Origin of the sequence: Nonomuraea rosea (genome assembly GCF_039539705.1) — a bacterium.
GTDB classification, from domain to species: domain Bacteria; phylum Actinomycetota; class Actinomycetes; order Streptosporangiales; family Streptosporangiaceae; genus Nonomuraea; species Nonomuraea rosea.
The window spans coordinates 1-112,232 of record NZ_BAABDQ010000035.1 but is presented as its reverse complement, the minus strand read 5'-3'; the positions used below and the strand labels follow the sequence as shown (position 1 = coordinate 112,232).

Below are 112,232 nucleotides of genomic sequence, written 5' to 3'. Positions count from 1 at the left end.
CGCCAGGCGTCCACCTCGGCCCACGGCAGCTCGCCGCGCCTGACCGCCAGCAGCCGCTCCCTGAACGGCCCGACCTGGACCAGCGGCTCCCCGTGCCGCACCAGGTGCAGGCCGCTGAGCAACAGCCGGATCATGTGCATCGCCTGCTTCCACTTCGGCGCCGCCGGGTCGAGCCGGCGGAACTGCGACACGGCGTATCCGGCGAACGTCTCGTGCGCCCGCTCCGACACGAACGCCCCGCGCAGGCCGAGCAGCCGGCTCCCGGCCGGCGTGATCACCTCCACGATGGGCGACCACAGGCACTCCAGCACCGTCGGATTCGCGTCGAGCGCGAGGGCGCAGAAGCGCTCGACCTCCCAGGAGAACTGCTCGGGCAGCGGCCCGTCCCGATGCGTGGCCGGCTTGTCCAGCCGCCAGAACGCCGCCGTCGGCGCCACGAACACCCCTCGACGGTCGGTGTCCGAAGTGTCCGTGTCGAGGCCGTACGCCCGCGAACCCGTGACGACGGAAAGGATCATGTCATCGCTCACCCGGACACCTTCCCACGGGTCTTGCGTCATGGGGGCGTGGGCTGGTCTGATCGATAAGTGAGCGGTTATGACGAGGTGTACCGGCGGAGCATCGAGCAACCGGAGGCGTTCTGGGCCGAGGCGGCGCTCGGCGTCGACTGGGACGTGGCGCCCGCCACCGTCACCAGCGACGGGCGCTGGTTCCCCGACGGGCGGCTCAACACCTGTCACAACGCGGTGGACCGGCACGTGGCGGCCGGTCACGGCGGGCAGGCGGCGCTGATCTACGACAGCCCGGTGACCGGCACGGTGCGCACGGTCACCTATGCCGAGCTGCGCGACGAGGTGGCCAAGACCGCGGGGCTGCTGCGGGACCTCGGCGTCGGGGCCGGGGACACCGTGGTGATCTACCTGCCCATGGTGCCCGAGGCCGTGGTCGCGATGCTGGCCTGCGCCCGGCTGGGCGCGGTGCACTCGGTGGTGTTCGGCGGGTTCGCGGCCAGGGAGCTGGCCGTCCGGATCGACCACGCCAAGCCCAAGGTGGTGCTGTCGGCGTCCTGCGGGATCGAGCCCGCAAGGGTGGTGGCGTACAAGCCGCTGCTGGACGCGGCGCTGGCGCAGGCGTCGCACCGGCCGGCCCGATGCGTGATCCTCCAGCGGCCGCAGCTCGCGGCCGAGCTGGTGGAAGGGCGTGACGTGGACTGGGCGCCGGCCGTGCGCGCGGCCGAGCCCGCCGGGTGCGTGAGCGTGGCCGCGACCGACCCGCTCTACATCCTCTACACCTCCGGCACCACGGGCTCGCCCAAGGGCGTCGTCCGCGACAACGGCGGGCACGCGGTGGCGCTGCACTGGAGCATGCGCAACGTCTACGGCGCCGAGCCCGGCGAGGTCTACTGGGCGGCCTCCGACGTGGGCTGGGTGGTCGGCCACTCCTACATCGTCTACGCGCCGCTGCTGGCCGGGTGCACGACCATCCTGTACGAGGGCAAGCCGGTCGGCACGCCGGACCCCGGGGCGTTCTGGCGGGTGGTGGCCACGCACGGCGTGCGGACGCTGTTCACCGCGCCGACGGCGATCAGGGCCATCAAGAAAGAGGACCCGTCCGGACTTTTCACGAAAAAATATGACCTGTCTGGGTTGCGGTACCTGTTCCTGGCCGGCGAACGACTCGACCCCGACACCTACCACTGGGCCTCCGACCTGCTCGGCATCCCCGTCATCGACCACTGGTGGCAGACGGAGACCGGCTGGCCGATCGCCGCCGACTGCGTCGGCATCGAGCTCCTGCCGCTCAAGCCCGGCTCGCCCACCAAGCCGGTGCCCGGCTGGGACGTACGCGTGCTCGACCCCGCCGGCCAGGAGTGCCCGCCGGGCGTGGAAGGCGCGGTCACCGTCAAGCTGCCGCTCCCGCCCGGCGCGCTGCCCACCCTCTACCACGACGACGCCCGCTTCGCCCGCTCCTACCTGGAGCGCTACCCCGGCCACTACCTCACGGGCGACGGCGGCCACGTGGACGCCGACGGCTACCTCTACGTCATGGGCCGCATCGACGACGTGATCAACGTCGCCGGGCACCGGCTCTCGACCGGCTCGCTGGAGGAGGCCATCGCCGGGCACCCGGACGTCGCGGAGTGCGCCGTGATCGGCGTCGCCGACGAGCTCAAGGGCCAGCTCCCGGTCGGGTTCGTGGTGCTGAAGGCAGGCGCGGCACGCGACCCGGCAGACGTCGAGCGCGAGCTGATCGCCCTGGTACGCGAGCGCGTCGGGCCCGTCGCCGCCTTCCGCCGCGCCGTGGTGGTCGACCGGCTGCCCAAGACCCGCTCGGGCAAGATCCTGCGCGCCACGATGCGGGACATCGCCGACGGAAACCCCTACACCGCGCCGTCCACGATCGAGGATCCGGCGGCGCTGCCGGAGATAGCCGAAGCGCTGAAGGGAACATGACGGGCAGGTAACGAAGCCGCCGGCGTCAGATCATCCAGGGCAAGGAGCCTGCGCGATCGCCGCGTACAGCGCATGATGGGACATCCCCCAGTCCCCGGGAGAAGGCCATGATCGAAACACCGAGCTACGCCGACGCCCTGAGGATTCTCGGATGCAAGGACGGCAGGCTCGTCAAGGTGGTCGGGTTCGCCTCGGCCGCGGCACGCACCGGCTGGGCGCTGGCGGGCGGCGGGCAGCTCGTGTCCGGCCTGGCCGACATGCGCGGCGACATCGTCCGCTACGGCGAGGACGTCGTGCACCGCCTGCCGGACCTGAAGAGCGGCGTCGACCGCTTCACCCGCACGCAGCGGCTGGCCGCCGCGCACGCCGTGGTCGTCGTCGCCGCCTATTTCGAGGCGCTCGGCGAGGCCAAGCTGCCGTTCACGCTGGAGCAGCTCGACCGCGCGGGCAAGCTCGCGCACGGCGTGCCCACCCCCGAGCGGTTCGCCAGGCTGGTCGCGGCGCTGCTGCTCGAACGGCTGCCCACGCCCGAGCCGCACGTCCCGTACGCGGAGACCCGCCTGGCCGTGGAACGTGCCTATCTGCGCATGTCCGAGGCCATGGCGGGATACGTCGGCGGCCTGACGGTCTGGGACGAGCTGCCGGTCGACGACCAGCTCCTGCTGCCGCGCATGCTCGCCGAAGGGCCGCCCGTCCACGCGCTGCGCATCTACGACGAGGACTACCGGTCGCTGGCGCTCGACAGCCACGAGTTCGCCGTGCGCAGCCTGGTCACCGACAAGCCGTCGCCGGCCACGGCGCTGTCGCGGGTGGCGTGGCTGCTGGCCGAGCTGGCCCCGCCCCGCGTGGGCGACCGGCCCATGATCCACCGGGCCAGGATGGCCGCCAACGCGCTCGACCAGCCGCTCCTCATCGCCGGCAAGTTACCCGAGGACGTCTACCTGCCGCTGCTCGGCGAGGGCTACCTCAGCCCCCGCTTCCGGGTCGCCGAGCTGACCCGCGAGTGCACGCCCGCGCTGCGGAGCTGGTGGGAGGACCAGCGGGAGCTGCCCGACAGCGAGGCGTTCCTGGTGGGGCACCTCACCTCGCTGCGCGCTACCCAGGCGCCGCTGCTGGTGCTGGGCGAGCCCGGCTCGGGCAAGACCAAGCTGACCGAGGTGTTCGGGGCGCGGCTGGCCAGGTCGGAGTTCCTGCCGATCAGGGTGGAGCTGCGCGGCGTGGCGCCCAGGGCGGGCGTCACCGAGCAGATCGAGCAGGCCATCGCCGCGGTGCTGGGCGAGGAGGTCAGCTACGCCGACCTGGTGGCCGCGGGGGACGGCGCGATGCCGGTGATCCTGCTGGACGGGTTCGACGAGCTGGTCCAGGGCGGCGTCAACCGCTACGACTACCTCGAACGCGTCCAGGAGTTCCAGCGCAGGGAGGCCGGGCTGGGGCGGCCCGTCGCGGTCCTCGTGACCAGCCGCACGGTGGTGGCCGACCGGATCAGGCTGCCCGCCGGGCTGCTGGCGCTGCAGCTCCAGCCGTTCGAGGACGAGCAGGTACGCCAGTGGCTGGACATCTGGGACCAGGCCAACCGCGCCCTGCTGGCCAGGCGCGACCTGAAGCCGCTGCCCGCCGACGCGGCCCTCGTGCACGGCGAGATGGCCAGGCAGCCGCTGCTCCTGCTGCTGCTCGCGCTCTACGACGCGGGCAGCAACGCCCTGCAGCGCGACCACGGCCCGCTCGGGCGCGCCCGCCTGTACGAGGTGCTGCTGCGTGACTACACCGAACGCGAGACCGGCGGGGCGCACCGGATCGTGATCGACCAGGAGCTGGTGCTGCTCGGCGCGGTGGCGCTGTCCATGCAGGCCCGCGGCCGGCAGGTCATCACCGACGAGGACCTCGACCGGGACCTGCCCGCGCTGTGCCTCGGCGGCGAGGAGGAGCCGGGAGAGCAGGAGGAGCCGGTCGACTGGGCGCGCAGGGCCACCGAGCGGTTCTTCTTCGTGCGCAGGAAAGGGCACGCGTTCCTGCACTCCACGTTCGGCGAGTTCCTGGTGGCCTGGCTCGCCATGTACGCGCTGCGCGACCTCGACAGGCGGCGCCGGCTGGCGGGGGACGAGCCGCTGGCCCTGGTGCAGGCCGTGGACGACGACCTGCTCTACGCGGTCACGTCCCACTCCTGCCTGGCCGAGCGCGGGCCGACGGTCGGGTTCATCCTGGAGCTGCTGGACGAGGTGCCCGCCGCGGTGCGGGCCCGCTGCGTGACGCTGCTGGCCGGGCTGCTGCGCCGCTCCCTGTACGAGCGGTCCAGGCGCCACTTCACCGGATTCCGGCCGGTACGGCACACGCTGACCCGCCGGCTGGCCGCCTACTCCGCGAACCTCACCCTGCTCATCGTCGCCGCCTCCGAGGATCCGGTCAGCGTCTCCTCGATCCTGCAGGGGCCCGACCCCATGGAGCGCTGGTCCGCGCTGAACCACCTGTGGAAGGGGCAGCTCGGGCAGGAGGGCTGGAGCGGGCTGGTCACCGCGCTGGCGGCGCACCGGGTGGTGGAAGGAGACGTGGAGGACGTCGTGCTCGGGGGCGAGGAGACCAGCGGGATGGGCGACGTCGTGGTCGCGGTCGCCACCGGCCACACGCCGCGCCACCGCAGACTGCTCGACCTGCTGCTCGGCGCGCTGGGAGAGGGGCGCGACCTGCCCTACCGCGACCGCGTCGGCCTCGTCGGGGAGCTGCTGCGGACGGTGGCCGTCAGGTCGCCGGCCATGCACCGGGCGCTGGGGGCCCTGTGGGCGGAGGAAGGGGCCGATCACGCCGAGCTGCGGCCGCTGCTGGCCGCCATGCTCGCCGACCCCGGCGACCGGCGGGCCACCTGGGAACAGCTCGTCAAGGCCGGCATCCCCGAAACCGCCCTCCTGGAGATCCACCAGAACACCGGACTCGCCAGCGGCGGGCCCTGACCGGCGGGCTCAGGGGCTCAGGGGACGGCCTGGTCGGCGGGGAGCTCGACCGTGATCGTCAGCCCGCCCTCGTCCCGCGGCCTGGCCAGCACCGTGCCGCCGTGGGCCTCCGCGATCACCCGGACGATCGACAGCCCCAGCCCGCTGCCCCGATCGGAGCGCAACCGGTCGCCGTGCAGCCGCCGGAACGGCTCGAAGATCGTCTCGATCTCGTACGCCGGCACCTGGAGCCCGGTGTTGGCCACGACCAGCTCGACCTGATCGGCCCGCCGCCGCGTCGTCACCCACACCTCGCCCTTGGGCTGGTTGTGCCGGACGGCGTTCTCCACCAGGTTCTGCACCAGGCGCTCCACCAGCACCGCCTCGCCCGTGGTCGGAGCCGAGTCGAGCAGCCGGTGCATGGTCACCTCCCCCTTGGCCGCCTCGGCCGCCGCCTGGTCGAGCACGTGCTCGGCCACGTCCGTCAGGTCGAACGGCCGCCGGTCCAGCACCGCCTGCTCGCCCTCGGTCAGCGCCAGCAGGCCGTCGATGAGCCGTTCGTGGCGGGTGTTGACCAGCAGCAGCGACTCGCCGAGCCGCTTGACGTCGTCCGTCGCGTCCGGCCGCCGCACGGCCACGTCCACCAGCGTCCTGTTGATCGTGAGCGGCGTGCGAAGCTCGTGGGAGGCGTTCGCGACGAACCTGCGCTGCCCGTCGAACGAGCGCGCCAGCCGGCCCAGGATGGTGTCGTAGATCTCGGTCAGCTCCTTGACCTCGTCGCGCGGGCCCTCGTAGCCGATGCGCTCGGCCAGGTCGCCGCTCTGGGCGATGCGGCGGGCGTTCTCGGTGACCCGCTTGAGGGGCCGCAGCACCCAGCCGGCCGCCCGCCAGCCCAGCCCGAACGCCGCGCCCGTGGCCGCCAGCACGCCGATCCCGCCGATCGTGCGCACGTTGGACAGCGTCTCGCGCTGGTAGATGGTCCTGACCTGCATGACCCGCTGCCTGGCGACCTCGTAGTGGTCCTCGTACCTGGGGAAGTATCCCCGGTCGCGGACCTCGATGTACTCGGGGGTGACGAGGCCGGGACGGTATTCGAGGCTTTGGCGTACGACGAGGTAGACGCCGGTCAGGACGAGCCCGCTCACCACGAGCGTCACCGCCGCGCAGGACAGGGCGAAGCGCAGGCGCACGCTCATGGGATCCGGTACCCGGAGCCGGGCACGGTCTCGATGACCTGGGGCTCGCCGAGCTTCTTGCGCAGCTTCATCATCGTCGTGCGCACCGTGTTCGTGAACGGGTCGATGTGCTCGTCCCACACCTTCTCCAGCAGGTTCTCGGCCGACACCACCGCCCCCTGGGCCCGCAGCAGCTCGGCCAGCACGCCGAACTCCTTGCGCGCCAGCGGCACGTACCGGCCCTCGCGGAACACCTGCCGATGCGCCCAGTCCAGCCGTACGCCGGCCCGCTCCAGCATGGGCGGATCGGCCCGCCTGGCCCGCCGCCCGAGCGCGTGCACCCTGGCGACCAGCTCCTCGAACGCGAACGGCTTCGGCAGGTAGTCGTCCGCGCCCAGCGACAGGCCCGTCACCCGCGACCGCACGTCGCCCGCGGCGGTCAGCATGAGCACCCGGACCAGCCAGCCCCGCTCGACCACGGTCCTGCACACCTCGTCCCCGTGCACCGACGGCAGGTCCCGGTCGAGGATGAGCACGTCGTAGTCGTGCACGCCGAGGCGTTCGAGCGCCGCGTCCCCGTCATAGGCGACGTCCACGGCCAGCGCCTCACCCCGCAGCCCCTCGGCGATGGAGTCGGCGAGCATCCGCTCGTCCTCGGCGATCAAAACGCGCACCGCGCCCCCAAAAGATCTTAGATGCCGCACAGTCTGACCTGATCGGCATAACGCGCGCATAACCACTCCCAGCGCCGTACAGGCTATAGCCCGCCCTCCTGCGGCAGGCCCAGGACTCAGAGCCAGCCGCGGGACTCCGCCACGCGAGCCGCCTCCGCGCGGTTGCGGGCCCCCGTCTTGCCGATGGCCGAGGACAGGTAGTTGCGCACGGTGCCCTCCGTCAGGAACAGCCGCCGCGCGATCCCGGCCACGGTGGCCTCGTCGGCGGCGACGCGCAGCACCTCGGCCTCCCGCCGGGTGAGCGGGCTCGGGCCCACGGTCAGTGCGGTCACGGCCAGCTTGCGGCCTCGGTGAGGTAGTGGGTGGCGAAGACGGCGGTACGGCCGCGGGAGGTACGTTCGCGCACCTCCTGCCACAGGGCCCGGCGGCCGTCCACGTCGAGCCCGACGGTGGGCTCGTCGAGCACGAGCAGCTCCGGGTCGCCGACCACGCACAGCGCGAACCTGACCCGCTGCCGCTGGCCGCCCGACAACTGCCCGATGCGCCGGTTCGCGATCGCCTCGGCGCCCGCGGCCCGCATGGCCTGGGCCGGGGACAGCGGCCTGGGGTACATCCCGGCGGTCGCCGTGACCAGCTCCGCCACCCGTACGTCCTCCAGCAGCCCGGACTCCTGCAGCAGCACCCCGACCAGGCCCGCCCGCAGCGCCTCGACCGGCGGGCGGCCGAGCACCGTGGCCGTGCCCCGCCCCGGAGGCAGCAGGCCCAGCGCGATGGACAGCAGGGTGCTCTTGCCCGCCGCGTTGGGGCCGAGCACCGCCACCGTCTCGCCCTCGCGCACCTCCAGGTCGACGCCGCCGAGCGCGGTGACCTCGCCGTAGCGCTTGCTCACGGCGTTGAGCTCCAATGCGTTTCCCATGCGAACACCCTGCTCGACGGCACGGGGACGGCTGTAGTGCCGTACGTCACCGGGGCCCGCATGACGGATGTCAGTGCGCCCGTACGCGTGCCGCGCCTGGCGTACGCGGGCTACCGCGGCGGTCCACCGGCTGCGCGCCGCCCTGCCGGAGCCGGCGCTCGTCACCGGCTCCACCGCCGCCGCGATCGACTACGCCCGCTACTCCGCCGACCGGCTGCCGTGGACGGTCGGCGCGGTGCTGCCGGCGTGGCCGCGCGGTCGCCGACGGGCTCGCCGGGACGGCCCGGGTCATGACCGCCGCGGCTACGATCATGTTTTGCGTGTTCGCCGCTTTCCGGGCGTTCGGCGATCGCGCGCCGCGCGTCTTGGGGGTGGGCCTGGCCGCTGCGGTGCTGGTGGACGCCACTATGGTGCGCCTGATCCTGGTGCCTGCCGCCATGGAAGTGCTTGGTGAGCGCAACGGGTGGTTCCCCGGCCTGACCTTTAGGAGGCTGACACTCCGCCGGAATGTTACGTAATATCCACACATCACGAGCGTTGGGGGCGCCAGGGTGCCAGGACAGAGCGTGGGTGTGGTCGTCGATCCGGGAGTGCCCCCGGAGGTCGCCGGACTGCTGCGTGCCAACGCTCCCTTATTGTCCCGCGTCCGGGCCGGCTGGGTGCCCCCGGCCGCCCCGGACCTCACGCGCCGCAAGGGTCCGTCCAGCGCGATGCTGCTGGCGGCCACGCCCGTCGTGATCGCGCTCATGGCGGTGCTGCTGGCCTCGCAGGCGGCGGCCGCCGGGTTCGTGCTGCTGGGCATGTACGTCTTCATCGTCCTGGTCAAGATCGCCTCCATGAGCGAGGTGCCCGAGGACGACCGGCCGCACGAGCGCGGCGTGTACGAGCAGGCCCGCTGGTACGACGGCCGCTACCTGCTCGCCGAGGACTTCGACCAGGAGGCCAGGCTGGTCCTGCTCAGGGCGCAGCGGGCCATCGGATCCGTGCTGCGCTCCCACGTCAACGCGGAAGGGCTGCTCGACGACGCGCGCAACGCCGTGATGCTGCCCGCGCAGGAGTGGGAGATCGCCCGCCTGCTGGCCAAGCTCTCCGCCCTGCGCCTCGAACACAGGGAGCTGGCGGCCCGGGGCATCGCGCCCGAGGTGGCGGCGGTCATCCAGCCGCTCGAACGGGCTCTGGTCAACAGCGAGGCGGCCGTGGTCGCCCGCGTCGAGGCGCTGGAACGTTACGCCAAGCACGTCGCCGAGGCCGAGCGCGCCTACCACGCCCGCGGCCAGATCGAGGAGCTGCGCGCCAGGCTGCCGCGGTACGAGGAGCTGCTGGCCGAGTCGGGGGCGGACAAGCTGGCCGTGCCCGAGATCGAGCGGCTGAGCGAGGACGCCGATGTGCTCGAACGCATGTTGCGGCGCAGCGTCCGCTCCGCGCACGAGGCGTTCAGATATCTGGAAGGCTGACGGTCGGACAGACCGGCACATAGGATCGATAACGTGCCCGGACGTCATGCGAAGGTGATAGTCGATCCGGCGGTGCCCGGCGATGCCGCGGCCCTCTTACGTGACAATCGCAAAGTCCTCGTCCGCATCCACGCCGGCTGGGCGCCCGCGTACAAGAGGCCCCGGCCCCTCGCCGGGACGGTGGCCAGGCTGGCGGCCACGGCCACAGCCGTGGCGGCGATCGTGTACGGCCTGGCGCTGTTCGTCGCGGAACGGTACACGCCCTTCGTCGTGATCATGACGGGGGCGGCCCTGCTGATCGTCAGCGTCCTGCTCAGGCCCAGGCCGGACGCGGAGGTGGAGCGGCGGCGCGCGCTGGAGCAGGACGTCCACGACGCCGCCCGCCGCCACGAAGGCCACTACGTCCTGCGCGACGAGCTCGACGAGCCCGCCAGAAGCCTCATGTTCCGCGCCCAGGTGGCCATCGAGCAGGTCATGGACTCCAGGGTCAACGCCGAAGGGCTCCTGGACGACGTGCGCAACGCCGTGATGCTGCCCGCCCAGGAGTGGGAGATCGGCCGGCTCCTGGCCAAGCTGTCGCAGCTGCGGGCCGAGCACCAGGAGGTCGTCTCCGAAGGCGTCACCCCCGAGGTGGCCGCCGTGGCCGAGCCCCTGGCCCACGCCCTCGACGGCAGCCAGCAGGCGGTGCTGGCCCGGGTCGAGGCCCTGGAACGGTACGCCGGTCACGTGGCCGACGCCGAACGCGCCTACCGCGCCAGGCACCAGATCGAACGCCTCAGCGCCAAGCTGCCCCGCTACGAGGAGCTGCTCGCGGAGACCGGCGCGGACGGGTCAGCCGTGCCGGAGCTGGGCCGGCTGGCGGACGACGCCGACCGGCTCGAACAGGCTCTGCGTGACAGCGTCAGCTCGGCGCACGAGGCATTTCGTCACCTAAAAGGCTGACTTCGCCTAGGATCCGGATTCGTGGCGGATGTGGTGGTGGACCCCGGGGTGCCGCCGGAAGACGCGCAATTGCTCAAAGAGAGCCGCCAGGTGCTGATCAAGATGCGCCAGGGCTGGACTCCCGAGCCGCGGCGGGCCGTGTCGAGCGCGCGCGTCCGTGTGCTGGTGGCCTTCATGCTGGTGAGCCTCGGCGTGATCGCGGGCGCGGGCCTGCTCGGCAGGGGCCTGGCCACGCTGATGTTCATCCTGCTCGGCATCCCTGTCATGGTCATGATGTTCGTGCGCAACGAGTTACCCGGCGAGGAGCGGGAGGGGTTCGAGCGGGACGTCTACGAGCAGCTGCGCTGGTACGAAGGCCGCTACGTCCTGACGGAGGACCTCGACGAGTCCGCGTCCAGGCTGCTCACCCGCGCCCGGCGCGCCGTCTCCACCGTGCGCGACTCCAGGGTCAACGCCGACGGGCTGCTCGACGACGTGCGCAACGCGGTGATGCTGCCCGCGCAGGAGTGGGAGATCGCCCGCCTGCTGGCCAAGCTGTCCGCCTTGCGCACCAAGCACAGGGAGACCGTCTCACGCGGGCTCACGCCCGAGGTCGAGGCCGTGGCCGCGCCGCTGGCCAGGGCGCTCGACAGCAGCGAGGAGGCCGTACTGGCCCGGGTCGAGGCGCTCGAACGCTACGCCGCGAACGTCACCGACGCCGAGCGCGCCTACGTCGCCCACCACCAGATCGAGGAGCTGCGCGGGCGGGTGCATCAGTACGAGGAGCTGGTGGCCGAGACCGGCGCGGACGGGTTCGCGGTGCCGGAGCTGGAGCGGCTGGCGGAGGACGCCGACCTGCTCGACCAGGCGCTGAGGCGGAGCCTGAGCTCCGCCCACGAGGCCTTCCGCCACCTCGAGCCCTGAGGCCCGCGCCGGCGGGCTCAGGAGCCTTGCGCCGCTTGGAGCAGCACGTCGCACAGGGCGTCGGCGGCGTCCAGGCGGCCCAGCTTGGCCGCGGCCTGCCCCATCGAGTGCCGCAGCCCCGGATCCGCCAGCAGCGGCATCAGCTCGGCCAGCAGCTGATCGGCCACCGGATGCGGCTCCAGCAGCGCCCGCGCCGCACCCGCCGAGGCGAGGTAGGAGGCGTTCTTGCGCTGCTCGTCACCGCCCGTCGGGATCAGCGGGATCAGCACGGCCGGTTTGCCGATGGCGGTCAGCTCCGACACCGTCCCGGCCCCGCTGCGCGCGATCACCACGTCGGCCGCCGCGAACAGGTCCGCCAGCTCGTCCCCCACATAGGGCACCGGATGGTAGCGGTCGGCCAGGTCGGGCGGCAGCGGCACGGCCCGCATCTGCTCGATCCAGGCGGGCCCGCACTGGTGCACGATCTGCGCGTGCGGCAGCAGCCGCGGCAGGATCTCCGCGATCAGCGTGTTGATCTGCTTGCTGCCCTGAGCGCCACCGGTGACGTAGATCAGCGGCACCTCGAACGTCAGCCCGAACAGGTCGTACGCCGCCGCCCTGTTGCCCTGCAGCAGCTCGGGCCTGATCGGGTTGCCCGTCACCACCGCCTTGCTCCTGGCGGAGGCCGGCAGGTATTCCAGCGAGGACTCGTGCGACAGGGCGATCCTGGTCGCCAGCCTGGCCAGGATCCGGTTGGCCAGGCCGACCACGGTCGTCTGCTCGTGCATCACCAGCGGGCGGCGGATCAGCTTGGCCGCCACCCCGATGGGCACCGCGACGTAGCCTCCGGTCGAGAGGACCACGTCGGGCAGGTAGCGGGCCGCGTGCCCGACCGCCTGGAAGACGCCGATCGGGATGCGGAACACGTCGGCGATGTTGGTGCCCAGCTCCTTGATGTTCGGGCGGCGACGCAGCTTTCCCGTCGTGATCGCCTTGAACGGGATGCCGTGCTCCGCCGTGATCCGCGCCTCCAGGCCGTTGGCCGTGCCCACCCAGAGCACGTCGTGCGGCACCTGACGTCGCTGAACGGCCGACAGGGTCGTCAGGGCCGGATAGGTGTGACCACCGGTGCCGCCGCCGGTGATCAACAGTCGCAGGGTTCGTGACATGCGATCAGAGTAGAGCCGCACAGCGGAAACCGGTGTGCCCGGTCGCGGAGTCCGGCGTGTTCGAGGTGCGGGCGGCCACGCGGTAGCGGTTGCAGTAGGAGTCGTGGCACATGTACGAGCCGCCGCGGATCACCTTCGCCGTGCCCTCCCCGGGCCCCGAGGGGTTGTCGGCGTACGGCTCCCAGGCCGTGCCCCACCAGTCGGCCGTCCACTCCCAGACGTTGCCCGACACGTTGTAGAGGCCGTACCCGTTGGGCTGGAACGACTTCACCGGCATCGTCCCCTTGCTCGGCGAGGACGGGAAGCGGCCCTGGAAGATGTTGCAGCGCTGACGTCCCTTGGGCGCGAGCTCGTCGCCCCACGGGTATCGGGCCTGGTCGAGCCCGCCGCGGGCGGCCATCTCCCACTCCGCCTCGGTGGGCAGCCGCTTGCCCGCCCAGGCGGCGTACGCGGTGGCGTCGTTCCAGGACACGTGCACGACCGGATGGTTCTGCCGGTCGCCGGCCGACGACCCGGGGCCCTCGGGGGAGCGCCACGTGGCCCCCTCGACCCCCGCCCACCAGGGCGCGCCGGGCACGCTCGCGTCCATCACGCCGTCCCTGGCGAACTGGTGGAACACGAACGACCAGCCGATCCGCTCGGCCTCGGTGACATATCCGGTCTCCTTCACGAACGTCGCGAACTGCGCGTTCGTCACGCACGCCGGATCGATCATGAACGGGTCGAGCCGCACCTCGCGGACCGGCCCCTCGCCGTCCTCCGGGCGGCCGTCGGGGTCGGCGCCGCCCATGAGGAACGTGCCGCCGGGGATGCGGACCATCCCGCGCGGCACCGGCCGCCGCCCGCCGGCGACTCCCACGGCGGTCCCCACGGTGATCCCGGCGGGCTCCAGGCCCGGGCCGGCACCGGACTCCCTGCTCGGACCACAGCAAGCGCTCAAAGATGCCCCCAAAGTGTCACGACACCAAGGAAGGGTAGTGCCTGGAACATGCCCACGATCACGCGGCCGCCCCGGGTGACGGCCGCGCAGAGCCTGGCGCTGGCCACCACGCTCGCGCTGCCCGCGCTCGCGCAGGGCGTCATCGTGCGCCGCCCGCTGGGCGTGCGCCTGGCCGCGCTCACCGGCGCGGACGACCGCGCGATCAGGCTGCTCACGCGGCTGCGGGCCGAGCACGGCGACGACCCCCTGCTGGTACGCCTTCCCAAGCGCGGCTGGGCGATGCTGCCGCTGGCCGCGCAGGACGTGCGCGCGATCCTCGGCGACCGGGCGTTCACCCCGGCGAACAAGGAGAAGCGCGGCGCGCTCGGCCACTTCGAGCCCGACGCCGTGCTCGTCACCCCCGAACCGGACCTGCGCGACCGGCGCCGCGCGCTCAACGAGCACGTGCTGTGCCCCGGTTTCGAGCCCTTCACCCGGGTCATCGAGGAGGAGGTCGCCACCCTGCCCCGCGACGGGGTGCTGACGTGGCCGCGCTTCCACGCCGCCCACTGGCGGATCGTGCGCCGCATCGTGCTCGGCGACGGTGCCCGCGACGACGTACGGCTCACCAGGCAGCTCGACCGGCTGCGCCGCGACGCCAACTGGTCCTACCTGGTCGGGCACCGTACCGACGTGCTCAACGCCTTTCAGCGCCGGCTGGCCGGGCACCTGGCCAGGGCCGAGCCGGACAGCCTGGCCGCCGTGCTCGCACGCACCCACGCCGCGGCCGACGTGCACCCGGAAGGGCAGGTGCCGCACTGGCTGTTCGCCTACGACGCCGCCGCCATCGCCGCCTACCGGGCGCTCGCGCTGCTCGCCACGCACCCGGGCCCGCTCGGCCACGCCCGGCTGCGGGCCGCGGTCCTGGAGTCGGTCCGGCTCTGGCCCACCACGCTGGCCATCCTGCGCGACACCACCGGCCCCACCGGGTGGGACGTGCCCGAGGGCACGGTGGTGGTGATCTACAGCCCGTACGTGAACCGGGCGGAGCCGGGCCACGGCTACCGCCCCGAGCTGTGGCTGGACGGCGGGGACGCCTGGGCGGGCGTGCCGTTCAGCGCCGGGTTCGCCCGCTGCGCGGGAGAGGAGCTGGTGCTGTTCACCGCGGCCACACTGCTCGGCGCCCTCCTGCGTGAGCGCTCAGTCAGGGCCTCCGTGACGCTGGCCGATCCGCTGCCGGCCACGCTCGACCACTTCCGGCTCAGTTTCGCCGTAAAAGCCGCAGAACGGTAGCGTTTTCCCATGCGACTCGGCGTGCTGGACATCGGCTCGAACACCGTCCATTTACTCGTCGTCGACGCCCATCGGGGCGCCCGGCCCATGCCTGCCTACTCCCACAAGGTGGACCTCCGCCTGACGCAGTACCTGGATGAGCACAACAGGCTGGCCGACGAGGGTGTCGAGCGGCTCGGCGTGTTCGTCGAGGAGGCGGTCCATCTGGCGGAGGACAAGGGGGTGGAGGACCTGCTGGCCTTCGCCACCTCCGCCGTGCGCGAGGCCGCCAACGGCGAGCAGGTGCTCGCGCAGATCGAGGAACGTTGTGGCGTGCACATCGAGGTGCTGTCCGGGCGCGACGAGGCCAGGCTGACGTTTCTCGCCGTGCGCAGGTGGTTCGGGTGGTCGTCCGGGCGGTTGCTGGCCTTCGACATCGGGGGTGGCTCGCTGGAGATCGCCGCGGGGGTGGACGAGGAGCCCGACGTGGCCGTCTCGCTGCCGCTGGGCGCGGGCCGGCTGACCCGTGACTGGTTCGCCGCCGACCCGCCGTCCGCGGACGAGGTGCGCAAGCTGCGCAAGCACGTACGAGCCGAGATCGCCCGCACGGTCGGCGACGTCGTCAGGTACGGCGAGCCCAACCGCGCGGTGGCCACCTCCAAGACCTTCAAGCAGCTGGCCAGGATCGCCGGGGCCGCGCCCTCCAGCGACGGCGACTACGTCTCGCGCTCGCTGACCCGGCAGGACATGGCCGACTGGGCGATCAAGCTGACGACCATGGGGTCGCGGGAGCGGGCCGAGCTCTCCGGCGTCTCCGAGGGGCGGGCGGTTCAGCTCGCGGCCGGGGCGCTGGTCGCCGACGCGGCCATGGACCTGTTCGAGGTGCGCCGGTTGGAAGTGTGCCCGTGGGCGCTGCGCGAAGGAGTGATACTGCGCAGGCTCGATCTGCTGCCCGGACGTCTCGATCAGACCAACGGCGCGCCAGAGTAAGTTGATATAACCCCAAAAAAACGCATAAACCGCTGGTCCCAGGGCATCTTTCGCCAAATGTTGGCTGTGCTGGGAATCATCGGCTCGCTTGTCGTCGTCATCGTCCTCGTCGTCCTGGCCGTGCTGCTCATCTCGGTGGCGGTCCTGGTGGCGCTCGCGCTGCTGGTGGGGACGATGACCGACTGGCGGGCGGTGTGGCGGCGGCTGACGCACAGACGGCCGCGGCTCAGCCTGAAGCTGAGCGGGAGCACCGTGCCCGAGCGGCGGCGGGCCGAGCTCAGCGGCAGCACGCCCCGGCTGAGCCGGCGCTTCCTGCTCGGCGGCGCGCGGCCGGGGGAGCGGGGTCGCGCGAAGCCGCATCGCGCCAGGATCCGCGAGCGCCGGCCGGTGGCGGGCCGCTCGAAGCTCTGAACACCCGAAGCTTTGAACACCCGAAGCTTGAACGGCGGATCCCCGCTCAGCGCGCCATGAGCTGAACGGGGATCGGCTCGCACGTTTCAGGTCGTCATGAGATGCGGGCCGGCCGCGCCGGGCGCGTACCGCAGCCGCTTCTCCAGGCAGACCACCGCCCCGTTCTCCCGTCGGTTGGTGAAACGGATGTCGTCGGCGAGCGCGCGCATGATCTGCAGCCCGCGTCCGTGCTCGGAACCGGGCTCGGGCTCGACCACCTTGCGCGGGTCGAAGCCGCCGCCGGTGTCGATCACCTTGATGATGCAGAGGTGATCGTAGACGGCGGCGCTGACGGTGTACTCGTCGCTCGGCGCCGCGTGCCTGATGACGTTGGAACACGCTTCGCTGAGCATGAGCTCGATGTCATCGCGGACCTGTGGCTCGACGCCGAGCGACCGCAGCGTGCCGTCCAGCATCTGCCTGATCAGCGGGACGCTCGCCGCATCCCTCGGCAGTCGGAGCGCTATCGTGGCCTCCACTTGCCTCCTCCTGTGTCGGATGCGTGCGAAAGCTCCTGCCCACGATCCGGCGGCCCAATCGCTCGGGATGGATCTCAGACGGCTAGAACTCCAGCAGCCGCAGGGCCACCTCCCGGGTGGCCTTGTCGATCTCCTCCTCGGTGAGGTCCCCCTGCACCGTCAGCCACTTGCCCGCGTGCAGCGCGAACAGGGCCAGCGAGTGACTGATGCGCTCGGCCGGCGTGGCGTCCTGCGGGCTCATCTCCCTGGACAGCGTCAGCATCGTCTCGCGCATCTTGCTGAGCTTCGGATGGTCGCGCATCGCGGTCTGGTTGCGCTCCATGAACCTGGTGATCTCCAGGTAGCGGGACTCCTTGAGCCGGTCGGCGTAGCGTTCGAGCAGCTCGCGCCGCATCTCCGCCGTCTTGGGCCGGCTCCTGGCCCACTCGACCAGCTCTTCCAGCTCGGCGACACGAAGATCGACGAGGCTGGCGACGATGTCGTCCTTGGTCTTGAAGTGGTAGTAAAGGGCGGCCTTCGTCACGCCGAGCTCCTCCGCGATCTCCCGCAGAGAGGTCGCCTCGTAGCCCTGCTCCGTGAACAGCCTCAGCGCGATCTGCTGGATCCGGGCTCGCGTGTCTTCCCGCACTTTGCACCTATTTCGACTTGACGGCCGACAAGTAAGTATCTACCTTATTCTATGCTTGCCGGTCGGCAAGTAAGCAAGATCTGAACACTGGGGGTATGTGGTGGCGGAGGTAGCCGGGCGGCGCCGCGAAGTCATGATCATTTTACCTGGGCTGTTGCTGGCGATGGCCCTGGCGATGCTGGACAACATGATCGTGGGCACGGCCATGCCGCGCATCCTGGTCGAGTTCGGCGGCTTGGCGCACATGTCCTGGGTCGTCACGGCGTACGTGCTGGGCACGACGGTCTCCACCCCGATCTGGGGGAAGATCGGCGACCTGTACGGCCGTAAGAGCATCTTCATCATCTCGATCGTCATCTTCATGATCGGCTCGGCGCTCTGCGGCATGGCCGGATCCTCGATGCTCGGCGGGCCGGAGAACGGCATGGCCCAGCTCATCGCCTTCCGCGCGGTGCAGGGGCTCGGCGCGGGCGGCCTGATGGTCAACGTGATGGCGATCATCGGCGACCTGGTGCCGCCCCGCGAGCGCGGCCAGTACCAGGGCGTCATGGCCGGCGTCATGTCGCTGACGATGATCGCCGGCCCGCTGGTCGGCGGCTTCATCACCGACAACCTGGACTGGCGCTGGGCCTTCTACGTCAACCTGCCGGTCGGCGCGGTCGCGCTCGTCCTGCTGGTGCTGAAGCTGCACCTCCCCAAGGTGCGCAACAACAGGGTGCGCATCGACTGGTGGGGCGCCGTCCTGCTGTCGATCAGCATCACCTCGATGGTCCTCATCACGACGTGGGGCGGCAACGAGTACACCTGGGGCTCCTGGCAGATCCTCAGCCTGGCCGCGCTCGCCGCGGTCACGCTGGCCTGGTTCATCCAGGTCGAGCGCCGGGCGGCCGAGCCGATCATGCCGCTGCAGCTCTTCCGCAACCGCAACTTCACGCTGATCTCGGCCATCGGGTTCCTGCTCGGCTTCGCGATGTTCGGCGCGATCAACTTCCTGCCGGTCTTCCAGCAGCTCGTGCAGGGCGCCTCGGCCACCAACTCCGGGCTGCTCCTGCTGCCCATGATGGCCGCCGCCATGGTCGTGTCGCTCTTCGTGGGCCGGGCCATCACCACCACGGGCAAGTACAAGATCTACCCCGTGATCGGCGGCGTCGGGATGGCCGTCGGCATGTGGCTGCTGTCCACGATGGACGTCAGCACCCCCGCGTGGCTGACCGGCGTCTACATCGCGGTGCTCGGGCTCGGCATGGGCTTCCTCATGCAGACCACGATGCTGATCGCCCAGAACAGCGTCGAGCAGCGCGACCTGGGCGTGGCCAGCAGTTCGAGCACGTTCTTCCGGTCGATCGGCGGCTCGTTCGGCGTGTCGCTGTTCGGGGCGGTCTTCAACAACCAGTTCCTGTCGGAGCTGACCGCCAGGTTCGGCCCGGAGGCGGCCGGGAAGCTGGCCGCGGGCGGCGCCAGGATGGACGCCTCGGCGCTCGGCCAGATGCCGGCGCAGCAGCGCACCGGGCTGCTGGAGTCGCTGGCGACCTCGTTGTCCGGGGTCTTCTGGTGGGCCATTCTGTTCGCGGTGGTCGTGCCGGTGCTGGCGGTGTTCGTCAAGGAGATCCCGCTGCGCGGCGGGGCCCCGGAGGAAGCCTCGGAGAAGGAGTCCGTCACCCCGGCGGCAGGCTGAACAGCCGATCGAGCGCGGTGAGCCTCAGCAGCGTGCGCAGGTAGGGCGTCAACGCCACCACGTGAACCACGGCGTTGGCGCCCTCGGCCTGCTGATGGAGGCGGACGAGGGCGGCCAGCCCCGAGGAGTCGATGAAGCTGAGCGCGGACAGGTCGACGTCGAGCCGGCGGTAGCCGTCGGCGAAGATGAGGCCCGCGAGCTGTTCGGCCGAGTCGTAGTCGAGATCGCCGCTCAGCGCGAGCGCGACCGTCGTCGCGTCCGGCGTGGCGACCTCGATGTGCAGCGGCGTCCTGTCGAGCACCCGTCCAGCTTAGCGACCTCCGCCGGACAACGCCGGGCGGGGCACGCATCGGGGTGCGTATTGGGGGTGCACCTCGGGACGCATCCGCAGCTGATCGGCCGGTCGCGGTGCGAAAAAGGGGAGGCGCCCGGGGGGTCGGTTGTGGACAATCCTCACCATGCACAGCATTTCCCGGCCGCGCGTCGAAGACGCCGAGACCATCTTCGAGCTCGTCTCCGTCTATGACACCGCCGTGCTCGGAGCGCCGGACATGACGCTCGAGGACGTCCAGGACGAGCTGGTCGAGCCCGACTTCGACCTCGATGCGGACGGCTGGCTGGCCTACGACGCCGGCGGCCTGCTCGACGCCTCGGCCTGGGCGTGCAGTAACGGCGACAGCGACCTCGTGGACGTCGAGGTCATCGTCCGCCCCGGCGTCGAGGGCCTGGCGGAGAAGCTGTGGCCGATGGTGCTCGGCCGGGCCCGTGAGCTGGGCGCCGAGCGCGGCCACGACGCCGTCACTTTGCACGTCGGCATCTACCGCGCCGACGAGGCCAAGCAGGCGCTGGCCGGGGAGCTCGGCTTCGAGCCCGGCACCGGCTTCCACCGCATGCGGATCGACCACGACGGCCCGGTGCCGCCGCCCGCCCCGCCGGCCGGGCTCACCCTGCGGACCGGCGAGAGCGAGGAGACGCGGCGCGCGGCGCACCGCGTGCACCAGGAGGGGTTCGCCGAGCACTTCGGCTTCGTGCCGATCGGCTACGACCTCTGGTACGCGCGCAGGCAGGCGCAGAGCTCGACCGACTGGAGCCGGCTCACCCTCGCCGAGCTCGACGGCCGGCCGGCGGGTGTGCTCATCGCCAACAACCAGTTCGTGCCCGACCAGGACTGCGGCTACGTGGCCACGCTGGCGGTGCTGCCCGAGTTCCGTGGCAGGGGGCTCGGCCGTTTTCTGCTGCGCCACGCCTTCGCCGCCGACGCCGCCCAGGGCCGTAAGGGCACGATCCTGCACGTCGACAGCAACAACACGACCCCGGCGCTGGGCCTGTACGAGTCGGCGGGCATGCGCCAGGTCATGGTGATCGACGTCTGGCGCCGCCGCCTGTGACGCGCTGAGCCGTCTGCCGCCGCCTGTGACGCGCTGACCGGCCGCGGGCCGGGCTCCAGGCGCGCTTTCAGGTCTGAGCCGGGTGTCAGACGCGCTCACAAGACCTTGGGCCGGATTCAGACGCGGATTCAGACGCGGTGCCGCGACAGGTGCTCCAGCACCGACTGGTTGGCCTCCCAGCCGTCCGGGAATTTCACCGGCACCCCCAGCTGCACCGGCTCTGCGGACGGGTGGGCGTCCAGGAGCTCGGCGATGCCCGCCCTGGCCACCACCACGCACGCGTGACGGTGCCGCGAGGCCAGCACGCACAGCCGCCCCGACTCCAGGTGGAAGGCCGTGGCGTCGCGGCGCCCCGACAGCGGGTGCAGGACGATGGTCACGTCGTACTCGCGGCCCTGCAGCCGGTTCGCGGTGTCCACGGTGATCTCGGGCGGCAGCCCCGCGTTCCTGATCGCGGCCACCTGGTCCCGGTGCGCCGCCCCGACCGCGATCCGGTCCGCGGTCACCGGGCGCTCGCCCTGCTCCGAGGTCGCCAGCGCCCCGCGCTGCAGCAGCCGGGCCGCCAGCAGCGCCACGGCCTGCACGGCCTCCCCGTCCGTGCGCACGGTGTGCCGGTTCGGCAGCTCCAGCAGCGCCCAACCCGACCTGGCCGCCTCCTCCAGCGCCCGGTCGTGCACGGTGCCCATGCCGCCCGTGACCAGCTCCAGCCGCCGGTCGCCATGATCGGTCCCGGAGCGGAACCCGGTGAACGGGTAGAACGCCCGCGACACCACGGGCGCGGCCGAGGCGGGCAGCCGCCACGACACCGGCAGCCGGTGCACGGGCAGGTCCGGGTTGTGCCGCAGCAGCACCGACACGGCGCTCTGCAGCGGGTCCCAGGAGAGCCCCGACCAGCGGTCGCCGTCCACGATCGAGAACGGGTCCAGCTGCCCGGGATCGCCCACGAACAGCGCCCGCTCGAACAGCCCCGCGATCCGCAGCAGCTTGTCCGAGCGCATCTGGTAGGCCTCGTCCACGATCGCCCACGGCCACACCCGGCCGCCGATCCACGCCCATTTGTCCGCCGTGGCGATGACGATGTCGGGGTCGCCCAGGTCCTGGATCCGCGTGCCCACCTGAACGCCGGGCAGCTCCAGCAGCCGCAGCGGCGGCACGTAGCCGCCGGCCGACAGGCGGCCCACGGTCAGGCGCGGATGCTTGTCGGCGATCCGGGCCACCAGGTCGTCGACCTGCTCGTTGGTCTGGGCGACGATCATCAGCGGCTCGCCGGTGGCCGCGATGTGCGCGGCGGCGCGTACGACGAGGGTGGACTTGCCCGCGCCCGGCGGCGAGTCGACCACCACGCCCCGATGCCGCGGGAGATCGGCGAGGACGTCCCTGATGACCTGCTCGGGGCTCCTGGCTTCGGCTTCGGTCAGGGCGGTCACGACCACTCCTCCTGCGCGTCCTCGTCGTCGGGCACGTACTCCTGCGGCGGCCCGCCGTGGGTCCACGGCGTGGCCTCGGAGTCGGGCAGGTTGGGCGAGCCTTGGAAGTCGTCGGTCAGCGAGGTGTAGCAGACCCGCTCGCCCACCTCGGGCACGGCTCCCGGCGCCGCCGTCTTGCCCCGGCCCATGCCCTTGGTGATCTTCAGGGTGACCAGTCCCTCGCCGGCCGACACCAGCTCGGCGCCCTGGGCGCGGCGTTGCGGGGTGCCGAGCGACGTGCCGGGCGCCAGGCGTACGGGATCGTCGGTCTTGACCACCACCAGCGGGCGGAGCTTGCGTGAGCGGCCCTCGCCCTCGATGTTGCCCGGGTCAGTCTCGACCACCTCGCCCGCGAACGCCTCGCCGGTCAGCCGGTATTCGGCCATGACGAGCGGGTCGTCGTAGGCGCGCTGCACGTCGTAGGCGGCCTGGGCGCGTTCCATGCGGGCCAGCTTGGCCGCGGCGGAGACGGCGCCGTCGCGCCTCGCCTGCGGCGGCGTGCCCTCGGCGATGTGCGCCGCCATGGCGCTGAACGAGCCGCGGTCCTGCTCCCACCGCTGCGCCGCGCTCGCGCCCGCCTCCAGGCCCGCGAGCAGGTCCACGGCCTGCCACATGAGCCGCCACGTGGGTTCGAGCTGCGTGCGCAGTGCCTCGGTGATGCGCTCGGGCGACTCGCTCTCGATCGCGGGCGCGAGCACCTCGGCGTCGAAGCCGGGGTCGGTCGCGGGCCCCGCGGGCGGCCAGATCAGCGGGTCCTCGGCGTCGTCGCCCGGCCCCGTCGTGATCCAGCCGAGCAGCGCGGCCAGGTTGGCGTCCTCCAGCGAGCTCTGCCCGCTCGCCCAGTGCCGGCCCAGCTCCTCCGTCGCGGACAGCAGCAGCGACGAGCCCGGGTACGCGGCCCGCTCGGCCAGATAGGTCAGCCACCGCCCCAGCAGCGGCACCGACTCGGGCACCGGATAGGGCCCGTCGGCCCGGCGGAAACGCGTCGAGCGCCCGAGCAGCCTGGTGAAGGCCACGCCGGCCGGGTTCGGCACGAGGAGCTGGGGCGCGTCCATGGTCCGCTCGTAGGGGTCGGAGTTCTTCCGCTCCACCGTCTCGGTGTCGGCCATGAACCCTTCCAGGTACGGCAGCAGCACCCCGGCCAGCTCGGCGGCCCAGGCGAAGCGCAGGTCGCGGTTGCGCGGCTGGGTCACCACGAGCAGCCGCGGGCGTTCCCTGTCGGTGCCGAGCATCGCGGCCAGCGGCGCCGCGGCCTCGCCCGACAGCTTGAGCGGGATGAACACCATCGGCCGGTCCGCCAGATGGCAGTGCCTGACGGTCGCGACGGGCTGCGCGCGGCCCTCCTCCAGGGCCCGCAGCCGCGCGAGCGAGGTCAGCAGGCTCACGTCAGGCACTCCCCGCGCGGGTTCGGCATCAGCAGGCTCACGTCAAGGCACTCCCCGCGCGGGCGTTCGGCATCAGCGGGCTCAATTCAGGCACTCCCTGCGCAGGCGTTCGGCGTTGCGGAGCAGCCGGGCGATCTCCTCCTGCCCCTCGGCGGGGTCGCGGGCCCCGTCGGCCAGGCCGAGCGCCTCCGCCACCGAGGCCACCCCGCCCAGCTCGTCGCGCACGTTGCGGCCCAGCAGGTCGGACGCGCCCTCCTGGCGGGCCTCGTCGCGGCAGAAGAAGCACATGTCGCACGCGGACAGGCAGTCGGGCGCGTAGCGGGCCGTCGTCCTGCGCAGCGCGTCGGCCAGCTCCGTGACGGGCCTGGTGGGCCGGCCGTCCTCGCCGGGCCGCAGGTCGAACGTGAGATCGTCGGGCAGCTCCGCGAGCAGCCGGTCGAGCGTGGTCATCCTGGTGAGCTGGCGGCGCAGCACGGCGAGCTGCTTGCGCACGTCGACCAGGGTCGCGACGGGGTGGTTCGCGAAGTTCTCCGGGCAGACGAGGACCACGTCGTGCGAGACCTTCTGCGGGTCGTGGCCCAGCTCCTCCAGCAGGCCGCGCAGCGCGAGCACGTACACCGCCGCCTGCCGGGCCGCCGCGGCCACCGCCGCGGGGTCGGCCTGCCCGTCGATCACCGCGAACGACTTGATCTCCACGATGTGGAAGCGGCCGCCGAGCTGGAAGGCCACCACGTCGGGCTCCAGGTACGCGATGTGGCCGGCGATCTCCAGGCTCAGCAGCGGATGGTCGTACAGGGTGCCCGCGTCCTGGCCGTCGCCCGCCGCGCGGTCGATCAGCGCCCTGGTGTGGGCGTGGCGCAGGTGGGCGCCGACGTTCTCCACGTCGTGGTAGGACACCTCGGCGACCGGCAGGCCGAGCAGCTCGCGCAGCATCCGCAGCAGCTCCGCGCACCCGTCGGCCTTGACCAGCGACTCGAACACGTTGCCGCGCGTGATCGCGAACGGCGACTGCCCGAACGGCGCGGGGAAGCCCAGATGCCTGGCCGCCGCGTCCTTGTCGAGGCCGGCCCCGTCGAGCAGGGCGCGGCGGGTGCAGCCGGGGTTGGCGGCCAGGGCCGCGATGGCGCGGGCGTCGTGCGGCTTCTGCGGCGTGGTGCCGCGCAACGCGTCGAGCCGGTGCACCTGGTCGCCTTCGCGCTTCAAGCCGCTCACTTCGCCTTCTCCTTCTTGATCGTGCTCAGCGTAGCGGCGCCGAACAGCCGGGCGGCGTCACCGAGCTGCGCCACGGCGCGTCCGGCCAGCTCCGCGCGATCCCGCGTGTCGCGTTCCGCGTGCACGGCCAGCTCGGCGCGGGCCGCCTCGATCACCCGCGCGGGGTCCGGCGGGCCCAGCGTGCCGTCGGTGGCGCCGGGGATGTTCCTGGCCATCCTGACCAGTAAGCGGGCCGCCCGCCCGTCGTCGCTCTCATGCTCGGCCACCGCGACGGCGCAGGTCAGGAAGTCGACGCGCGGGCTGAGCGGGCCGACCACGCGCCGCTCGATCGGCCAGGAGCTGAGCGCGAGCAGGCCGCGGGCGGGGGAGAGGCGGTCGGTCAGCGCGGCGCACAGATAGTACGGCCGCCCGAACGGCGACGAGTTGAACGAGCGCTCCTCGTCCCTGCGCAGGCTGGTGAGCTGGCTGCTGCGGATCGTGCCGCCGAAGAACGCGTCGCTGACGGCCACGACGAGCCTCGGCTGCGCGGTCGCCCCCAGCAGCCGCAGCCCCTGGTGCACCTGCTCCCGCACGGTGACCAGGCGGGGCGGCTCCGGCTTGGACCTCGGCTGCTCGCCGCTCACGAGGGCGTCCCAGGCCCGCTCGGCCGAACGCAGCTCGGCGCGCAGGGTGCGGGCGCTCGCGCCGTCCCTGACCCGCATCGCCTTGCGCACCCCGGCCCGCAGCTCGTCGATCCGCAGCTCAAGATCGTCCAGCCGGTCACTCATGGCGCGAGCGTACCAACAGTCCCAGCATTTTCCAGTAATTTCGCGACATCGACGCGATTGCGTGATCTACAACGTAAAGGCGCTGCTCACGCGGGCACTGCCAGCACCCACGTACGATCCTCGGTCAGGAACCGCTCCAGCCGCAGCCCCGCACCGGCCAGCTCGGCCGACAGCGCGTCGTCGCCGAGCCGCCTGGAGGAGAACGATTGCGTCCACACCCTCTCCTCGCCCTCCTCGCCCTCCCGGGGGCCGCAGGCGTAACGCATGGTGGCGTGGAAGATCCCCGGCGACACCTCCTCGACCGCCGCCATCGTGATCGTCACGGCGCCGTCCTGCCGGCCCATCCCCGCGTGCCACCTGTCGTGCGCGTCGGCGGGCATCCACTGGATCAGCACCGCGCCCCCCGGCTTGACGTGCCGCGCGCAGGCCGCGAGCAGCTCGTGCCTGAGCGCGTCGTCCACGACGTTCACCAGCTGGGAGGCCAGCATGACCGCGTCGAAGCGCTCCTCCAGCCGCAGCTCCTGAACCCGCGCCAGCACGGTCCTGGCGCCGCGGACGCGGGCCAGCATCTCGGGGGACTCGTCCACGGCCACCACCGCGAAGCCCCGCTCGACGAGCGCGTGCGTCACCCGCCCGACGCCCGCGCCCAGCTCCAGGACGGTGCCGCCGGCCGGGGTCGCCTGGGCCACGATCTCCGGCTCGCCACCGGGCCCGAGCAGGAGATAGAAGTCGACGGGGGAGCCGTCGGGGGTGATGGGGCCTGGCCCCGTGCCCGTGTTCGTCATGGATCGACGCTAACTCCGTGACCCGGGCCGTGCGGCGCGGCCAGGCCCCCGCCGACGTCCCGGCCGCTCACCGGCCCTCCGGTACGCGACTCTCGCGCCGGGGCCGATTGACAGCCGGCCGGCCCCGGCACGAGAGTCGGGCGCCATGATCGGACGAAGAGAGTTACTCGGCGGCACGGCGGCGATGCTGGCCGGGCACGCGTTCACCCGGCCCTCGGCACTGCCCGCCTACGTCGCCGGCGCCAAGATCCAGGACCTGCTGAACGCCGCCAGGGACGGCAAGGGCGCCCAGGACGCGGCCGGCCGGTACGTGGCCAAGGTCCCCCAGGCCACCTACCTGCTCACCCAGCCGCTGATCGTCTACCGCGACACCCACCTGGACGCCACGGACGCCAGAATCGTGGCCAGGTTCCCCGCCAAAGGCGTCAAGCACACCATGCTCCTCAACGCGGTCGGCGCCACCACCGGCGGCTACGCGGCGGCCGGCAACATCGCCGTCACCGGCGGCAGCTGGGACCCCGTATGGGACTTCGTCCAGCGCGGTGTGCTCGACCAGGCGCCCGCCATGAACGGGATCACCTTCGTGCACGCCAGCGACGTGCTGATCGAGAACGTCACCATGTGGAACGTCAAATGGTGGCACGGCATCGAGCTCAACGCCGTACGCCGGGGCACCGTGCGCGGGTGCGCGCTCAAAGGCTGGATCGCCGACCCCGGCCAGGGGCTGTGGCACGGCGAGGCCGTCCAGCTCGACCTGCCCGCCGGCGTCAACACCTGGGGCGGCGCCAGCGACCTCACGCCGTGCACCGACATCCTGCTGACCGGCAACACGTGCGACACCTCCGGCTCGCAGACCGGCTGGGGCCAGTTCACCGGCTCCCACACCTCCGACCCCGCCCATCCGCACACCCGTGTGCGGATCGAGGGCAACATCGTGCGCAACACCCGCTGGGACGGCATCGCCACGCTCAACGCCCAGGACGTGCGCATCGCCGACAACGAGCTGGACTCCTGCGCCGGCGGCCTCTACGTCAAGTCCGTCGAGGGCGGCGCGCTGCGCACCGTGGAGATCACCGGCAACCGCGTGAGCAACACCGGAGCGCGCGACGCCATCGCCGTCCGCGCCGACGCCGCCCCGATCACCGACGTGGTCGTGACCGGCAACGTCGTGACCGGCGGCCAGGGGCCGTGCGACAAGGTCCGCTACTACGGCGCGGTCACCGCGCGGCCGGGCACCCAGCTCGACTGCCGCGCGTAGCGTCGTCCCGCACGCGTGGCAGGTCCGGGAAGTGAACCGGATCAACATGATCCACACCGTTGACAGGCATGAGTCAACCCCCGGACACTGATGATCGGTGTGAGTGCAGACGGCCATTTATGGGCAATGTCGAGCGCTTTCAAGCACGTATGCGGTTGCCTGCGTCCATAGGCGGCCTCCTGCCACCGCACCGCCCGTATGCCTCGTCGCGGACAGTCCGGGCGAGGAGCGAACGGAGGAACGCTGTGATCAGGATGAGCCTGCGCTATGCCAGGTACGCACTCAGCACTCTGACGACCGCACTGTTCCAGCTGCCCTGCAGCTAACGGAACACGGCCGGCCGGGTCATCCGGCCGGCCACCAACGGTCGGTGCCGTCAGACGAAGTGAGGCTCCATGCTTGCCACAGCCGCCCGCCAGCTCCGCTACGTCACCACCGTGCTCAGCGGTGGCAGGTTCGACGTCAAAGCCCTGCGAAGTATGGTGACCGACCTCCGCCAGACCCTGGACGAGCTGGGCGAGCCCGGCGAGGGCGCCGACGAGATGCTGCCCGGCGGTGGCGGCGTCGACGACCCGGAGATCCGCCGCTCGATGGCCGACCGGCGGCTGCGCCAGGCGATCAGGCAGGCCGCCCGGCACACCCCCTACTACCGGCAGTGGTTCGACGAGCACGGCGTCGATCCCAGCCGCATCGGCCTCGACCAGTTGCACCAGGTCGCCTCCACACCGAAGACCGCGCTGCGCGGCGCGGGCCCGGCGTTCGTGTCGGAGCGCAGCGAACCGGTCCTCATGGCGCAGACCACCGGCACCACCGGGACGCCGACCGTCGTCTGGTTCTCCCGGTACGAGCTGGAGCTGTCGGCCGCGCTGTCCGCGATCTCGTACCTGATGGTGGGCGGCGTGCGCTCCCACCACGTCAGCATGTCGTGCGTCAGCTCGCGGGCGACCGTGGGCATGATCTCGGTGCAGCAGGCGCTCAGCCTCGTCGGCGCCGGATTCGTCGCGCAAGGGCTGGTCGACCCGGGTATCGCGCTGGACAGGCTGGCCACGCCCCTGCACCTGCCGGGCAAGTCGCCGCACATCACCGACCTGTACACCGTCCCCTCCTACCTGGGCGCGCTCGTCCAGCGGGCCGAGCGGGACGGCTGGCAGGCCCGCGACTTCGGCCTGCGCCAGATACTCACCGGGGCGGAGATCCTCACCGACGCCCTGCGCGAGCGGGTGGACGAGATGTTCGGCGTGCCGGTCTCCGACGTGTACGGCATGACGGAGCTCGTGCCGACCACCGGGCTCGTCTGCGCGGAGCAGCACCTCCACCTGGCCTCCGAGCAGGCCCACTTCGAGGTGCTCGCCCTGGACGCCGACACCCCCGTCACAGCCGGTGAGATCGGCGAGCTCGTCGCCACGCCGTACGCCCCGTACCGCGACACCACGCTGCTCGTCCGCTACCGCACGGGCGACCTCGTCCGCCGGCTCCCCGACGAGCCCTACGGATGCGAGCTGGCTCAGCTCCCGGCCACCTCCCCGATCGTCGGCCGGGCCAAGACCTTCGGCGGCGGCCCGACCGCCCGCGACATCCTGGAGGTGCTGCAGGGCGTGCGCGAGATCCCGCTGCCCACCCGGTACGCGCTCAGCGGCGACCCGCTCAAGCCCCTCCTGCACGTCGTCGCACCGCCGGGCGCCGCCCTGCTCGGCCGGATCGAGGAGCGGGCGGCGGACCGTTCGCTCCAGGTCGCCGGCATCGTGCTGGCCGAGGACGCCGGAGATCTTCCCGAGCCGTGCCGGGTACGCGCGGACCTGTACGAGCACAGCTTCGAGACGTCGCAGTCCTAGCGGCGGCCCCCGGCGGCACGGAGACCTCCATGTTCACCTTGCAGAACTTCGCGTTACTCGACCTGCTCATCGCCTCGATCATGCTGCTCGGCCTCGGCTACGTGCACCGATACCGCCTCCCACGCCCGCCCGTCGGCCGGTTCACCACCTCGGACGTGCTCATCATGAGCGGCCTGGTCGTCGTGCTGCCCGTCGCCTACCTGGCCATGCCCGCGCCGGTCGTCTCGACGGTGTTCGGCGTCATGTTCCTGGCCAGCGTGCAGCTGGCGCTCGCGCCGCTGCTGGGCGGGCGCACGGCGACGCTCGCCGCCGTGCTCCTCGTCGCCGCGACGGCCTGGGCGGCCCTCAGCGGGCAGGCCACGCTGGTCGTGGTGCTCAACGCCGTCCTCATCGTGGTCTCGGTCATCGGCGTGACCAGCCTGTGGACCCAGACGGGCATCACCGCCGGGCACGTCGCCGCGTTCGCCACCGCGCTGGCCGTGTACGACCTGTTCGCGACCGGGCTCGGGGACATGACCGACCGGTTCCTGGCCCAGGTGGAGGGCTACCCGTTCGCGCCGCTCCTGGCCGTGACGACCGGGGCGGTGCCGGTCGCGGCGGGTCTCGGGGACTGCCTGATCCTCGCGCTGTGGCCGATGGTGGCGACCAAGGCGTACGGCAAGGCCGCGGGGTGGACGGGCGCGGCCGTCGGCCTCGGGCTGATCGTCCTGGTGCAGATCGGCTTCGCCACCGGCGTGCTCCGCTCGGGCATGGCGTTCCTCACCGTGCTCGGACCGGCGATCCTCGTGCAGTACCTGATCTGGCGCAGGCTGCGCGGCGCCGAGCGGCACACCTGGCAGTGGCTCGGCGGCCCCGGGCCGGCGATCGACACCTCGGGCCGGGTGGACCGGCTCGCGGCCGCCCTGCGCACACCGGACGCGGCACCTGGGACAGCGGACGGCACGTGGGAAGCCATCGGCGCGGACGGGGTGATCGCGGAGGGGCCGACCCCCGGTACGGCACTGCGCGCCGCTCGCCGGGCCGGCTACCAGGACGTCCCGTTCATCAGGCAGCGCACGACCTAGCCAGGGGACCGCTCGCCTTCTCATGAGAGGATCTCGTCGCAAGGTGTCCTGGTTTGACGGGGGAAGGTGCCGATGTACGTGATATCCCTGGGCGACGACGGTGCGGAGCTGCGGCCACTGGAGCCGTGGCGGGCCGAGGAGTTCCTGGCCCACATAGACCGGGGGCGCGAGTTCATCGGCCAGTACATCACGCTCCCCGACGCCGTCACGGACCTGGAGTCGAGCCGGTCGTACCTGCGGTCGTACGCGGACAAGGCCGCGGTGGACACCGGCCGGATCCACGGCATCTGGGTGGACGGCGAGCTGGTCGGCGGCGTGCTCTTCAGGACCATGGACCTCGCGCACGGCACCGCCGAGGCGGGCTGCTGGCTGGAGCCGTCGGCGGTGGGCAAGGGCCTGGTGACCAGGGCGGCCCGCGTGATCATCGACTGGGCCGTCGAGGAGCGGGGCATCCACCGGGTGGAGTGGCAGGTCGCCGCGGGGAACCAGGCCAGCATCGCGGTGGCCAGACGGCTCGGGCTGACGAAGGAGGGCGTGCTGCGGGAGAGCTACCTGTACCGCGGCAAGCGGCACGACGTCGAGATCTGGTCGGTGCTCGCACCGGAGTGGCGCGCGGCCCGGCAGTCGTCCTGACGCGCCGGCGCGGCCCTTCGCCACGAGTCCGCCGCTTCGGCCGCACGTTCCTCCGCCCGGCGCCCTGACGGGGGAGACCGTCACGGCGGCGACGGATCGCGCCCGGCGTCCTCAGGCCCGGCGTCCTCAGGCCCGGCGTCCTCAGGCTCGGTGGTGAAGAAGCCGGTCAGGGCGGTGGCGAGCGCTTCAGGGGCCTCCTCGGCCATGTGGTGCCCGGAGTCGATGCCGTGCCCGCGTACGTCGTCCGCCCAGTCGCGCCAGATCCGCAGCGGATCGCCGTAGAGCTCTTCGAGATCGTCCTTGAGCGACCACAGGATCAGCGCGGGACAGCGCAGCCGTACGCCGGCCGCCCGATCCTCCTCCTCGTGGCGCCGGTCGACGGTGAGCCCCGCCCGGTAGTCCTCCAGCATGGCCCGCACCACCTCGGGGTTCCTGATGGCCGCGCGCCACTCGTCGTGGTTCTCCTGCCCCATGCTCAGCGGGTCGCCGTGATACCAGCCGTCGGGGTCGGCGTTGATGACCCGCTCCGGGATCTCGGGCTGGGCGAAGAAGAACCAGTGGTACCACCGCGTCGCGAACGTCGCGGTGATGCGCGACAGGTGCTCGCTGATCGGGATGCAGTCCAGGAGTGCGGCGCGCGCGACGGCCTCCGGGTGGTCGAGGGCGAGCCGCAACGCGACGTAGCTGCCGCGGTCGTGCCCCGCCAGCGCGAAGCGCCGGTGGCCGAGCGTGCGCATCACCGCCACCAGGTCACGCGCGACGGCCCGCTTGGAGTGCGCCGAGTGGTCCGCGGCCGGCGCGGGGCCACGGGAGCGGCCGTATCCCCGCAGGTCGGGGCAGACGACCGTGAAGCCCTGCGCCACGAGCCGCGGGGCGACGCGATGCCACGTCGCCGAGGTCCGGGGGTGGCCGTGCAGCAGCAGCACGGGCGGTCCCGCGCCGCCGTGGCGGGTGAAGATCTCCGCTCCTTCGACCTGGATCAGGCCGGCCTCGAAGCCTTCGAACAAGGTCTCAGCCCCCGGACCGGTCGGCGACGGGGGTCCGGCGGCGTCGTGGCCGGCTGTCAGGGACGACGATTCTCATGGTGATCCTTCCTTCGCGATGATCCGGGACGTCCAGGCCACTTCCCCGTCCGTGCCCGGGAATGCCTCACCGTTCACCGCGACGGCGGCAGCGGCTCGGCATACCCCTCCGCGGCCGTCGCCGGCGGTCTGACGTGGTCGTACGTGGGTAGCTGGGCAGGATGGGGGAGCTGGGCATCGCGCTGGTCGGGGTGGGGCCGCGCGGCCTGTCGGTCCTCGAACGCCTGCTGATCCGCCTGCGCGGAAGCGACGACGAGGTGACGATCTGGGCCTTCGACGCGTTCGGGCACTGCGGCGGGCGGGTGTGGCGGGCCGATCAGCCGCCGTGGTTCACGGCCAACACCACGGCAGGAGAGAGCACGCTGCGCTCGCCCGACGGCCACCTGCCCGCCGGCCGGTTCGGCAGCGTGGCGGGCTGGGGCGGGCTGGCGGCGGGCGCGTACCCCGCGCGCAGGCACTACGGGCAGTACCTGGCGGAGGTGTTCGCCACGCTGTGCGCGACCGCGCCGCCGAACGTGCGCGTCCGCCCGGTGGCCGCCGAGGTGACCCGCCTGGTCCGTACGGCGGGCGGGTTGTGCCTGGTCGCGGGCGGGGCGGCGTACCGGGCGGACAAGGCGGTGCTCGCGACCGGCCACTCGGCCGCGGAGCTCGACGAGACGCGGCTGGCCTGCCGGCGGCACGCGGAGGACCACGGGATCCCGTACATCCCGCCCGGCCTGGCCACCGAGATGCCGCTCGACGACCTGCCGCCGGGGGCCGGCGTCGCCGTGCGCGGGTTCGGGCTGACGTTCTACGACGTGATGCGGGCGGTGACGCTGGGCCGCGGCGGGCGCTTCGCCCCCTCGCGCGACGGGCTCCGGTACGTGCCCAGCGGCGCCGAGCCGCGGCTGCTGGTCCTGTCGCGCGGCGGGCTGCCGTTCCTGGCCAGGCCCGCCGTGCCCGCGTTCCCCGCGCCGCCCGTGCGGCTGCGGGTCGTCACCGAGGAACGCCTGCGGGCCCTGCGCGCGGCGGCGCTGGCCGCCACCGGGACGCCGCAGCTCGACTTCGCCCGGCTGGTGGAGCCGCTCATCCAGTTCGAGGCGGACCTGGCCTGCTCGACCGGCGCGGCTCAGCCGCTGGCCGGGCTGGCGCGGCCCTTCGGCCGCCGGTGGTTCGCCACGCCGGAGGCGTATCGCGCCTGCCTGGCGCGCCTGCTGCGCGATGACGCGCGGCGGGCGCTGGAGGGCTGCGCGGGCGGCACGGTCAAGGCGGCCACCGAGATGCTGCGGGTGATCAGGCCGCTGCTGCCGCTGGTGGTCGACTTCGGCGGGTTGCTGCCGGACTCGCACAGGGACTTCCTGACCAGGTTCGTGCCGCAGAGCTTCGTGCTGTCGGCCGGGCCGCCCGCGGCGCACGTCGAGCAGCTCGCGGCGCTGCTCGACGCCGGGATCGTCCGCCCGGTGGGTCCCGGCGCGACCCTCACGCCGGACGCGGGCGGGTTCGCGGTGTCCTCGCCGCAGGTGGGCGGATCCCGGCGGGTCGCGGTGGCGCTCGTGGACGCGATGGCTCCTGCTCGGGACCTCGCCAGGGACACCTCCCCGCTGCTCAGGCAGCTCCTGGCGGACGGGATGATCAGCGAGTTCGTGAACGTGGACGCCGCGACGGGGACGCGGTTCGCCACGGGCGGGCTGGCCGTGACGCGGAGCCCGTACCGCGTGGTGGACGCGCTCGGGCGCGCGGACCCCGACATCCACGCGCTCGGCGTGGCGACGGGGCACACGCGCTGGTTCACCGAGGTCGGCACCGGACGGCCGGGGCAGGACAGCCCGTTCTGCCGCGACGCGGATGCCGTGGCCGCCGCGTTGCTCCATCGCCCGTGATCCGGCGCGGGAGCGGGTCAGGGCTGTCGCGCGCGGCGGGCGGCGGCCTCGAAGAGCAGGTGCTCGCGGCCAGGGCGGCAGATGAGCTGCAGCCCCACCGGCAGGCCGTCCACGGTCCCGGCGTGCACGGTCAGGGCGGGCCGGCCGGTCAGGTTCCACGGGCTGGTCAGCGCGAGCAGCAACGCGCGTACGGCGGCGGTCTCGCCGTTCAGCTCGATCTCCCGCTGCTGGAGCAGGGGCGCGGTGATCGGCACGGTGGGCAGCGCGATCACGTCGTGGTGCTCGAACAGCGCTGCGACCGCCGCCGCCAGCCGCGGCCGCGCCTCCATGGCCTGAACGTACTTCCAGCCGGGCACGTCGGCGGCGGCACGCAGCCGCTCGGCCACCTCGGGGTCGAACAGCTCCGGCGCCCGTGCCAGCCGCGACGCGTGCACGGCCGCCGCCTCGCAGCTCTGGATCACCGTGTACGCCTGCCTGAACGCCTCGTCGATCCCCGGCGGCAGCCGTACCTCGTCCTGCGCCCCGGACACCGCGCGCGCCACGCTCGCCACCCGCGCGTCGCCCGCGAACAGCCCAGCGCCCGGCCCGTTGGTCAGCCCAGTATTGAGCGCGGCGGGCAGCCCGGGGAGGAGCCCGGCGGGGTCCAGCCAGGCCACCCGCACGCGTGCGGCCTCCTCCGGCGCCACGTCCGCGGGCATGTCGGCCGAGGTCAGGCAGCGGTAGGCGATCAGGCAGTCGCGTTCGTCGGCCGCGAGGACGCCGACGTGGTCGAGGCTGCGCGACAGCGGGAAGACGCCCTCCTCGGGGATCGCCCCATAGGCGGGCTTGAAACCGGCGATCCCGCACAGAGCGGCCGGGATGCGGACGGAGCCGCCCGTGTCCGTGCCGAGCGCGAGCGGCACCATGCCCGCCGCCACGGCCGCGGCGCTGCCGCCGCTGGAGCCGCCCGAGATGCGGGCCGGGTCCCAGGGGTTGCGCGACGGGCCGGTCGCGGAGCGGTCGCCGGTGGGGCCGTACGCGAACTCGTGGGTCGTGGTCTTGCCGACGATGACGGCGCCGGCGCGGCGCAGGAGCGCGACGCACGCGGCGTCGGCGTCCGGGATGTGGTCGGCGAAGTGCCGCGAGCCCCTCGTCGCCGGCAGCCCGGCGACGTCGATGAGGTCCTTCACCCCGACGGGCACGCCGTGCAGCGGGCCACGGTCGGTGCCCCCGGCCAGCTCGTCGTCCGCCCGCCGCGCCGCGGCCCGCGCACCGTCGGCGTCCACGGTCACGAACGCGTTGAGCGGCGGATCGAGCTCGGCGATGGCGTGGAGCGCCTGCTCGACCAGCTCGGCCGAGCTGGTCCGGCCCGCGCGCAGGTCCTGGGCGAGGCCGATGACGGTACGGCCGGTGAACGGGCCGGGGGAGACGGGCATGAAGTCCTTTCCAGGCCTTCGCGACGTTCGGAACAGGTCCACTGATATCACTACGCCAGCCGACGAGGAGGGCCCGCCCCGGCCCCGGCCTCCCCTCGCGGCCGGTCGGGGAGCGGTCGGCGCGCGGACGGTGGACGGACGGTGGGCGGACAGTGCGCGGACAGTGCGCGGACGCTGGGCGGGTGGCGCGCGGGTGGCGCGCGGGGGGTGTGTGGGTGGCGGGTCGGCTGGAGAACCTCGGGCGAACCGGCTGTCCGGCCGCCGCCTTCGCATTAGTGTTGACCGCGAACGGCACAATGACGTCGCTGTCCGGCAGACCTCCGCGGGGGACCCCATGCTCGTGATCATCGCGCAGCATCAGGGCCCGCTGGGTGCCGTATCGAGGGTGATATGTCCCCCTTGAGCGTGGATGAGCGACGACTGGCCACCGGCGTCCTGGTCACCGTGACCGGCGAGGCCGACTCCACGAACGCCGACTGGCTGGAGTCCTCCATCGAGCGTGTCCAGCGGCAGGGGGAGTCGCTGGTGCTCGATCTGAGCGGGCTGACGTTCATGGACAGCAGTGGCCTCGCGGTGCTGCTCCGCCTCAACGCCGCCGCCCGCGCGCAGGGCGGTGGCCTGCATCTGGCCGCCGTTCAGGACTTGCCCGCGCGCGTGCTGCAGATCTCCGGCGTGTGGGACGCCCTGAACATCCACCCCAGCGTCGATGAGGCCGTCGCCGTGGTGCTGCACGATCACGAAACCCGTCTTCAGGAGCGCCAGTGATCCTCACCTGCCGCCATCTCACCGGGGCGACGCTGATCGCCGTGTCCGGGGATGTGGACGCCACCACCTCCGCCGAGTTGGAGACCTACATCGACCAGGTGCGCCGGCGGCTCGACGAGCACCTGATCGTGGACGCGAGCGGGCTGTCCTTCATGGACAGCTCAGGCCTGGCCGTCCTGCTCGCCGCCGCGGCGCTGGCCCGCGTACACGGTGTCGCGCTGCACCTGGCCGCGCTCCAGCCGAGCCCGGCCCGGCTGATGGAGATCACCGGCGCCGTGCGGGCCGTGGTCGTGCACGCCGACGTCGAGCGCGCGATCGCCGCCGCCCAGGGCGATCCGGCGTTCCGGGCCCGCTGAACACCTCGCCGGGCACCTCCCTGAGCGGGCTGCCGGGTACTACCTTGAGCGGGCCCCGGGCACCTCGCCGGGCACATCCCTGAGCACGTCGCCAAGCACGTCACCGAGCGGGCCGCCGGGCACTTCCCTGAGCGGGCCGGCCGGGTTCATCAGCGGGAGGGTCGTCAGGCACATCGCCGCTGGGCACATCGCTGGGGAAAGCGGGGGACCGTACCGTACCGTTCCGTCAGGCCGACAGGTCGGCGGCGCGGTCGAGGAGGGCGCGGCGTTCGGACTCGGCGGAGGTGAGGCCGGCGGCCCGCCGGAAGAGGGCGGCGGCGCGGGCATGGTCGCCGAGCCGGGCGGTGAGATCGGCCTCCGCGGCGATCGCGAGCGGGTAGCCGTCGAGCGCCCCACCAGTACGGGCCTCGGCCAGCAGCGCCAGCCCGGCCGCAGGTTCGTACGCGTAGCCGTGCGCCACAGCCCGATTCAGCTCGATCACCGGGGAGGGCTGGACGCGGGCGAGCTCGTCGTACCACGTCGCGATCGCCGGCCAGTCGGTGGCGGCGGCGGACGCGGCGGTGGCGTGGCAGGCGGCGATCCGGGCCTGCAGCGCGTACGGGCCGTCCGGGGACGTCCGCGCCAGCACGCCGGCCCCTTCGGCGATCGCCGCGTGGTCCCAGCGGGACCGGTCCTGCTTGTCGAGGGTCAGCAGGTTGCCGTCCTCGTCGCGGCGGGCATCGCGCCGTGAGTGCTGGAACAGGAACAGGGCCAGCAGCCCGGAGATCTCGGACTGGCCCGGCATGAGCCGCTCCAGCAGCCGCGCCAGGCGGATCGCCTCGTCCGCGAACGCGGGCTGCCCGTCGGCGTCGTACCCGCGGGTGAACAGCAGGTACAGCACGGCGAGCACTCCGGGCAGGCGCTCGGCGAGCGCCGGGCCGGTCGGCACCCGGTACGGGATCCCGGCGTTCGCGATCTTCGTCTTGGCCCGGGTCAGGCGGCGGGTCATGGCCGACTCGCTGACCAGGAGGGCCCGCGCGATGTCGGCGGTCGGTATCCCGCAGATCGTCCGCAAGGTCAGGCCCACGCGCGCCTCCAGCGGGAGCGCCGGATGGCAGCACGTGAAGATCAGCCGCAGCCGGTCGTCCACGATGTCCTCCTTCGCCGATGTCGGGGCCGGGTCGCCCGGGTCCGCGAGCGAGAGCAGCGCGACCTCCCGCAGCTTGCGCTGTTCGGCGGAGGCGCGCCGCAGCACGTCGATCGCGCGGTTGCGGGCCACGGTCATGAGCCAGCCCCCGGGGTTGGCGGGGACGCCGTCCCCGGGCCAGCGTTCGAGCGCGAGCGCCATCGCCTCCTGGGCGCAGTCCTCGGCCAGCGTCCAGTCGCCGGTGACGCGGATCAACGCGGCGACGATCCGCGCAAAAGCCTCCCGCCCGGCAGTGGCGACAACCCGCGCCACCTCCCCACCGGCCGGGCCTCCCGGACTGGCGGCGGCCCCCACCGCCCCTCCACTGGCCGGTCCGGCCGGTCTGCGGGCTTCCCCGCCGGCCAGGTCGGCCGGTCTGGCGGCCTCCCCATCGGCCGGGGCGGCGGCCTCAGCGTGTGCTGGGCCGCCGTCGGCGGGTGGATTGGTGTCAGTCACGCGGCAGGGGCCGGGAACGGGCGGAGCTCCAGGCGTCCCGCGCGAGCCATCGGATGCGCGCGGGCCACCTCGATCGCCTCGTCCAGATCGGCGCATTCGAGCACGTCGTAGCCCACGATCACCTCTTTGGTCTCGGCGAACGGGCCGTCGGAGACCAGCAGCTCGCCGTTGCGCACGCGGACGGTGGTGGCCGCCGACACCGGCGCCAGCTGGTCGCCGTCCAGGCGCCGCCCCCGGGCGTCGTTCTCGGCCACCCACACGTTGATGTCGGGCCAGTCGGCGGTGTCGGTGTCCGGCGCGGTGTCGGTGCAGACGAACATCATGTACTTCATCTCTGTGCCCCTTCTGTCAGAGTCTCACCAGCATGACGAACGGGCGGCGCCGCTCCGGACACAGGCCGGGCAAAGAATCTCCGGCTATTCGGCGCCCGGCTCCTCGGCGGCCAGATCGACGACGGGCCCGGTCGTGCTGGTGGCCGCCAGCGCGGTGGCGAACAGGATGAGCTGGTTGAGCACCTTGAGGAACAGCAGCATCCCGGCGGCCCCCGCGACGACCTGGTACGCCGGATTGGCCACGGTGAGGTTGACGTACGCCTGCCCGAGGGTCTTGAGGCCCTCCAAACCGATGGTGATGACGAGCGCGGGCCCGATCACGCGGCGCAGCGGCAGCCGCAACCGGGGCGGCCCGGTCAGCAACGCCATGGCGAGCAGGGTGTTGACGCCCAGCCCGAGCACGAAGCCGGCCGCGGTCAGCACCCACTGCGCCGGGAGCGCCTCCGGGCCGACGGTGATCACGGCCAGCCAGGTCAGCAATCGCTCGGCGGCGAACGCGACCGCCAGCGACAGCGCGAGCAGCAGCCCGAGCCCGGCCACCACCCCCAGGTCGATGAGCTGGCGCAGCAGGAAGTTGCCCGGATACTCCTTCATCTGCCAGATCGCCCGGGTGGCCGAGCGCAGGGTGTCCATCCAGAACAGGCCCGTGAGCGGCAGCGCGACGAACGCCACCAAGCCCGCCGTGCCCCGCGCGTCCCGTAGCGCCTGGACGTCGAGGCGCGGGAAGTTCTCGCTGAGGTAGTGCTGCACCGTGGCCAGCACCGTCGGGTCGTCCAGGACCCGGCCGAGGATCGCGAAGGCGAGCAGCGCCAGCGCGAAGGTGGCGAAGAAGGCGTAATAGGTGAGCGCGGCTGATAACCGGCCGCCGTCGGCCTGGTCGTAGCGCACCACGGCGCGTACCAGATGGTCCAGCCAGCCGTGCCGGTCGCGGGCGCGCCGCCAGCCTGCCGCCAGCCCCTTGACCGATCGCCTGATCGGCCCGGTGGCGTTCATGTTGCGTGTGTCCTTCCGCGGGGCTCGCGTGAAATGCCGCCGTCGTGACGGTGACGGTTCACCGTATCGTTCCACCGAAACCGCGCGCATGATCGTCCTGCGGCAGAATGCACGGCATGGCCCGAGCCCGCAGCCACACCCTCGCCGAGGCCCTGCCGCGCGAGCCGGCCGCGCAGGAGGCCGAGGACTTCGCCGGCCAGTACGTCCGCGAGTGGAACACCGGCGTCCACTACCTGCCCGGCATCGAGCCCTCGTCGGCCCTCTTCGTCGGCGACACCTTCGTACCGGACTACGAAGGGCCGCGGCGCGCGGGGATGACGGCGCTGCTCATCGATCCGCTGGAACGGGCCCGGTGCCCGCGGCGCACCGGCTGACGTCGATCTTCGACCTCCCCCGCCGCCTGGGCGCGGGCTAGCGCGGTCCTTCGCAGGCGGGCGCCGGAGGTCCGGCCGGGCCGGATCCCGATCGGGTGCTCTCGCCGCCGCCGGTGGTGAGGAGCGCGGCGAGACAGACGCCGAGGGCGAGGGACAGCATGGCGGTGAGAGCTGTGCGTGGTGTCATGCACCCAACCCTCGCGTCCCGGACGACGGGTGTGCTCCCCCGGGAGAGGCCCGGCGCAGCACTCATCGGGGGGACCCGCGAGGTCCGCGGAAGGGGCAGGCCAGACTGCTTTCGTGCGCTCCTCTTCGCTGATCTCCCTCACCCCCATGCTCCCCGTGGCCCTGCTCGCCCTCGTCGCGCTGGGCACGCTCGTGGCCTGGCAGGGCCGGCTCGGCCACGCGCGGGCGATCGTGACCGCCGGCCTCCGCGCGGTCGTGCAGCTCGGCGCCGTGTCCGCGGTGATCGCGTGGGTGGTGACCTACTCGGCCGCGGTGGCCGCGTTCCTCCTGCTCATGTACGGCGTCGCCGCCTTCACCGCCGGCCGGCGCATCACCCGCGGCCGTACCGGATGGTGGGCGGGGGCGCCGATCGCGGCGGGGACCGTACCGGTGCTGGCGGTGCTGGGCGGCAGCGGGGTGATCTCCGCGGACGGGATCGTGGTCATCCCCATCGCCGGGATCCTGCTCGGCGGCTGCCTGACCGCCACCACCCTCGCCGGCCGGCGCGCCATGGACGAGCTGACCCAGCGCAAGGGCGAGGTGGAGGCGGCGCTGTCCCTGGGGTTCAGCCCGCGGGACGCGGCGATGGAGATCTGCCGCCCGGCGGCGAGCCAGGCGCTGGTGCCCGCGCTGGACCAGACGAGGACGGTGGGGCTGGTCACGCTGCCCGGCGCCTTCGTGGGCATGCTGCTCGGCGGGGCGAGCCCCGTCGACGCCGGGATCGTGCAGCTCGTGGTGCTGGTGGCGCTGCTGGCCGCGCAGGCGATCGCGACCGTGGTCACGATCGAACTCGCCGCCCGCGGCCACTTCGCACCCTGAGCCGCCTCGCGCCCTGAGCCACGCCCTGAGCCACGCCCTGAGTCGCCTCGGGCCGTGCCCTGTCCGGGCCGGTCCCGTCGTGCTCACGGTCCGTGAGGACGGGTACGCCCTTCGCACTCCTCCCCGCCGCCGGTCCCCGGCTCCCGCCCAGCCCAAGAGTGGCCCCCGATTCGATCACCGCCCGCCGCGCACCCTTGACAGCCGCGGATACCGCCGCCACCGGATCTTTGTCACCGTACGCGCAAGGAGCCGCTACGCTGCCCTTGAACTCAGCCCAGCGAATACGCACAGTGACCATGTCGGCGATTCCCACCAGACCGATCACCCTGGGAGGCAGAGATCAACGAGCGCGAGAACCTTGCGGTGAAATGGGCCCGCGCCCGCCGGCGCCTGCCCCGTGAGACCCGCCGGCTGCTGGGAGCGGTCGCCGGCCTGGGCGCCCTGCTCCCGGTCTACTACCTGACCGAGGCCGCCGCCAGAGCCCTGCGCGCGGGCAACGCCACGTTCGGCCCCGCACCGGCGGGCCTCGGCTACCTGCTGGGCGCGGCCGTCATCGTCACACTGCTGACCGCCTGGCCCACGGCGGCGCTCGCGTGCGGCCTGCCGCTGGCCGCCGCCGGCGTCCTGTTCGCGCTCGACCTGGACGCCGCGCTCGGCGTGGCGGCCAAGCTGCCCTGGTCGCGGGCCGGCGGCCTGCCGTGGTCGCAGCCGGGCGGGCTGGCGTGGGCCGAGATGGGGGAGCCGCCGGGCACGCTGGCCGGAGTGACGGGGCTCTACACGATCATCGGCGTGGTGCTGGTGCTCTCCGCGCTGCTGCCCGGCCGTACGAGATCTATCCTTGACCGGTGAGTGGACGGGATCCGGATCGGCGCAGGGCGCTGCTCGACGCCGCCGACCGGGTCATCCTGAGCGAAGGGCCCGAGGTGTCGATGGCGGCCATCGCCGCCGAGGCCGGCATCACCAAGCCCATCCTCTACCGTCACTTCGGCGACAAGAGCGGCCTGCTGCAGGCCCTGGCCGACCGGCACGTGCGCACGGTCATCGCCCAGCTCCGGCCCAAGCTCGCCGAGCCGGGGACCGACCTGCGGAGCAGGGCCAGGTCGGCGATCTCCGCCTACCTCGACCTGATCGCGGCCAACCTCAACCTCTACCGGTTCCTGTTCCACCGGGCCAGCGCCGAGGACACCAGGATCCGCTCCCACATGACCTCGCTCGTGCGCAGCCTCGGCGAGGAGCTCGGCGCGATGCTGGTCGCCGAGCGCGTGGTGCCCGACCCGGTGCGCGCGCAGGTGCTCGGGCACGCGTTCGTGGGCATGGTGCAGACGACCGGCGACTGGTGGCTGGAGCATCCGGAGGTGGACCCGGCGCAGGTGGTGGAGGGCCTGGTCGACGTGATCGCCGCCGCGGTCAGTCCCCGAACCTCGAAAGCCTCCCACGCCGCCGGGCGTAGCTGAGCGCCCACGCGAACAACGCGAGCGTCGCCGCCAGATAGCCGGCGTTCAGCACCGAGGCCCAGGCGAGCCGGTCCCACGGCACCGCGCCGCCCGCCATGACCGTGCGCATGCCCTCGAACACGTGCGAGGCCGGCAGGAACCACGACACGGCCTGCAGCGGCGCGGGCAGCACCGAGACCGGGTAGAAGATCCCGGCCACCGGCTGCACCACGAACACCAGCGACCAGGCGATCACCTGCGCGTTCTCGCCGAAGCGGAGCACCGCGGCGATGCCGACCAGCCCGAGCGACCAGCCGAGCACGAGCAGCACCCCCATGAACGGCACCAGGCCCACCCCCAGGCTCGTCACCCCGAACCCGTAGAGGACGAAGGCCAGCCCGGCCATCACCGCGACCGCGAACACCACCTTGCCCAGCGAGAACAGCACGAGCCCGACCAGGTATTCGACGCTGGACAGCGGGCTGACCTGCACGTTGAGCAGGTTGCGTGACCAGATGTCCTCCAGGAAGGCGATCGAGATCTCGTTGCTCGCCTTCTGCAGCACCTGCCACAGCAGGACCGCGCCGAGCAGGAACGACACCACGAACGGCACCCGCTGCGTCTGCAGGAACAGCGTGAGGAACCCCCAGAGCACCAGCTCCACGGTCGGCCAGAAGAGGATCTCGAACATCCGGATCGGGCTGCGCCGCAGCGCCGCGAAGTCGCGCTGGACGACGCCGAGGATCCGGGTGCGCCGCGCCGCGAGGCTCAGCGGCGGCAGGCTCAGCGAGGGCAGGGGAGTCGTCATCCGCGCGCCACCTTCAGGAACACTTCCTCCAGGTCCTCGGCGTCGTAGCGCCCGGCCAGCTCCTTGGCGCTGCCGGCCGCCACGACCAGGCCGTCGGACATGAAGTGGATGCGGTCGCACATGCGCTCGACCTCACGCATGTTGTGCGAGGTGATCAGCATGGCGCTGCCGTTCTCGGCGGCCAGCCTGGACAGCAGGCCGCGGATGCGGTCGCCCGCGTCCGGGTCGAGGTTGGCGGTGGGCTCGTCGAGCACCAGCAGCCTGGGCGCGTTGAGCAGCGCCTTGGCGAGCTGGACGCGGGTGCGCTGGCCCGACGACAGGGCCAGCATCTGCCGCTTGGCGAGCGGGCCCAGCTCGAACAGCTCGATCACCTCGGCCACCCGCTCGCGGGGACGGCGCAGCGCGTAGAGCCTGGCGAACGCGTCGAGCACCTCGCGCACGCGCAGCACCCCGGGCAGGTCCACGTAGCTGGCGGCGAAGTTGACCTGGCTGAGCGCCTCGATCCGGTGCCGGGCCAGCTCCAGCCCGAACAGCTCGATGCCGCCCGCGTCGGGGGTGATCAGGCCGAGCAGCATGTGGAGGGTGGTCGACTTGCCCGCGCCGTTGGGGCCGAGCAGGCCGACGACCTCGCCCTCGTGCACGGTCAGGCTCAGGTCGCGGACGGCGGTGACCGCTCCGAACCGCTTCACCAGATGAGATGCCCGCAGAATGGCCACCGGTCAAGCGTGCGTGCGCGGGGGACCCTCAGGCAACGGGTTTTCCGCCCGCTCCCGGAGCATCGCCAGCAGGTCCCACTCGTTCTCGCACACCCGGCGGCCGATCGCCGCCAGCTCCACGGAGCGCGCGCCCCCGCGCAGGTGCCGCATGGTCTGCATGACGCAGATGATCCCCCACTTGAGCACCCCGAACGTCTCCCACCAGCGCAGCGCGCCCCGGTCGACGGGCTGCCCGCCGGCCCGCTCGTAGGCGGCGACGAGCTCTTCGTAGCCGCCGAACCCGCCCACCGGCAGCGGCGAGCCGAACCGCCACGCCTTCACGCACAGCCACCCGAGGTCCTCCAGCGGGTCGCCGAGGTGGGCCAGCTCCCAGTCCAGCACCGCCCTGATCCCCTCGGGCCCGACGATCAGGTTGCCGTTGCGGAAGTCGCCGTGCACCACCGTGCGCCGCGTGCTCGCGGGCCGGTCGGCCGCCAGCCGCCGCAGGGCCAGCTCGAACACCGGGTGCGGCTCGCCGAGCAGGTCGAGCACGTCGCGCCAGCGCGTCAGCGGATCGTCCGCCGTCTCCTCGGGCACGCAGGAGAGCGGCATCCGGTGGATCGCGGCCAGCGCCTGCCCGCACTGCGCGGCGAGCCTGGGCCGGGCCGCCGCGTAGGCGTCGTCCCTGAGGATCTTGCGCGGGATGGTCTCGCCGGGGACGCGGGTCATGAGGATGTACGACTCGCCGGCCGCGACGATCCGCGGACCCGGCACCCCGGCGTCGTACGCGGCCCGCATCAGCGTCGCCTCGGCGGCCAGCCCGGCGCCCGCGCTCCCCTCCGCGCTCACCTCTGGGCTCACCTCTGCGTTCACCTCTGGGCTCACCTCTGGGGCGGCGCCCGGGGAGTCGAGCCGCAGGACGAGCTCGTGCGTGCGGCCGCCGGGCTCGACGACGTCCAGCGCCCACGTCTCCCGCGAGGCCCCGCCCGGCAGCCGGACGCTGGACGTGATCACCGCGCCGGCGCCGAAGGCCGCGCGGGCGATCGCGTGCGGATCCGTCATCGCAGGCCGAACTCCCAGGAGCCGCCCGCCGTGTACGCGCCCAGGATCCGCCGGCCCACGGAGTCGATGTGCACCTCGTCGGGCCCGTCGTAGATCCGGCCGGCCCGCGCGTGCCGGTACATCCGGTCCAGCGGCGTGTCAGGGGTCAGCCCGGCGGCGCCGTACACCTGGATGGCCCGGTCGATCACGTTGTGCAGCATGCGAGCGCCCACCACCTTGATCGCGCCGATCTCGACCCTGGCCTGCGAGCCCGCGTCGATCGCCTCGGCGGCGTGCAGCGTGAGCAGCCTGGCGGCCTGGATCTCCGTGTAGGAGTCGAACACGTGCTGCCGCATGAGCTGCTTGGCCGCCAGCGGCTCGCCGAACGCGGTCCGCTCGTGCATCCTGCGGCACATCAGGTCGAACGCCCGCTGCGCCTGCCCGAGCCACCGCATGCAGTGGAAGATCCGCCCCGGCCCGAGCCGCTTCTGCGCGATGACGAATCCCTGGCCGCGGTCGCCGAGCAGGTTCGAGGCGGGCACCCGGACGTCCTCGTAGCGGACCTCGCAGTGCGCCCCGCTGAGCCCCAGGACGGGCGTCTCGCGGACGATCGTGTAGCCGGGCGTGTCCGTCGGCACCAGGATCATGGAGAACGCCAGATGTGGCGGCGCGTCCTGCTCGGTCCTGCACATCACGGTCGTGTACGCGGCCAGCGACGCCCCCGTCGTGAACCACTTGTGCCCGTTGATCACCCATTCGCCGCCGTCCAGCACGGCGGACGTCGTGATCTGGGTGGGGTCGCTGCTCGACACCGCGGGCTCGGTCATCGCGAAGCTCGGCGAGATGTCACCGCGTACCAGGGGCTCCAGATAGCGTTCGCGCTGGCCGGGCGAGGCGTGCTCGTACAGCATGAGCGAGTCCTGCAACGTGAACGTGCCCAGCGCGAGCTGCCCGAACTCGCTGCGCCCCTGCACCTCGTTGACGTACACGTAGTCGAGGAACGGCAGCCCGCCGCCGCCCAGCTCACGCGGGTGGCCGAGGGCCCACAGGCCCTCCTTCTTCGCCTCGGCCCGCAGCTCCTCCATGGCCGCCGCCGCGGGCGCCCCGCCCGCCTGCAGCACCGGCTCGGCGGGCTCCACCCGCTCGGTCATGAACGCGTGTACGGCATCGCGAACCGGTCGGACGCTGTCAGGCACGGCGAAGCTCATGAATGGATCTCAACCCCAAATCGTTGCCCAGTCAACGGCTTTGCGGATTTAGGGGAGCCAGCTCACCCGGCCGTGCAGGAGGGCGTACCCGACGAAGGCGACGGAGTCGATGAGCGTGTGCGCCACCACGAGGGGCGTGGTCCGGCCCCACCGCTGGTACAGCCGCCCGAACACCACCCCCATCACCACGTTCCCGACGAATCCGCCGAACCCCTGATACAAGTGGTACGACCCCCGCAGCAGCGCCGAGACGGCGACCGCCCGCCACGGCGACCACCTCGCCTGCCCCAGCCGGTGCAGCAGGTAGCCGGCGACGAGGACCTCCTCCAGCACGCCGTTCTGCGCCGCGGCGAGCAGCAGCACCGGCACCTGCCACCACACCTGCGGGAGCTGGCCGGGGACGACGGTCAGGTTCACCCCCGCCGCCCAGACCGCGAGGTAGAAGGCCAGCCCGGTGCCGCCGATCGCGGCCGCGAGCAGTGCCCCGCGCAGCAGGTCGCGGCCCGGCTCGCGGGCGTCCGCGCCGATCGTCCGCAGCGACTCGCCCGAGCGCACCATCAGGTACGCCACCAGCGCGACCGGCGCCAGCGAGATCGCGATCTCGACGAGTTGCAGCGTCAGGTCCAGCCAGGGCCGGCCCGGCGCCATCGATCCGACCAGCACGGCCTGCTGGCCCTTCAGCTCCTTGGGCGCCGTGAGCGCGCCGATCAGCCGGACGAACGCCACCAGGCCGCTGGCGCCGAGCGAGACCGACATCACGACGAGGACCTCGGCCTTGATGAGGCCGGGCCCGAGCACCGGGGGCGGCGCGGCGGGAGACTGTGTCGTCATGGCCGCAGATTAGCCGCTAAACGATCGGACCCGGATAAAGGCCGCATTCCACCCCACCCTGCCCACTGCCCGCTCGCCCCGCCCGGCCTGGCCCGCCCTGCCTTGCCTTGCCTTGCCTTGCCCGCGCCTTGTCCCGCTCCGTCCCGCCCGACCCTGCCCGGCCGCTGCGGTCAGGTGCGTTCGCGGACCTCGAAGGGCGTGCCGTCGAACGTCCCGGACAGCGCCGGCCGCTCCCGCGCCTCGAACGCCGCCCAGGCCAGGCTCACCCGGTGGGTTCGAGCCGCAGCCCGCCCGTCGCGCGCCGTGACCTGGAGCGTGGCGCCGGCCCGGCCGTCCGCCCCGAGCGTGATCTCCCCGCTGACCTCCGCGCCGTCCACCAGGCTCGCCCGGTCCAGCACGACGGAGCCGTCCCGGAAGTCCACCCGGCCACCGCGCAGCCCCTGCTGCGTCTTCAGCCGGGCGTGCGCGAGGGCGTAGGGGTTACGCCGCGCGACGGCGTCCGCGGCGGTGGCGAAGGCGGCGGCGAGCACCCGCCGTTCCCGGACGGAGAGCCCGGCCACCGGCATCGGCGACAGGTCGCTCATCGAGCGGGGGAAGGCGCCGCTCGCCCGGTAGTTCTCCGCGCTGCACCGCACGGCAGGCACCCGGTGATCGGTCAGGAACGACCGCAGCGCCGTCCGCACGCACGCGCCGGCCTCGCCGCCGCCCCAGGCGAGGCTGTGCCCGCCGAACGGGACCCGGACGAACGTGGCGCCGGGGAAGACCCGCATCGCCGCGGCGACCTCGGCCGGGCTCTGGGTGTCGAAGTCCCCGCCCACCACCATGACCGGCACGCCGGGCAGCCGGGCGCCGGGCGGGAGCGGCGGGCTGTTCCTCGGCGTCGGCCACCGCACGCAGAACTCCAGCCCGTTCCGCACGTCCAGCCCCAGGTCCGCAGGCGTGTACGGCGCCAGCGGCCGCTCCTCGCGCCAGTGCCGTTCGAGCTGGGCCTGCCGCTCGGCCGGCGAGGCGTCCCTGTCGAACGGGAACGCCCCGTCGCCGCACCGGTAGGCCAGGTACCCGGCCCACTGCGGCCCCTCGATCGGCTGCGCGGGAAGGCTCGGCACCACGGCGGCCAGGCGCCGCAGCGGGGCGGGATCGCCGTCGAGGTAGGCGGTGGCGGCGGCGGTCGCCTCGCGGCCGAAGACGGGCTCGTACACGCCGTCCACGGTGGCGAGCGCGGCCATCGGCACCTGGGGGTCGGGGTGCGCGCGAAGGTGCGCCACCAGCTCGGCCCAGGTACGGGCGGCGGTGCCGGGCAGGGCGCGGCAGGCTCGTGACCGCTCGCAGACGAGGTCGAGCTGACCTGTCTGGGAGCGGATGGGCCAGAGCGCGTAGCCGCCGGGTGAGGTGATCACGGTGCTGTCGAGGAAGGCCGCGGTCAGCGTCCCGGGGTGGCGGGCCGCGTACGCCTGGGCGTACAGGGTGCCGTACGAGTTGCCGTAGAAGGCGAGCTTGCCGACGCCGAGCGCCTGACGTACCGCGTTCATGTCGTCGGCGGCCTGGTCGGCGGTGAAGAAGGCGGCGCGCGGGCCGAGCCGGCCGGCGCAGGCGGCGATGGTGGCGGGTGCGGCGAGGTTCAGGCCGGGACAGAGCAGCGGGGTCGACTCGCCCAGGCCGCGCGGGTCGACCACGAGGAGGTTCTGGTGGTCGAGCACGGGGCCGAGCGCCTGCTGGATGCGCGGGATGTCGGGCAGGGCGGGCAGCGGCCCGCCGGGGTTGGCGAGGATCGTCCCGGTCGCGCCCCGCGCGGCCGGCAGCCAGGCGAAGGCGACGGTGATGCGCTCCGAGGACGGGTCGTTCCAGTCCAGCGGTACGGACAGCGTGCCGTCACACCGGCTGACCGCGTCCGCGCACTCATGCCGGGCCCCGGCGACCCGCCCCTCGCCCGTCGGCGTGCCCGCTACAGCGGACGGCACTGAGGCCGACGCTGAGGCCGATACTGGGGCCGACGCTGGGGCCGGAAGCGCTGCCGAGAGGGCGATGAGGCCGGCGGTGAAGGCTTTGGAGACCATGCCTCCACCCTCACGCGGCAGGTTTCCGGATTCTTCCGCCTGCGGGACGAATTCCCCTTGGGAGCAGGCTCCTACGTCTGCTACGGAAGGAGGTATGACGCGAACCGACCCGCACGACGTCCCCACGGCGGCGCAGCTCGTGGCCGCCGTCCGTGACTTCCTGCAGACCGACGTGCTGCCCGGGGTGGAGGGCCGGGTGCGCTTTCACACCCGGGTGGCGATCAACGTGCTCGGCATGGTGGAGCGGGAGATCGAGCTCGGCCCCGTACAGGCGGAGGAGCACGCGCGGCGGCTGGCCGACCTGGGCGTGGCGGACGACGCCGAGCTGGCCGCCGCGATCCGCGAGGGCCGCCTCCAGGACGGCGCCGCGCTCACGGCGGCCCTGGAACAGGCCGTCCGGGCGAAACTCGACGTGGCCAACCCGGGATACCTCACGCCCGGCTGAACCGGCCCACGAGCTGGCCATGATCAGGATCGCCCAGGGCGGGCCGGGCATGACAGGGCCCGCCCTTCTCACCACGGAAGGGCGGGCCGTGTCGCGAGGGCAGGCTCAGTGCGAGCCGGCCAGGTCCAGGTCCTTGACGTCCGGGTCGCCCTCGTCGGCGAAGTAGTCGCTGCGAGCGGTCCCGTCCTCCCCGTCGGCCACCTTGGCCGCCCGGAACAGCAGCGTGCCCACGGCCGCGACGATCAGGTTGACGGCCAGCGCCAGGAATCCGGCGTAGATCGTCATCTTGGTGTCGAAGCCGAGGTTCGACAGCGCGAACGCCGAGCCGCCGAAGTGCGCCTTGCCGTTGGCCGGGTTGGGGATCAGGTACAGCATCCACATGCCCGCCGCCAGACCGGCCGCCCAGCCGGCGATCAGGCCGCCCTTGTGGAACCAGCGCGTGTACAGGCCGAGCGCCACCGACGGCAGCGTCTGCAGGATGATCACGCCGCCGATGAGCTGCAGGTCGATGGAGAACTGCGGGTCGAGCAGCAGGATGCACAGCACCGCGCCCACCTTGACGACCAGCGAGGCCAGCTTGGAGACCGTGGCCTCCTGGGCGTCGGTGGCGTTCTTGTTGAGGTATTCGCGGTAGATGTTGCGGGTGAACAGGTTCGCCGCCGCGATCGACATGATCGCCGCGGGGACGAGCGCGCCGATGCCGATGGCCGCGAAGGCGACGCCGGCGAACCAGTCGGGGAACAACTGGTCGAACAGCATCGGCACGATCGTGTTCGTGTCGGCCTTGCCGTTCGCGCCCACGACCGGCTTGGTGCCGGCCGCGATGGCCATGAAGCCGAGCAGCGCGATCAGGCCGAGCACGAAGCTGTAGGCGGGCAGCGCCGACATGTTCCGCTTGATGACGTTGCGGCTCTTGGAGGCCAGCACGCCGGTGAGGCTGTGCGGGTAGAGGAACAGCGCCAGCGCCGAGCCGAAGGCCAGCGTGACGTACTGCAGCTGGTTGGCGGCGTTGAGGGTGATGCCGTCGCCCAGCGCCGGGCTGGCGTCGAACTTGGCCTTGGCCGCGTCGAAGATCGAGCCCCAGCCGCCCAGCTTGGCCGGGATGTAGATGACCGCGGCGAGGATCACGATGTAGATGAGCGCGTCCTTGACGAACGCGATCAGCGCGGGCGCGCGCAGCCCCGACTGGTAGGTGTAGGCGGCCAGGATGGCGAACGCGATGATGATCGGCAGGTGCCCGGTGATGCCCATCGACTTCAGCACCGCCTCGATGCCGACGAGCTGCAGGGCGATGTACGGCATCGTCGCCACCAGCCCGGTGATCGCGATCACCAGCGCCAGCGTCGGCGACCCGAACCGGGCCCGGACGAAGTCGGCCGGGGTGACGAACCCGTGCACGTGCGACACCGACCACATCCGGGCCAGCACCAGGAACACCAGCGGATAGACCACGACGGTGTACGGCAGGGCGTAGAAGCCCAGCGCGCCGGAGCTGAACACCAGCGCGGGCACCGCCACGAACGTGTAGGCGGTGTAGAGGTCGCCGCCGACCAGGAACCAGGTGACCCACGAGCCGAAGCTGCGCCCGCCGAGTCCCCACTCGTTCAGGCTGGCCAGGTCGGTGGGCCGCCGCCAGCGGGCGGCCACGAAGCCCATGCCGCTGACCAGGGCGAACAGCAGGATGAAGACGACCAGCTCGGTCGTGTGAGTGCTCACTTGGTCATCCTGTAGACGATGGTCGTGGACACGACGCCCACCACGATGAAGGCGAGCTGCAGCCAGTAGAAGAGCGGGAAGCCGAACAGGCGGGGCTCGTCGGCGTTGAACAGGAACGTCAGCAACGGCAGCACGATCGGCAGGACCAGCAGCCAGTTCCACGGGCTGCGGTCAGTGCGTGGCTGCCCGGGTTCCCCGGTAGTCATCGACCCTCCGATGAATGGATCAGGAGCCGGTTGTGACCGGCTCCTGACAGTTCGTCAATGGAGGGAGAGTAGCTTTGCGACGGTATTAATCCAAATGTCGCCAATGTTACGTTTTGGCGTAGATGTTGGGGTGACTGTCTGTGAGGAAAGACGGCACGCCAGGAGAACCCTAGTGACGAGTGCGGCCGCGGTGATCACCTGGTCGCCGAATGGTCGGTTACCCGCGACGAACGGTCACCCCCGCCGTCAGAAAGCCCCCGGTCAGAAAGCCAGGGTCAGAAAGGCTCACGTCAGGAGAGCTCGTCGGCGATGTCCCGGGTGCCGTACCCCTCGGGCGCCGGCACCTCCACGATCGGATCCGGCCGGTCGTCGAACTCCAGCCGCAGCGCCCGCGCCATCGTCGCGTGCATCTCGTACAGGCACGTCACGTACGTCAGCTCCAGGATCTGCTCGTCCGGCAGATGCCGGGCGAGCACCGCGAACACCTCGTCGTGCACCCGGCCGCCGTCCAGCACCAGCGCGTCGGTGTAGGCCAGCACCGCCCGCTCCAGCTCGTCGAACAGGTCGCTGACCGGCCAGCAGGCGACGGCCCGCACCTTCGCCTCCGGCACGCCGAGCGCCCGCAGCTGCTTGCAGTGCTGCGAGAACACGAACTGGCTCTGCCGCGCCCACCCCGCCCTGGTCTGTGCCAGCTCGCGCAGCACCGGATCCAGTGCCGACTCCCGGTAGAGCTGGAAGCCCTTGACGCAGTGCCGGAAGATCTTCGGGTCGAGCGCGAACACCGTCCACCAGTCGCCGGGCGACCCGGTGGCGGTGCCCTCCCGGCCGTCGTCGAACAGGCGGTCGTAGAAGAAGCGCACGAGCGGGTCGGTCATCTCCTCGCGCGGCACCCGGCGCAGCCGCGGCATCACACGGTCCGGTCGGCCGCGGTCTTGGGCTCGTGCCGCACGTCGCCGGGCTGCCCGACCTGGCGCGTCCAGGCGGCGAACTCGACCAGCACGCCGTCGGGGTCCTTGAAGTAGATGGACCTGACGAACACGCCGTCGTGCGGCTCGGGCGCCACGCCGAACTCGCTGTCGTCGTGGTTGAGCAGCACGCCCACGTCGATGCCCTTGGCCACGAGCCGGTCGCGGTACTCCTCGATCTTCTCCGGCGGCACGTCGAAGGCGATGTGGTTCATCGAGCCGACGGCCGAGAGCAGCTCGCCGCGGTCCGGCAGGTTCTTCGGCGCCGACACCCCGGGCACGCCGTCCGGCGCGTCGGGGAACCAGAAGAAGGCCAGCGCGTTGCCGCCGCCGCAGTCGAAGAAGAAGTGCTGGCCCCAGCCCAGGGGCAGCTCGATCGTCTTGATCAGCGGCATGCCCAGCACGCCGGAGTAGAAGTCCACGGTCTGCTTCATGTCCGAGCAGACCAGCGCGACGTGGTTGACCCCGCGTAACTCGAATTCGCTGTTCATAGTAACTCCCTACTTATCACAGGGTTCCGGTTAAAAACATGACATGAGGTGTCGGCTATTCGGGGCACGATCGGCGCATGATTGCTTTGGTGGCGGGGGCGACCCGCGGAACGGGACGCGGCATCGCGGTCGCGCTCGGCGCGGCCGGCGCGACGGTCTACTGCACGGGCAGGAGCACGCGCGAGAGCCGCTCGGAGATGAACAGGCCGGAGACCATCGAGGAGACGGCGGAGCTGGTCACGGCCGCCGGCGGCACCGGCGTCGCGGTCCGGGTGGATCACCTGGATCCCGCTCAGGTCGCGGACCTGGCCGGGCGCGTACGCCGCGAGCAGGGCCGGCTCGACGTGCTGGTCAACGACATATGGGGCGGCGACCAGCTGTGGGAGTGGGACACACCCGTCTGGAAACACGACATGGAGAAGGGATTCAAGCTGCTCAGGCTGGCGATCGACACCCACATCATCACCAGCCGCCACCTGCTCCCGCTGCTGATCGAGCACCCCGGCGGGCTGGTCGTCGAGGTCACCGACGGCACCTGGGCCTTCAACGAGACCCGTTACCGGGAGAACGTCTACTACGACCTGGCCAAGGTGTCGGTGAACCGGCTCGCCTTCGCCTGGTCGAACGAGCTGCGCCCGCACGGCGGCACGGCGGTGGCGATCACACCGGGGTTCCTGCGCTCGGAGGCCATGCTGGACAACTTCGGCGTCACCGAGGAGAACTGGCGGGAGGCGAAGGCGGACAGCGCGTGGATGGTCTCCGAGACCCCTGCCTACGTCGGCCGCGGCGTCGCCGCCATCGCACGGGACCCGGAGCGGGCGCGCTGGTCGGGCAGGTCGGTCGACAGCGGCGAGGTGGCCGAGGCGTACGGGCTGACCGACGTGGACGGCAGCCGCCCGCAGGTGTGGCGCTACATCACCGAGGTCGTCGAGACCGCCGGTGACACCGGCTGGGAGGCCTACCGGTAGTCACCGGCTCATACCGGTATCACAGGCTCACTCGTAGAGGCCGGACATGCGGGCGGCGGCCTCCGCGACCATCGTCCGCAGCTCCGGCGGTTCGAGCACCTCGGCCTCCGGCCCGAACCGCAGCACCTGTGAGTACGCCACCGGCACCGACTCCACCGCGAGCCGCACGACCCCGCCGGGCTGGAGCGAGGCGAGCGCGTCGTCCAGCGCGGCCGGGTCGGCGATGTGCCGCAGCATCCGCAGGCCGCGCTCGCTGAGCCGCAGCGTGATCACCTCGCGCAGCAGCGAGCGGGTGAACTCCGCCGACTGCGCGGCCCAGAAGGCGGCCAGGTCGAAGTCCTGCTCCCGGTCGAAAGGCTCGGCGAGCACGGAGACCGCCCCGAACCGGTGCACCCGGAAGATCAGGAACCGGGTCCCGGACCGGGCCGCCAGGTACCAGGCGCCCGCCTTGAGCACCAGCCCGTACGGCTCCAGCGTCCGCGGGCTGTCCTTGTAGACGGCCTGGACGCGCAGGTCGTTCCAGACGGCCCTGGCCAGCGGCGCGAGCGGGGCGGGCGGCGGGTCGCCGCCGGCGAACCAGCCCGGCGCGTCCAGATGGAAGCGCTGCGCCGCGAGGGACGGCGCGTCGCGCAGCGCGGGGGAGAGGGCGGCGGCGGCCTTCAGCCGGGCCGTGGCCGCCACCTCCGCCAGCCCCATCTCCCGCAGTGCGGCCGGCACCCCCGACAGGAACAGCGCCTCGGCCTCGGTCCGGTCCAGCCCGGTCAGCCGGGTGCGGTAGCCGTCGAGCAGCCGGTAGCCGCCGCCCCGCCCGCGATCGGCGTAGACGGGCACGCCCGCCTCCGACAGCGCGAGCACGTCGCGGTGCACCGTGCGCTCGGAGACCTCCAGCTCCTTGGCCAGCTCCGCCGCCGTCATCCCGCCCCGGCCCTGCAGCAGCAGGACCAGGGACATCAGCCGCGAGGCGCGCACAGCGGCAGCACCACGGCGGAGGGGTGTTCGGGGGAGTGGAACACCTCGACGTCGGCGGGCACCATCGAGCCCGGCGAGCCGAGCGGATCGCCGGTGCCCGGGTTGCGGGCGATCGTCGGGTACGCCCCGGCCGCCACGTGCACCCGGATCCGGTGGTCGCGCCCGAACTTGTGCCCCATCGGCCACAGGTCCACCTCGACCCGGCGCACGCCCTCGGGAGCGGGCGGCCCGAGCCGCCGCACGCCCTCGCACACGTTGAACGAGCGCCCGTCCGGCCGCACGTCGCACACCCGTACCACCACGTCCACGTGCGGCGTGCTCGACCGCACGAACAGCTCCGCCCGCACAGGACCGATCGCCTCGACCTCCGACTCCAGCGCGGCCGAGCTGTAGACCAGCACGTCGCGGCGCTGCTCCAGCCGCCGCTGGTCACGCGGCCTGGAGTCGCCGAGCAGCACGGGACCGCCGAGCACCGGCGTCGGATGGCCGGGGTGGTAGCGGAACCTGTCGGGCTCGGCCGCCCGCGGCGCCCCGGGCCCGAGCCCGGACCCGTGCTGCAGGTGCCAGCGCTGCTCCCGGGTCCCCGGCACCGGCCAGTCGGGATAGTCGCGCCACTCCTCGGCCCCCGTCACGTAGAGCCGCACGGGGTCGGGCCGCAGCCCGGAGAAGTCGCCGAGCAGGTGCGCACGGAACCAGGCCGTCGCCTCGGCCATCGAGGGCCGGCCGTGCCTGGTGTCGACGTGGTACCAGGGCCCGATCGTCAGGTACGGCCGCCGCCCGGCCGCCCGCATCGCCGTGTAGTCCTTGAGCTGCCACGGCAGGAACACGTCGTACCAGCCGCCCAGCATGGTCACCGCCGCCTCCACCTCGCCCACCGTAGGGGAGAAGTCGCGCTTGTCCCAATAGGGGACGGCCGGGTCGGCGTGGTGCGTGAGCAGGTCCTGGTAGAAGCGCAGCTGCCGCCCGGCCGAGGCCCGGTCCAGCTCCGCCACCGGACGGCCGGACAGGACCGCCCGGCGGGTGAGCCTGGGCGCGGTCAGCGCCGAGGCCCCGCCGAAGCGGCGGGACATGCCGTCGGTGAGCGTGGTCCAGCTCAGCGCCGACTCCAGCGCGAACGCGCCGCCCACGTAGGCCGCGTCCCTGAACTGCGACGCGGTGATCTGCGTGGCCATCGCCTTCAGCTCGGGCCCGGCGTAGGGCGCGATCGCCCACTGCGTGTAGCCGAGGTAGGAGGGGCCGAACATCCCGAACGAGCCGCCGTACCACGGCTGTTCGCGCAGCCAGGCGACGGTGGCCAGCCCGTCGTCGTGCTCGTCGCCGAGCGGGTCGAGCAGGCCGCCGGAGCCGAAGCCGCCGCGGCAGCTCTGGATCACGACGTGGAAGCCCTGGCGGGCGAAGCCCCGGCCGAAGACCCAGCCGAGCAGGCCGCGCCGGCCGTACGGGGAGCGCATCAGGATGACGGGGGCCCGCTCGCCGCCGGGCGGTGCGTAATGGTCGGCCAGCAGCGTCACGCCGTCGGGCATCCGCACCGGCAGATCGCGCTGGAGCCGCACGCGTCTCATGTACTAACCAGTAACAGATGCCGCCCGGTGTGCGGTAGCCCGGGGGCACCCCTTACCTCATGAGCCCAGCTGAACGGCGATGTCGCTCACCTGGCGGTTAGACGGGAACGTTCCAACGAGGTCGGCGCTGCCGGTCAGCGCGTTCACCGTGTAGAAGCGGTAGGCGCCGTCCGACTTCAGCGTGGCGTAGGCCGTGTTCGACACGGTCACGCCCTTGCTGAGCCGGCTGTAGACGTCGAACCCGGCGTCGAGGTCGGCGTCCACGCCGAGCTTCCCGGCCGGGGCCAGGTTGCCGGCGTTGGCCGGGGACTGCACCGACACCTGGTCGGCCGTGGTGTCCACGTCGAACAGGGTCGTCGCGGTGGCCGCGTCGAGGTCGTTGTTGGTGTAGCCGGCGCCGGTCACGCCGAGCGCGGTCGTCCCGGCCGCGGGCGGCACGGGCGGGTTGGTCAGCGTGCCGTCATTGGCGGTCGAACCGGCAGCGGGCGCGCCGTTCGGGTCGTCGAGGTTGTGCCGCAGGTTCTGGCCGGCGTCGCTGATGACGCGCAGCCGGTTCGCCGCGGGGTTGAAGTCGACGCCGAACGCCTTGCCGTTGAGCGCCACGGTGAGCTGGGACACCTTCGTGGCCTTCGCCTTGCCGTCCACGGTGTAGATGCCGCCCCGGTCGCCCACGGCGTACAGCTTGCCGTTCTGCACCCGGTAGTCGATGCCGACGACCTTCATGTCGTCCTTGAGGCCGCTGATCCGGCCGAGCCGGCTGACGTTCCTGGGGTTGTCGGCGTCGAACGCGACCAGGTCGCCCATGGTCGTCAGGCCGGTCACGCGCGGGCCGTCGTATCGGTGGGCCTGCGCGGGCGAGGCCAGGACCGCGCCCGCGCCGAGCACCGCCGCGGCGAGAGCCAGTTGCTTACGCATCAGATCTCCTTGTGTGGGTGTTGCCTTGCCCCCTTCTTCGCTGAACGGCCGGCTTTGGATGGTTCGAAGGGAAAGGCCCGCCCCGCAGAAGCGCGGGGCGGGCCGGATCACTACGGGGTGACCTTGTCGGGGCGCTCCGAGATGCGCAGCGCGTTGACGATCGTCGCGCCCTGGCGGGTCGCGAAGCGCACGTTGAGCTGGCCGTCGGTGACCTTCACCGTGTACTGCCTGGTCACGGCCGTGTACGTGCCCGACTCCAGGGCCAGGTCGAGCGCCGGGATGGCGAGCTGGCCCTCGACGAGCACGTCGAAGACCCGCTTGCCCGGCTGCGTGCTCTTGACGTCGGCGAAGTCCAGCTCGACGGTGTACGTCCCGGCCGGGACGCCGTCGAAGCGGTACTCCAGCATGCTCTCCCTGGCCGTCCTGAACAGCGCCTGGTCGGTCGTGCCGGCGATGGTCCTGGTGGTGCTCTGCGTCCGGTTCTGGGAGGCGATGTAGCCGTAGGAGCCCGCGGCGTACTTCTTGTCCGGGGTCCAGGTGTCACCGGCGGTGTCGGTCAGGCTCTTGGTGCCGCCGGCGTCGATGGCCACCTGGAGCTTGGGCACCACGACCGTCACCTTGATCTCGATGGTCGGCTGCCGGCCGCTGGCCGACTTGACGATCAGCTTGCCCTCGCGGACCGTCCCCGGCGCGACGCCGGCGCTGGAGACCGCGATCTTCAGCGTCACCGACTGTTCCTTGGCCAGCTGACCGGCCGTCGGCGTGACGACCGCCCACGTCTCGCCCGCTGCCGTGTACGCCGTGGGCGAGCCCAGGTTCGTCAGCTCCAGCGTCCTGCTACGGGTGGACTCGCCCGGCATGACCACGGTCAGCTCCGCGGCCGACGCGCTCACCCGTCCCGTGACCAGCGCCGTGTCCAGCCGCGTCACCGAGGCCGGCGCGATGGTGACGGCCTTGGTGAACGTGCCGTAGTGCTCCTTGGACACCGTGACCTCGTAGTCGCCGGCCAGCACCTGCCCGTAGAAGGCGCCGTCCTCGCCGGTGGTGAACGTGGCCACGTCACCGATCTTCACCGTGGCCCCGGCCAGCGGCTTGCCGTCGTTGGCGTCGGTGACCGCGCCGGTCACCAGGCCGTGCCTGCTGGCCGTGAACGCCAGGCTCCGCCCGCTGGACAGCGCCGCCTCCTCGTAGGAGTACAGCAGCGCGTCGGTGCCGCCGGCGTTCTCGATGCCGACCGTGGCGCTGGTGCCCTGGTCGCGCTCGCTTTCGATGTCCTTGTAGCGGAAGGCGATAGAGCCGTCCTCACCCAGCAGCGCCTCGAACGACACGCGCTGGTCGGTCTCGCTGTAGAAGGTGACGTTGCGCCACTCGACGACGTACTTGCGGTGCGGCGCGGTGCCCGTCACGGTCGTGTAGACCCCGGAGTCGGCGTCCACCTTGAGGTCGTCCCAGTACGGGTAGACCGCGTTGTTGGGCGTGGCCGTGGTCGGCAGCCGGCCGTTGCTGGCGGTGACGATCCGGTCGGCGGCGAACGTGAGGAACCCGTTCGTGCCGATCCACGCCTTGCTCTGGCCCGTGCCGTAGAACGGGACCGGGAACGGCAGCGTCACCTGCTGGGCCTCGTCGTCGCCGGTCAGCGCCAGCTTCTCGGTGCCCGGCACGTACGCGTCGGCGCCGCTCTTGCAGGTGTAGCCGAAGTTGTCGCCGCGCAGCGGCAGCTCGATGTCCTTGACCAGGTCGCCGGCCACCGTGAGGGCCGACGTCGCGGCGCTGGAGCACCGGGAGGCCGGCGTGACCCGCAGCTCGTAGTCGCCGTACGGCAGCGTCAGGCTGTAGCGGCCGGAGGCGTCGGTCACCCCGCTGACGGGGGTGCCGGCGGCGGCCACCGTCGCGCCGGGCTCGGGCGAGCCCGCCGTGCTGACCGTGCCGGACACCACGCCGGTGGCCAGCTTCGTCATGGGCACGTCCGCGGTCGCCGACTGCTCGGCGGTGATCGTGGCCGTCGCGGTGGCGCGCTCGTAGCCGAACTTCGCCGCGCTGAGCTCGTAGTCGCCGGGCAGCAGGCGCGGGACGGCGTAGGTGCCGTCGTCGCCGGTGGTCACGGTACGGCTCAGCGGGCCGGACAGCGTGATCGCCACCCCGGGCACCGGTGCGCCGCCCGCGGTGACCGTGCCGCGCAGGTCGCCGAGCCCCTCGTCGGGCGCGGCCTGCACGGCGGCGTAGGTGTCGAGCCTGCCCTCGCCCCAGATGTTGTTGTCGGTCGCGGTGCCGCCGCAGCTCGTGTCCGAGACGTCGATCGCGGTGGTGTCCAGCAGCGGTCTGGTGGCCTCGACCTTGCCCTGCAGGCCGGGTGAGCCCGACCAGATGAGCGCCACGGTGGCCGCCACGTGCGGTGCGGCCATCGAGGTGCCGGAGAAGCTGCTGTAGGTGTTGCCGGGCGTCGAGGAGCGCACGTTGACGGCGGGGGCGGCGATGTTCGGCTTGGTCTCGCCGTTCTCGCCCTCGCCCTTGCTCGACCTGGCGTACAGCGCGTTGTTGACGTCGAAGCCGCCCGCGCTGTAGCTGATCACGTACTGGCCGGGCGAGCCGGAGGTGTCGCAGGCGGGGCCCTCGTTGCCGTTGGAGAAGGCGGGGAAGATCCCGGCCGCGACCCAGGCCTCGACCGTCTCCTTGTACCAGGGGTCGAACCCGTCGCCGCCCCAGGAGTTGTTGACCACGTCCGGGGCCAGGTCGGGGCGCGGGTTGCCGCCCGACAGGTCGGTCGGCGCGAGGACCCACTGGCCCGCGGCCAGCAGCGAGGCGTCGGTGCAGGTGTTGACCTCGCAGCCCTTGGCGGCGATCCACTTGGCGCCGGGCGCGACGCCGATGCCGTTGGCGCCGACCATGGTGCCCATGGTGTGTGTGCCGTGGCCGTTGTTGTCGCAGGGCGCGGCCGTCGGGCAGACGCGGGCGGGGTCGTACCAGTTGTAGTCGTGGGAGACCGTGCCGTCCGGGTTCCTGCCCCGGTAGGCGGCGGCCAGGTCCGGGTGGTCGAACTGGGCGCCGGTGTCGATGTTGGCGACCACGACGCCCTCGCCGCGGTTGCCCAGCTCGCTCCAGACGCGGGGGGCGTTGACGCGGTCGATGTTCCACTCGTTGGCGTTCACCTTGGCCTCGGCCTTGCCGGTGACCGGCTTGGGCACCGAGACCGTGCGGACCGGCTCGATCCGGTCCACCTCGGGCAGCTTGGCGATCTCGGCCGCCAGCTTCTCATCGGCGGTGACCCGCACCGCGTTGACGATCCAGTACGAGGTGTAGTCGGCCTTCTGGGCGTCGAGGAGCTTGCGTAAGCCCTCCTGGGAGGAGCCGGCACGCTCGGTCTTGGCTTCGTAGACCAGCTCGGCCTTGGCGTCCTTGGTGACGGCCCGGCGGGCGCCGCTCAGGTCGGCGTTGTCCTTCATCCGGACCCAGAAGGTGGCCTTGTCGTCCTGCGCGAGCTGCGCCTGGACGCTTGAGTCAATCTTGTCAGGATCAGGCGCCGCAGCGGCGGCGGCCTGCGGGACGAGAAGTCCGGCGGCGGTGACGATCCCGGTCAGGATCGCACGCCAGCGGGGGGTGTTCGGCACGCGGTCTCTCCTTCACCACACTGCAGAGGTGATCTTTACGCCTCTGTCGAGAAGGGTGAAGAGATCTTGTTTGGAAATCAATAGTTGCCGTAAAACGTTACTTAACCAACAGAAACGTAATCTGGTCAGCTGAAATGTCGCCACCTGGGCCAGGTTCCGACCAGGCCCTGCACACGTAGACCGGCAGGCCCTGCTCCTCGTTGCCGGCACCGGCGCCAGGGCCCGTTCCATGGACGCTGAAGCTAGATCCTTTCGCGCCCCTTTGCCACGGGCGGCCGGTAGCCGACCTGGCGCATGATGCGCAGGAAGTACGTCTTGATCTCCTCGGCGCTCTCCCCGTCGGGATGCCCGCCGACGTGGATCATCACCGCGCCGCTCAGCAGCTCCTGCACCACGTCGACGTCGATGTCGCGCGGGAGCAGCCCGAGGTCGCGGGTCCTGCACAGGATCTCACGCACGACCGCCGCGCGGCGCCCGCCGTTGACCGACCGGTAGGTGCTGCCCAGCTCGGGATAGTCGTCCACGGTCGCGTAGATGCGGCGCAGCAGGACGCGGTTGCGCGGCACGCACAGGTACGCCGCCCAGTCGCCGAACATGTGCTCGATGTCGCGCCAGCCGGTGAAACCGGGGTCGTGGTCGTGGTTGGCCCACTCCAGGGTCCGTACCAGCAGCGTGGTCTTGTCGGGGAACCTGCGGTAGACCGTCGCCCTGGTCACCCCCGCCCGTCTGGCCACCTGCTCGATGCTGGTCTGCACAGGACCGAGCTCGATGAGCAGGTCGAGCGCGGCCGTCAGGATGGCGGTGTCGGCCTCCGCGCTGCGCGGCCGGCCCGCCGGCCGCTGCGCGGGCGCCGGGCCGGTCGATTCGAGGTCGTCTGCTGTCATGCGTGTCGGGTCACCAATTTGTCGTAGAGGCGGTCCGGCAGGATTCTATTGACCCAGAGCAGCAGGTCGGCGAGGTAGCCGACGGAATAGCGGGGCTTCGGGTCGGCCGCCGCGACGACGTCCCTGACGCACCAGCCCACCACGGACGGGTCGGAGCCCTTGGAGCCGGGGCCGGTCGCCTCCTCGGCCCGCCGGGCCATCCACTCCGCCACCTCCGCGTACGGCCCGTGCCCGGAGATCTCGCGCAGGTCGCGCGGCGTGTCGTCCTCGAACTCCGTCCTGATGATCCCCGGCTGGACCACCACCACGTGCACCCCGAACCGCCCGACCTCCTGCCTGAGCGTGTCGGAGTACGCCTCCAGCGCGTGCTTGGAGGCGTAGTACCAGGCGCCCATGGGCAGGGTGATCTCGCCGCCGATCGAGGAGATGTTGACGATCGTGCCCGACCGCCGCTCCCGCATGTGCGGCAGGACGCGGTGCGTGAGCGCCGCCAGGCCGAACAGGTTGACCTCGAACACCCGCCTGGCCCGGTCGAGCGGCACCTCCTCGGTCGCGCCGTGCACGGCGGTGCCGGCGTTGTTCACCAGGACGTCGATGCGCTGCCGCTCGGCCAGCACCGTCTGGACGACCCGGTCGAGGTCGGCCTCCTGGGTGACGTCCATCCCGATCGGGTGGCCGCCGGCCGCGCGGATCTCCTCCATCTTCTCCACCCTGCGCGCCAGGCCGTACACGGTGTGCCCGGCTCGCAGCAGCTCCAGGGCGGTGGCGCGGCCGATGCCCGCCGACGCGCCCGTGACCAGGCAGACCTTGCCCGTCATGGCTGAGCCCCCATCCGGCATCTAGCTCGCGTCCCAGGTGACGGGGAGGCTGTGCACCCCGTAGATCAGCATGTCGGTGCGCAGCGGCACCTCGCCGGGCGGCACGGCCAGGCGCAGCGACGGGAACCTGCCGAAGAGCGCGGGATAGGCGGCCTGCATCTCGACCCTGGCCAGCTGCTGCCCGAGGCATTGGTGGACGCCGTGGCCGAAGCCCACGTGGCTGCCGCTCGCCCGGTGCAGGTCGAGCGTGTCGGGGTCGGGGAAGCGCTCGGGGTCGCGGTTGGCCGCCGGGATCGACAGGGTGACCGCCTCCCCCGCCCGCACCAGCTCGCCGCCCAGCTCCACGTCCTCCAGCGCGGTGCGCACGAGGAAGGGGATGATGCTCAGGTAGCGCAGCAGCTCCTCGATCACCTGGCCGGTCTTGTCCGGCTCGGCCCGCAGCACGGCGAGCTGGTCCGGGTGGCGCAGCAGCGCGAACGTGCCCAGGGCGAGCATGTTCGTGGTGGTGTCGAGCCCGGCGCCGAGGAGCAGGAAGCCGATGTTGGCCAGCTCGTCGTCGTCGAGGTCGCTCCTGGTCAGGCCGCTGAGCAGGTCGTCGGTCGGCTTGGCGCGCTTGGCCGGCACCAGCTCCTTCATGTGGGCCTGCAGGGCGATGTAGGCGGCGTACTTCTCCTCCGGCGGGGTGCCGGTCCGCATCAGCCTGTCGCTCTGGGCATGGAAGCGGTCGCGCTCCTCGCCGGGCACGCCGAGCAGCTCGCAGATCACCAGGGCGGGGATCGGCGCCGCGAACGTCTCCACCAGGTCGGCGGGCGGGCCCTGCCGCTCCATGGCGTCCAGGTACGTCCTGGTGATGTCCTCGATGCGCTCGGTCAGCTGGCGCATCCTGCGTACGGTGAACTCGCCGGTGAGCAGGTGGCGGTAGCGCGTGTGCACGGGCGGGTCGGTGGAGATGAACATGCCGGGCGGGGCGGGCTGCCCGGACTGCCCGCCGGGCTGCTCGATGGGCATGTGCCGCAGCTCGGACCGGGCGCTGAAGCGCCGGTCGGCCAGGACCTCGCGGACGAGCGTGTGCCCGGTCACCAGCCAGCCCTGGTGGCCGTCGGGGTAGGCCAGCCGGGCGATGGGCCGTGTCTCCCGCAGCTTCGCCAGGTCGGCGGGCGGGTCGAACGGGGTCGGGCGCAGGGTGGGGAGCACGACCGCGTCGGTTTCGGTCATCTCGGGTCTCCTCTCGGACCGATGACTACATCAATACAGTACAGCCCTGTATTGAAACCCGCGCAGGAGGGGGCCTGTTCTGGCGGGTCGCGTTGCGCGATCTTGGTCCGGCGGTTAACCTGTTCTCATGCGAAATCACGCTCAGCTCCAGTGGTGGCGCCGCTCCTAGGCGGCGCGTGTTTCGCATTCCTCAACGGATGGCCGCCCCGGGATGGCGGCCTTTTCTCGTGTCCGCCCCCGGGGCTCAGCATTTGACGTGATAAGGGGCAGCAAGTGGAGACGAGCGGATATACCACAGCCGGGGGCATCGGCGTCGAGCGCGAGACACGCGAGGTGGACGAGGCGGCGCTCGAAGAGATCGTGACGGCTCTGGGCGTACGGCGTGGCGGCGCCTTCTCCTCGGGCATGGACTATCCGGGCCGCTACAGCCGATGGGCCTTCGGTTATGTCGATCCGTGCCTGGAGCTGGTGGCCAAGGGCCGCACCATCGCGGCGACCGCGCTCAACGCGCGCGGCCGGATCGTGCTGCCCGCCGTCGCCTCCTGCCTGCTGGCCGCGGGCAAGCCCGTCGCCGAGCCCACGCCCGACCGCGTCGAGGTGCTCGTGCCCGAGTCGGGCGACCTGCTGCCGGAGGAGCTGCGCAGCCGCAGGCCCACCGTGTTCACCGCGATCCGCGAGGTCATCGCCGCCTTCCGCGGCGAGGACCCGCACCTCGGCCTGTACGGCGCCTTCGGCTACGACCTGGCTTTCCAGTTCGAGCCCATCAGGCAGGAGCTCGTCCGCCCCGACGACCAGCGCGACCTCGTGCTCCACCTGCCCGACCGGATCGTCGTGATCGACCGGCAGCGCGAGACCGCCCTCGAACACCGCTACGAGTTCACCGTCGACGGCACCACCACCCGCGACCTGGACAGGTCCGGCACCACCGCCGAGCCCGTCACCCCCGCCGAGCTGCCGCCCAACCCCACCCGGGGCGACTACTCCAAGGTCGTGGCCGCGGCCAAGGAGAAGTTCAAGCGCGGCGACCTGTTCGAGGTCGTGCCCGGCCAGGTCTTCCACGCCACCTGCGACGACCCGTCGGCCTTCTACCGCGGCCTGCGCCTCAGCAACCCGGCCCCCTACGAGTTCATCATCAGCCTCGGCGAGGGCGAGCACCTCGTCGGCGCCTCGCCCGAGATGTACGTCAGGGTGAACGGCGACCGTGTGGAGACCTGCCCCATCTCCGGCACGATCGCCCGCGGCAGCAACCCGGTCGAGGACGCCGAGGCCATCCGCACGCTCCTGTCCAGCGTCAAGGAGGAGTCGGAGCTGACCATGTGCACCGACGTCGACCGCAACGACAAGTCGCGGATCTGCGTCCCGGGCACGGTCAAGGTCATCGGCCGCCGCCAGATCGAGCTCTACTCCCGCCTGATCCACACCGTCGACCACATCGAGGGCCGGCTGCGCCCCGAGTTCGACGCGCTCGACGCCTTCCTCACCCACATGTGGGCCGTCACGGTCACCGGCGCGCCCAAGACGTGGGCCATGCAGTTCATCGAGGACCACGAGGCCACCACCCGCAGGTGGTACGGCGGCGCCATCGGCTTCATCGGCTTCGACGGCTCCATGAACACCGGGCTGACCCTGCGCACCGCCCAGATCAAGAACGGCGTGGCGACCGTCAGGGCCGGGGCCACGCTGCTGTTCGACTCCGACCCCGAGTCGGAGGAGCGCGAGACCGAGCTCAAGGCCAGCGCCCTGCTCGGCGCCCTGGCCACGGTCAACGAGCCGGGAGCCGTGCCCGTCCCCGAGGTCAGGCCGCAGCCGGGCAAGGGCATGAAGGTGCTGCTCGTCGACCACGAGGACTCTTTCGTCAACACCCTGGCCGACTACTTCCGCCAGGAGGGCGCCGACGTGGTGACGCTGCGCCACGGCTTCCCGATCCACATGGTCGACGACATCGGGCCCGACCTCGTGGTGCTCTCGCCCGGCCCCGGCTGGCCGACCGACTTCGGCATCTCGGCGCTGCTCGACCAGATCTACGCCCGCGACCTGCCGGTGTTCGGCGTCTGCCTGGGCCTGCAGGCCATGGTCGAGCAGGCGGGGGGCACGCTGGAGCTGCTCGACTACCCCGAGCACGGCAAGCGCGGCCAGGTCTCCAGGCTCGGCGGCAGCGCGCTGCTCGACGGGCTGCCCGATGAGTTCACCGCGGCCCGCTACCACTCGCTGCACGCCAAGCGGCCCGGCGTGGTCGGCTTCACCGCGACCGCGCTCACGCCCGACGGCAACGTCATGGCGATCGAGGACCCGGAGCGGCGGCGCTTCGGCGTGCAGTTCCACCCCGAGTCGATTCTGACCCAGGAGGGCGGCGCGGGAGCGAAGATCATCGCGAACGTCCTGCGCCTTTCCCGAAGGTAGTCACACTCCTCGGTAAAACGTCCGCGGGGGCGTGCGGGGCTCCCCTAGAGTCTCCGCATGCTCCCCGTAGACCTGCCCGACACGGTGCGTGACGCCCTTCTCGCCCCGCTCGTCGACCACCACTGCCACGGGGTGCGGCGAGACGATCTGACGCGCGCCCAGTTCGAGCTGCTCATCACCGAGGGCGGCAGCCCGGCGCCGCCCGGCACCACCCATTTCGACACGCCGCTCGGCGTGGCCCTGCGCCGCTGGTGCGCGCCGCTGCTCGACCTGGATCCGCACGCGCCGCCCGCCGTCTACCTCGCCCGCCGGGCCGAGCTGGGCGCGGGCGAGGTCAACCGGCGGCTGCTGACGGGCGCGGGCGTGGTGGCGTTCCTGGTGGACGGCGACGGGTCCGACGACGGAACCGACGACATCGACCTGCTGTCCGCCGCCGAGATGGGGCGGCACGGCGGCGCCGCGGCCGACGAGCTCGTACGGATCGAGCGGATCGAGCGTGACGTGGCCGAGACCGCGCAGGCCGCGCTCGACTACCTCGACAGCCTCGGCGAGGAGCTGGCCGCCAGGGCCGCCAGGGCGGTCGGGCTCAAGACGGTGATCGCCGGGCTGAGCGGCCTGGACCTGGAGCCCGGCAGGCCCAGCAGGGGCTCGGTGCTCGCGGCGGCCAACCGCCGGCTGGCCGAGCCCAAGGAGCCGGCCACCGAGCCGGTCCTGCTGCGCCACCTGCTCTGGAGCGCGATCGACGTGGCCAGGGAGCGGGGGCTGCCCGTGCAGTTCCACACCGGGTTCGCCGGCTCGGCGCTCGACCTGCACCGCAGCGATCCGGCCAGGATGAGCGCGTTCGTCAGGGCGCTGCAGCCGCTCGGCGTGCCGGTGATCCTGCTGCACTGCTACCCGTTCCACCGCCAGGCCGCCTACCTGGCAGCCGTCTACCCGCACGTCTACGTGGACGTCGGCCTCGCCCTCCCGCACGCGGCGGCCGCGGCGGCCAGGGTCATGGAGGAGCTGCTGGAGCTGGCGCCGTTCCACAAGCAGTTGTTCAGCTCCGGCTGCCGCGGCGTGGCCGAGACCGCCTACCTGGGGGCGCACTACTACCGGCAGGCGCTCGGCGCCGCGCTTGGCGGCCGGCTCGGCGCGGGGGAGTGGAGCGCCGCGGACGCGGCCAGAATCGCTCATATGATCGGCTCGGGAAACGCCCGCCGGGTCTACCGATTGTGAACCTCCTCCTCACGGAGGAGGTGCGCTTTACCGCTGATTGCGGATAATCGCCACACCATGAGTGCTATCGAGATACGAGACCTTTCAAAGTCATTCGGTCCGGTACGCGCGGTGGACGGGGTGTCATTTACTGTCGAATCCGGCACGATAACGGGCTATTTAGGTCCGAACGGGGCAGGTAAGACGACGACCCTGCGCAGCCTGCTCGGGCTGGTCACCGCGGACTCCGGCAGCGCGCTGGTCAACGGCCGGCGCTACGTCGAGCTCGACCACCCGCTCAGCGAAGTGGGCGCCGTGCTCGAAGCCACCAACTTCCACCCGGGACGCACCGCGTACAACCACCTGCGGGTGCTGTGCACGGCCGCCAAGCTGCCCCGGTCGCGCGCGGGCGAGGCCCTGGACCAGGTGGGCCTGGCCGACGTGGGCGGCAAGCGGGTGCTGGGCTTCTCCATGGGCATGCGGCAGCGGCTCGCGCTGGCCACCGCCCTCATCGGGGACCCCAAGGTGTACATCCTCGACGAGCCCGCCAACGGCCTCGACCCGGCGGGCATCCAATGGCTGCGCGGCTTCATGCGCCACCTGGCGCACGAACGGGGAGCCGCCGTCCTGGTCTCCAGCCACGTGCTGGCCGAGGTCGAGCAGATCGTCGACAACGTCGTGATCATCGCCAAGGGCCGCCTGGTCCGGCAGGGCACGCTGGCCGAGCTCGTCTCCAACGGCGGCGCGCCCGTCATCAGGGTGCGCACGCCCAAGCCGGAGGAGCTGCGGCCCGTGCTGGAGCGGCACGGCGCCCAGGTGGAGGCGGCCGGCGAGACCCTCAGGGTCACCGGCCTGGACGTCGAGAGCATCGGCGGCATCGCCCTGGACGAGCGGATCCTGCTGACCGAGATGACGCAGGAGCGGGGCGACCTGCAGCAGGTCTTCCTGGAGCTGACAGGGGAGGGGCAGGCGTGATGGCGCTCATCCGCGCGGAGCTGCTCAAGGTGGTCACGACCAGGCTGTGGTGGGTGATGCTGATCGTCATGCTCGCCTACGTCGGCCTCTCGCTCGGCTTCTTCATCGCCTTCGCCGGGCAGGGCGGGCCCGACGGCCAGGCGGTCATCCCGGCCCGCGGCACCGCGGCGTTCCAGGAGTCGCTGTGGGGCTCGGGGGCCGGGGGCTCGCTGTTCGCGGCCGTGCTGGGGGTCGTCATGATGACCTCCGAATACCGGTACCAGACCATCACCACCACGTTGCTCGTCGCGCCCAAGCGGGTCAGGGTGGTGGCGGCCAAGCTCGCCGCGACCCTGGTGGTGGGCGTGCTGCTCGGCCTGGCGGTGCTGGCGCTGACCGGGCTGGCGATCGTCGGGACCGTGCTGGCCGCGGGCGGCGACCTGGTGTTCACCGCGACGATCGCGCGGGTCGCGGCGAGCGTGCTGGCCGTCCTGGCGCTCTACACGCTGTTCGGGCTCGGGCTCGGGGCGCTGATCAGGAACCAGGTCGGGGCGCTCATCGCGGTCATCGCCTGGGTCTACATCGTCGACTCGATCGTCAACGCGATCCCGGCGCTGCAGCCGGTGGGCAAGTTCACGCCGGGCGGGGCGACGGCGGCGCTGACCAACGTGGGGGTCGGGTTCGGGCTGGACACGTCGTACCTGCTGCCGGCGTGGGCGGGCGGGGCGGTGCTGCTCGGCTACGCACTGGTCTTCTCGGCCCTCGCCTCGGTCACCACGCTGCGCCGCGACATCACCTGAACGGACGCCGTCACTCGCTCGATCCCGGCGTAATTCGCGGCGGCGGAGATAGGCCCCCCGGCACGTTTCCGCACTGCTTGCCGCCTTCCGGAAAGAGGTAATGGAAATTTCCGCAAACGGGTAATCGAATTGTTATTTGTCTCTTTGTCAAATCTGCGGTGATGATCGGGTCGCCAGAAAACCTACGCACACCTGGAGGTGTCGTGTCCTGGCGTCCCTTCACCCTCACCGCCACGGCTTTATGCCTGGCGCTGTCCGTACCCGGAGTCGCCGCAGCCGACGACCCGCCGCAGCCCGACGTGCAGGCGCGGGCCGGCACGCAGGCGCCCGCGGAGGTGAGCGGGCTCGACGAGCCGGCGCGGGCGGGAGACCCCGTCGCGGCGGCCAGGGAGCACCTGGCCGACCCGCGCTACCACCTCGACCCGGCCGACCTGGTGCCGCTGCGGACCGTCGTGGACGGCCAGGACGAGACGGTCAGGTTCGGCCAGCGCTACCGCGGCCTGCCCGTCTTCGGCGGCCAGTACCTCGTCCACTTCCGCAAGGACGGCGCCCAGCGCGAGGTGACCGGCGCCGGCGGGCGCTTCCTCACCGAGCTGAGCGTCGATCCCAAGCCGGTGGTCACCGCCGAGGCGGCGGCGAAGCTGGCCCGATCCCGGCTCGTCGCCGACCGCCACGTGCGCGCGACGGTCAAGGCCACGCCCGGCGAGCTGGTCGTGGTGCCGCGCGGGAAGGGCGTGCTGGCCTGGCACGTCACGCTCGCCGGCGCGGACCGGGTCAAGAAGCGGCCGGTGCTGCTGGACGCGTACGTGGACGCCCACTCGGGACGGCCGCTGTTCGGCATCGACCGGCTGCGGTACGAGGGCCCGGTGACGGGCAGCGGCCAGACGGCGCACGGGCAGGCCGTCCCGCTCAACGCCTACCAGCGCGCCGACGGCGCCTACGAGCTGCGTGACAGGTCACGCCCGATGTGGAACGGCGCCACCGGCGAGATCCTCACCTACGACGCGGCCGGCGCCGACGTCCAGGGCTTCCTCACCCCGGGCATCCCGCCGGGCACCGAGCCGGCCGAGTCGCCCACGCCGGTCTTCGGCCCGCAGCACACCGAGAGCGGTGCCGTGGACGCCCACTGGGGCGCGGGCAAGGTGTACGAGTACTACCGGGGCCTCGGCCGCGAAGGGCTCGACGGCGCGGGCGGCACCATGCAGTCCGTCGTCAACGTCACCTTCATGGGCGAGCCGTTCGCCAACGCCTTCTGGGAAGGCACCAAGATGGTCTACGGCGACGGCGGGGCCGACTTCCACTCCTTCGCCGCGAGCCTGGACGTGGTCGGCCACGAGATGACGCACGGCGTGATCACCCACAGCGCCGAGCTGGTCTACCTCGGCCAGTCCGGCGCGATCAACGAGGGCCTGGCCGACTACTTCGGCAACGCGATCCAGACCGGCGCGCTCGGCATCCCCATGAGCGATCCGGACGCGAGCCTGCTGGGCGAGAGCCTGTGCAAGACGCTGCCGCCCGCCGAGTGCGTGTTCCGCGACCTGGACGACGACAGGAACGCCGTAGAGGACTACATCGGCGTCACCGTGAGCGTCGACACCGGCGGCGTGCACCTCAACTCCACGATCTTCTCCGGCGCGCTCTGGGACGCCAGGGAGCAGCTCGGGGCCGGGTTCGACAAGGTCACCTACAAGGCGCTGACGGAGTACATGACGCCGCTGGACGACTTCACCGACGGCCGCCGCGCCGTCGAGTCCGCGGCCCGCGCCGCCGGGCTCAGCGGGCGCGACCGGCTCACGATCGCGCGGGCGTTCGACCGGCACGGCATCAGGCCGGGCTGGGAGCGGCTCATCCGCACCGACAGCAAGGTCGTGATCGACGGGCTCACCGACGCCTTCGACCCGCCGGGCCTGACAGGTGACCGGTACGTCGTGACGAACTCCACCGCCGACGCCGCCGGCCCCACCTCGATCCTCACCGGCCGGATCGGCGGCAGGCCCGCCACGCTCTCCGACAACGCCCAGTGGAACTGGCTGCCCGTGACCGACGGCAGGCGGGGCGCCTGGCTGTCCTACGTCCCCGCCACGGACAGCATCCAGATCAGGACGCGCCCCCTCGACCGCGGCGCGCCCTCCACGGTCCTGCACGACTCGCAGGGGTACGTCCACGCCGTCGCGATCTCCGGCGACACCGTCGCCTGGTCGGCCGACGACCCGGCCACGGGGGAGACCGAGCTGTGGCTGAAGCGCGGCGCCGCCGCGCCGGTCAACCTGACCGCCCAGGCGGGCGTGCACGGCCTGACGCCCTCGATCAGCGGCGGCCGGCTCGCCTACCTGCGGGTCTGGTTCGAGGGGGAGAACGACCACAGCACCCCGGTCGTCCGCGACCTGGCGACCGGCAAGGAGGTCGTGCTGCCCGAGGTGCCGCCGGCCGGCGACGTCCCGGCCATCTCGGGACTGCCCGTCATGACCGCCAGGCACGTGGTCTGGCTCTACGACGCCGACCGCGACGGCCGGGCGGGCATCATGCGGGCGGGCGCCGACGGCACCGGCTCGACGCCGATCGTCGCCGACGGGCCGCAGGCGCCGCAGACGATCTATCTGGACGCCAACGACCAGCTGGCCACCATCAGTCACTACCCCGGTGACTTCACCGTGACGAACGAGAACCTGCTCAAGCTCCTCCAGGTCCCGATCTCGGGCGGCGCTGCGGCGCCTTACTCCTGCAACAGGGGAGAGCAGCTCCTGTTCGCGGCGGGGGAGGGCGGACGCGTGCTGTGGCTCGACGGCACGGCCGCCGACACGGACCTGGTCACCCGCGAGCGTGCCGTGCACCGCTGCTGACCTGGCATCGGCGCCCGCCGTACCGTTGTGAGGGGGCGGCGGGCGCCGACTCGCGCGCGGGCCCGGGACCTGGTTTGCTTGGGCCGTCACAAACACCCAACCCGAGCGGGGGCTCTGCATGGGCACTGTCGAACCCGAGACCGAGATCACGTTCCGCGGCGACATGGACGTGGAGCTGGTGAAGTCCGCCGCGTCGGACGCCGACGTCCTGTGGGCGGCACGCGTCTCCACGAAGGGCGAGAGCTCGCTGGCCGAGATCGAGGCCGACCCCCAGCGTTCGAAGGGCCTCATCAACTTCCTGATGCGCGACAGGCACGGCACACCCTTCGAGCATTCGTCGATGACCTTCTACGTCAGCGCGCCGATCTTCGTCTTCCGCGAGTTCATGCGCCACCGGACGTTCTCCTACAACGAGGAGTCCGGCCGCTACCGGCAGCTCGTTCCCGTGTTCTACGTCCCCGGGCCCGACCGCAAGCTGGTGCAGGAGGGAAAGCCCGGCAAATACGTGTTCGAGGACGGCACCCCCGAGCAGCACAAGCTGGTGACCGAGGCGACGCAGGACAGCTACCGGCGCTCCTACCAGTCCTACCTGGAGATGCTCGACGCCGGGGTGGCCCGCGAGGTCGCCCGCACGGTGCTCCCGGTCGGCCTCTACTCCTCGATGTACGCCACGTGCAACGCCCGGGCCCTGATGAACTTCCTGTCGCTCCGCGTCAAACGCGAGGACTCCACGTTCCCGTCGTTCCCCCAGCGCGAGATCGAGATGGTCGCCGAGAAGATGGAGACGTTGTGGGCGGAGCTCATGCCGCTGACCCACGCGGCGTTCGAGGCGAACGGGCGGGTCTGCCCGTGATCTAGATCGTGCGGATGCCGGCCGGTCTCCACCGTGGTGACCGGCCGGCGACCGCGGGATCGTCCTCAGGCGAGCGCCGGCAGGACGTAGACCTCGGCCCCCGGCGGCAGGGCGCAGTCGAGGCCGCCGAGGCCCCGCGCGTTCTCGCCGCACACGATCATGCTGATGTGCCGGCGGATGCGCCCGTAGTCGTCACGCAGCCGCTCCTCCAGCAACGGATGCGTACGCCGCAGCATGTCCAGGGCCGCGCCCAGGGTGGGCGGGGAGTCGCGGTCGGCGCCGACCGCGAAGACCTTGACCTCCGTCATCCCGCTCACCCACCGCCGCAGCGAGCTGGGCAGCACGAACACCACCATCGTCACGGATTTCGCCATCGACTAGAGCACCGCCGCGCGCACGGTGAGGACGTCGGGCAGATGGCGGCCGACGAGCGACCACGTCTCCCCGTCGTCGCGGGACCAGTGGACCTCCCCGTCGCGGGTGCCGAGGAACAGCCCCGCCTCCGAAGCCGTCATCGCGTCGCGCAGGACCGTCGCGTGGACGGGACCCTCCGGCAGCCCCTCCTCGAACGCCTGCCATGTCGCGCCCGCGTCGTCACTGCGGTAGACGCGGTAGCGGTGCCCGACCGGGGTGCGGTCCATGTCGGCGGTCAGCGGCAGCACGTAGACGGTGCCGGGCCGCGACGGATGGGCCACGATCGGGAAGCCGAAGTCGGAGGGCAGCGTGGCGCCGATGTCGTGCCAGCTCCCGCCGAAGTCGTCGCTGCGGTAGACGCCGAAGTGGTGCTGCAGGTAGAGCCGGTCGGGCTGTGCGGGGTCCATCGAGACCTTGTGCACGCACTGCCCGAACTCCGGATATTGCTGCCCCTCCGGCATGAACGGGGCACGGATGTTGTGGTTGGCCGCCTCCCAGGTCAGGCCGCCGTCGGTGGTGCGGTAGAAGCCGCCGGTGGAGACCGCGACCGCCATGATCTGCGGGTCGGCCGGGTGGTTGACGATGGTGTGCAGGCACAGCCCGCCGCCGCCCGGCTGCCAGTGCTGCCGGTGGGGGTGCTCCCACAGCCCTTCGACGAGCCGGTAGGTGACCCCGCGATCCTCCGAGCGGAACAGCGCGCCCGGCTCGGTGCCGGCCCACACGACGCCGGGCTCCGACGGCGAGGGCGCCAGCTGCCAGACGCGGGTCAGCGTCGCCCCGGTCTTCTCCGGGAAGGCGATGGGCGGCTGCTCCGCCTCCCCCCACGTCTTCCCGAGGTCATCCGAATAGAGGACGGACGGACCGAAATGCCCGTATTCGATGCCGGCCAGCAGCCGGGGTGTGGTGCCGCGCGTGTCGATCGCCACCGAGGGCACCGCGACCGTGGAGAACTGGATCGGCTCGATCTCGAACGGGCCGCCGTCCGTCGAGCGGGCGAGGAACAGGCCCTTGCGGGTGCCGATCGCGAGCACTGCGTCACTCATAGCATCGCTCCCATGTTCGCTTGCCGCCATCGTGCCACGCAGCACCGACAGTCGCCGAAGACTGGGAGATTCGCCCCACGGCACGTTGTCCGGTTCGGCGTTACCTGAGAGGTAATCGCCGCCATTCCCTGTTGCCGGTAGCGTGCCGGGTATGGGAGCTGTTGCCGTACAAGAGACGTCTTTCGGGGAGCTGCTGCGCTCATGGCGGCAGCGACGCCGGGTGAGCCAGCTCGACCTCGGGATCGAGGCCGGGGTTTCGGCCCGCCACATCAGCTTTCTGGAGACCGGGCGGGCCCGGCCGAGCCGCGAGATGGTGCTGAAGCTGGCCGAGGAGCTGGGGGTGCCGCTGCGGCACCGCAACAGGCTGCTGGTGTCGGCGGGGTTCGCACCGATCTATCCCGAGCGGGAGGTACGCGCCCCCGAGATGCACCTCGTCCGGCAGGCGCTGGACAAGATCCTGGCCGGGCACGAGCCGTACCCGGCGGTCGTGGTGGACGCGGTCTGGAACCTGGTGGCGGCGAACTCGGCGGCGGCCATGTTCATGGAGGGGGTGCCCGCCGAGCTGCTGAAGGAGCCGGTCAACGTGATGCGGCTGTCGCTGCACCCCGACGCGATGGGCGGCAAGCTGCTGAACCTCGCCGAGGTGCGGGCCCACCTGCTGTACCAGCTGCGCAGGCAGGCCGAGGTGTCCGGCGACGGGCGGCTGGCCGAGCTGCACGACGAGCTGGCGGCCTACACCTACCCGGGCGTGGACCTGAACGTGGCGCACGCGCCGGGGCCCGGCGACATCCTGGTGCCGCTGCGGATCGCGGCCGGCGATCGGGTGCTGTCGATGTTCACGACGATCGCGACGTTCGGCACGCCGGTGGACGTGACGGTGTCCGAGCTGGCCATCGAGACGTTCTGGCCCAGCGACGAGGAGACCGCCGCCGCCTTCCGCCACCCGTCCTGACCGGCCCGCCCAGCGGGCTCGGCCGGTTTGGCGTCAGCGGGACGTCGTCGGGAGGGCGGGCACGGTCTCCCCGGTCGAGACGGGCGCCTCGATCGCCAGCGGCGCGGGGCCGGCGCCCGTGACCGGCAGCCCGCCCGCGACCGTGTACGTCCGCACGTCGAGCGCCCCGCCCGACGGGGCCGACGCCGCCGTGAAGACCGGGAAGGCGTTGCCGCCCGGCACGATGGAGGTGGAGACGTAGTCGCCGGCCATCCGGCCCTGGCCGGTGTTCGCCAGCCAGTCCAGCGCCATCGGGCCCTGTAATTGCGTGGGCGCGGTCCAGCCCCTGCCGCCGTCGGTGGAGGAGGTGTAGGCGACCGTGAGCCGGCAGGTCGCGGCCGTGCAGTCGGCGGCCGGATAGCGGTAGTAGGTGAGGGCGAGCCTGGCCGTGCCGCCCGAGGTGGCGCGGTCGACGCCGAGGCCGGGGATGAAGTGGTCGCCGCCGTCGCCGGTGACCCGGATGACGTGCCCCCACGCCGCCCCGGTGGCCGACCTGCTGAGCACGATGTCGTTGCCCGTACAGCCGACCTGGAAGCGGCAGTCGTGCCAGGCGACGTACACGGCGCCGGCCGCGTCCGTCTCCGCCGACGGCAGCGGCGAGGCGCGCAGCCCGCCCGCCACCGTGTGCCGCTCCACGACCGACACCAGCACGTCCGCGCCCCAGCTCGCGCCTCCGTCGCGGGAGCGGAAGGCGCGGATCTCGTTGTCGTTGCCCAGGTAGGGCACCACGACGACGCCGTTGGGCCGCACGACCGGCTGCCCGCCCAGGCCGGCGGCGGGGGTGCCGGTCACGGCCCAGCTCAGGCCGCCGTCGGAGGAGACGGCGAGCCTGATCGCGTTGTTCGCCGCATGGTCGTCGAAGGCCGTGTAGCAGCGGCCGTAGAAGGGGCTGGCGGGGGTGTTGTCGCAGGCGATCCAGCTCTTGTCCAGGTCGCCGGCCTCGGCGGGGGCGGTCATGACCGGGGCCGCCCAGGTCAGGCCGCCGTCGGTGGACCGGCTGGTGAGCACCGCCGCCCCGACGACGCCGCCCGCGTCCGTGAGGGCCAGCGAGGAGATCAGCCAGACGCCGCGCCTGGCGTCGTAGGCCACCGACGGGTCGCTGACCCGCTGGTACGGCCCGCCGCCGAACGTGGTGATGCCGGGCAGGACGCCCTTCGTCCAGGAGGCGCCGCCGTCGGCGGACGTGGCGAACGCGATGCCCGACGACCCTCCGTCGGAGAACCGGCCGGCCTGCTGCGCGGTCACGATGGTGGAGCCCGACTGGTGGCTGTCGGGGCCGGCCTGGGTGCCGTGCTGGCTGGTGGCGTTCGTGTACGGATCGGCCCCGATCTCGGTCAGCGGGACGCTCGCGGACGCGGGGGAGGTGAGCAGGAGCAGAGTCGCGACAGTGACGGCCGGAACGGTCAGAAATCCGCCGATTCCTCGGCGCCTGGCGGGTGATAACACTGTTCACCTCATTTGGCGGGTCAGATTCCAGATCGCACGTCCGACTCGCGCTGTCAACCTCCTGATCAGATGATGAGCTGCCTGGCGGGGTGGATCTCCCCGTCTGACCTGCGGAAGGGCATTCCTTCGGGAAAAGATCCATCAATGGGAAGGTAAGCCCGGTTTGCCCCGCCGCCAAGGCCCAGCCGCAACCTCATGGGGGCGGCCCAGTAGACGGCGCAGGTAAAAGGGTCAGCGCTCCGCCTGGATGATGTCCCGGTGGATCCGCGACAGGGGGACGCCGTCGATCTGCAGGCGGCGTACGGTCTCGTTGACCATGGAGGGCGGGCCGCAGACGTACACGTCGTGCTCGGCCCAGGAGTGGAAGCGCTGCGTGACCTCGGGCAGGTGGCCGCGCATCCCGTCGTACCCGGGCTGGCCCGAGACCACGGGCAGCACGCGCAGCCACGGGAACGACGACTCCATCCTGATCAGGTCGGGCAGGTCGTAGAGCTCGTCGGCCGTGCGGGCGCCGTACAGGAGGTGGATGTTGGGGCGGCGGCCCGACGCGATGACGTCCTCGATGATCGCCTTCAGCGGCGCCAGCCCGGTGCCGCCCGCCACGCACAGCATGTCGCGCATGCTGCTCTCGCGCGGCGCCATCGTGCCCATGGGCGGCCCCAGCATGAGCGTGTCGCCGATGCGCGTGTGCCTGATCAGCGTGGTGGACACCCAGCCGCCGGGCACGGAGCGCACGTGCAGCCTGATCGTGTTGTCCGGGCGCGGCGCGTTCGCGATCGAGAACGTCCGCCAGACGCGCGGCCAGCGCGAGGTCTGCACGTTGACGTACTGGCCGGCCGTGTACGGCAGCCGCTGCGTGGGGCGCAGCGTGAGCACGGCGATGTCGCGATGCCGCTGCTCGTGGTCCACGACCTCGGCCAGCCACCAGGCGGGGGAGACCCCCGAGTCCGACTCCGCCGATTCGATCATGAGATTGGCCGCGGCCGTGTACGCCGCCACCCAGGCCGCCTCGATCTCGTTGTCCCAGATGTCGGCGGCGAAGCGGCGGATGGTGGCCAGCAGGGCGTTGCCCACGGCCGTGTAGTGCTCCGCGAGCACCCCGTACTTGCGGTGGTCCCTCCCCAGCTGGCCCAGGAAGCCCGCGAGGCTGTCCGGGCTGTCCAGGCTCCACACGATCCGGGTCAACGCGCTGAACAGCCGGTCACGCTGGACGTCCAGGGCGGGCGGGAACATGCCTCGCAGGTACGGGCTCTCAGCGAACAGCCGGCCGTAGAAGTAGGCCGTGGCCTTGTCGGCCACCGGCTCGACCACGGAGAAACTCTCTTTTACCAGGCGCGGATTCAACGACATATATCCAACTCCACCTATTGGCCGGAAACGCATTCCGGCCTTGCCGTTCACCTCCCTGACGGTTCCGGGTCGCGAACGCGCGGCGGGCCCCGGCACATCCGACGCGTTCAAAATGAGTCTTACACCACCGATGACGCGTCACAACCGTTTCCCCGCAATACGGTGCGAAGCGAACTATCGGTAGCCGATCTGTGATTCTCTGCGCTCGGTTTCCGCTCTTTTTCGGACAACGAATGCGAATGTAAGTCATATTCGCTTTCATTCGGTTTAGTGCGGCGGTCAGGCCCAAGAAAGAATCCGGCGCCGCACGCTGGCGGCCACAGCGAGACGGGCCCTCGGCCCGCCGAGACCGGGCCCGCCGAGACCGGGCCCGCCGAGACCGGGGCGGCTGGGGCCGACGGGAGCCGGGAGGTCAAGGGCCGGGTGTGCGTCGTGGACAGGCCCTGCTGAGATCGCCGCAGGCCGTTCCGTCCCGGCCGGGGCGGGCGTACCATCCGGCCATGGCAGCCCTCCATCCCCGCCGCGTGGCGTGGGAGGGCGCCCGGATCTTCGTCTTCGCCGCGGACACGGACGCCTACTGGTGGCTCAGCGACACGATCGGGCACCGCCTGGGGATCATGTACCAGTCGCGGCTCTACGAGACGCGGATGCGCGTACAGGCCCGGTCGGATGCCACGCACGCCGAAGCCGGCGCCTGGCGGGCGCGCCTGGACGAGCTCCTCGACACCCGCCCCGCGACCGTGACCGTCCTGACACGGTTGATCATCGAGACCTCCTCCCGTCTGTCCGAGCACGAGCCCGGACTTGGGGTCCCACCTGCGATGATCGCGGCACATTTCGGTCCGGCGGCAGAAGAGGATCTTGGGGAGGGGTGACATATCGGAAAGAGTGTGCGCCATGATGGGCGTGTGGCCATCACGCCGGAGGCGCTCTCCGGCGCGCCGATGGCGACACGAACTCCACCATGCCCCCTGGAGATCGCATGTCCCGACCGCTGATCGGTATCACCGCTTACTTCGAGGCCGCCCGCTGGAGCGACTGGGTGCGCGAGGCCGTGCTGTCCCCTCCCTCCTACGCCAAGGCGGTCGGCCGGGCCGGAGGAGCCCCCGTGGTGCTGCCGCCCCTCGGCCTGAACGCCATCGAGGACTACGTACAGGGACTCCGGGGTGTGGTCCTGGCGGGCGGTGTCGAGCTGGCCGCGAGCTCCTACGGCGGCGAGCAGGACGAGCGGGTGCCCGAGGCGCAGGCGCACCGCGACCGGTTCGAGCTGGCCCTGGCCAGGGCCGCGGTCAAGGCCGACGTGCCGATCCTGGCCATCGCCAGGGGCATGCACGTGCTCAACGTCGCCCAGGGCGGCACCCTGATCCCGTGGCTGCCCGAGGTGCTCGACAGCGAGCTGCACGGCGAGCCGGGCGCGAGCCACACCATCCAGGTCAGCGTGTCCAGCAAGCTCGGCAAGGCCGTCGGCGACCGGATCGAGGTGACCGCGCCGCACCACCAGTCCGTCCGGCGGCTCGGCAGCGGCCTGCTGGCCGTGGCATGGGCGGAGGACCAGATCGTGGAGGGCATCGAGCTGCAGGGGCACAAGTTCGGCGTCGGCGTGCAGTGGCACCCGGAGCGAAGCGACGATCGGCTCTTCGATGCGTTCATCGAGGCGGCCCGCTAGGCTGCGATCATGCCGCTGCACCGCCAGTCGCGCGACTACCTCGCCCTCTACCCGTCCGATCTGAACACCGACCTGGCCACGCTCGGCCCGGCCGAGATCCGGGAGATGCGCGAGCAGGACGGCCTGGCCGCCCACCGGGGGCCGCACACCAAGCTCCCCTTCGTCCGCGACGAGCGGGCCGAGGGCGTGCCGATCCGCATCTACCGCGCCGACCCCGGCGACCGCCTGCTGCCGGTGGTGGTCTACTTCCACGGCGGCGGCTGGGTCTTCGGCAGCGTCAAGCGCAACGACGCGGCCGGTCGCGACCTGGCCATCCGCACCGGCGCGGTGGTGGTGTCCGTCGACTACCGGCTGGCCCCGGAAGATCCCTTCCCGGCCGCCGCCGACGACGCCTGGACCGTGGTGCGCGACATCTTCGCCAGGCCCGCCTTCTACCAGAGCAACGGCAGCGTGGCCGTCATCGGCGACAGCGCGGGCGGCAACCTCGCCGCCGTCGCCGCCTGGCAGGCCCGCGACGCCGGGCTGCGGCTGGCGCACCAGGTGCTCGTCTACCCGGTGCTCGACGTGGCGATGGACACGCCCAGCTACGCGGAGTTCGGCAAGGGCTTCGCGCTGGACGCCGCCGAGATGGCGTGGTTCGCCCGGCAATACGCCGCGGGCGCCGACCCGGACGACCCGCGGCTGTCGCCGCTGCGGCTGCCCGACGTCTCCGGCCTGGCCCCCGCGACCGTCGTGACCGCCGAGTGCGACGTGCTCAGGGACGAGGGCGAGCGGTACGCCAACCGCCTGGCGGGAGCGGGTGTGCCGGCCGAGATCCGCAGGTTCGACGGGGCGGTCCACTCGTTCTTCGTCCTGCCGGGCCTGTTCGACCAGGCGGTCGAGGCCCGCGACTACGTGGCCGAGCGCCTGCGGGGGTCACTGTGACCGACGGTTGCGTGGCGGAGCGCCTGTGGGGGTCGTTGTGACCTGCTATGACGCGGCGGAGCGCCTGCGAGGGTCGCTGTGACCGACGACTACGTGGCCGAGCGCCCGCTGGAGGCTCTGTGACCTACGACAAGCTCAAGATCGACATCCCGGCCGAGGGCGTGCTGCGGATCACGATCAGCGAGCCGGGCCGGGTCAACGCCGTGGACGCCACCGCCCACCGCGAGCTGGGCGAGGTCTGGCGCGACGCCGACCGCGACGACAGCGTCAGGGCGATCGTGGTCAGGGGAGAGGGCCGGGCGTTCTCCGCGGGCGGCGACCTGTCGATGATCGAGGAGATGACGCGCGACCACGCCACCAGGCTGCGCGTGTTCGCCGAGGCCCGCGACATCGTCTACAACGTACTCAACTGCTCCAAGCCGATCGTCTCCGCCATCCAGGGCCCGGCCGTGGGAGCCGGGCTCGCCGTCGCCCTCCTGGCCGACATCTCCGTCGCCGGGCGCACCGCGCGGATCATCGACGGGCACACCAGGCTCGGCGTCGCGGCCGGCGACCACGCCGCGATCATCTGGCCGCTGCTGTGCGGCCTGGCCAAGGCCAAATACCACCTCCTGCTGTGCGAGCCGGTCACCGGCGAGGAGGCGGAGCGGATGGGCCTGGTCAGCCTGTGCGTGGACGACGACCAGGTGCACGACAAGGCCATGGAGATCGCGATCAAGCTCGCGGGAGGCGCGCAGGAGGCGATCAGGCTCACCAAATACTCCCTGAACAACTGGCTGCGCCTGGCCGGGCCCTCCTTCGACGCCTCGCTGGCCATGGAGTTCCTCGGATTCACCGGCCCCGACGTGGCCGAGGGCGTACGCGCGCTCAGGGAGAAGCGGCCCCCGTCGTTCGGCTGAGCGCGGCCGCTACCCGAGTGCGGGGGACGCGGCAGCGGGTGTGCTTCCCCCACGCTCGGGTAGCGGCCGTAATGGCAGAGGATGTGGCCGGCCAGCTCGGCCGCGCCGGCACCGAGAGCCTGTCCGCCGAGGCCGAGAACGCCGCTCCGGGGGACGAAGCAGCGGCGCTCATCGCCTGGCGCGACCGGCGGACGGTCCACCGGACAGCAGAGGAGGAGGAGATCATTTCCCCCCGATGCGGTCAGAAGCTGCGCGGCAGCCCCAGCACCTGGGTCGCGAGGTAGTTGAGCAGAAGCTCCTCGGTCACAGGTGCGACCTTCCCGATCCGGGCGTCGGTCAGCAGTCTGGCCACCGGATACTCCAGCGAGTACGCCATCCCGCCGTACGTCTGGAACGCGGCGTCCGCCGCCTCCCACGCCGCCTGCGAGGCGGTCAGCTTGGCGATGTTGGCCTCGGTGCCGCACGGCAGACGGCGGTCGAAGGACCAGGCGGCCTTGTAGATCATCAGGCGGGCCAGCTCGATCTTGGCCTTGACCTGGGCCAGCGGGAAGGCGATCGCCTGGTTGGCGCCGATCGGGCGGCCGAACACCTCGCGTTCCTTGGCGTAGCCGACGGCCACCCGCAGCGCCACCTCGGCGCCGCCCAGCGCGGAGGCGGCCAGCAGGATCCGCTCGGGGTTGAGGATGTCCCAGAGCACGGCCGCGCCCTTGTCCACCTCACCGACCACGTTGGCGGCCGGCACCCGTACGTCGTCGAGGAAGACCAGGTTCGACGGCGTGGTGTTCGCGCCCAGCTTGGGGATCGGCCGGTAGGTCAGGGTGCCCGCGGCGACCGCCTCGGGCACGTTGACCAGGAACACCGTCAGCCCGTGCGTGCGCGAGCCGGCCTCGGCCGCCGGGACGGTCCTGGTCACCAGCAGCATCCAGGTGGCCCGCTGCACGCCGGTGATCCAGATCTTCTGCCCCTTGACGACGTATTCGCCGCCGTCCCGCCGGGCCGACGTGGTGATCGCCAGCGCGTTGGACCCGGCGTCCGGCTCGGTCAGCGCGAAGCAGGTCTCGACCTCACCGGTGGCCAGCCGGGGCAGCAGGTCGGCCCGCTGCCCGGCGGTGCCGTGCCGGGCGATCGTGAGAGCGCCGAAGCCGGGCGTCAGCACGTACGTGAACGCCGAGCCGCCCGCCGCACCCGACGCCGCGAGGGTCTCGGTGGCGACCGCGAGCTCCAGCAGCCCCTGACCGCCGCCGCCGTGCTCCTCCGGCACCGCCAGCCCCAGCCAGCCGCCCTTGGCCAGCTCCTCCCAGACCTCCTCAGGCCAGCGCTTGTCGGACTCGCAGCGCTGCCAGTAATCCAGGTCGTAGCGGGAACAGATGTCGCCGATGCCCCGCTGGACGGCCTGGGCGCTCTCGGGAAGGGTGAAATCCATCACACCATCGTAGAATCACGTTCGGATCAGGGTCGAGGTCTCCGCGCGTGGAACACGAAGGCCGGCGGTGTGTTGCGCCACACCGTACGCCCGCGCACGACCTCCTCGAAGCGCTCGGCCAGCATGTCGCGGAAGCGCCGGGCCGAGCTGAGCGGGATGGCGTGAATGTAGGAGAACGTGGTGAACGCCGCCACCGGGCTCATCGAGGTCGCCACGGCGGACAGCAAGTCCTGCTGGAGCTCCAGCGGAAACGCCGCCCACGGCAGCCCGCTCACCACCACATCCGCCTGCCTCAGCCCGCGCTCGCGAAGCAGTTCGCCCACCTGAGCCGCATCGCCGTGCACCACGTCCACGTCGGGGAACCGGGTGGCCAGCCGCTCGGCCATGGGCTCGTTGAGCTCCACGGCCAGATGGTGGCCGCGGCCGGCCAGCCGTTGCTGGATCTCCGCGGTGAAGGAGCCCGTCCCGGGGCCGAGCTCGACCACGGTCGGCTCGCCACGCTCGGGAATGGGAGCGCAGACGGCCGCGGCGAGCTGTCTCGAGCTCGGGGCGACGGCGCCGATGCTGGCGGGGGCGCGCAGGAACTGACCGAGGAACAGTGCGGTGTCGTTGGACATGACACGAATCTAAAGGGAAGATCCGGGTGAAGCGCTCCCCCTCGAGGTCGGACCTGGCGGCCAATAGGAGGAGATGGGGTCCTCCGCACGGAGGATCAGCCCCGCACACCGGGCGGATAGCGTGTGCGCATGCGTTGGCGTGGCGTGCCGCTGGATGTCCTGGTCGCGGCCTCAAGTGTGGGCCTGGACCTGTTGACCACCTGGCACGTGGGCGATACGGCGTACCTGCCGGCCGAGATGAACATCCCGATGGCGCTGCTGGCCGGCCTGCCCATGGGCCTGGTCAGGCGCTGGCCCGTGCCGGTCACCCTTTACCTGGCCGTCCTGCTGTTCGTCACCGACCAGATCGGGTCGTTCACCTCCAATACTGCGCAAATTCTCATTTGCGTGGCCATCGGCGTGGCGGGCTACCGCTCCGGCTGGCGGGCCACGCTGCTGGCCGTGATCCCCACGATCGCCGCCACCGCGTTCAACATGGCCGATCCCGGCATCTCCATCACCAGCAGCATGTGGATGTACTCCGTCCTGCTGCCGGTCTTCCCGGCCATGCTCGGGGCGTACCTGCGCAGCTCGGCCGAGCGGCTGGAGGAGCGGGACGTCACCCCCGACGCGCTGCTGGCGGCCGGCGGGGTGGCGATCACGGTGCTCAGCACGTGGACCACGTGGCACTCCGGCCCGCAGCCCGTCTGGGTCGCCGGTCTGCTCGCCGTGGTGGGCGGGCTGTCGCTGGGCATCGCCAGGCGGTTCCCCGGGCTCGTCTTCCTCCTGCAGGGCGTGCTGCTCGTCTCGGCCGACATCTATCTGAACGACGCCGTCAACACCTGCGTGATCCTCACCCTCATCGCGATCGGCGTGTTCGCCATGCGCGTCGGCTCCTGGGCCTGGATGACGGTCGCCTACGCCGCCGGCTGCCTGCTGACCGCGATCGCCGTCGTCGCCGACGACACCGAGGTCACCCCGTTCCGCGTCGGCGTGCTGATGACGCTGGTGGCCACGCCGATCGCCATCGGCCGCTACCTCGGTGCGCGCCGGTCCGCGGCCGCCGCCGAGCGGCTGCGCGCCGAGGAGTCCGCCAAGGCGGCGCTGGCGCAGGTCCGCGCCGACCAGCTCGCCGAGCGCGAGCGCATCGCCCGCGACGTGCACGACATCGTGGCCCACCACGTCGGCGCCATGGTGCTGCGGGCCAGCGCCGCCCGCTACACCGCCCCCGACGGTCCCGTGGCCGACGCGCTCTCCGACATCCGCGAGACCGGGCACCAGGTGCTGCAGGACCTGCGCGACCTGCTCGACCTGCTGCGCGACCCGGACAAGCAGCCCGACCTGCTGGCCAACCCCGCCGACGTGGTGCGCGAGTCCGCCGAGCGGATGGCCGCCGCGGGTCTCGTGGTGGACCTCGACCTCGATCCGGCCACCGACCACGCCCCGCTGATCGCCCGGGCCTCCGCCGCCCGTATCGTCCAGGAAGGGCTCACCAACGTGCTCAAACACGCCGGCCCCGGCACGCGGGTCCGCGTCGCCGTGACCCCGTCGAAGGAGGGGCTGACCGTGGAGATCAAGAACGGCCGCCCGCCCACCGCCATCGAACGCCTGCCCTCCTCCGGCCGCGGTCTGGCGGGCATGCGCGAGCGCGTCCGCGCCGTCGGCGGCACCCTCAGCGCCGGTCCCGACGGCGACGGCGGCTGGCTCCTGGCCGCGAGCCTGCCCGCGCGCCTGACCCCCGGGAGCGCGGCGTGATCCGGGTGCTGGTGGCCGACGACCAGGCGCTCGTACGCGCGGGCGTGCGGATGCTGCTGCAGGCCACGGGCGACATGGAGGTCGTGGGCGAGGCCGAGGACGGAGCCGAGGCCGTACGCCTGGCCGAACGCCACCTGCCCGACGTGATCCTCATGGACCTGCGGATGCCCAGGGTCGACGGGCTGGAGGCGATCAAGCGCGAGCTCGCGGTCCGGCCGAAGTCCAGGATCGTGGTGCTGACCACGTTCGCGGAGGACGGCAACGTCTACGCCGCCCTGCGCGCCGGGGCCGTCGGCTTCCTGGTGAAGGACGACGAGCCGGAGCGCATGGTGGACGCCGTGCGCAGGGCGGCGGCGGGTGAGCAGCTGCTCGCCCCCTCCGTGCTGCGCAGGGTCGTCGAGCGCTTCCTGGACGCGGAGGAGCAGGCCGCCGCGCCCCAAGCGCCCACGGGGCTGACCGAGCGGGAGTTGGAGGTGCTGGCCCTGGTCGGCACCGGCCTGTCGAACGCCGAGATCGCCGAGGAGCTGCACATCGGCGTCACGACGGTCAAGACCCACATCGCCGCCGCCATGGACAAGCTGGGCCTGCGCAACCGGATCCAGGCCGCCGTCGTCGCGCACCGCACCGGCCTCGTGGACGCCTCCTTCCGCCCGGTACGCCCGCCCCGCGCCTGACGCCCCGCCGCCCGGGCTCTCCGCCGCGGACGGGGGATCCCCCAGCGGGCGGACCGGCGGGTCATCCCGCAGGCTGACGACCGCTCGCGGTCCGCGCCACGAGCATGTGGTCCTTCCGACGAAGAAAGGACCACTGATCACCATGCCGGAAACCGTCGTCAAGCCCCAGCCCGCGAAGGCGGGCGGCCAGGTCTCCGCCGGCCTGCTCTACGGCCTGCGCATCGCCGTGCTCGCCCAGGCGGCCGCCCTGGTCGTCGCGGCCTCGTTCGCCGGCCAGGCGGTGGGGTCCGACTCGATGCTCGAGACCCACGTGCTGGCCGGCATGGTCGTCCACCTGGTGGCGCTCGTGCAGATCGTCCTGGCCGTGCTCGTCTGGCGTCCGGGGCGCGGTGCGGGCTGGCCGGCGCTGGCCAGCGCGGGGCTGTTCGTCGTCGGGGCCGCCCAGCACTTCACCTGGCTGTGGCTGGGCGCGCACCTGCCCAACGGGGTGATCCTGTTCGGCCTGATCACCGCCGTGCTGATCTGGGCCTGGTCGCCGGCGGCAGCCCGCCGCCGTTAGAGTCAGAGGCGTGTACGTGAAGATCTGCGGGCTGAGCGAGCCCGAGCACGTGGCCGCCGCCGTCGAGGCGGGCGCGGACGCCATCGGGTTCGTCATGACCAGGAGCCCCCGCAGGGTGACCCCTGAGCGGGCCGCCGAGCTGGCCGCGCTCGTCCCCGGACACGTGCTGACCGTCGGGGTGTTCCGCGGGGAGGACCCCGAGACGGTGCGGGTCGCGGCGCTGGTGTCCGGGGTGCGGGCCGTCCAGCTCCATGGCAAGCATCCGCACGGCGACTTCACGGCACTGAAGGATCTCGGCCGCTCGCTGGTCAGGGCCGTGGACGCGGCGGCCGACCTGCGCTGCGGGGCCTTCGACGAGGACCTGCTCATCGTCGACGCGCCCCACGCGGGCTCCGGGCAGCCATGGGACTGGGCGGCCGTGCGCGGCCGCCCGTCGGGCCGCTGGATGCTGGCGGGGGGCCTCGGCCCGGCCAACGTGGCCGAGGCCGTCGCGGCCGCCGCGCCGTGGGGCGTCGACGTGTCCAGCGGCGTGGAGACCTCGCCGGGCGTCAAGGACCCGGCGCTCATCGCCGCCTTCCTCGCCGCCGCCCGCCCCTGACCCCGCCACCCAGCCGGTCTCAGCCGGTCTCAGCGGGGCGCCTGAGTGGCCGCTCAGGCGGGTCTGGTCGGTCTCGTCCCGGGGTGATCGGGCCGCCGGTGCGAAACGCCTGGAACAGACGGCCATGGGCGGGGCCGCTGTGTTGGAGTTCCACGCAGTAGGGTCTGCTGCGTGAGCGAAACTTCCGCCGAGGACCGAATCTGGACGGTTCCCAACCTGCTGAGCTTCCTGCGCCTCCTGGGCGTCCCCGTGTTCCTCTGGCTGGTTCTCGGGCCCAAGGCGGACGGGTGGGCCATCGGGGTCCTCGCGGTGGCCGGTTTCACCGACTGGCTCGACGGAAAGATCGCCAGGGCGTTCAACCAGACCAGCAACCTCGGCCGGATCATCGACCCCGCCGCCGACAAGCTCTACGTCTTCGCCACCATCCTGGCGCTCCTGCTGCGCGACGTCATCCCGTGGTGGCTGGTGGCCGTCATCGTGGGCCGCGAACTCTTCGTCGCCTGTTTCTTCCCCGTACTTCGCAAACATGGCTACAAGGCACTTCAAGTGCATTTTCTGGGCAAGGCCGCCATGTTCAACCTCATGTACGCCTTCCCTCTCCTCTTCCTTGCCTCCCACACTGGGTGGTATGCCGATATAGCGCGCATCGTCGGGTGGGCGTTCGCGCTGTGGGGAACGGGCCTGTACTGGTGGGCGGGGGTGCTGTATGTGGTACAGGTGCGCCAGCTCGTAGCCTCGGCCAAAAAGGAGTGATCGGGTGAAGGCGGTCGTCATGGCCGGCGGAGAGGGCACTCGGCTGCGTCCCATGACCGCCAATCAGCCCAAACCCCTGCTTCCCGTGGTCAACCGCCCGATCATGGAGCACGTGCTCCGCCTGCTCAAGCGGCACGGCGTCACCGAGACGGTGGTGACCCTCCAGTTCCTGGCCGCCCTCGTCCGCAACTACTTCGGCGACGGCGACGAGCTCGGCATGAGCCTCCAGTACGCCACGGAGGACCTCCCGCTCGGCACCGCGGGCAGCGTCAAGAACGCCGCCGACCGCCTCCGCGACGACCGTTTCCTGGTCATCTCCGGCGACGCCCTGACGGATATCGATTTATCCGACATGGTCCGTTTTCATCGCGAAAATTCGGCCCTCGTGACGATCGGCCTCAAACGCGTCCCCAACCCGCTGGAGTTCGGGATCATCATCGTGGACGACGAGGGCCGGGTGCAGCGCTTCCTGGAGAAGCCCACCTGGGGCCAGGTCTTCTCCGACACCGTCAACACCGGCATCTACGTCATGGAGCCCGAGGTCCTCGACGCCGTGGCCGCCGGCGAGCCCGTCGACTGGTCCTCGGACGTCTTCCCCGCCCTCCTCGACCGCGGCGCGGCCATCTACGGCTACGTGGCCGACGGCTACTGGGAGGACGTCGGCACCCACGAAAGCTATCTCAAGGCCCAGGCCGACGCCCTGTCGGGCAAGGTCAAGCTGGACATCGGCGGCTTCGAGCTCTCACCCGGCGTCTGGGTCGCCGACTCGGCCTCCGTCGATCCCGACGCCGTGCTCAAGGGGCCCCTGCTCATCGGCGACTACGCCAAGGTCGAGGCGGGCGCCGAGCTGCGCGAGTACACCGTGCTCGGCAACAACGCCGTCGTCCGCGAGGGCGCGTTCCTGCACCGCGCGATCGTCCACGACAACGTCTACCTCGGCCCCGGCGCCCACCTGCGCGGCTGCGTCATCGGCAAGAGCACCGACGTCATGGCGGGCGCCCGCATCGAGGAGAACGCCGTCATCGGCGACGAATGCGTCATCGAGGCCGAGGCGTACGTCTCCAGCGGGGTCAAGATCTACCCGTTCAAGACCATCGAGGCCGGCGCGGTCGTCAACACCAGCGTCATCTGGGAGTCGCGGGGCCAGCGCAACCTGTTCGGCCCGAGGGGCGTCAGCGGGCTGGTCAACGTCGAGATCACCGCCGAGCTGTGCGTCCGCCTGGCCAGCGCGTACGCCACCACCCTCAAGAAGGGCGACTACGTCGTCACCTCCCGCGACTGCTCCCTGGCCGCCAGGGCGCTCAAGAGGGCCGTCAACGGCGCGCTGACCGCGAGCGCCATCAACGTGCTCGACCTGGAGGCCTCCCCGCTGCCGGTGACGCGCTTCCACACGGCCAGGGAGTCGGCGGGCGGCGGCATCGCGCTGCGCACCACGCCCGGCGACCCGCAGAGCGTGGACATCGTCATCATGGACGCCCGCGGCGCCGACCTGCCCCCGGCCGCCCAGCGCAAGCTGGAGCGGGTCTTCTCCCGCCAGGAGTTCCGCCGCGCCTTCCCCGGCGAGATCGCCGAGCTGCACTACCCGGCCAGGGCCGTCGAGGACTACACCCACGAGCTGCTGCGCCACATCGGCGTGACCGGCGTCAAGGACATGAAGGTCGTCGTGGACTGCGCGGGCGGCACCTCGTCGCTGGTCCTGCCCACCCTGCTGGGCCGGGTCGGCGTCGAGGTGCTCACCGTCAACGCCCGCCTCGACGACGTCTCTCCCACCGAGACGCTGGCCGAGCGCCGCCGCGACCTGCAACGCCTGTCGGAGCTGGTCAGCTCGTCCAGGGCCGCGTTCGGCGTCAGGTTCGACCCGGTCGGCGAGCGGATCGCCCTGGTGGACGAGATGGGGCAGCTCATCAACGAGGAACGCGCCCTGCTCGTCGTGCTCGACCTCGTCGCCGCCGAGCGCAGGGGCGGCCAGGTGGCCCTGCCCGTCACCACGACCCGGGTCGCCGAGCAGGTCTGCCGCTTCCACGGCGTCCAGGTCCAGTGGACCTCCACCGCGCTCGACGCCCTCACCTCCGCCGCCGCCGGTCCCGACATGATCTTCGCGGCGGACGGGCGCGGCGGCTTCGTCGTCCCGGAGTTCAGCCCGGCCATCGACGGGCTGGCCGCGTTCATGCGCCTGCTGGGGCTGGTCGCCCGCACCCGCCTGTCGCTCAGCCAGATCGATGCCAGGATCCCCGAGGTCAAACTGCTCAAGCGCACCGTGCCCACGCCGTGGGCGGCCAAGGGCGCCGTCATGCGCTCGGTCATCGAGGCGGCCGAGGCCGAGCCGGACGGTTACCGCATCGACACCACCGACGGGGTGCGGGTGGCCCACGACGACGGGAGCTGGGTGCTGGTCCTGCCCGCCGCCGCCGAGCCCGTGACCGACCTGTGGGCCGAGTCCTCCGACATGGACGGCGCCCAGGCCCTGCTCGAACGCTGGGCCCGCATCGTCGAGAACGCCGCCACCTGATGCGGTCACGCAGCGTGACCGGGCGGGTCCGGAAAGGCTTTGCCGATGACGTGCACAGAGAGTGCCGCAAGATCGTAATGTAGAAACGCGCGGCGGCATGGACCACGGGGCGGGGGCGGCGGTAACTTTGTCTGCGTCCAAACCAAAGTCCAGCGCCCCGCCTTGACCTTTGCCGCTGATCAGCGTAAGTTGCGGCATTCGCAAACTTGAAAAAGCGAAGCGAGGCGCGTTCCCCAGCACCGTCGCCGCGTCTTCGCGGTAGGAGGCCGAGCCGATCGATGCCGAGCGTCTACTGCACGCAGTGCGGGCATGCCAACCCCGAGGATGCCCGTTTCTGTTCCCGCTGTGGGTCACCGCTGACCAGACCCGAGGTCTCCGGGGACACCACATCGACGATCTCCGTCGCGGGAATCGAGGCGTACGAGGCTGAGACAGGCGACATGCTCCTCGCCGAGCGAGCGCTGGTCGAACAGCTGCCGCCCGGCACGGCGTTGCTCACGGTGACCAGGGGCCCCAATCAGGGCAGCCGGTTCCGGCTCGACAAGGAGCTGACCACGACCGGGCGTCACCCGGAGAGCGACATCTTCCTCGACGACATCACCGTCTCCCGCCGCCACGTCGAGTTCTACCGCCATCGCGGCGGCCAGTTCTCCGTGCGCGACGTGGGCAGCCTCAACGGCACCTACGTCAACAGGGAACGGATCGAGGAGGTCCCCTTGCACTCCGGGGACGAGGTGCAGATCGGCAAGTTCCGCCTGGTCTTCCTGATGCGAGCCCACGCCGGCACATGAGCGAGCGGAGCGAGCGACCGATCGGCGCGGCCCCCAGCGCGCTCACGCCGGCCAGGGAGGCCGCATGAGCTCCCAGGCGGCACGCTCGCATATGAGCATCGGGGAGGTGCTCGCCCTGCTGCAGGGCGAGTTCCCCGATGTCACCATCTCCAAGATCCGCTTCTTGGAGGGCGAAGGGCTGATCGAGCCGGAGCGCAGCCCCTCCGGCTACCGTAAGTTCACGCACCTGCACGTGGAGCAGCTGCGCTTCATCCTCACCGAGCAGCGTGACCACTATCTGCCGCTGCGCGTGATCAAGGACAGGATGGCCGAGAGCTTCGGCCTCCCGCGTGCCGTGCAGCACGTGCAGGAGATCAAGCTCAGCAGGGCCGAGCTGATCGAGGCGGCCGAGATCGACGAGGAGACGCTCGCCGAGCTCGAGGACTACGGCCTGCTCGCCCCGGTGGCCAGGCGTTACGACGAGGAGGCGCTCAAGGTGGCCCGCAGCGTCGGCGCGCTGACCCGTTTCGGCCTGCACGCCCGGCACCTGCGGGCGGTCAAGGCGGCGGCGGAGCGCGAGTGCGGTCTGGTCGAGCAGACCGTCGCCCCCATACTCAAGCGGCGCGCCCCCGGAGCCATCGGCGAGGCCGACGAAGTCGCCAGGGAGTTGTCCACGCTTCTGCTCGATCTGCACGCAGCCCTTGTCCGCATGGGAGTCCGGTCGGTCCTGGGTCGTTGAGACCGTAGCGGGCTAGGAGGCGAAGGCACATTCGAGCCCCGCCGGGTGTTACGTTGAATTGCAGTAGCGAGTCAGCAGAAGCGCCGATCAAATAGCTGTGCCGGGTGACCGGTCAGGAATACGGAGCAGCCCGTGTTGCAGATGGAGGTCGTGGGCGTTCGAGTTGAAATGCCCACAAATCAGCCGATCGTCTTGCTCAAGGAGGCACAAGGGGAACGGTTCCTTCCCATCTGGATCGGCATGACGGAAGCCACGGCCATCGCCCTGGCCCAGGCGGAGGAGCCGCCGCCGAGGCCGCTCACGCATGACCTTTTCCGCGACGTGCTGAGCGCCCTGGGCGTAGGCCTGCGCGCGGTCAACATCGTCGCCCTGCGCGACGGCATCTTCTTCGCCGACCTGGTGTTCTCCAACGGCGTGGAGGTGAGCGCGCGGCCCTCTGACTCCATCGCGCTCGCCCTGCGCACCGGAGCCAGGATCTTCGCCAGCGAGGAGGTCGTCCAGGAGGCCGGAGTGATCATTCCAGACGACCAGGAAGACGAGGTGGAGAAGTTCAGGGAGTTCCTTGACACGATCACTCCCGAAGACTTTGGCAGGGCGGGGTAGGTATTTCAGTGCATTTACGCTTCACGACGCGCCGAGCCGGATCGTTGACTGAGCATGGTCACGGTCCTACGGTGCAAGTGAAACCCGTGGTCGCCCTTTACGAACCCCCAGATCAGGCCACGGGATGAGAGAAAGCCGGAGGTCCGCGTGGCGGTCAGCAGCGGCGAGGGAAAGACGGCCGGCCAGGAAGATCCGGTTCGGCGCGAGAGCGCGCGGCAGCGTGCCGGAGAGCAGGGTCTGCTCTTCGACGAGCAGCCGTCGGCGCTGCCGGACGACATCGGATACCGCGGGCCGACGGCCTGCTCGGCGGCCGGCATCACCTACAGGCAGCTCGACTACTGGGCGCGCACGGCTCTGGTGGAGCCCACGATAAGAGCCGCGCACGGCTCGGGCTCGCAGCGCCTCTACAGCTTCCGCGACATCCTGGTGCTCAAGGTCGTCAAGCGGCTCCTCGACACCGGGGTGTCACTACAGCAGATCCGTACGGCCGTGCAGCATCTACGTGATCGCGGGGTCGGCGACCTCGCGCAGATCACGCTCATGAGCGACGGCGTCAGCGTCTACGAGTGCACCTCGGCCGATGAGGTGATCGATCTGCTCCAGGGCGGCCAGGGCGTGTTCGGCATCGCGCTGGGCAGGGTCTGGCGTGAAGTCGAGGGATCGCTCGCGGAGCTGCCGGGGGAAAGAGCGGCGGTCGAGGACACAGTCCCGGCCGACCACCCCGCTGACGAGCTCGCCCAGCGGCGCCGCGCGCGCCGCATCGGCTGAGAGCGAACCCCGGTGGACCGGCGAACACGGCACACCGTAGTAATCTAGGACAGCAAGGCTGACGACCCCGTGCGGGAGAGTCCCCGGGACCACCGGTCCCGTGGGCGCCGAAGGAGCAACCCTCCCCGGAATCTCTCAGGCAACCTGTACCGCTCGGGTGAGGCAACTCTGGAAAGCAGGTGCGCCCGCCAGGCGCGCCTCACCGACGGTGCAAGCCCCTGTCCCGGGGGTGAAGCTCTCAGGTCGTGACGCCGCCCTTCCCGGGGTCGCGCTGTCGCGCTGACAGAGGGGGAGATCCGGCACTCGTCCGCGCCCTGGCGCCGGTCTCCATAAGCCTCGGGAGGCAATCTCCATGACCGACCTGTCAGCACCGCCGTTCGCATCCAGGCACATCGGCCCATCGGAGTCCGAGCAGCTGCGCATGCTCGAAGCCGTGGGCTTCGAGTCCGTCGCGGATCTGGTGGCCGTGGCGGTCCCCGAGGCCATCAGGGCCAAGGACCGGCTCAAGCTGCCCGCCGCCATCGGCGAGGCCGAGGCCATCGCCGAGCTGCGCGCCCTGGCCGGGCGCAACCGCGTGCTCACCTCGATGATCGGCCTGGGCTACTACGACACCGTCACGCCCGCCGTCATCCGCCGCAGCCTGCTGGAGAACCCGGGCTGGTACACCGCCTACACCCCGTACCAGCCGGAGATCTCGCAGGGCCGCCTGGAGGCGCTGCTGAACTTCCAGACGGTCGTCTCCGACCTCACCGGGCTGGCCGTGGCCGGCGCGTCCCTCCTCGACGAGGCCACGGCCGCCGCCGAGGCCATGACGCTGGCCCGGCGGGCCGGCAAGTCCAAGAGCGCCGTGTTCGTGGTCGACGCCGACGCGATGCCCCAGACCAAGGCGGTGCTCGCCACCCGCGCGGAGCCGCTCGGCATCACGCTCGTGGAGCACCCCCTCGACGGCGAGCTGCCCGAGTGCTTCGGCGTGCTGGTGCAGTACCCGGGCGCCTCGGGCCGCCTGCGCGACTTCCGCGCCGTGGCCGCCGCCGCGCACGAGGCGGGCGCGCTCGTCGTCGCCGCCGCCGACCTGCTGGCCCTGACCATGGTGGCCGCCCCCGGCGAGCTGGGCGCCGACATCGCGATCGGCTCCTCGCAGCGGTTCGGGGTGCCGTTCGGGTTCGGCGGGCCGCACGCCGCCTACATGTCCGTACGCGAGGGCCTGCAGCGCCAGCTCCCGGGGCGGCTCGTGGGCGTGTCGGTGGACGTCGACGGCGACCCCGCCTACCGCCTGGCCCTGCAGACCCGCGAGCAGCACATCCGCCGCGAGAAGGCCACCAGCAACATCTGCACCGCCCAGGTGCTGCTCGCCGTCATCGCCGGCATGTACGCCGTCTACCACGGCCCCGAGGGCCTGCGCGGGATCGCCCACCGGGTGCACCGCTACGCGTCGGCGCTGGCCGCCGGCCTGCGCGAGGCCGGTCTGGAGGTCGTGCACGGCGAGTTCTTCGACACCGTCCTGGTCCGCGTGCCCGGCAAGGCCGCCGAGGTGGTCGCCGCCGCCGCCGGGCAGGGCGTCAACCTCTGGCGGGCCGGCGACGACCACGTGTCCGTCGCCTGCGACGAGAAGACCGGGGCCGCCGAGATCGCCAAGGTCTGGGCCGCCTTCGGCCTCGACCGCTCGGACGTGGACATCGAGGGCGCGGCGGACGCGCTGCCCGCCGAGCTGGCGCGCGAGTCGGCGTACCTGACCCACCCCGTCTTCCACAGCCACCGCTCCGAGACCGCGATGCTCCGCTACCTGCGCAGGCTGCAGGACAAGGACATCGCGCTCGACCGTTCGATGATCCCGCTCGGCTCCTGCACGATGAAGCTGAACGCGACCACCGAGATGGAGCCGATCACCTGGCCCGAGTTCGCCGCGATCCACCCCTACGCGCCCGACGACCAGGCCGAGGGCTACCTGGAGCTGATCGGCACGCTGGAGGGCTGGCTGGCCGAGGTCACCGGCTACGACGCCGTCTCGATCCAGCCGAACGCGGGCTCGCAGGGCGAGTTCGCCGGCCTGCTGGCCATCCGCGCCTACCACCGCGCCAACGGCGACGAGGGCCGCGACGTCTGCCTCATCCCGTCCTCGGCCCACGGCACCAATGCCGCCAGCGCCGTCATGGCCGGCATGCGCGTCGTGGTCGTGGCCTGCGACTCCGACGGCAACGTCGACCTGGCCGACCTCGACGCCAAGATCGACAAGCACCGCGACGCGCTGGCCGCGATCATGGTGACGTACCCGTCCACGCACGGTGTGTACGAGGAGACGATCACCGAGGTGTGCGCCAAGGTGCACGACGCCGGCGGCCAGGTCTACGTCGACGGGGCCAACCTCAACGCGCTGGTCGGGCTGGCCAAGCCGGGCGAGTTCGGGGCCGACGTCTCGCACCTGAACCTGCACAAGACGTTCTGCATCCCGCACGGCGGCGGCGGCCCCGGCGTCGGCCCGGTGGCGGTGCGCGGCCACCTGGCGGCCTTCCTGCCCGGCCACCCGCTGCACAACGGCACGCCCGTGGGGCCCGTCTCGGCGGCCCCGTACGGGTCGGCGGGCATCCTGCCGATCTCGTGGGCCTACATCAGGATGATGGGCTCCGAGGGGCTCACCGCGGCGACCGAGCAGGCCATCCTGTCGGCGAACTACCTGGCCAGGCGCCTGGCCCCGCACTACCCGGTGCTCTACACCGGGCGCGGCGGGCTGGTGGCGCACGAGTGCATCGTGGACCTGCGCCAGATCACCAAGGAGACCGGCGTCACCGTGGACGACGTGGCCAAGCGGCTCATCGACTACGGCTTCCACGCGCCGACCATGTCCTTCCCCGTGGCGGGCACGCTGATGATCGAGCCGACGGAGAGCGAGGACCTCACCGAGCTCGACCGGTTCGTGGACGCGCTGATCGCCATCCGCGGGGAGATCTCCAAGGTGGCCTCCGGCGACTACGACAAGACCGACAACCCGCTGCGCAACGCGCCGCACACGGCCGAGTCGGTCAGCGCCGACGAGTGGGGGCACCCCTACTCGCGTTCTGAGGCGGCCTACCCGCTGCCGTCGCTGCGCGAGGGCAAGTACTGGGTGCCGGTGCGGCGGATCGACCAGGCCTACGGCGACCGGAACCTGGTGTGCTCCTGCCCGCCTCTTGAGGCGTACGAGGACTGAGGACCGCCTTCCCGCGGGGGAGCAGCACCTCCTCCGCGGGCATGGGGAGCGCCATCCAGTCCTTCGGCGTCAACTGAGCAGACATGATCGCCGGAAGTCGTTAGGCTCGGTGCGACCGCCGCCGAAGGAGCTCTCTTTGACGTCCTCAGAGCTGCAGATCCCGCCTCTCGACACCGCCCGCCGCCTGGCCGAACGCGGTGATCTCGACGGCGCCGCCGCCATACTCGGCGAGCTGGCCGCCGACCCGGCCGACCCCGACAGGGCCCAGGCCGCCGTCGGCCTCGCCGTGGTGCTGGACGAGCGCGGCGACGTCGAGGCCGCCAGAGCCGCGGCCAGGACCGCCCTGGCCACCGGGCACCCCGAATACGCGGCCCAGGCGGCCTGCCACCTGGCGCAGGGCTTCGAACGCGAAGGCCGGGCCGACCAGGCCAGAGCCGCCTGGCAGGCCGTGCTCGGGGTCGGGACGGCCGCCTACGTGCCGCTGGCCCACCTCGCGCTGGCCCGCCTGGCGATGGCGGCCGACGACCCGGAGCAGGCGAACGGAGAGCTGCGCGCCGCCATGGCGGCCGGGGACGACCGGGTCGCGGCACACGCCGCCCAGCAGCTCGCCGACCTCCTGCTGGAGCACGGGCAGGCCGGTGCGGCGGCCGAGGTCATCATGGACGCCCTGGAGTTCGCCGAGGCGCAGGACGTGCCGGGGCTGCGGGTCCAGCTCGGGATCGTGCATCTGGAGCTGGCCTGCGCGGAGTTCGCGGAGACGGTCGAGGACGTCGCGGCCGATCCGCAGACGAGCGCGCTGGCCATCGAGCTGCTGGCCCGTACGCTGCCGCTGCGCGGGCGGCCCGAGGACGCGGACCAGGTCTGGTCGTACGGGCTCAACCACGAGGACACGGCGCTGTCGGCCGAGGTCCGGCTCCGCTACCACCGCGACGCCTGACCGGCCGCTCGCTCGCCAAGGTGGCGGAGGCGCTCCCGTTGCCCCCGCCCGTCGTCAGCGGCCGCTGACCGGACTCGTCAGCCGCGGCGCATGATGGCCATGGCGGCGGCCACGTTGATGATCACGATCGCCAGCCAGGTGATCGTCAGCCCCACCAGCCCCGCGTTGCCGGCCGCGATGGCCGTCAGCGGGATGCCGATGCCCATCGAGCCCAGCGTGATCGGGATCATCGCGGCCCCCGGGGTGGACCGCTTGTGCGGCGGCTCGGCCCCGTGGTGGTGCAGCTCGGCCCGGACGCGGGCGGAGATGGTGGCGTCGAGGCGCTCGACGAACGACTCGACGAGCGCGGCTTCGTACTCCGGGCCGAGATCACGGCGGGCGTCCAGGGTGGCCTGGAGGTCATCCCGGATGGGGCGGTTGTCTGGCATGAGAGTAATCATCCATCCCCTGCGCCGCGCCGTCATCCCACCTGAGGTCCAAGGTGAGATCCTCCCCAGGTACGGTGCTGGCATGAAGGTCATGACCCCGCGAGGGCCCGCTCTGGTCGAGGTGGACGAGGCCGCGGACCCCAGACTGCTGCTCGTGCTGACCCACGGGTCGGCCGGGAGAGTCGACGCTCCCGACCTGGTGGCCGTCCGTGACGCCGCCCTCGGGGCCGGGGCCAGCGTGGCCAGGGTGACGCAGGCGTTCAGAGTGGCGGGGGCGCGGGCGCCGGGCTCGCCGGTCAAGCAGGACGAGGCCTGGGAGATCGTGCTGGGCGAGCTGCGGGCGCGCTGGCGCGGGCTGCCCGTCGTCCAGGGCGGCCGGAGCAACGGGGCGAGGGTCGCCTGCCGGACGGCCTCGGCGGTCGGCGCGGCGGCGGTGGTGGCGCTGGCCTTCCCGCTGCACCCGCCGGGGCGGCCGGAACGTTCCAGAGCGGACGAGCTACGGGGCGCCGGAGTGGACGTGCTGGTGGTCAATGGGGACCGCGATCCGTTCGGGGTCCCGGACGCCAAGGATGCGGCGCGCCTGGTGGTGCTTCCTGGGGAGGGTCACGACCTGAAGAGGGACCCCGCCCGGGTGGGCGAGGTCGTGGCGGAGTGGATCGTCCACTACGCGTAGATCAGGCCGCGCCGACCAGCGGATCGGGCCGGTGCGGGGCGATCACGGTGCCGCTGGGAAGGAGCTCCCCGGTGTCCTCGAACAGGACGACGCCGTTGCACAACAAGCTCCACCCCTGCTCAGGGTGGCAGGCGAGGGTGCGTGCCGCCTCGCGGTCCGGTGCTTCGGCGTCCGGACAAGCCGGGTCGTGCGGGCACATCGGCGTGCCTCCGATATCTCGTGGGATGCTCCCGGTCTGGAGGGGCGGGAGCCTGCTCGGGTTGTTGTTGTGGCAAGTGTGCGACGTATGTCACACGTTCGGACATAGCCCGTTTGGACTGTTACAGGAGGATCCCCGAGTCGTGTGACCTTCGACACAGCGTGCCTTATGCAGGATAACGGGCCAAGCGCGACACGCGCACTACGTTTGCAATCCCTTGAGCAAGGCTTCGAGTCCGCGCTCGAAGTCCACATCGGCCCTTTCGTCCCGCCTGACCCATTCGTCAACCTCCGGATCGGCCCAGCCCGACTGCTGGACCTCGACCGCGACGCTGCCGAACACGTACGCGCGCAGCGCCCGGACGGCCTCCGCGGCGTCGCCGAGCCCGCCGTCGGCGAGCTGCTCGATCTGCTCCTTGATGGCCAGGGCCGTGCCGCCCTTGGGAGGCTTGGTCAGCGCGAGGGCCAGGACGCCCGGATGCTCCCGCAGCAGCTCCCGGCCGGACCTGCACCAGGCCCTGGCCGTCTCCTGCCAGCTTGCGGCCTGCTCCACGTGGACCGCGGTGACGTGCTCGGCCAGGGCGTCCATCAGGGCCTCCTTGCCCCTGGGCAGGTGGTGGTAGATGGCCATGGCCTCCACCTCCAGGGCGTCGCCCAGGCGGCGCATGGTGAGCCGCCGCAGGCCCTGGCTGTCGGCGATGTGGAGCGCGGCCTCGATGATGCGTTCGCGGGACAGCGGAACGGGCGGTCTCTTGGCGGGCATGGTGATCATCTTACTATGTAAAGGCGCCCGGCCCGGGCCGATTTCCGCCCGTGTCGCGGGACGGCGTACCCTTGGCGGTTGAACGAGTACCGACTGCGAGGTAAGGGGCCGAGTCGATGGCGTTTTTCCGTCCGCGGGTGAGCCGGGAGGCCGAGGTCCGCTACCACGCGGACCAGGAGATCTCCAAGAGCTTCCCCGATCTGCTCGACAAGGCCAGGCAGGCCGAGCAGACGTTGCGTGACCTGCGGGCCGCCACGGCCGACGAGATCGAGCTGCTGGCCGCCGGGCGGGCGTTCGACGTGGCGCTCACCGACGCGCTGCGGGCGGCCGAGAGCGGGCAGCGGGCGACGTTCGGGGTGAAGTCCTACGACGACCGCATCGCGCGGCGCAAGGCCAAGGCCACGCCCAAGGGCGCCATGTGGACGGCCGAGGTCGATCGGCTGCGCACGCTGCGCGAGGACAACCGGCTGTGGGGGATCCCGAGCGTGCCCCGGCCGGTGCCCGCCACTCTCTGACGGCATCCACGGAAAAGCCCCGGCACGGTGTGTGCCGGGGCTGTTTCGTCAGCTCGCCCAGTCGAGCAGCGGGCGGGTGTTGCTCGGGTGGCGCAGCTTGGACAGCGACTCCTTCTCGAGCTGGCGGATCCGCTCCCGCGTCAGGCCGAGATACTTGCCGATCTCGTCCAGCGTGTGCGGCTTTCCGTCCACCAGGCCGAAGCGCAGGGCCACGATCTTCGACTCGCGCGGCGAGAGATTGTTCAGCACGCCGCGGAGCTGGTCGCCCAGCAGCTGGCGGTCGACGATCTCCGACGCCTCGGGCGAGTCCACGTCCTCGATGAGGTCGCCGATCGTGGTCTCCCCGTCCTCGCCGATCGTCGCGTTGAGCGAGATCGGCTGGCGGCTGGTGCGCAGCAGCTCCTCGATCTGGTCCGGCGTCCTGTCGAGCTCGACGGCCAGCTCCTCGGGCGTGGGCTCGCGGCCCAGGCGCTGGTGCATGTCACGCTCGATGCGCGACAGCTTGGACAGCATCTCCAGCACGTGCACGGGCAGCCGGATCGTGCGGGCCGAGTCCGCGAAGCCGCGCTGGATGGCCTGCCTGATCCACCACATGGCGTACGTGGAGAACTTGAAGCCCTTGGTGTAGTCGAACTTCTCCACGGCCCTGATGAGCCCCAGGTTGCCCTCCTGGACCACGTCCAGCAGGGACATGCCGCGGTCGGTGTACTTCTTGGCCACCGAGACCACCAGGCGGAGGTTGGCCTCCAGCATGTGGTCCTTGGCCCGCTGGCCGTCCTCGATGACGAGGTGCAGGTCGTCCTTGGCGGAGCGGGACAGGTCGGGGTAGGTCTCCAGCTTGTACTCGGCGTACAGGCCGGCCTCGATCCGCCGGGCCAGCTCGACCTCCTGCGCCGCGGTGAGCAGCGTGCGGCGGCCGATGGACTTGAGGTAGGTGTGCACCGAGTCGCCCATGACCGACTGGTTGTCGTCCAGGTCGATCGGCTCGCTGCCGAGGTCGGCCTCAGCAGCCTCCTCCGAGCTGAGCTTGAGGTCGTCGGGGACGTCCTCCTCGTGCTCGGGCTTGGCGTCGGACGGAACGGAACCGTTCGCGCCGGTTTTTGCCTCGGCCGTCTTCCGGCCGGTAGTCTTTGAGCGCGAAGACCTCGTCGGCGCGGACGTCTTCTGCTGTGTCTTCTTGGTGGCGGTTTTGCTGAGCGACGGCTCATTCTCGGCAGCCAGGCTCACACCGGCCTCCGACAGCTCACGCAGGATCGTGCGGCCTTCAGAGGGGCTGATACCGGCCTCCGCGAACGCGTCACGCAGCTCCGCGAGGGAAAGATGACCCTGGGCGCGCCCTCGCTCAATAAGCTGGTCGAGAGACGCGGGTGGGGTCGCCACGGCGGTTCGGGGCATGAGGACACCTCCTCCGTACGGAGTCGAAGCGATCAGGCAGGTTGTGGTGGGGCGGCTTTGCATCCGCACGGCGCACCAGTATCAATAACGTCATTCGCCGTCATTTGTTCCCGCACCGGCGAAGCAGGACGAAAAAGGGGCGGACCGCCCCCTAGGCGAGCCGCCCCGGACGTAGGTCCTATTCCGTCACCTCGGCCTCTCCGGCCGAGACCTCGGGCATGGGCATGGGCTGGGCTTCCTCCATGCGCTTGTCCGTCCAGTATTCGACGACCTTGCCGGGATCGGGATTGACCTCCGTGGAGACCACGATGCCGTCATCGGTGGTCTCGGGGGTGGGGCCGGTTTCGACCTCGGTGCCGAGCTCTGGGCCTGGGCCCGTGCTCTCCTGCGGTCCCACCGGCGGCCGGCTGGACGGTGTCGCCTTCTCCACCACGGCTCGGGTCTCCTTGCCGACCTGTTCGAGCTTCCCCGCGGAGGCGGCGGCCGCGATGGAGACTCCGCCGGCGACGATGACGCCGACGATGGCCGCGGATGCCCACATCTTGCGGGTCTGGTCCATGAAGGCTCCCTCCTTCTCCCCACTATGACGCAGCCGCAACTCGTCAGGTTCCGGCCTTCAGCCGTACCAGATCGGTCTTGCCGTTCGGCAGCAGCGGCAGGCCCGCGACAATGCGCAGGTCGCGCGGGGCGGCATGAGGGGGAAGCCTATCGCGGCAATATGCCCGCAATTGCTGAAGCGTGGGGGGTGTGTCGGGATCGGCGGGGACGACGATGGCGGTGACCCGTTCGCCCCATTCGGGATCGGGAGTGCCTATCACGGCGGCGTCCGAGACCCCCGGATGCGTGCAGAGCACCGAGGTCACGGCGGCGGCCACGACCTTCTCGCCGCCGGTGTTGATGACGTCGTCGGCCCTGCCCAGGACGCGCAGCCGGCCGCCGGTCAGCTCGCCGAGGTCGGAGGTGACGAACCAGTCGCCGTCGAACGGGCCGGGGGCGGCTTCGCCCGTGGAGCGGTAGCCGGAGAACAGCATGGGCCCCGCGATCCTGATCAGGCCGTCGCCGCCGATTTTGAGATCTACATTGTAAAGGGGCTGGCCGTCGTACACGCAGCCGCCGCACGTCTCGCTCATCCCGTACGTGGTCACGATCCGGGCGCCGAGCTCGCGGGCCCGCTCGACCAGCCCCGGCCTGGGCGCCGCGCCGCCGAGCAGGATGGTGCGGAACACCGACAGGTCCGCCGCCAGCTCGACCAGGCGGTGGAGCTGGGTGGGGACGAGCGAGACGTGCGCCGCGCCCGAATCGAGGACCGCGTGGGGGTCGAACGCCGGGTGGATGATCGGCTCGGTGTCCGACAGCAGGGCGCGTACCAGCACCAGGAGGCCCGAGACGTGGGAGACGGGCAGGCAGCAGAGCCAGCGCTCGCCCGGGGCGGCCCGCACGTGGCGCAGTGAGGCCGCCGCCGAGGCGCGCAGCGCGGCGGCCGACAGCAGCACGCCCTTGGGCGCGCCCGTGCTGCCGCTGGTGGCGATGACGACCGCCACGTCGCCCGGGACGCCCTGGCCGCCGTCCTGGGGCACGCCGTTCACGTGGGTGGGGCGCAGGGCCGCGATCGCCGCGTCCGCGTGGCCGGGGGGAAGGGGGAGGACGGCGGGACCGTCGCCGGACAGGGCGTCGCGGACGGCCGTGAAAAGCTCGGGGCCCGGAGGCTGCACAATGGCATGCAGCGGACGGTCCGGATGCGACGGGTTCCTCCACATGCTCGTAAGGTTAATGGCGACAGGTCGACAGAAGGTCAGGGAGGGTCGTGACGCGTTCTCCCGTGGTCTTCCGGGTTCCGATGCGCACCCGTTTCCGGGGGCAGACCGTCAGGGAAGGGGTGCTGCTGCACGGTCCCGCGGGGTGGGGTGAGTTCTCCCCGTTCCCCGAATACGGGCCGCGCGAGTGCTCCCGCTGGCTGGCGTGTGCCCGGGAGGCGGCCTTCGAGGGCTGGCCGGAGCCGGTGCGCGACAGTGTGCCCGTCAACGCGACCGTGCCGGCCGTGCCCGCCGCGCAGGCCTATGACCTGGTGCGGGCCTCTGGCTGCGGCACGGCGAAGGTGAAGGTGGCCGAGCGCGGGCAGACGTTCGACGACGACGTGGCGCGGGTGGAGGCCGTACGCGACGCGCTCGGCCCCGCCGGGCGGCTGCGGATCGACGCCAACGGCGCGTGGGAGGTCGACGAGGCCGTGCGGCGGTTGAAGCGGCTCGACCGGTTCGACCTGGAATATGCCGAGCAGCCGTGCGCCACGCTGGAGGAGCTGGCGGCGGTGCGGCGGGCGTGCGACGTGCCGATCGCGGCCGACGAGTCGATCAGGAAGGCCGAGGACCCGCTGCGGGTGCGCGCCGCGGAGGCGGCCGACATCGCGGTGGTCAAGGTGCAGCCGCTCGGCGGGGTGCGCAACGCGTTGCGGGTGGTGGAGGCGTGCGGGCTGCCCGCCGTGGTGTCCAGCGCCGTGGAGACCTCCGTGGGCCTGGCGGCGGGGCTGGCGCTGGCCGCCGCGCTGCCGTCCCTGCCGTACGCGTGCGGGCTCGGCACGATGTCGCTGCTGTCGGGCGACGTCGTGGACGACTCGCTGGCGCCGGTGGACGGCCGGCTGACGGTACGACGTCCGTCGGTGAATTTTCAGCATTTGTCGGCTTTTGAGATTGAATCTCCCCAGTGGCTTCGCCGGATGCAGGAGGCGTCACTTTGAACCCCGCCACAGCGCTGGCCACGGTGCTGGTCGACGAACTCGTGCGCTGCGGCCTGACCGACGTGGTGGTGGCGCCCGGCTCGCGTTCGGCCCCCCTGGCGCTGGCCCTGCACGCCGAGTCGCGGGTGCGCCTGCACGTGCGCATCGACGAGCGTTCGGCCTCGTTCCTGGCACTCGGGCTGGCCAAGCGCTCCGAGCGCCCGGTCGCGCTGATCTGCTCCTCCGGCACGGCCACCGCCAACTTCCACCCGGCCGTGATCGAGGCGGGCGAGTCGGGGGTCCCGCTGCTGGTGCTGACTGCCGATCGCCCGCCCGAGCTGCGCGGCACCGGGGCCAACCAGACCATCGACCAGATCAAGCTGTTCGGCACGGCGACCCGCTGGTTCGCCGAGGTCGGCGTGCCGGAGGACCGGCCGGGGCAGGTCGCCTACTGGCGTTCGCTGGCCTGCCGCGCCTACCAGCGCGCGAGCGGCCCGGCCAACCCCGGCCCCGTGCACCTCAACCTGGCCTTCAGGGAGCCGCTGATCCCCGACGGCGACTCCGGCTGGTGCGAGCCGCTCGACGGCGGCGCGAACGGCCCCTGGGTCCGTGCCAGGGTCGCGCCCCCGCCGATCGCCCTGCACATCCCGCCGACCAGGCGCGGCGTGCTCGTGGTCGGCGACGGCGCCGCGAACGTGCGCCGCTACGTGGCCGCCGCCGGCATGGCGGGCTGGCCGGTGCTGTCGGAGCCGAACGGCGGCGCCCGCTACGGCGACCACGCCATCTCCTCCTACCACTACCTGCTGGGCACGCCGGAGTTCGCCGACGCACACCAGCCCGACGTGGTCGTCACGCTGGGCCGTCCCGGGCTGTCGCGGCCGCTGCTGTCGTGGCTGAAGCGGGCCGACGAGCACATCGTGGTGGCGCCCGACCTCGACCGCTGGCCCGACCCGACCAGGTCGGCCACCCAGGTGGCGCAGGCCGTGGAGATCCCGGTCGCCTCGGGCGACGACACCTGGCTGCACGCCTGGCGGCAGGCCGACCTCGCGGTCAGGGCGGCGACGGACGAGGTGCTCGACCTGTCGGGCACGAGCGAGCCGCGCCTGGCCAGGGACCTGGTGGACGGCCTGCCGAACGGCGCGCTGCTGTTCTGCGGCTCCTCCATGCCGATCCGCGACCTGGACCAGTCGATGCGGCCGCGGCGCGGCATCCGGCTGATGGCCAACCGGGGCGCCTCCGGCATCGACGGGGTCGTGTCGGCGGCGATGGGGGCGGCCCTGGCGCACAACGGGCCCTCGTACGCGCTGATCGGCGACCTGTCGTTCCTGCACGACCAGAACGGGCTGATCCTGGGCCCCCGCGAGCCGCGGCCCGACCTGTGCTTCGTGGTGGTGAACAACGACGGGGGCGGGATCTTCTCGCTGCTGCCGCAGGCGGCGGTGCGCGATCCGTTCGAGCGGGTGTTCGGCACGCCGCACGGGGTGGACCTCGGGTACGTGGCGGCGGCCACGGGGACGCCGTACACGCTGGTGTCGGACATCAGCGACCTGTCCAAGGCGCTGCGCGGCGAAGGACCCCGGGTGGTGGAGGTGCGCACCGACCGCGAGGAGAACGTCGCCGTGCACGGCCGGCTCCGGGACGCCGCGCAGGAGGCCATCCGCGCCTACCTGGAGGACTAGGCGCCCCTCTCAGGAGCTCAGGACGTCGAGGAGGCGGTTGAGCGGGCTGTCCAGGCCGTAGCGGTCGGCCAGCCGGACCAGCGCCTCCGGGTCGCGCGGCTTGGCGGGCAGCGCCAGGTCGGCGGCGGGCAGCGGGGAGTCGGAGGCCACCGCGACGACGGCGGGTGCGGCCCGCAGGTAGTCGCGGGCGGCGGTCAGCTTGGTGCGGCTGCCGGCCGGGAAGCCGTCGGTCTCGCCCGCGTCCAGGGCCTCGATCAGCGCGCCGAGCGAGCCGAAGCGGGTGATCAGGGCGGCCGCGGTCTTCTCGCCGACGCCCGCGACGCCGGGCAGGCCGTCGCTGGGGTCGCCGCGCAGGGTGGCGAAGTCGGCATAGGTACGCCCGGGGATGCCGTACTTGGCGGTGACGAACGCCTCGTCCACGATCTGCAGGTTGCGGATGCCGCGCACGGTGTAGAGGACGCGGACCGGGCGGGCGTCGTCGACCAGCTGGAACAGGTCGCGGTCGCCGGTCACGATGTCCACGGCGCCGTCGCCCCGGCCCGCGGCCTGGTGGGTGAGGGTGCCGATGACGTCGTCGGCCTCGTAGCCGGGCGACTCCAGGCGGGCGATGCCGAGGGCGTCGAGCACCTCCTCGATGATCGCGATCTGCGGGACGAGGGTGGCCGGGACCTCCTCGGTGTTGCCGTGGGCGACCCGGTGCGCCTTGTACGTGGGGATCGCCGCCACCCGGAACGCCGGCCGCCAGTCGGCGTCCATGGTGGCCACCAGCTCGGTGGGGGAGTGCTGGCGCACGAGGGTGGCGATCATGTCGATGAGGCCGCGCACGGCGTTGATCGGCGAGCCGTCCGGAGCCTTGATCGACTCGGGGATGCCGAAGAAGGCGCGGAAGTAGAGGGATGGGGTGTCCAGAAGCATGAGCACGCCTCTATGGTCGCACTCCCGGCGGATCCCCGCTGGCCGCCACGGGCGGGCGGCCGCTTCTGGCCGCTACGGGCCGCTGCTAGTGGCGGCTCATGGCTGCCACGCGCCGCTGCGAGCGGCGGGCTCCGGACGGCTTCCGGTCGCTGCGAGCGGCGGGCTCCGGACCGCTTCCTGTCGCTGCGAGCGGCGGGGTGCCGGGCCGATGGGGCTCGGGCCGCTATGCGTCGTCCCGCGCGGGCATGCTCACGGCCAGCAGGCAGGCGTCGTCCTCCGGGTTGGGGCCGCCGATGCCGGCCAGCAGGCGGTCGAGCCCGGCGTCCAGGTCTCCGGCCGGTACGTCGCGGGCGGCTTCCAGGGCCAGCCCGAGGCCCACGTCGATGTCGCGGGTGCGCCGCTCCACCAGCCCGTCGGTGAACATCAGCAGCAGGTCCCCCGGCTGCAGCCGCGTGGTCGCCAGCTCGTACGGCCGCCCGGAGGCCGCGCCGAGCAGCACGCCCCTGGGCTGGGCGAGCTGGCTGGCGACGCCGTCGCGCACGAGGATGGGCGCCAGGTTCCCGGCCTGGCTCCAGGCGAGCACGCGGGTCTCCGGGTCCAGATGGCCGATGATCGCGGTGGCCGTGGTGTCGGTGAGCTGGTGCATGACGAGGTCGTTCAGCCAGGCCAGCAGGTTGTTCGCGGGCCGGCCGGTCATGGCCAGGCCGACGAGGGCGTGGCGGAGCTGGGCCATGTGCGCGATGGCGGGCAGCCCGTGGCCGGAGACGTCGCCGATGGCCAGCAGCAGCCGGCCGTCCGGGGCCGGGGCGGCCTCGAACCAGTCGCCGCCCAGGTTCGCGGTCGTCTCGGCGGGCACGTAGCGCACCGCGACCCTGGTGTGCGGCAGGTCGAGGCAGCCGTCGGGCTCGGGCAGGATCGCCTCGCGCAGGGCCAGCATCACGTGGCGTTCCTCGGCGGCCTGCTCGCGCGCCTCCAGGAGCTGGCGGCGCGACTCCGACATCAGGCGCTCGGCCCGGCGGCGGCCGGTGATGTCCTGGATGACGCCGTGCATGCCGGTGGGGCCGCCGGGGGCCATCAGCGGTTCGAGCACGACCCGCAGATCACGCAGCTCGCCGAAGCTCGCGCCGCGGCGGATGCGGAACTCGGCCTGTACGGGCTCGACGCCCTGCAGGGCCGACCACAGCAGGCGGTCGAGCGCGCCCACGTCCGCGGGCTCGACGTGCTCGGCCAGGTCGGCCAGCGCGATCGGGCCGGCCTGCGGGTCGCGGCCGAAGATGGCGTAGACCTGGTCGGACCAGACGACCTCGCCGGTGTGGAGGTGCCACTCCGCCCAGCCCATGTTGCCGAGCCGCTGGGCGTGCGCGAGCCGTACCGCGAGCATCTCGGCGTCGCTCTCGTGCCCGAGCAGCTCGGCCGCGCCTATGACGTCGACCATGGTCTCACTCTCAAAGTGCGGTGGAACTGGACAATTGACCCCACACTACGTGATCAATATTGAACGGAGTGTAGCGATGGCTTTCCGTGTTGTGAGACCTTTTCGCGGATTTTAGGCGGCCCAGTCCGGAGTAGATTGTGGCTGTGACGTCCTCAGACCTGTATCCCGTGTCCCGTCTCGCCGCCGTGCAGGAGGCCACCGCCAAGGCCGGGCTCGACGCCCTGTTGCTCACTCCGGGTCCCGATCTGCGTTATGTGAGCGGCTATGACGCCAAGCCGCTGGAGCGGCTGACCTGCCTCGTGGTGCCCGCCTCCGGCGAGCCGTACATGATGGTGCCGCGCCTGGAGCTGCCCGCCGCGCAGGCGTCGCCCGCCTCGCGGCTCGGGCTGGAGTTCGTGGCCTGGGACGAGACCGACGACCCGTACGCGATCGCGGCGGCCAGGCTGGGCGGCGCCGGCAAGGTGGGGCTGGCCGACCGGATGTGGGCGATGTCGTCGCTGCGCTTCCGCGAGGTGCTGCCGGAGGCTGAGCAGGTGCTGGCCGGCAGCGTGCTGCGGGAGCTGCGGATGCGCAAGTCGGCCGCCGAGGCGGCGGCGTTGCGCGCGGCGGGCGAGGCGATCGACTCGGTGCATCGCCAGGTCCCCGGGTTCCTGCGGGCGGGGCGCACGGAGCGGGAGGTGGGCCGGGACATCGCCGAGGCGATCCTGGCTGCGGGCCACGAGACGGTCGACTTCGTGATCGTCGCCTCCGGGCCCAACGGCGCCAGCCCGCACCACGACATGTCCGACCGGGTGATCCAGGCGGGCGAGCCGGTCGTGGTGGACATCGGTGGCCAGCTGCACAACGGCTACTGCTCCGACTCCACGCGGACCTACAGCGTGGGGGAGCCGCCCGCCGACTTCGCCGCATACTACGAGGTGCTGCGCCGGGCCCAGGACGCGGCCTGCGCGGCGGTGCGGCCGGGCGTGTCGTGCGAGTCGATCGACGCTGCGGCCAGGGAGGTCATCGCCGAGGCGGGCTACGGCGACTACTTCATCCACCGCACCGGGCACGGGATCGGGATCGAGACGCACGAGGAGCCGTACATCGTGGCCGGCAACGGCGAGCCGATGGAGCCCGGGTTCGCCTTCTCCGTCGAGCCGGGCATCTACCTGCCCGGCCGGCATGGGGCCAGGATCGAGGACATCCTGGTGTGCACCGACACCGGCGGCGAGCGGCTGAACAACACGCCGCGCGAGCTGGTGATCGTCTAGACGCGACCGGCCGGGTAGGCGCTCTGGAAGCCGGGCCCCGGCGGGGGGTGCGGCTGTGGCACAGTCGCTGTCATGTTCGCGGAGATCGTGTACGCCACCCGGCCCGGGTCCGAGCGGCCGAACGAGGACCTGGTGATCGCCGGGCCCTCGTGGATCGTGGTGCTCGACGGGGCCACGGCGGCGGCCGGGGTGGACAGCGGCTGCGTGCACGACGTGGCGTGGCTGGTGGCCCGGCTCGGCGGCGCGCTGGCGGACGGGCTCTGCGCCGGGGATGGCGCGTCGCCGGCGGAGATCCTGGCAGCGGCCATCGAGCGGACCCGCTCCGCGCACGGCGGCGCCTGCGATCTGGCGAACCCGGACTCGCCGTCCTCGACGGTGGCCATGGTCAGAAGCGTGCGCGGGCGGCTGGAGTACCTGGTGCTGGGGGATTCGCCGGTGGTGTTCGCGCTGGCGGGCGGCGGGGTGCGGGTGGTGAGCGACGATCGGCTGGAGCGGCTGCCCGGCGGGCGGCCGTACTCGGTGGAGCTGGTGCGGCGGATGCGGTGCGCGCCCGGCGGGTTCTGGGTGGCAGGGGCCCGGCCTGAGGCGGCCGGGCACGGCGTGTGCGGGGCCGTGGACGCGCGCGAGGTGCGCGGGGCCGGGGTGTTCACCGACGGGGTCGCGCGGCTCGTCGAGTGGTACGGCTGGAGCTGGGACGACGTGCTCGCGGTGCTGACCGGGCAGGGGCCTGGGGCGTTGATCGGGGCCGTGCGCGAGCTGGAGCGGTCGCGGGGGCCGGTGCGCGGGAAGCGGCACGACGACGCGACCGCCGCGTGGGGGCTCGTCGGGGCGCTCTGAGGGTGTATCAGGCGGGGCCTGCGCTGCTCTGGAATGCTGAGGGCGGCGGAGGGAACGCGCATGTTCGTCGGCAGGATTGCGGAGATCGCCCTGTTGCGGGCGGAGTTGCGTGCGGTGGGCGGGGGAGCCGCACGGAGGGTTGTGATCGAGGGGCCGGAGGGGATCGGCAAGTCCGCGCTCATCCACCACACGCTCGGCGGGGAGGCGGGCGTGCGGGTGCTGGCGGCCAGCGGCGAGGAGAGCGAACGTCAGCTCAGACTCGGCGTCGTGCGACAGCTCGCGGAGGGCGCTGCGCGACAGCTCGCGGAGGGCGCTGCGCGACAGCTTGCCGATAGCGCGGCGCGGGAGCTCGGCGATCGTGCTGCGCGGCAGCTTGCGGACGATGCTGCGCGGCAGTTCGGCGATCATGCGGTGCCGGAGCTGGCGGACGGTGTGGGGCGTCCGCTGGTCGATGGTGCGCTGGGGGAGTGGGCCGGGCCGGGGCTGGCGGGGCTGGATCCCTGTGCGGCGGGGCAGGTGCTCTGCGACGTCATCGACCGGTTGCAGGCGCAGGGGCCGCTGGCCGTGGTGGTCGATGACGCGCAGTGGGCGGATCGGCCGTCGCTGCGCGCCCTCGGTTACGTGCTGCGGCGGATCCGGGCGGGGCGGGTGCTTGTGGTGATCGCCTGCCGTGACCTGTCCGACCCGCGTGCCGACCCCTGGGCCGCTCCACAAGCCGCCCTCCCAGCCGCCCTACCAGCCGCTCTGCAAGCTGGTGCGCAGGCCGAGTCGCAGGCCACGCTGGTCGGCCCGCAAACCGGCTCATGGACGGGCCCGTGGGCCGGCTCGTCGGCGGACGCGTGGCTGCCGGAAGGGCTGCGGCGGCTCCTGACCGGCGACGACACGCTCCGCATCACGCTCGGCGGGCTGAGCGCGGCCGACCTGGCGGAGCTGGCCGGCTCGGCAGGACGCCCCGGCGACCCACCGGCGGTCACGCCTGGCGCGGACGCCGGCGGCGACGGGACGCTGTCGGCGCTCGGCCCAGGCGGGGTGGCGGGGCTGGCCGGGCAGGTGGCCGTCCGGTTGCGTGAGCACACCCTGGGCAACCCGTTGCACGCCCGCGCCCTGCTGGCCGGCGTCCCGCTGCCGGTCCTGGCCGATCCCGGCGTACGCCTGCCCGTCCCCAGCACGTACCTGCGGCTCTTCGCCCGCCGCCTGCACACCTGCACCCCCGCCGCCCGGCAGCTCGCCGCGGCGTGCGCGGTGCTGGGCGGGCGCTGCCCGCTGCACCTGGCCGCGGCCGTCGGCACCGGGCTCGGCGAGCCGCTGAACGCCCTCGAAGAGGCCGTCGGCGCCGGGCTGCTCCGCGAGCTGCCCGGCCGCATGATCGACTTTCCCGAGCCGCTGGCGCGGGCCGCGGCCTACGACTGGCTCGGCGCGGGCGGCCGGGCGCGCCTGCACCTGACCGCCGCCCGGCTGGTGGACGACCCCGGCACGGCGCTGCGCCACCGGGCCGCCGCGGCGGGCGGGCCCGACGAGCTGCTGGCCGACGAGCTGGTCGGGTACGCCGCCAAGGCCGTGCAACACGGGCAGTGGCAGGAGTCCGCCGCCCATCTGGACCTGGCCGCCGGGCTCACCGAGTCGGCGGCGCGCTGCGACGAGCTGCGCACGGCGGTGCTGGAGCACGTCCTCATCGGGGGCGATGTGCTCCGGGCCGCCGAGCTCGCCACGGCGCGCAACGCCGACCCGCGCCCGGTGCGCCGGTACGTGCTCGGACGGCTCGCGCTGGCCTCCGGACGCTTCGATGAGGCGTCCGAGCTGCTGGCCGAGGCGTGGCGGCACAGAGAGCCCGGGTTCGCCGCCGACGTGGCCGAGCAGGTGGCCTGGCTGCGGTTGGTCACCGGGGACCGTGCGGCGGCGGTGGACTGGGCCCGCCTGGCGATCGAACAGCCCCTGCAGGGCGCGGTCGCCAGGCCGTACGACGTGCTGGCGCTGGGCGGGGCACCCAGCGCCAGCGCGCCACCCGACAGCCTCGCCGCGGCCGTCGCGCTCCTGGAGTGCGACGCGGCCGAGCAGGCGGGCGCGATGCTCAGGCGGGTCGTCGCAGCGGAGCGGAAGGCCGGGCTGCCGCACCACCGGCTGCTGGCCACCGCGCTGCTCGCCGTAGCCGAGCACGGGGAGTCGCGCTGGGACGAGGCCGCCACCAGGGCGGGCCGCGCGCTGGCCGAGGCGCTCACGCTGGGCCAGCGGTGGCTGCTGCCGTGCCTGGAAGTGGTGTGCGCGGCGCCGCTGGCGGCCCGCGGCGAGCTCGACCGGGCGCTGGCGCACGTCGCGGGAGCGCGGGCCAC

106 protein-coding genes, 1 pseudogene and 1 riboswitch (1 of these 108 running past the window's edge) are annotated in these 112,232 nt (G+C 72.1%); of the genes and pseudogenes, 55 read left to right on the top strand and 52 right to left on the bottom strand.

What is annotated here, in order from left to right:
- Positions 1-530, bottom strand: the 5' portion of a protein-coding gene (locus tag ABEA43_RS49925; protein ID WP_345573157.1) for a nucleotidyltransferase domain-containing protein. It extends 109 nt beyond the left edge of the window; 530 of the gene's 639 nt are visible here — the first part of the coding sequence; it begins with the start codon at positions 528-530; its stop codon lies off the left edge, out of view.
- Positions 531-587: 57 nt separating this feature from the next.
- On the opposite strand from ABEA43_RS49925, the gene ABEA43_RS49920 reads away from it, so the two are divergent.
- Both ABEA43_RS49920 and ABEA43_RS49915 read left to right on the top strand, forming a co-directional pair.
- Positions 588-2,453, top strand: coding sequence for a propionyl-CoA synthetase (locus ABEA43_RS49920; protein WP_345573156.1), 1,866 nt, complete (start codon positions 588-590; stop codon positions 2,451-2,453).
- A gap of 107 nt (positions 2,454-2,560) precedes the next feature.
- Positions 2,561-5,395, top strand: coding sequence for an NACHT domain-containing protein (locus ABEA43_RS49915; RefSeq protein ID WP_345573155.1), 2,835 nt, complete (start codon positions 2,561-2,563; stop codon positions 5,393-5,395).
- Between the two features lie 17 nt (positions 5,396-5,412).
- Here ABEA43_RS49915 and ABEA43_RS49910 read toward each other — a convergent pair whose 3' ends face one another.
- From ABEA43_RS49910 to ABEA43_RS49895, 4 genes and pseudogenes are all read right to left on the bottom strand, one after another.
- Positions 5,413-6,570 carry a sensor histidine kinase gene (locus ABEA43_RS49910; protein ID WP_345573154.1) on the bottom strand — a complete coding sequence of 386 codons (1,158 nt, stop codon included), beginning with the start codon at positions 6,568-6,570 and terminating at the stop codon, positions 5,413-5,415.
- A complete protein-coding gene (locus tag ABEA43_RS49905) occupies positions 6,567-7,223 on the bottom strand; it encodes a response regulator transcription factor (RefSeq protein ID WP_345573153.1) in 657 nt (218 codons plus the stop codon). Before ABEA43_RS49905 ends, ABEA43_RS49910 begins: the two co-directional genes overlap by 4 nt.
- A gap of 116 nt (positions 7,224-7,339) precedes the next feature.
- A pseudogene (locus tag ABEA43_RS49900) lies at positions 7,340-7,561 on the bottom strand (LuxR C-terminal-related transcriptional regulator); the annotation flags it as partial.
- Complete coding sequence (locus ABEA43_RS49895; protein WP_345573152.1) at positions 7,552-8,139, bottom strand: ABC transporter ATP-binding protein; 588 nt, start codon at positions 8,137-8,139, stop codon at positions 7,552-7,554. The pseudogene ABEA43_RS49900 and the gene ABEA43_RS49895, both read right to left, overlap by 10 nt.
- Between ABEA43_RS49895 and ABEA43_RS49890 the strand changes: the two genes are divergently transcribed.
- Genes ABEA43_RS49890 through ABEA43_RS49875 form a run of 4 tightly spaced genes read left to right on the top strand, consistent with a single transcriptional unit; the run spans position 8,127 to position 11,438 of the window.
- Positions 8,127-8,657 carry an MMPL family transporter gene (locus ABEA43_RS49890; protein WP_345573151.1) on the top strand — a complete coding sequence of 177 codons (531 nt, stop codon included), beginning with the start codon at positions 8,127-8,129 and terminating at the stop codon, positions 8,655-8,657. The two genes, ABEA43_RS49895 and ABEA43_RS49890, sit on opposite strands and share 13 nt — an antisense overlap.
- 48 nt (positions 8,658-8,705) lie before the next feature.
- Complete coding sequence (locus tag ABEA43_RS49885; RefSeq protein WP_345573150.1) at positions 8,706-9,593, top strand: hypothetical protein; 888 nt, start codon at positions 8,706-8,708, stop codon at positions 9,591-9,593.
- 33 nt (positions 9,594-9,626) lie between these two features.
- Positions 9,627-10,535, top strand: coding sequence for a hypothetical protein (locus tag ABEA43_RS49880; RefSeq protein ID WP_345573149.1), 909 nt, complete (start codon positions 9,627-9,629; stop codon positions 10,533-10,535).
- A 21-nt stretch (positions 10,536-10,556) separates the two neighbouring features.
- Complete coding sequence (locus ABEA43_RS49875; RefSeq protein ID WP_345573148.1) at positions 10,557-11,438, top strand: hypothetical protein; 882 nt, start codon at positions 10,557-10,559, stop codon at positions 11,436-11,438.
- 17 nt (positions 11,439-11,455) lie between these two features.
- On the opposite strand, the gene ABEA43_RS49870 is transcribed toward ABEA43_RS49875, so the two are convergent.
- Together ABEA43_RS49870 and ABEA43_RS49865 are read right to left on the bottom strand one after the other, a co-directional pair.
- The gene (locus ABEA43_RS49870) at positions 11,456-12,586 is read right to left on the bottom strand and encodes a UDP-N-acetylglucosamine--N-acetylmuramyl-(pentapeptide) pyrophosphoryl-undecaprenol N-acetylglucosamine transferase (RefSeq protein ID WP_345573147.1); all 1,131 of its coding nucleotides are present in this window, start codon (positions 12,584-12,586) and stop codon (positions 11,456-11,458) included.
- Positions 12,587-12,590: 4 nt separating this feature from the next.
- Complete coding sequence (locus ABEA43_RS49865; RefSeq protein WP_425570556.1) at positions 12,591-13,406, bottom strand: formylglycine-generating enzyme family protein; 816 nt, start codon at positions 13,404-13,406, stop codon at positions 12,591-12,593.
- A gap of 168 nt (positions 13,407-13,574) precedes the next feature.
- Between ABEA43_RS49865 and ABEA43_RS49860 the strand changes: the two genes are divergently transcribed.
- From ABEA43_RS49860 to ABEA43_RS49850, 3 genes are read left to right on the top strand one after another with little or no spacing between them, the layout of a single operon-like run.
- Positions 13,575-14,798 (top strand): cytochrome P450 family protein, encoded by a 1,224-nt coding sequence (locus ABEA43_RS49860; RefSeq protein ID WP_345573145.1) that lies wholly within the window; start codon positions 13,575-13,577, stop codon positions 14,796-14,798.
- 9 nt (positions 14,799-14,807) lie between these two features.
- Positions 14,808-15,767 (top strand): Ppx/GppA family phosphatase, encoded by a 960-nt coding sequence (locus ABEA43_RS49855; protein ID WP_345573144.1) that lies wholly within the window; start codon positions 14,808-14,810, stop codon positions 15,765-15,767.
- A gap of 57 nt (positions 15,768-15,824) precedes the next feature.
- Positions 15,825-16,178, top strand: coding sequence for a hypothetical protein (locus ABEA43_RS49850; RefSeq protein ID WP_345573143.1), 354 nt, complete (start codon positions 15,825-15,827; stop codon positions 16,176-16,178).
- 86 nt (positions 16,179-16,264) lie between these two features.
- On the opposite strand, the gene ABEA43_RS49845 is transcribed toward ABEA43_RS49850, so the two are convergent.
- Together ABEA43_RS49845 and ABEA43_RS49840 are read right to left on the bottom strand one after the other, a co-directional pair.
- Positions 16,265-16,696, bottom strand: coding sequence for an ATP-binding protein (locus ABEA43_RS49845; protein WP_345573142.1), 432 nt, complete (start codon positions 16,694-16,696; stop codon positions 16,265-16,267).
- Between the two features lie 82 nt (positions 16,697-16,778).
- Entirely contained in the window at positions 16,779-17,324 is a 546-nt protein-coding gene (locus ABEA43_RS49840) for a TetR/AcrR family transcriptional regulator (RefSeq protein WP_345573141.1), read from the bottom strand.
- A 133-nt stretch (positions 17,325-17,457) separates the two neighbouring features.
- Between ABEA43_RS49840 and ABEA43_RS49835 the strand changes: the two genes are divergently transcribed.
- On the top strand, positions 17,458-18,999 hold the full coding sequence (locus tag ABEA43_RS49835; RefSeq protein WP_345573140.1) for an MDR family MFS transporter: 1,542 nt from the start codon (positions 17,458-17,460) through the stop codon (positions 18,997-18,999).
- Here ABEA43_RS49835 and ABEA43_RS49830 read toward each other — a convergent pair.
- A complete protein-coding gene (locus tag ABEA43_RS49830) occupies positions 18,980-19,300 on the bottom strand; it encodes an STAS domain-containing protein (RefSeq protein ID WP_345573139.1) in 321 nt (106 codons plus the stop codon). The two genes, ABEA43_RS49835 and ABEA43_RS49830, sit on opposite strands and share 20 nt — an antisense overlap.
- Before the next feature lie 157 nt (positions 19,301-19,457).
- Between ABEA43_RS49830 and ABEA43_RS49825 the strand changes: the two genes are divergently transcribed.
- Entirely contained in the window at positions 19,458-20,387 is a 930-nt protein-coding gene (locus ABEA43_RS49825; RefSeq protein WP_345573138.1) for a GNAT family N-acetyltransferase, read from the top strand.
- Positions 20,388-20,515: 128 nt separating this feature from the next.
- On the opposite strand, the gene ABEA43_RS49820 is transcribed toward ABEA43_RS49825, so the two are convergent.
- The 5 genes from ABEA43_RS49820 to ABEA43_RS49800 form a co-directional block, all read right to left on the bottom strand.
- Positions 20,516-21,814 carry an AAA family ATPase gene (locus ABEA43_RS49820; RefSeq protein WP_345573137.1) on the bottom strand — a complete coding sequence of 433 codons (1,299 nt, stop codon included), beginning with the start codon at positions 21,812-21,814 and terminating at the stop codon, positions 20,516-20,518.
- The gene (locus ABEA43_RS49815) at positions 21,811-23,238 is read right to left on the bottom strand and encodes a hypothetical protein (protein WP_345573136.1); all 1,428 of its coding nucleotides are present in this window, start codon (positions 23,236-23,238) and stop codon (positions 21,811-21,813) included. The genes ABEA43_RS49820 and ABEA43_RS49815 overlap by 4 nt, the downstream gene beginning before the upstream one ends.
- An 81-nt stretch (positions 23,239-23,319) precedes the next feature.
- Positions 23,320-24,450: a hypothetical protein gene (locus tag ABEA43_RS49810; RefSeq protein WP_345573135.1), complete on the bottom strand. Its 1,131-nt coding sequence runs from the start codon at positions 24,448-24,450 to the stop codon at positions 23,320-23,322.
- On the bottom strand, positions 24,447-25,217 hold the full coding sequence (locus ABEA43_RS49805; protein WP_345573134.1) for a hypothetical protein: 771 nt from the start codon (positions 25,215-25,217) through the stop codon (positions 24,447-24,449). The genes ABEA43_RS49810 and ABEA43_RS49805 overlap by 4 nt, the downstream gene beginning before the upstream one ends.
- Before the next feature lie 86 nt (positions 25,218-25,303).
- The gene (locus ABEA43_RS49800) at positions 25,304-26,002 is read right to left on the bottom strand and encodes a class I SAM-dependent methyltransferase (protein ID WP_345573133.1); all 699 of its coding nucleotides are present in this window, start codon (positions 26,000-26,002) and stop codon (positions 25,304-25,306) included.
- 145 nt (positions 26,003-26,147) lie between these two features.
- Here ABEA43_RS49800 and ABEA43_RS49795 point away from each other — a divergent pair, with 145 nt between their 5' ends.
- The 4 genes from ABEA43_RS49795 (at position 26,148) to ABEA43_RS49780 (ending at position 30,789) form a co-directional block, all read left to right on the top strand.
- Complete coding sequence (locus ABEA43_RS49795; RefSeq protein ID WP_345573132.1) at positions 26,148-27,260, top strand: right-handed parallel beta-helix repeat-containing protein; 1,113 nt, start codon at positions 26,148-26,150, stop codon at positions 27,258-27,260.
- 395 nt (positions 27,261-27,655) lie between these two features.
- A complete protein-coding gene (locus ABEA43_RS49790; RefSeq protein ID WP_345573131.1) occupies positions 27,656-29,092 on the top strand; it encodes a phenylacetate--CoA ligase family protein in 1,437 nt (478 codons plus the stop codon).
- Between the two features lie 29 nt (positions 29,093-29,121).
- Positions 29,122-30,156 (top strand): hypothetical protein, encoded by a 1,035-nt coding sequence (locus ABEA43_RS49785; RefSeq protein WP_345573130.1) that lies wholly within the window; start codon positions 29,122-29,124, stop codon positions 30,154-30,156.
- 72 nt (positions 30,157-30,228) lie between these two features.
- The gene (locus tag ABEA43_RS49780; RefSeq protein ID WP_345573129.1) at positions 30,229-30,789 is read left to right on the top strand and encodes a GNAT family N-acetyltransferase; all 561 of its coding nucleotides are present in this window, start codon (positions 30,229-30,231) and stop codon (positions 30,787-30,789) included.
- An 80-nt stretch (positions 30,790-30,869) separates the two neighbouring features.
- Here the strand turns inward: ABEA43_RS49780 and ABEA43_RS49775 are convergent, their stop codons facing one another.
- Positions 30,870-31,796: an alpha/beta fold hydrolase gene (locus tag ABEA43_RS49775; RefSeq protein WP_345573128.1), complete on the bottom strand. Its 927-nt coding sequence runs from the start codon at positions 31,794-31,796 to the stop codon at positions 30,870-30,872.
- Between the two features lie 236 nt (positions 31,797-32,032).
- Here ABEA43_RS49775 and ABEA43_RS49770 point away from each other — a divergent pair, with 236 nt between their 5' ends.
- Complete coding sequence (locus ABEA43_RS49770; RefSeq protein WP_345573127.1) at positions 32,033-33,730, top strand: FAD/NAD(P)-binding protein; 1,698 nt, start codon at positions 32,033-32,035, stop codon at positions 33,728-33,730.
- A gap of 17 nt (positions 33,731-33,747) precedes the next feature.
- Here ABEA43_RS49770 and ABEA43_RS49765 read toward each other — a convergent pair whose 3' ends face one another.
- Entirely contained in the window at positions 33,748-35,145 is a 1,398-nt protein-coding gene (locus tag ABEA43_RS49765; protein WP_345573126.1) for an amidase, read from the bottom strand.
- Positions 35,146-35,535: 390 nt separating this feature from the next.
- On the opposite strand from ABEA43_RS49765, the gene ABEA43_RS49760 reads away from it, so the two are divergent.
- Both ABEA43_RS49760 and ABEA43_RS49755 read left to right on the top strand, forming a co-directional pair.
- Positions 35,536-35,910, top strand: coding sequence for an STAS domain-containing protein (locus tag ABEA43_RS49760; protein ID WP_345573125.1), 375 nt, complete (start codon positions 35,536-35,538; stop codon positions 35,908-35,910).
- Complete coding sequence (locus tag ABEA43_RS49755; protein ID WP_345573124.1) at positions 35,907-36,266, top strand: STAS domain-containing protein; 360 nt, start codon at positions 35,907-35,909, stop codon at positions 36,264-36,266. Before ABEA43_RS49760 ends, ABEA43_RS49755 begins: the two co-directional genes overlap by 4 nt.
- Positions 36,267-36,492: 226 nt before the next feature.
- Here the strand turns inward: ABEA43_RS49755 and ABEA43_RS49750 are convergent, their stop codons facing one another.
- The 3 genes from ABEA43_RS49750 to ABEA43_RS49740 all read right to left on the bottom strand — a co-directional run bounded on the left by ABEA43_RS49750 (position 36,493) and on the right by ABEA43_RS49740 (position 39,212).
- Positions 36,493-37,887, bottom strand: a complete 1,395-nt coding sequence (locus ABEA43_RS49750) for an RNA polymerase sigma factor (RefSeq protein ID WP_345573123.1) — start codon at positions 37,885-37,887, stop codon at positions 36,493-36,495.
- Entirely contained in the window at positions 37,884-38,219 is a 336-nt protein-coding gene (locus ABEA43_RS49745) for a YciI family protein (protein WP_345573122.1), read from the bottom strand. The genes ABEA43_RS49750 and ABEA43_RS49745 overlap by 4 nt, the downstream gene beginning before the upstream one ends.
- Before the next feature lie 84 nt (positions 38,220-38,303).
- A complete protein-coding gene (locus ABEA43_RS49740) occupies positions 38,304-39,212 on the bottom strand; it encodes a YhjD/YihY/BrkB family envelope integrity protein (RefSeq protein WP_345573121.1) in 909 nt (302 codons plus the stop codon).
- A 116-nt stretch (positions 39,213-39,328) separates the two neighbouring features.
- On the opposite strand from ABEA43_RS49740, the gene ABEA43_RS49735 reads away from it, so the two are divergent.
- Positions 39,329-39,586 carry an HAD family hydrolase gene (locus ABEA43_RS49735; protein ID WP_345573120.1) on the top strand — a complete coding sequence of 86 codons (258 nt, stop codon included), beginning with the start codon at positions 39,329-39,331 and terminating at the stop codon, positions 39,584-39,586.
- 37 nt (positions 39,587-39,623) lie between these two features.
- Here ABEA43_RS49735 and ABEA43_RS49730 read toward each other — a convergent pair whose 3' ends face one another.
- Positions 39,624-39,773 carry a hypothetical protein gene (locus tag ABEA43_RS49730; protein WP_345573119.1) on the bottom strand — a complete coding sequence of 50 codons (150 nt, stop codon included), beginning with the start codon at positions 39,771-39,773 and terminating at the stop codon, positions 39,624-39,626.
- A 113-nt stretch (positions 39,774-39,886) separates the two neighbouring features.
- Between ABEA43_RS49730 and ABEA43_RS49725 the strand changes: the two genes are divergently transcribed.
- The 3 genes from ABEA43_RS49725 to ABEA43_RS49715 all read left to right on the top strand — a co-directional run bounded on the left by ABEA43_RS49725 (position 39,887) and on the right by ABEA43_RS49715 (position 42,084).
- Positions 39,887-40,630 (top strand): ABC transporter permease, encoded by a 744-nt coding sequence (locus ABEA43_RS49725; RefSeq protein ID WP_345573118.1) that lies wholly within the window; start codon positions 39,887-39,889, stop codon positions 40,628-40,630.
- A 363-nt stretch (positions 40,631-40,993) separates the two neighbouring features.
- Positions 40,994-41,479 carry a hypothetical protein gene (locus ABEA43_RS49720; protein ID WP_345573117.1) on the top strand — a complete coding sequence of 162 codons (486 nt, stop codon included), beginning with the start codon at positions 40,994-40,996 and terminating at the stop codon, positions 41,477-41,479.
- Entirely contained in the window at positions 41,476-42,084 is a 609-nt protein-coding gene (locus ABEA43_RS49715) for a TetR/AcrR family transcriptional regulator (protein WP_345573116.1), read from the top strand. Before ABEA43_RS49720 ends, ABEA43_RS49715 begins: the two co-directional genes overlap by 4 nt.
- On the opposite strand, the gene ABEA43_RS49710 is transcribed toward ABEA43_RS49715, so the two are convergent.
- The 6 genes from ABEA43_RS49710 to ABEA43_RS49685 all read right to left on the bottom strand — a co-directional run bounded on the left by ABEA43_RS49710 (position 42,038) and on the right by ABEA43_RS49685 (position 48,604).
- The gene (locus tag ABEA43_RS49710) at positions 42,038-42,871 is read right to left on the bottom strand and encodes an ABC transporter permease (RefSeq protein ID WP_345573115.1); all 834 of its coding nucleotides are present in this window, start codon (positions 42,869-42,871) and stop codon (positions 42,038-42,040) included. The two genes, ABEA43_RS49715 and ABEA43_RS49710, sit on opposite strands and share 47 nt — an antisense overlap.
- A complete protein-coding gene (locus tag ABEA43_RS49705; RefSeq protein WP_345573114.1) occupies positions 42,868-43,587 on the bottom strand; it encodes an ABC transporter ATP-binding protein in 720 nt (239 codons plus the stop codon). The genes ABEA43_RS49710 and ABEA43_RS49705 overlap by 4 nt, the downstream gene beginning before the upstream one ends.
- Positions 43,588-43,590: 3 nt before the next feature.
- Positions 43,591-44,628, bottom strand: a complete 1,038-nt coding sequence (locus tag ABEA43_RS49700; RefSeq protein WP_345573113.1) for a phosphotransferase family protein — start codon at positions 44,626-44,628, stop codon at positions 43,591-43,593.
- Positions 44,625-45,815: an acyl-CoA dehydrogenase family protein gene (locus ABEA43_RS49695; RefSeq protein ID WP_345573112.1), complete on the bottom strand. Its 1,191-nt coding sequence runs from the start codon at positions 45,813-45,815 to the stop codon at positions 44,625-44,627. The genes ABEA43_RS49700 and ABEA43_RS49695 overlap by 4 nt, the downstream gene beginning before the upstream one ends.
- A 48-nt stretch (positions 45,816-45,863) precedes the next feature.
- Positions 45,864-46,646: a CPBP family intramembrane glutamic endopeptidase gene (locus tag ABEA43_RS49690; RefSeq protein WP_345573111.1), complete on the bottom strand. Its 783-nt coding sequence runs from the start codon at positions 46,644-46,646 to the stop codon at positions 45,864-45,866.
- Between the two features lie 170 nt (positions 46,647-46,816).
- Complete coding sequence (locus tag ABEA43_RS49685) at positions 46,817-48,604, bottom strand: alpha/beta fold hydrolase (RefSeq protein ID WP_345573110.1); 1,788 nt, start codon at positions 48,602-48,604, stop codon at positions 46,817-46,819.
- A 190-nt stretch (positions 48,605-48,794) separates the two neighbouring features.
- Here ABEA43_RS49685 and ABEA43_RS49680 point away from each other — a divergent pair, with 190 nt between their 5' ends.
- Positions 48,795-49,145, top strand: a complete 351-nt coding sequence (locus ABEA43_RS49680) for a DUF6285 domain-containing protein (RefSeq protein WP_345573109.1) — start codon at positions 48,795-48,797, stop codon at positions 49,143-49,145.
- Between the two features lie 105 nt (positions 49,146-49,250).
- Here ABEA43_RS49680 and mctP read toward each other — a convergent pair whose 3' ends face one another.
- The 4 genes from mctP to ABEA43_RS49660 form a co-directional block, all read right to left on the bottom strand.
- Positions 49,251-50,861, bottom strand: coding sequence for a monocarboxylate uptake permease MctP (mctP, locus tag ABEA43_RS49675; protein ID WP_345573108.1), 1,611 nt, complete (start codon positions 50,859-50,861; stop codon positions 49,251-49,253).
- Complete coding sequence (locus tag ABEA43_RS49670) at positions 50,858-51,067, bottom strand: DUF3311 domain-containing protein (protein WP_345573107.1); 210 nt, start codon at positions 51,065-51,067, stop codon at positions 50,858-50,860. The genes mctP and ABEA43_RS49670 overlap by 4 nt, the downstream gene beginning before the upstream one ends.
- A gap of 290 nt (positions 51,068-51,357) precedes the next feature.
- Positions 51,358-51,975, bottom strand: a complete 618-nt coding sequence (locus tag ABEA43_RS49665; protein ID WP_345573106.1) for a carboxymuconolactone decarboxylase family protein — start codon at positions 51,973-51,975, stop codon at positions 51,358-51,360.
- Positions 51,975-52,523, bottom strand: coding sequence for a VOC family protein (locus ABEA43_RS49660; protein ID WP_345573105.1), 549 nt, complete (start codon positions 52,521-52,523; stop codon positions 51,975-51,977). The genes ABEA43_RS49665 and ABEA43_RS49660 overlap by 1 nt, the downstream gene beginning before the upstream one ends.
- Before the next feature lie 77 nt (positions 52,524-52,600).
- Here ABEA43_RS49660 and ABEA43_RS49655 point away from each other — a divergent pair, with 77 nt between their 5' ends.
- Positions 52,601-53,491, top strand: coding sequence for an SDR family oxidoreductase (locus ABEA43_RS49655; RefSeq protein WP_345573104.1), 891 nt, complete (start codon positions 52,601-52,603; stop codon positions 53,489-53,491).
- A 27-nt stretch (positions 53,492-53,518) separates the two neighbouring features.
- On the opposite strand, the gene ABEA43_RS49650 is transcribed toward ABEA43_RS49655, so the two are convergent.
- From ABEA43_RS49650 to ABEA43_RS49620, 7 genes are all read right to left on the bottom strand, one after another.
- A complete protein-coding gene (locus tag ABEA43_RS49650) occupies positions 53,519-54,460 on the bottom strand; it encodes a helix-turn-helix transcriptional regulator (RefSeq protein WP_345573103.1) in 942 nt (313 codons plus the stop codon).
- The gene (locus ABEA43_RS49645; protein WP_345573102.1) at positions 54,442-56,022 is read right to left on the bottom strand and encodes a CocE/NonD family hydrolase; all 1,581 of its coding nucleotides are present in this window, start codon (positions 56,020-56,022) and stop codon (positions 54,442-54,444) included. Before ABEA43_RS49645 ends, ABEA43_RS49650 begins: the two co-directional genes overlap by 19 nt.
- A gap of 57 nt (positions 56,023-56,079) precedes the next feature.
- The gene (locus ABEA43_RS49640) at positions 56,080-56,937 is read right to left on the bottom strand and encodes a DUF4394 domain-containing protein (RefSeq protein WP_345573101.1); all 858 of its coding nucleotides are present in this window, start codon (positions 56,935-56,937) and stop codon (positions 56,080-56,082) included.
- 110 nt (positions 56,938-57,047) lie between these two features.
- Positions 57,048-60,542 (bottom strand): S8 family serine peptidase, encoded by a 3,495-nt coding sequence (locus ABEA43_RS49635; RefSeq protein WP_345573100.1) that lies wholly within the window; start codon positions 60,540-60,542, stop codon positions 57,048-57,050.
- Positions 60,543-60,784: 242 nt separating this feature from the next.
- Entirely contained in the window at positions 60,785-61,426 is a 642-nt protein-coding gene (locus ABEA43_RS49630; protein WP_345573099.1) for a TetR/AcrR family transcriptional regulator, read from the bottom strand.
- The gene (locus tag ABEA43_RS49625; RefSeq protein ID WP_345573098.1) at positions 61,423-62,244 is read right to left on the bottom strand and encodes an oxidoreductase; all 822 of its coding nucleotides are present in this window, start codon (positions 62,242-62,244) and stop codon (positions 61,423-61,425) included. The genes ABEA43_RS49630 and ABEA43_RS49625 overlap by 4 nt, the downstream gene beginning before the upstream one ends.
- Before the next feature lie 21 nt (positions 62,245-62,265).
- Positions 62,266-63,459 (bottom strand): cytochrome P450, encoded by a 1,194-nt coding sequence (locus ABEA43_RS49620; RefSeq protein ID WP_345573097.1) that lies wholly within the window; start codon positions 63,457-63,459, stop codon positions 62,266-62,268.
- 273 nt (positions 63,460-63,732) lie between these two features.
- Here ABEA43_RS49620 and ABEA43_RS49615 point away from each other — a divergent pair, with 273 nt between their 5' ends.
- The 6 genes from ABEA43_RS49615 (at position 63,733) to thyX (ending at position 72,503) form a co-directional block, all read left to right on the top strand.
- Positions 63,733-65,859, top strand: coding sequence for an anthranilate synthase component I (locus tag ABEA43_RS49615; RefSeq protein WP_345573096.1), 2,127 nt, complete (start codon positions 63,733-63,735; stop codon positions 65,857-65,859).
- A 57-nt stretch (positions 65,860-65,916) separates the two neighbouring features.
- Complete coding sequence (locus ABEA43_RS49610; protein ID WP_345573095.1) at positions 65,917-67,077, top strand: amidohydrolase family protein; 1,161 nt, start codon at positions 65,917-65,919, stop codon at positions 67,075-67,077.
- 120 nt (positions 67,078-67,197) lie between these two features.
- Complete coding sequence (locus ABEA43_RS49605; protein WP_345573094.1) at positions 67,198-68,031, top strand: ABC transporter ATP-binding protein; 834 nt, start codon at positions 67,198-67,200, stop codon at positions 68,029-68,031.
- Complete coding sequence (locus ABEA43_RS49600; protein WP_345573192.1) at positions 68,031-68,810, top strand: ABC transporter permease; 780 nt, start codon at positions 68,031-68,033, stop codon at positions 68,808-68,810. The genes ABEA43_RS49605 and ABEA43_RS49600 overlap by 1 nt, the downstream gene beginning before the upstream one ends.
- A 203-nt stretch (positions 68,811-69,013) precedes the next feature.
- Positions 69,014-71,650, top strand: a complete 2,637-nt coding sequence (locus ABEA43_RS49595; protein ID WP_345573093.1) for a M4 family metallopeptidase — start codon at positions 69,014-69,016, stop codon at positions 71,648-71,650.
- Positions 71,651-71,768: 118 nt separating this feature from the next.
- A complete protein-coding gene (gene thyX, locus ABEA43_RS49590; RefSeq protein ID WP_345573092.1) occupies positions 71,769-72,503 on the top strand; it encodes an FAD-dependent thymidylate synthase in 735 nt (244 codons plus the stop codon).
- A gap of 65 nt (positions 72,504-72,568) precedes the next feature.
- On the opposite strand, the gene ABEA43_RS49585 is transcribed toward thyX, so the two are convergent.
- Both ABEA43_RS49585 and ABEA43_RS49580 read right to left on the bottom strand, forming a co-directional pair.
- Positions 72,569-72,877: a ubiquitin family protein gene (locus tag ABEA43_RS49585; RefSeq protein WP_345573091.1), complete on the bottom strand. Its 309-nt coding sequence runs from the start codon at positions 72,875-72,877 to the stop codon at positions 72,569-72,571.
- Between the two features lie 3 nt (positions 72,878-72,880).
- Complete coding sequence (locus ABEA43_RS49580) at positions 72,881-73,960, bottom strand: WD40/YVTN/BNR-like repeat-containing protein (RefSeq protein ID WP_345573090.1); 1,080 nt, start codon at positions 73,958-73,960, stop codon at positions 72,881-72,883.
- Positions 73,961-74,111: 151 nt separating this feature from the next.
- Between ABEA43_RS49580 and ABEA43_RS49575 the strand changes: the two genes are divergently transcribed.
- Entirely contained in the window at positions 74,112-74,912 is an 801-nt protein-coding gene (locus tag ABEA43_RS49575; protein WP_345573089.1) for a helix-turn-helix domain-containing protein, read from the top strand.
- 33 nt (positions 74,913-74,945) lie between these two features.
- On the opposite strand, the gene ABEA43_RS49570 is transcribed toward ABEA43_RS49575, so the two are convergent.
- Complete coding sequence (locus ABEA43_RS49570; RefSeq protein WP_345573088.1) at positions 74,946-76,397, bottom strand: sialidase family protein; 1,452 nt, start codon at positions 76,395-76,397, stop codon at positions 74,946-74,948.
- Between the two features lie 231 nt (positions 76,398-76,628).
- Positions 76,629-77,708 carry a globin domain-containing protein gene (locus ABEA43_RS49565; protein ID WP_345573087.1) on the bottom strand — a complete coding sequence of 360 codons (1,080 nt, stop codon included), beginning with the start codon at positions 77,706-77,708 and terminating at the stop codon, positions 76,629-76,631.
- A 539-nt stretch (positions 77,709-78,247) separates the two neighbouring features.
- Here ABEA43_RS49565 and ABEA43_RS49560 point away from each other — a divergent pair.
- From ABEA43_RS49560 to ABEA43_RS49540, 5 genes are all read left to right on the top strand, one after another.
- Positions 78,248-78,622, top strand: coding sequence for a hypothetical protein (locus tag ABEA43_RS49560; RefSeq protein WP_345573086.1), 375 nt, complete (start codon positions 78,248-78,250; stop codon positions 78,620-78,622).
- A 107-nt stretch (positions 78,623-78,729) separates the two neighbouring features.
- The gene (locus ABEA43_RS49555; protein WP_345573085.1) at positions 78,730-79,413 is read left to right on the top strand and encodes a gamma-glutamyl-gamma-aminobutyrate hydrolase family protein; all 684 of its coding nucleotides are present in this window, start codon (positions 78,730-78,732) and stop codon (positions 79,411-79,413) included.
- Positions 79,414-79,422: 9 nt separating this feature from the next.
- Complete coding sequence (locus ABEA43_RS49550; RefSeq protein WP_345573084.1) at positions 79,423-80,337, top strand: alpha/beta hydrolase; 915 nt, start codon at positions 79,423-79,425, stop codon at positions 80,335-80,337.
- Between the two features lie 119 nt (positions 80,338-80,456).
- Positions 80,457-81,236, top strand: coding sequence for an enoyl-CoA hydratase/isomerase family protein (locus tag ABEA43_RS49545; protein ID WP_345573083.1), 780 nt, complete (start codon positions 80,457-80,459; stop codon positions 81,234-81,236).
- Between the two features lie 71 nt (positions 81,237-81,307).
- Complete coding sequence (locus ABEA43_RS49540) at positions 81,308-81,520, top strand: hypothetical protein (protein WP_345573082.1); 213 nt, start codon at positions 81,308-81,310, stop codon at positions 81,518-81,520.
- Here the strand turns inward: ABEA43_RS49540 and ABEA43_RS49535 are convergent.
- Together ABEA43_RS49535 and ABEA43_RS49530 are read right to left on the bottom strand one after the other, a co-directional pair.
- Entirely contained in the window at positions 81,478-82,659 is a 1,182-nt protein-coding gene (locus tag ABEA43_RS49535) for an acyl-CoA dehydrogenase family protein (RefSeq protein ID WP_345573081.1), read from the bottom strand. The two genes, ABEA43_RS49540 and ABEA43_RS49535, sit on opposite strands and share 43 nt — an antisense overlap.
- 26 nt (positions 82,660-82,685) lie before the next feature.
- Complete coding sequence (locus tag ABEA43_RS49530; protein WP_345573080.1) at positions 82,686-83,276, bottom strand: class I SAM-dependent methyltransferase; 591 nt, start codon at positions 83,274-83,276, stop codon at positions 82,686-82,688.
- A 129-nt stretch (positions 83,277-83,405) separates the two neighbouring features.
- Between ABEA43_RS49530 and ABEA43_RS49525 the strand changes: the two genes are divergently transcribed.
- The 12 genes from ABEA43_RS49525 to ABEA43_RS49470 all read left to right on the top strand — a co-directional run bounded on the left by ABEA43_RS49525 (position 83,406) and on the right by ABEA43_RS49470 (position 97,104).
- A complete protein-coding gene (locus tag ABEA43_RS49525) occupies positions 83,406-85,010 on the top strand; it encodes a sensor histidine kinase (RefSeq protein ID WP_345573079.1) in 1,605 nt (534 codons plus the stop codon).
- Positions 85,007-85,684, top strand: coding sequence for a response regulator (locus ABEA43_RS49520; protein ID WP_345573078.1), 678 nt, complete (start codon positions 85,007-85,009; stop codon positions 85,682-85,684). Before ABEA43_RS49525 ends, ABEA43_RS49520 begins: the two co-directional genes overlap by 4 nt.
- Positions 85,685-85,826: 142 nt before the next feature.
- Positions 85,827-86,243, top strand: a complete 417-nt coding sequence (locus ABEA43_RS49515; RefSeq protein WP_345573077.1) for a hypothetical protein — start codon at positions 85,827-85,829, stop codon at positions 86,241-86,243.
- Positions 86,244-86,253: 10 nt separating this feature from the next.
- Positions 86,254-86,841: a phosphoribosylanthranilate isomerase gene (locus tag ABEA43_RS49510; RefSeq protein ID WP_345573076.1), complete on the top strand. Its 588-nt coding sequence runs from the start codon at positions 86,254-86,256 to the stop codon at positions 86,839-86,841.
- A gap of 171 nt (positions 86,842-87,012) precedes the next feature.
- The gene (gene clsA / locus ABEA43_RS49505) at positions 87,013-87,594 is read left to right on the top strand and encodes a cardiolipin synthase ClsA (RefSeq protein WP_345573075.1); all 582 of its coding nucleotides are present in this window, start codon (positions 87,013-87,015) and stop codon (positions 87,592-87,594) included.
- A 4-nt stretch (positions 87,595-87,598) separates the two neighbouring features.
- Entirely contained in the window at positions 87,599-90,103 is a 2,505-nt protein-coding gene (locus ABEA43_RS49500; RefSeq protein WP_345573074.1) for a sugar phosphate nucleotidyltransferase, read from the top strand.
- 278 nt (positions 90,104-90,381) lie between these two features.
- Entirely contained in the window at positions 90,382-90,894 is a 513-nt protein-coding gene (locus ABEA43_RS49495) for a double zinc ribbon and FHA domain-containing protein (RefSeq protein WP_345573073.1), read from the top strand.
- Between the two features lie 64 nt (positions 90,895-90,958).
- Positions 90,959-91,612, top strand: a complete 654-nt coding sequence (gene ftsR, locus ABEA43_RS49490) for a transcriptional regulator FtsR (protein ID WP_345573072.1) — start codon at positions 90,959-90,961, stop codon at positions 91,610-91,612.
- Between the two features lie 132 nt (positions 91,613-91,744).
- Positions 91,745-92,215, top strand: a complete 471-nt coding sequence (locus tag ABEA43_RS49485; RefSeq protein ID WP_183661379.1) for a bifunctional nuclease family protein — start codon at positions 91,745-91,747, stop codon at positions 92,213-92,215.
- 147 nt (positions 92,216-92,362) lie between these two features.
- Positions 92,363-92,983 (top strand): MerR family transcriptional regulator, encoded by a 621-nt coding sequence (locus ABEA43_RS49480; protein ID WP_345573071.1) that lies wholly within the window; start codon positions 92,363-92,365, stop codon positions 92,981-92,983.
- 62 nt (positions 92,984-93,045) lie between these two features.
- Positions 93,046-93,145: riboswitch (glycine riboswitch) on the top strand.
- 190 nt (positions 93,146-93,335) lie between these two features.
- Positions 93,336-96,167: an aminomethyl-transferring glycine dehydrogenase gene (gcvP, locus tag ABEA43_RS49475; protein WP_345573070.1), complete on the top strand. Its 2,832-nt coding sequence runs from the start codon at positions 93,336-93,338 to the stop codon at positions 96,165-96,167.
- A 136-nt stretch (positions 96,168-96,303) separates the two neighbouring features.
- Positions 96,304-97,104, top strand: a complete 801-nt coding sequence (locus ABEA43_RS49470; protein WP_345573069.1) for a tetratricopeptide repeat protein — start codon at positions 96,304-96,306, stop codon at positions 97,102-97,104.
- 77 nt (positions 97,105-97,181) lie between these two features.
- Here ABEA43_RS49470 and ABEA43_RS49465 read toward each other — a convergent pair whose 3' ends face one another.
- The gene (locus tag ABEA43_RS49465; protein WP_345573068.1) at positions 97,182-97,532 is read right to left on the bottom strand and encodes a hypothetical protein; all 351 of its coding nucleotides are present in this window, start codon (positions 97,530-97,532) and stop codon (positions 97,182-97,184) included.
- A gap of 82 nt (positions 97,533-97,614) precedes the next feature.
- Here ABEA43_RS49465 and ABEA43_RS49460 point away from each other — a divergent pair, with 82 nt between their 5' ends.
- Positions 97,615-98,205 (top strand): alpha/beta hydrolase family protein, encoded by a 591-nt coding sequence (locus ABEA43_RS49460; protein ID WP_345573067.1) that lies wholly within the window; start codon positions 97,615-97,617, stop codon positions 98,203-98,205.
- Between the two features lies 1 nt (position 98,206).
- Here the strand turns inward: ABEA43_RS49460 and ABEA43_RS49455 are convergent, their stop codons facing one another.
- Together ABEA43_RS49455 and ABEA43_RS49450 are read right to left on the bottom strand one after the other, a co-directional pair.
- Positions 98,207-98,404, bottom strand: coding sequence for a DUF5999 family protein (locus tag ABEA43_RS49455; protein ID WP_132341476.1), 198 nt, complete (start codon positions 98,402-98,404; stop codon positions 98,207-98,209).
- Positions 98,405-98,605: 201 nt separating this feature from the next.
- Complete coding sequence (locus ABEA43_RS49450; protein WP_345573066.1) at positions 98,606-99,166, bottom strand: TetR/AcrR family transcriptional regulator C-terminal domain-containing protein; 561 nt, start codon at positions 99,164-99,166, stop codon at positions 98,606-98,608.
- A 116-nt stretch (positions 99,167-99,282) separates the two neighbouring features.
- Between ABEA43_RS49450 and ABEA43_RS49445 the strand changes: the two genes are divergently transcribed.
- Positions 99,283-99,681, top strand: coding sequence for a hypothetical protein (locus ABEA43_RS49445; protein WP_345573065.1), 399 nt, complete (start codon positions 99,283-99,285; stop codon positions 99,679-99,681).
- Positions 99,682-99,729: 48 nt separating this feature from the next.
- Here the strand turns inward: ABEA43_RS49445 and ABEA43_RS49440 are convergent, their stop codons facing one another.
- The 3 genes from ABEA43_RS49440 to ABEA43_RS49430 form a co-directional block, all read right to left on the bottom strand.
- Positions 99,730-101,076 (bottom strand): RNA polymerase sigma factor, encoded by a 1,347-nt coding sequence (locus tag ABEA43_RS49440; RefSeq protein ID WP_345573064.1) that lies wholly within the window; start codon positions 101,074-101,076, stop codon positions 99,730-99,732.
- A gap of 178 nt (positions 101,077-101,254) precedes the next feature.
- Positions 101,255-101,635, bottom strand: a complete 381-nt coding sequence (locus ABEA43_RS49435) for a hypothetical protein (RefSeq protein ID WP_345573063.1) — start codon at positions 101,633-101,635, stop codon at positions 101,255-101,257.
- A gap of 43 nt (positions 101,636-101,678) precedes the next feature.
- Entirely contained in the window at positions 101,679-102,833 is a 1,155-nt protein-coding gene (locus tag ABEA43_RS49430; protein WP_345573062.1) for an AMP-binding protein, read from the bottom strand.
- Between the two features lie 80 nt (positions 102,834-102,913).
- On the opposite strand from ABEA43_RS49430, the gene ABEA43_RS49425 reads away from it, so the two are divergent.
- On the top strand, positions 102,914-103,807 hold the full coding sequence (locus ABEA43_RS49425; RefSeq protein ID WP_425570555.1) for an o-succinylbenzoate synthase: 894 nt from the start codon (positions 102,914-102,916) through the stop codon (positions 103,805-103,807).
- Positions 103,804-105,465: a 2-succinyl-5-enolpyruvyl-6-hydroxy-3-cyclohexene-1-carboxylic-acid synthase gene (gene menD / locus ABEA43_RS49420; protein WP_345573060.1), complete on the top strand. Its 1,662-nt coding sequence runs from the start codon at positions 103,804-103,806 to the stop codon at positions 105,463-105,465. The genes ABEA43_RS49425 and menD overlap by 4 nt, the downstream gene beginning before the upstream one ends.
- A 9-nt stretch (positions 105,466-105,474) precedes the next feature.
- Here menD and ABEA43_RS49415 read toward each other — a convergent pair whose 3' ends face one another.
- Positions 105,475-106,380: a 5'-3' exonuclease gene (locus ABEA43_RS49415; RefSeq protein ID WP_345573191.1), complete on the bottom strand. Its 906-nt coding sequence runs from the start codon at positions 106,378-106,380 to the stop codon at positions 105,475-105,477.
- A gap of 223 nt (positions 106,381-106,603) precedes the next feature.
- Positions 106,604-107,815 (bottom strand): PP2C family protein-serine/threonine phosphatase, encoded by a 1,212-nt coding sequence (locus tag ABEA43_RS49410; RefSeq protein WP_345573059.1) that lies wholly within the window; start codon positions 107,813-107,815, stop codon positions 106,604-106,606.
- 143 nt (positions 107,816-107,958) lie between these two features.
- Between ABEA43_RS49410 and ABEA43_RS49405 the strand changes: the two genes are divergently transcribed.
- From ABEA43_RS49405 to ABEA43_RS49395, 3 genes are all read left to right on the top strand, one after another.
- Entirely contained in the window at positions 107,959-109,068 is a 1,110-nt protein-coding gene (locus ABEA43_RS49405; RefSeq protein WP_345573058.1) for a M24 family metallopeptidase, read from the top strand.
- Positions 109,069-109,140: 72 nt separating this feature from the next.
- Complete coding sequence (locus ABEA43_RS49400; protein WP_345573057.1) at positions 109,141-109,905, top strand: protein phosphatase 2C domain-containing protein; 765 nt, start codon at positions 109,141-109,143, stop codon at positions 109,903-109,905.
- 60 nt (positions 109,906-109,965) lie between these two features.
- Positions 109,966-112,232: AAA family ATPase (locus tag ABEA43_RS49395; RefSeq protein WP_345573056.1), on the top strand; the 2,267-nt coding region annotated here is incomplete at its 3' end.

Bases quoted from the DNA above. Each gene is read 5' to 3' on its own strand.
- ABEA43_RS49915 (WP_345573155.1), top strand. From the start codon at position 2,561: ATGATCGAAACACCGAGCTACGCCGACGCCCTGAGGATTCTCGGATGC.
- ABEA43_RS49910 (WP_345573154.1), bottom strand. From the start codon at position 6,570: ATGAGCGTGCGCCTGCGCTTCGCCCTGTCCTGCGCGGCGGTGACGCTC.
- ABEA43_RS49890 (WP_345573151.1), top strand. From the start codon at position 8,127: ATGCGTTTCCCATGCGAACACCCTGCTCGACGGCACGGGGACGGCTGT.
- ABEA43_RS49895 (WP_345573152.1), bottom strand. From the start codon at position 8,139: ATGGGAAACGCATTGGAGCTCAACGCCGTGAGCAAGCGCTACGGCGAG.
- ABEA43_RS49870 (WP_345573147.1), bottom strand. From the start codon at position 12,586: ATGTCACGAACCCTGCGACTGTTGATCACCGGCGGCGGCACCGGTGGT.
- ABEA43_RS49865 (WP_425570556.1), bottom strand. From the start codon at position 13,406: ATGGTCCGCATCCCCGGCGGCACGTTCCTCATGGGCGGCGCCGACCCC.
- ABEA43_RS49860 (WP_345573145.1), top strand. From the start codon at position 13,575: ATGCCCACGATCACGCGGCCGCCCCGGGTGACGGCCGCGCAGAGCCTG.
- ABEA43_RS49855 (WP_345573144.1), top strand. From the start codon at position 14,808: ATGCGACTCGGCGTGCTGGACATCGGCTCGAACACCGTCCATTTACTC.
- ABEA43_RS49850 (WP_345573143.1), top strand. From the start codon at position 15,825: ATGTTGGCTGTGCTGGGAATCATCGGCTCGCTTGTCGTCGTCATCGTC.
- ABEA43_RS49835 (WP_345573140.1), top strand. From the start codon at position 17,458: ATGATCATTTTACCTGGGCTGTTGCTGGCGATGGCCCTGGCGATGCTG.
- ABEA43_RS49825 (WP_345573138.1), top strand. From the start codon at position 19,458: ATGCACAGCATTTCCCGGCCGCGCGTCGAAGACGCCGAGACCATCTTC.
- ABEA43_RS49805 (WP_345573134.1), bottom strand. From the start codon at position 25,217: ATGAGTGACCGGCTGGACGATCTTGAGCTGCGGATCGACGAGCTGCGG.
- ABEA43_RS49800 (WP_345573133.1), bottom strand. From the start codon at position 26,002: ATGACGAACACGGGCACGGGGCCAGGCCCCATCACCCCCGACGGCTCC.
- ABEA43_RS49795 (WP_345573132.1), top strand. From the start codon at position 26,148: ATGATCGGACGAAGAGAGTTACTCGGCGGCACGGCGGCGATGCTGGCC.
- ABEA43_RS49790 (WP_345573131.1), top strand. From the start codon at position 27,656: ATGCTTGCCACAGCCGCCCGCCAGCTCCGCTACGTCACCACCGTGCTC.
- ABEA43_RS49785 (WP_345573130.1), top strand. From the start codon at position 29,122: ATGTTCACCTTGCAGAACTTCGCGTTACTCGACCTGCTCATCGCCTCG.
- ABEA43_RS49780 (WP_345573129.1), top strand. From the start codon at position 30,229: ATGTACGTGATATCCCTGGGCGACGACGGTGCGGAGCTGCGGCCACTG.
- ABEA43_RS49770 (WP_345573127.1), top strand. From the start codon at position 32,033: ATGGGGGAGCTGGGCATCGCGCTGGTCGGGGTGGGGCCGCGCGGCCTG.
- ABEA43_RS49765 (WP_345573126.1), bottom strand. From the start codon at position 35,145: ATGCCCGTCTCCCCCGGCCCGTTCACCGGCCGTACCGTCATCGGCCTC.
- ABEA43_RS49760 (WP_345573125.1), top strand. From the start codon at position 35,536: ATGTCCCCCTTGAGCGTGGATGAGCGACGACTGGCCACCGGCGTCCTG.
- ABEA43_RS49745 (WP_345573122.1), bottom strand. From the start codon at position 38,219: ATGAAGTACATGATGTTCGTCTGCACCGACACCGCGCCGGACACCGAC.
- ABEA43_RS49740 (WP_345573121.1), bottom strand. From the start codon at position 39,212: ATGAACGCCACCGGGCCGATCAGGCGATCGGTCAAGGGGCTGGCGGCA.
- ABEA43_RS49735 (WP_345573120.1), top strand. From the start codon at position 39,329: ATGGCCCGAGCCCGCAGCCACACCCTCGCCGAGGCCCTGCCGCGCGAG.
- ABEA43_RS49730 (WP_345573119.1), bottom strand. From the start codon at position 39,773: ATGACACCACGCACAGCTCTCACCGCCATGCTGTCCCTCGCCCTCGGC.
- ABEA43_RS49710 (WP_345573115.1), bottom strand. From the start codon at position 42,871: ATGACGACTCCCCTGCCCTCGCTGAGCCTGCCGCCGCTGAGCCTCGCG.
- ABEA43_RS49700 (WP_345573113.1), bottom strand. From the start codon at position 44,628: ATGACGGATCCGCACGCGATCGCCCGCGCGGCCTTCGGCGCCGGCGCG.
- ABEA43_RS49695 (WP_345573112.1), bottom strand. From the start codon at position 45,815: ATGAGCTTCGCCGTGCCTGACAGCGTCCGACCGGTTCGCGATGCCGTA.
- ABEA43_RS49690 (WP_345573111.1), bottom strand. From the start codon at position 46,646: ATGACGACACAGTCTCCCGCCGCGCCGCCCCCGGTGCTCGGGCCCGGC.
- ABEA43_RS49680 (WP_345573109.1), top strand. From the start codon at position 48,795: ATGACGCGAACCGACCCGCACGACGTCCCCACGGCGGCGCAGCTCGTG.
- ABEA43_RS49670 (WP_345573107.1), bottom strand. From the start codon at position 51,067: ATGACTACCGGGGAACCCGGGCAGCCACGCACTGACCGCAGCCCGTGG.
- ABEA43_RS49665 (WP_345573106.1), bottom strand. From the start codon at position 51,975: ATGCCGCGGCTGCGCCGGGTGCCGCGCGAGGAGATGACCGACCCGCTC.
- ABEA43_RS49660 (WP_345573105.1), bottom strand. From the start codon at position 52,523: ATGAACAGCGAATTCGAGTTACGCGGGGTCAACCACGTCGCGCTGGTC.
- ABEA43_RS49655 (WP_345573104.1), top strand. From the start codon at position 52,601: ATGATTGCTTTGGTGGCGGGGGCGACCCGCGGAACGGGACGCGGCATC.
- ABEA43_RS49645 (WP_345573102.1), bottom strand. From the start codon at position 56,022: ATGAGACGCGTGCGGCTCCAGCGCGATCTGCCGGTGCGGATGCCCGAC.
- ABEA43_RS49640 (WP_345573101.1), bottom strand. From the start codon at position 56,937: ATGCGTAAGCAACTGGCTCTCGCCGCGGCGGTGCTCGGCGCGGGCGCG.
- ABEA43_RS49630 (WP_345573099.1), bottom strand. From the start codon at position 61,426: ATGACAGCAGACGACCTCGAATCGACCGGCCCGGCGCCCGCGCAGCGG.
- ABEA43_RS49625 (WP_345573098.1), bottom strand. From the start codon at position 62,244: ATGACGGGCAAGGTCTGCCTGGTCACGGGCGCGTCGGCGGGCATCGGC.
- ABEA43_RS49620 (WP_345573097.1), bottom strand. From the start codon at position 63,459: ATGACCGAAACCGACGCGGTCGTGCTCCCCACCCTGCGCCCGACCCCG.
- ABEA43_RS49610 (WP_345573095.1), top strand. From the start codon at position 65,917: ATGCTCCCCGTAGACCTGCCCGACACGGTGCGTGACGCCCTTCTCGCC.
- ABEA43_RS49600 (WP_345573192.1), top strand. From the start codon at position 68,031: ATGGCGCTCATCCGCGCGGAGCTGCTCAAGGTGGTCACGACCAGGCTG.
- thyX (WP_345573092.1), top strand. From the start codon at position 71,769: ATGGGCACTGTCGAACCCGAGACCGAGATCACGTTCCGCGGCGACATG.
- ABEA43_RS49585 (WP_345573091.1), bottom strand. From the start codon at position 72,877: ATGGCGAAATCCGTGACGATGGTGGTGTTCGTGCTGCCCAGCTCGCTG.
- ABEA43_RS49580 (WP_345573090.1), bottom strand. From the start codon at position 73,960: ATGAGTGACGCAGTGCTCGCGATCGGCACCCGCAAGGGCCTGTTCCTC.
- ABEA43_RS49575 (WP_345573089.1), top strand. From the start codon at position 74,112: ATGGGAGCTGTTGCCGTACAAGAGACGTCTTTCGGGGAGCTGCTGCGC.
- ABEA43_RS49560 (WP_345573086.1), top strand. From the start codon at position 78,248: ATGGCAGCCCTCCATCCCCGCCGCGTGGCGTGGGAGGGCGCCCGGATC.
- ABEA43_RS49555 (WP_345573085.1), top strand. From the start codon at position 78,730: ATGTCCCGACCGCTGATCGGTATCACCGCTTACTTCGAGGCCGCCCGC.
- ABEA43_RS49550 (WP_345573084.1), top strand. From the start codon at position 79,423: ATGCCGCTGCACCGCCAGTCGCGCGACTACCTCGCCCTCTACCCGTCC.
- ABEA43_RS49540 (WP_345573082.1), top strand. From the start codon at position 81,308: ATGGCAGAGGATGTGGCCGGCCAGCTCGGCCGCGCCGGCACCGAGAGC.
- ABEA43_RS49535 (WP_345573081.1), bottom strand. From the start codon at position 82,659: ATGGATTTCACCCTTCCCGAGAGCGCCCAGGCCGTCCAGCGGGGCATC.
- ABEA43_RS49530 (WP_345573080.1), bottom strand. From the start codon at position 83,276: ATGTCCAACGACACCGCACTGTTCCTCGGTCAGTTCCTGCGCGCCCCC.
- ABEA43_RS49525 (WP_345573079.1), top strand. From the start codon at position 83,406: ATGCGTTGGCGTGGCGTGCCGCTGGATGTCCTGGTCGCGGCCTCAAGT.
- ABEA43_RS49515 (WP_345573077.1), top strand. From the start codon at position 85,827: ATGCCGGAAACCGTCGTCAAGCCCCAGCCCGCGAAGGCGGGCGGCCAG.
- ABEA43_RS49495 (WP_345573073.1), top strand. From the start codon at position 90,382: ATGCCGAGCGTCTACTGCACGCAGTGCGGGCATGCCAACCCCGAGGAT.
- ftsR (WP_345573072.1), top strand. From the start codon at position 90,959: ATGAGCTCCCAGGCGGCACGCTCGCATATGAGCATCGGGGAGGTGCTC.
- gcvP (WP_345573070.1), top strand. From the start codon at position 93,336: ATGACCGACCTGTCAGCACCGCCGTTCGCATCCAGGCACATCGGCCCA.
- ABEA43_RS49465 (WP_345573068.1), bottom strand. From the start codon at position 97,532: ATGCCAGACAACCGCCCCATCCGGGATGACCTCCAGGCCACCCTGGAC.
- ABEA43_RS49460 (WP_345573067.1), top strand. From the start codon at position 97,615: ATGAAGGTCATGACCCCGCGAGGGCCCGCTCTGGTCGAGGTGGACGAG.
- ABEA43_RS49455 (WP_132341476.1), bottom strand. From the start codon at position 98,404: ATGTGCCCGCACGACCCGGCTTGTCCGGACGCCGAAGCACCGGACCGC.
- ABEA43_RS49450 (WP_345573066.1), bottom strand. From the start codon at position 99,166: ATGCCCGCCAAGAGACCGCCCGTTCCGCTGTCCCGCGAACGCATCATC.
- ABEA43_RS49445 (WP_345573065.1), top strand. From the start codon at position 99,283: ATGGCGTTTTTCCGTCCGCGGGTGAGCCGGGAGGCCGAGGTCCGCTAC.
- ABEA43_RS49440 (WP_345573064.1), bottom strand. From the start codon at position 101,076: ATGCCCCGAACCGCCGTGGCGACCCCACCCGCGTCTCTCGACCAGCTT.
- ABEA43_RS49435 (WP_345573063.1), bottom strand. From the start codon at position 101,635: ATGGACCAGACCCGCAAGATGTGGGCATCCGCGGCCATCGTCGGCGTC.
- ABEA43_RS49430 (WP_345573062.1), bottom strand. From the start codon at position 102,833: ATGTGGAGGAACCCGTCGCATCCGGACCGTCCGCTGCATGCCATTGTG.
- ABEA43_RS49425 (WP_425570555.1), top strand. From the start codon at position 102,914: ATGCGCACCCGTTTCCGGGGGCAGACCGTCAGGGAAGGGGTGCTGCTG.
- ABEA43_RS49415 (WP_345573191.1), bottom strand. From the start codon at position 106,380: ATGCTTCTGGACACCCCATCCCTCTACTTCCGCGCCTTCTTCGGCATC.
- ABEA43_RS49410 (WP_345573059.1), bottom strand. From the start codon at position 107,815: ATGGTCGACGTCATAGGCGCGGCCGAGCTGCTCGGGCACGAGAGCGAC.
- ABEA43_RS49400 (WP_345573057.1), top strand. From the start codon at position 109,141: ATGTTCGCGGAGATCGTGTACGCCACCCGGCCCGGGTCCGAGCGGCCG.